Below are 115,343 nucleotides of genomic sequence, written 5' to 3' on the forward strand. Positions count from 1 at the left end.
GTGCCATGGGAAGGGGCCGATTTGGCCATCCCGAAAGCCTCCGATACTAGTAACCCGGGAATAAAAGGCAATAGCAGACCGCCGGGTGACTAGGATCTCAACGGCAGGCTTGGGAGCACTGCGAAGCTGGGCAATGTCAGTGCTAATGGGAGCCGCGTCTTAATGGAAGGCCTTGGAGCCGCGGAACGAAAGCAGCTGATGCTGAGCCGCGCTGGTTCAACGGGGTAACACATAAATCTCGATTCCGATTCGATACCCTATTCCTGCTGTTCAAGCCAAAGAACGCATTTTTCCATCGTGACTGCGCGACACTTCGCTGCCATGCGGCGACAACAAAGAATATCTCGGGGGCTGAGAAAGGCTGGCGGTAAACTGGATTGACACTCCTCCGGCGCAGGGTTTGACGCCACGCCCAGTCCTCGTGGATCCTGCGGGATCAGTGAGAGTGCGTCATGGGATATGAATTCTACAGAGAACTGGTGCAGCAGCCGCGTGACCTTGCTGAGAGGGCCGATCCGTTCACCAGCCAGCGGTTGCTGAAGTTGGCTGGCAGCTACGACGTGAAGGGCGGAAATCTGGCGGGGGCGCCGTGGCCGACGGAGCGTCCACTGCCGATTCCGCGTACCACGCCGCCCGCATCGATCTTTTCGGGTCCGGGCGAGGCTGGATGAAGTTCGGTGCAGGCCACCCGTTCGCTGATCCGGAGGCCGCGGCACGCAAGCGATCGCTGGCGGCATCGAGCCCGATCAATGGTCCCTTCCTTTGCGATGCCAGCGGCGCCGGCAGCGGTTTCCGAATGAGCCGGACATTCGCGGTCGAACGCGATTGGATCAAGCGGCATGAGACCGGAACGCATGTGAAACCGGCTGAGCACGGACTTGAGTGTCAACCAGTTGTCGAGCGCGAAACCAAGCGCTCTCGCTCTCGGTTGCTTTCGCTGGAGCCGGCCGACCTTCTTGAATCGATCGCAAGTTCAGGCCGATCAGGCACGCGAAAAGCATGATCGACGAGCATTGGAAGGATGACGGCCATGATAGAAGACAATTTGGCTCGCATGCGGACACATCGGAACGCCATCGAGCGCCACCGAAGGCTGCTGAAAACCAAGCTCACCGAACAAGACCGGCAGTACGTCTGCAGACGTCTGTCGGAGGAAGAGTCCGCGCTCGAAAGCTTGCGAGCGACGAGTTTTCCAATCGTGTTCACCGAGAGCCTCAGGCCGATGACGTCAGCCTCCTAGCCGGTACGGTCGTGTCGATAGCGACGAACTACGTGCACAGGAGCGCCGCTATGGCACCCCCGTCTGCGAGTTCATATATCGGCGACAAATATTGGAGCCTTTTTTGGATGCGTGGCCTAGTGATTCTTTTTGTGGCCTTTGTGATTATGCTGGCGGCGCGCGGCCAGCATAAGAGTAGTTTCGTGCCGCGTCCAACCGCATCCATGCCACCGGTCAATGTGCCCTAGAGCCGAAGGTTTGGTCCAAACAGCACGGATTTTGCTACAAGGTGCTTCCGTCTCTCCCGGAGTTCGGACCGGTCTGCATTAGAGGGAGCCTCGTTTTCCGAGTTCTCTGAGGACCTGCCGGAAACGGGCAAGCCATACCTCAAGCCATGTGTCAGCTGAGGCCACTTGCGCTGCTGCGATTGCGCGCGCGCCCATCTCATCATCAAGGAAGATTTGAGGACGGTTGTTTTGGCTTCTGACTGGACCTTGCATTTCTCCCAACCTTTTGCGAGGAGCGTGGCAGGGAGGTGTCCGGACCCCCAAGCCACGCAGCCGCAACAGCTCGGTCGGCGAGCGGTTTTGGCATGTGCAAAACTGTATCGTTTCACGGGCAGGTTGAATTGATCTAGCGCAAAACACGAGAGCCGTTCGTCTCTACTACTCAGCAGATTCGTGGATTGCCCCGGTTGCGTCATCCGAGAAGACCAGCTGCGTTTTTCCGGGGGCATTTTCAGGACCGCGCTTGAATGATAGTGAAGACAGCGCAAGTTTCCTGATCGTGATCGTCTGTTGCTTGCTCTGCGATGGAGTGTTGCCCAATCGAGCCTCTAGAGCACGCCCTCAAAACGAGCGAGACCAAGCGAGTAGACTGGATTATCGGCGCGGGCTGCCCTGCTTTAATCATGTGAAGCTGCGGTTCGGCCGAATATCTGGTGCGTGCGAGCGGGTCAGGAAGCGTTTGCACTTCCTCGCACGTGGTCGGAGCGGCGGCGCTGCCGCCGCCCGCGTCGACCTGAGCGCGCGAGCACCGGCAGCGGGGCCGCGCGGGTGGAGCATTCGGGCGCATCTTTTGCGGGCTCCGGACGGCTGGGGCGCGCTTCCATGAATTCCAAGACGGCGCGTCCCTTTTTCGTTATGCGCCACCCGCCGTTCATACGTTCAATCAGGGCTTGCGAGAAGATGTCAAGGTCGGGCATGAGCGAACCCAGTCGTCGGGTGCGTTCGGCCCAATCGCTACCGCTGGTCGCCAGGATCGCCATGTCGCGCTTCAAGTCCGCCATCACGGCAAACCCGTCCGGATAGCTCACCAGGATCTTAAGAACTGTGACCTGGAAGTTCACCCCGTCCTCTTGTGACTAACGCCACATCGTCGACGGCTTCGAGAGCGCGTCGCGGCGAACCTGCGTTACACAGTCGGACGACGTCTCTCCCTGAGTGGCTGCTTTCAGGATTTTTGAGGCGACATTGGTCTGGCCGTCGGTGTCGCACCGGGACACATACTCGCAGATATCGTCAGCAACCATGCGCATGAGAGCAAGTATGACCGCCTGAATGTCGATGAACTAAAACTCATATAAACAGAATAAGCCGGAAGCCAAGCTACGCCTCGGGATCGCAAGCTGCAACACCCCCTCGAGGATACTGGTCATAGTCCGAGGAGTCACACCGCATACAACACGGCGACTGGGTGTCGACCACGTCCGGGGTGATATCGGATTTTAACGCCGTATGGGCCGCCATTTCGTTCCGCATAGGGCCGAGCCTCCCACGGCATTGCCGCCGATGACGGGCCGTTGGCCCGGACGTGAGGAAACGCGGGTCGATGGGCGCCGATCATCAAGGTCGGCACAATTCGCCGGATTCAGGCGGCTGCCGGTTGCCTCCGATTACCCCAGTTCATGATGCAGCTGCCGACCCAACCGCCGACGGCGCCATCCTGACAACCATCATCATCGACATGTCCATCAGGCAACACAGCATCACAATAGCTACGAGGCGCTATCCGCCACACCAAGGCTGTTACCGCGGCGTGGTTTCATAGTCGGCGCCGTTCGGTGGCCGGACGCGCAATCGCCACGGTCGTCATATCGCGGGAATAGATGGGCGCCTTACCCGGCTCGGTGAAAGCAACATTCGGATCGCACCAATTCACGCGAGGCGTCGATCAGGGCTTCCTTTTACCTTGGCGTTACCGACCGCGACGACTTTGACGTCTGGCGCCGACGGCCAACTCTCCTGGTTCGGTGACTGGCGGCAAAACGAGCGAGATCGCTGACCACGTCCCCTTCGTCCTCGCCAACGGTCCGGAAGGTCTGATCGTGACCGTCCTCGCGGACCGGGTCTCCGAACTGGCGGCCCGCTGCCAAGCGTGTCACGATTTATCAATCGGCCGATAGCCAGCTGTTGGCCGATGAGGTTCATATGGGATCCCTATGTCGGCAGCGGCAACCTCGGTGCGCTATCCGTCCTCGCAACAGCGCCACTTGGCGTGATGCACGGCAGGCGACCTCATCATGTCGCGACTGCGTCTTTAGCAACCTTGAGCGGTGACGCCTTGAGCGACTTGCTGGCCGGCTTGGCTGCGAACTCCATCGGCTCCTTGGTGAAAGGATTGACTCCGCTGCGCGCTTCGGTCGCAGGCTTGTTCACGACCGACATCTTGACGAACCCGGGGATGACGAACTCGCCAGCCTCGTTCAACTCCTTGTAGCCGACGATCGCCAACTGCTCGATGACGGCCTTTACGTCACCTTTGGAAACCTGCGCTCCTTGAGCAATTGCGTCGATGAGCTGGTTCTTGGTCATCTTGGTCACGATGAATTCCTTTGTAAGGCGGAACTATACAATGCGGGAAGTACGCTGGCTTCTGTTGTTCTTGTTCGAGCACGGCAAAGCTACACGAAATTGCCTTCGTTCACTGAGGTGATGAAGTCGACCGGCGTAAAATCTATGGGAAGCGAAAACACAACGATCAGTTCGATCTGTGTTTCCAGCATCGCCTCACTCGTCACAGCTGGACGGCGCATGCCCTATTCGGTATGCAGTTCAATGTTTGAAATCGGCCGATGCAGTAGTCAGCGCGGCAATCAGCCAATCGATCTCGGTTTTCGCAGACGAGTGATGATCGCATGACTTCATTCGCGATGGCAGAGCGAGCCTCATTCTATTTCAAACTTCGTAACGCTCGAGCGGACAGGTCCCCTGCGAAGAAAACTAAGGGCCGCGTTTACTCTGTCGGGAGAGAAGCACAAGCTATTCCCCTCTATCTTACCGGCGATGCCCTAGAGAGATGCCGAGCTTGATTGCCTTTTGACGGAGAGAACCTTCCGTCCTTTTCATTGACTTCGCGATCTTCGCTACGGGCACCCTCGCCTTGGAGTGCGCGCGAAGTTCTTTGACGTCCGCCTTCGTGTACTCGCGGCGGACTACTTTCTTCACTTTCTTTGCCATTGCAACTCTCCACTCGTTGTTGAGCGGGGCTTCTAGCACGAAAGATCAAATTAGCAATCTTGCGACGCGTCGCATTTCGTGCGATTTATAAACCGTTTTAGCGAATTCACTTCCGGCCTGATGCCTGGAAAAGTGCTGCCTTCTATTCAGTCAGCCAGAATTGAGATCCTGAAGGGTCTTCCGGGCGTGATCGCGGCGCGATGTTCGTGCCGCGAGTCATAGTACCGCCGCCAGGTGTACCTCGCATGGGATACGAGTGATGTTGCCGGTCGCGGCGCTGAATCATCCGTGTGTGCGCCTGCACTGGGATGCAGTTACTTAGGAAACGCATTCCTGTAACTCGCCTCGACCTTGGTGATCTCATCGTCGGTCAGTTTGGCAAATTCGTTTTCCCGGCCACGTTTCGACAGAACACCCGTGTTCTGGCGCAGGAAGCGAAACAACAGGTCGACGGTGCCGTCCGGCATGTCGACGATCTCCGTCACGCTACGCCTGAATGTGTCGTAAGCTTCCAGATATCTGGCTTCCGCCGGCAAATCGACATCGATCGTCCTTGCCACGCATTCATAGAGGAATTCGGCGTGAGGCGTGGCGTCGAAAAAACGATAGAAATCGGCCGTCTCGTTGAGGACCCGAACATTCCCTTTGTCTGTCGACTCCCATTTGATGAAAGGCAGCAGGCGGACCGAATAGCTTTCAAGAGTGCGCCGGTAATCGTTAATGCGATCCAGAATAGCGGCGGAGACTGGAAACACCATGCCCGGCGGATTGAAGCCGCGTTCCGCCAGAATATGATGGATCAGATAGCGGTGCAGGCGGCCGTTGCCGTCCGCGAACGGGTGGATATAGATAAACCCGAAGGCGAGGACTGCGGCGGCAAGGACCGCGTCCAGATCCGGCGCTGCCTTGCGGTCGAACGCGACCAGCCCCTCGATCAAGGACGGCAGGTCCTCGTGCCTTGCGCTGATATGGTCCGGCAAGGGCGCGCCGGAGTCGCGGTCCCGGTCGCCCACAAAGCCCCCCTCGTTGCGCAGGCCCAGCAGCACAAAGCGATCGTCGCCGATGACGATGCGTTGCAGGCGCAGCAGTTCGTCGAGGTCGATCGGCTTGCGCCCGGCTTCGCCAATGGCTCTACCCCAGCGTTGAATGCGCTCCTGCGGCGGATGCTCGCCTTCGATCTCAAAGCTTGAGCGCGAGTCCTTTAGCAGCAGGAAGGCGGCCGTGCGCGCCAGCACGTCGGCGGGCAAGTCGGCAATGACCTCACGTGCGCGCGCCGGCAGGTTGCGTTTGGTGAATTCACGTAAGGTCTCTGTCCGGAAGATCATCGGGCAGAAGGACGGCGTCCCAGGCAAATTGCTTTTGACGCGGTGACGCGTGGAGGTAACCGCGGCTGCTGTCCATTGCAAATCGGGATCGACAACGAGCACGTAAGTGCCCTTCTCTGCAGCCGGCAGATCGAGGGTCTTGCCGAGCAGCCACTCGTACAGAAACCAGCTCCGTCGGGCATAGGTGCCGGTCGGCGTGCCCCTGACCATGGCCTCGATCGGCTCTGGTCCGCTTGCCTGAAACAGGGCTTTGAGGATCAGCAGGTCCAGCCCTTCGTATTTGAGGGCGAAGGTCAGATGTCCTTCAAGGCTGGCCAGCGGCGCGTGGCGTGGCGTGTAAATGTGCCAACCGTCTTGCTGGTATGCCTTATGGCGGGGGCCGACGGCGGATAGCGTGCGCGGCATCGGAACTTTCAAGCCGAGGGCGTCGATCAGCGCCGCGTATCCCACCGGCGTGGCGCGTTCGGGCAGCCTCGAGCCGTGAAAAGTCGTTACAGGCTCTGAAAAACGATATTTTGGGGTATTTTCCATGAAAATTCGACCTAGGTCGTGGTAGCCGAGTTGCCCGGTGGGGCAATCTGTCATGAAAAGTCGAAATTTTCCATGAAAATCCATAACTATGACGCCATTTACGTGAAATACAGGGCCTCCGAGGCTGACAAGAGGGATGGCGCGGAACGGGGGTTTCCTTGCTAACCTAATGGATAGAGCATGGTCGTTTCGGCAGGAGATGCGCGGATGCAAACCGCGTGACATTCATGATGGCTATCAGTCATCCGCACCGGCCAGCAGTGGTGTCAGGATCAGCCCATTCAGGAGGCGGCGCATTTGCGCTCAGTTGGATCGCCTCGATTTCAAGCTGGGGTTTGAAGGCGAGCGGACGACCGCGGGGCCTCCTCGCGTTGGGACTGCGGGCGCAAACGACTTTTCCAGGCCGACGGCGTTCTGATTATCTCGGCAACTTCAGCACCGTCAGAAAGCGTTCGCCCTGTTCGCGGGCGACGCGCCGGCGCTGACGGCGTACGCGCCGACCGTGGTGCGTCCACGCCGCAAGCTGCGATAGGCAAAAGTCTGAAGCACTCAGGTTGAGCTTTTCGGCCGCCGGCCTTGAATCACTCCGACGAGCTTCCATACTCTCCGACATGGCGCGTCCATTTTCGGTTATGCAGCAGCCGCGGTTCGTGCGCTAGATCAGCGCTTGTGAAACAATGTCAGGGTTGAGCATGTGCGAAGCCGGTCGTCCGGTGCGTTCGGCCCAAGCCTGGCCGCTGGTCGCCGGGATCGCCAAGGGACGCTCGAGGCCGGCCAGCGCGGCGAACCCGAAACATCACCAGCAATGCCAAGCACTGTGCCTCGACGTCACCGGCTCTCGCGATTATCGCCACATCGTCGGCGCACGCGAGAGAGCTTCGTGGCCGACCTGCCGCAGACGGTCGGGCGAGGTTTCCCCCTTGGTGGCGGCTTCTAGAATTTTGGAGGCCACATGGGTGCGGGCGCCGGTCTCGTGACCGGACACGCCCTCGCAGACCTCTTCGAAGACCGCGCGCAAGAGCGCGGTGGTAGCTGTATCCAACATTGGGAAAGCCCCCAGCGCAAAGTCCCCTCCTAGCATTTTTCTTCTTCCTGGAGATTCAACAGTGTTAAGCTGATCGAAACTTTTACGAGCCTCAACCTCTCGGCGCGCATGGGTCGAGCTTCCTCTTTGGCTTCTACTAGCGCGCGCTCTTGCACGCCATCTTCATGCGCGTTCAGCGCGCTCGGCGATCACGATGCGCTCGTGCTCAAATTCGGCTTTGCTCGCTTGCAATCGGAGGGGACCATCCTGCGTCAGCCCCAAATCTGCTTCAAGACAATGACAATTGGTGCGGACCAAACCTCCGACGAGAGGATCGTCAGTCTGTGGGCAATGGTTGAATCGAACTGAACACAGTCTCCAGGATAGGCCGCGCCAATCTTAGGGCCATGCTGCCGACAACGAACTGCAGAGCTTGATTGAAGTCAACAGACGAGCGGACATCACGAGTGAAACAGCAATCACTGACGCGGCCATGCCAAGCCAGGGCATTCCGTCATCACGCGCAGAAGCGATGAAAGGATTGTAGCGCGCGCACGAGCACTCGCCTCATTGAATCTCCGACGAGACGGCAGCTGCGCGCGAAAGAACTCTTAGCGCGGACCCGCCTCAAGCGTTCTCGCTCGGACAACCGTCACGTCCGTCAGCTGGCGGTCAGCTTCGCTGACTATGACCGTCGCCGGCTTCATCAGCCGTCGGCACGAATCACTGATAGGAACTCGACTCACCATGGACCGCCGAACCGGCCGCTACATCCAGTTCAAATGGCGCGCGAGCAATGCAAGCTGAGCTTGTCCACTGAAGCAATTCCGACGAACGGAAATGGATCGAACCAAGGTCAAGGTAGAGTGTCTCCAATGCCATGCTGAGCTGTGTGGCGTTCTCGAAGCGTCAAAGTGATCCTCCATTGATCTGGCAGGGGGGGCGCAGGCTTCCTAGCGAGAACATCGTCTCGGTCCACAGCTGAGTTCAGCCAGGGCGACGCCGCCCCGTGATGATCCAGTCTCTTGAAGTGAGCCGAGCTCGGTTCCTACCTCGTGCTGCAAAAGCCTGATTGTCTGGCAGAGCGACGACCAGGCCGTTGGGAAGCGCGAACGAGCCGACGAAGACGCCTATCGCGCCGAGACGAGCAGCATTCTCGGGCAATAACCGAGTCGGAGAACCACGCTGCGCCGCATGAGGCTTTCTCGGCCGACATATGACGGCTGACGATCGGAGCTTATCAACACCAGCATCGTGGTGAGTCGTAGCGGGCCGGTTCGCTTTGGCCACGAGTTCGGACCTTCGACCGACAATTGACACACACAGAATAGGAGATGAATCATGCACTGGCGCACACCAAGACTACAGCTGAATGAGGGCGATGGCTATTTTTCGTCTGGTGCCTCGAAGCCCCTGAGGACCCGGAGCCGGTGGCCGCTCGCGGCCCTTCTCCTCATCTTGATGCTTTGGGGCGCTCTCTTGTTCTTCGCCACGTTCTCGTAAACGCCAAGCCACCCACGGGCTCGCGGCCATCTGGCCGCGCTCCCGCTGGCTTGCACGAGCAAGCACACTCGATGGATCGAGATATCGGCGAATGCCACGTTTCGAGCTCAACAACACGCCCCTCAGCGCCACAAAGCCCATGTGCGTTCCACAAGCACACCGTTGGTTCCAAGGACTGCCTCGTGAAGGTGGCAATGCCGTTCCCAGTACGATTCGCAGCTAGACGCGATCGAGCCAAGCCCATCCCCATGGGTGCGATCAAGGCACCAGCTGCGTCGATGCGGTTGGTCGACCCGGGCTGCATACGGAAACTGCCGAGAGCGCAACTCCCCTGAACGATCATGCAGCAGCTCCTGCTTGCGCTCTCTAATGTCAAAGGCGCAAGTTCCCGCATGTTCGGCATCCGGACTCAACTGGCCCGCGGGCGGTGACCATGTTGATGCAGCACGTCGCTGAAGCTTGCAACGAGCGCACGCGATGTCCAAACCGACTTGTTTTCGGACCGTTCGGCAGCGCTTACAGCTCCTGAAGCACGCTTCGTCAGAAGACCGCTCCTGACCGACCGCTATCCCTGTTTATGCCATACTCCATCAAGATGAGCAGCACCTTGCAGTTCGGTTCACTCCGACTGAAGAAGATCGCGCGAGACATTTGCCGCGCCAATCGACGAATTGATCATCGATCTAAAACATGAGTGATGGCGTTTTGCGCGAGAACAAGGCGGCCCCGGTTCAGGTGCCGTAATTCGGATTGATCCCGAATGGCAAGCCTGGACCTGCGCGGGTTGCGAGGTCGCGCACCGCCGGGCCGTTTTTCTGTTCATCCGAGCGCAGCAGCAAGAGGCAGATATGCGCACCATCACTTTCCTCTGTCCGATCACACGAGTTATGGTTCAGCATCGGCTAATGGACGACGAAGCGGCCGAACACCAGTTTCAAGGCGTCTTTTGCCCCGCCTGTTCCCGGCTGCACTTTGTAGATCGCAAGACCGGAAAGCTGCTAGGCAGGAAGACGAATGACGGCGCGTCCTCACAAAGCGGCTGAAGTACGGCGCATCCGAAGGCCAATCCGCTTGCGATACGCGCGCATTTGGCTCCGAGTACCAGCACCGATGGCGTGCCCATCTGCCTGCGGACGAAAACAACAGGCGAGGTCGACGCGTTTCATGCCACAGCGCTTGCGAGCGGCGGCGCATCCAATGGCGCGCCGGGCATCCGCCCGCATGGCCGCGTGCAGTACTACGCAGCCTTCGTCGTCGATCCTGATGCAACCGGATCGCGGCGGTGACGTTTCCGGCTGAATAATCTTCTAGAGCTTCCGCGCGATCTCCGGGGCAAGCTGCTTTTCCGCCTCGGCGATCTGGGCCGCCGCCGATTTCAGCTTCGGCAGAATATCCTCGACGCGATCGGCCTTGAGGATATCGACCGAAAAGCCGACGCGGATGAACTCGGTCTGGCGCATGTGCGACAGCAACAAGAACAGTGGATCCCAGAAATTGTCGATATTGGCGAGCAGCACGGGCTTGGCGTGACGGCCAAGCTGCTTCCAGGTCAGTTGCTCGACCAGCTCCTCCAGGGTGCCGACGCCGCCCGGCAGCGCCACGAAAGCGTCGGAGCGCTCGAACATCAGCCGCTTGCGCTCGTGCATGTCGGGGGTGACGATCATCTCCTGCACCCGAGCCAGTGCTTTCTCGCGCTTCCGCAGGAATTCGGGAATGATGCCGGTGACGATGCCGCCGTGATCCAACACGGAGGTCGCAATCGAGCCCATCAGGCCAAGCGAGCCGCCGCCATAGACCAGGCGAATGTTGTTCTCGGCGAGCGCCTTGCCGAATGCCTTGGCACCTTCGGTGAAGTGGGGATTGGTTCCGCGACCGGAGCCGCAATAGACACAGACGGTTTTGATCGTGCTCATTGGCACCATGATGCATAGTAGCGCATTCTTTCGATCGTCCAAGGTGTTGCGATGAATGACCGGAGCCGATTTGCATCTGAACCCGCAGGCTTTGCCTTGACGGGCTCCTGATCGCAAACGGCGCTGTTCGGCAACGCGTCCGCAAGAGCAAGCGCAAATGTCTTGCACCTTGGTCCGGCACAACGGATGTCGTGACCAGATTTCTGGCCTGAATTCCTTGATCTGTCTCTTCTTTGCCGTTCCGATTGACGGTCGCAGGTGCCGGCCAGGGAGACAACGCTTGTGTCGTGCACGTATCGCTCCATCTTCGGCCGATCAGAGGTGTTGGCCACCATTGATCGGCACTTCGACGCCGGTAATATAACTGGCGTCATCCGAACACAGGAAGAAGATGAGTTTAGCGACCTCTTCAGGGGTCCCCACCCGGCGCAGCGGAATGTTCGGTACGACCCGTGCTTCCGTATCTGGTGACAAAATGTCCGTCTTGATCTCGCCCGGAGCGATCGCATTCACACGAATTCCATGCGGCGCATAGTCGTGAGCCATCTCGCGTGTGAGACACGCAAGAGCGGCTTTCGAAGTCGCGTATGCGCTGCCGGCGAAGGGGTGCACCCGGGAGCCTGCAATTGAAGTCACGTTGACGATTGATCCGGACGCGGCTTTCAATTCGGCAAAGAGCCCTTGCGCTAGCAGAATTGGAGCCACCAAATTGAGATGGAATACATCCATCCAGGTCTCGATCGAGGTCGCCAACGATGTTAGTCGTGCGCCGCTCGACGTCTTCGGTGACATCGCTGCATTGTTGATCAGGGCGTGCAACGGCGCGCCCGCGAGGCGCTCTTTGACGTCGGCGATGGCGCGCGGCAGCAAGCGATGGTCGCTGAGGTCGAGCTGGACATGACCATTGGATGCGCCCTCCCAAGGGCATCGCCGCGCATCGATCGGCTGGCGCGCACAAGAAATGATACGCCAGCCGGCGTCCGAAAACAGCTTTCCCGTGGCGTAACCTATGCCACGCGATGCTCCGGTCAGCAGCAGCGTCTTTCGTTCTCTCCGCCGGGCGCGGGCCTTCTCGGGTTTGGAACTGCGATCGTTGTCAACCGACATTGGTCTGGCGACCGCATCTTTGTTCGGCAGATCGGCCCTCAAACACGCCTCCTATCAGGTTACGCTCAACCTTCTTGGTGCAGGAATTGGGCCATCTCTACCGACAGAGTGATTCACGCGTGTTGTGAAGCTAAGTCCTGTGGTTTACGACCTGCTTGGCGAGTTCGAGACACCAAGTCCGTTGGCTTTCCGACAGCGGCACCGCGGGGACCGCGCCACAGGACCTTCTTCCTTCGCGCACAGCTGCGCACAACTTCGCTCAGTAGATCTGGGCTGCAAGCGCGAGTGAAGGTCCTACCGATGTTGAACGCCGCCGCACGCGGCTCATCCTCGAGCAGTCATCAGCAACCATGCGGCCATCCAATGACGCATGCCAATTCGAGATGCCTGCGCGCGGGTAACCCCAACCGTTCATAGCGCTGCTCTTGCCTCCACCAGGGGGCATTTGAACGCAGGCGCCCCGGCATAGAGCCATTCTCAGGCGTCAACAGCCTCAAAGTACTTGGCGTAAGGTCCTTCTTTGAATTCGCGACGCAACTGATCAAAGTTCTCTACGGTTTGGTCTAGCGGTCGCACTTCCTGGCGCTGAAGCTTGAGGCGACCGGAAACAGGCCGCACAGGAAGGCCGAGGAATTCCCAAACCCGCTCCAAGCACAGGCGCGGCTCGCGAACAAGCCTCTCATACTCGAGCTCAACGATATTGGACGAGGCGAACGACTGCCTGATCCTGTCGTGGAACTCAGCGGTGGCCTTGAAGTAGGTTTCGCAGGTGTTGAGGCTTAGGCTGACGAGCGGCGGTGGCTTGCCGTCGCTGTCAGAGTCGTATTTCAACCATTCACCGGTTTGCCTCGCCTGCACGAGTGAGCGGAGCGATTCCAGCGGATTTCGACGACACACGACGATCTTAAGGCGCGGCCAACCGGCCAGCTCAGCCATCATTCCCGGACGGTGATGAAACTGCGGCTCGTTGATCTTGCAGCCAACATGCGTCACATCGTTTTTGTCGCTCCGTGCTGGATAGCGCAAGTAGGCACGCTCCAGAAGCTCACAATCGCTACGTAGGAGCCGCGCCTTGTCGGGCCAATTTGGATCAAACTCATTGAGCAATTCCCCATTGCTCACCACGCTTGGATGTTCGTTGAGCAATTCTTCCAGATAATGGGTGCCGGTCCTCGGCATCGCGAGGATGACGAATGGCTCAGGCGATCGTTCGGATTTCAACATTGCGACAGCTCCTGATTGACAAGGTCGAGACAGTTCGACCCCTACCAATGAGGCAAGGTCAGGCCACACGTGATACTATCGTTCCATAAAGCGGATATATCGGCAAGATAAGAGCATCCTTGCCGCCGGCCTCCACCCGTGACTTTTCCGCAGAACCGATTCACACTATGCTTGGCGTTTGTTCAACGCATCAGCCGGCGACGAAGCAGCAAAGCCGATACGACGAACGCGACGACAGTGTATATGCAAAGTACGCCAACATGCAGGCCGACGCTGCTGGCGTCCCGGTCCAGCATTGCCGGCCGAATGAGGTCGATCGAATGTGCTAGCGGCAACGCCTCAGCTACGCGCTGCAGCGCGATAGGCAGTTGAGCTACCGGAAAAATCGCACCGCACAAGTACATCATGGGTGTGAGAAAGAGAGTCTGATAGAACACGAAGTAGTCGTAACTGGGCGCGAGCGCTATCACGACCATGGCGAGGCTGGCGAAGGCAACACCGGTGAGCGCAATGGCTGGCAGCGCATAAGGGATGGACGGCCATGCCGCATAGCCCAGCGCAGCGGCTACAATCGTAATTCCCGTCCCGGCCAGAACGGCTTTTGTCGCTGCCCACGCCAATTCACCGAGAACAACGTCGCCAAGTGTGAGCTCCGTGCAAAGGATCGCATCCCAGGTGCGCTGGGCGTGCATCCGAGCGAAGGCTCCATAGACGGTTTCAAAGGTCGCGGAAATCATCGCGCTTGTCGCGACCATCCCAGCTGCCAGAAAGGCGATGTATGAAATGCCATCGACTTGGCCGATCATCAGTCCCAGGCCAAAGCCCAGACCGAACAAGGCGCTCATGGGCTCAGCGAGGTTTCCAAGAAGCGATGCCAGCGCCGCTTTGCGCCAAGCCATATAATTCCGGCGCCATACGGCGCTCCAGTTCCACGCATTGGCGGGCAGAGCCGCCGCATACTGCTCCCACATCGTTCAGTCCCTCATCTCCCGTCCGGTCAACCGTAAGAAGACGTCCTCAAGGTTCGGTGGCCGCTGAAGCAGACGAAGACCGGTCCGCCCACGCAGCCGCGCGAGCACCTGCTCTGGATCCGGCGCATAGCAAAACAGCGTCTCGCCGCTGATTTCGGTACGTTGAGCGAGCGGCTTGACGAGAGCGGAGAGCTCGTTCGGGTCACCACCGTAAACCTCAATGACCGGGCAACCGATCTGTTCGTCGATCAATGTGTGTGGCGGCCCTTCGGCGATCTTGCGTCCTGCCTCGAGGACGCACAGGCGGTCGCACAATCGCTCCGCCTCCTCCATGAAGTGCGTCGTCAAAAGGATGGTCTTGCCGCGCGACAGCAGCGCCCGCAGCCGCTCCCAAATCAAATGCCGCGCATGCGGATCGAGTCCGGTGGTCGGCTCATCCAAGATAAGGATCTCCGGATCGTTGATGAGCGCCCGCGCCAGCGTAAGACGCCGCTTCATGCCACCGGACAATTCTGTCACCCGCGCATTCGCCTTGCTCTCAAGGCGGGCGAACTCGAGAAGGGACGGCGTGATCTTCTCGACATCCTTTGCCGTCATCCCGAAATAGCGCCCGAACACCAGGAGGTTTTCACGTACGGTGAACTCGAGATCAAGATTGTCAGCTTGTGGAACGACGCCGATGCGTTTGCGCGCCAATCGAGCACGGGCCGGCACTTTCTCGCCGAGCACAGTTATCTTGCCAGCCTCGGGCGTGGACATCCCGAGAATCATACGCGCAATCGTGCTCTTTCCCGCGCCGTTCGGCCCCAACAGGCCGAAGCACTCTCCCGAAGCCACCGTGAACGACAGCTGGTCGACGACCACCTTCTCGCCGTAAGACTTTTTCACGGCCGTGAAGTCGATCGCCACGTTCGACACGCGCTCGGCCCCCCTGTCAGCCGGCGTGACCGGCGCAGGCTCCATCGGGATTGTCCGCCTTGCGATTGGCGCTGCTTCGACGCCGCCGAGCATTTTATCTATTCCTTCTGATACCAATTTCTCGGCGCGGCCAGCCCGCTGATCTCGCCTTCAACAATCGCTATGCCATCCGTCTGCGATACGACAACTCTGACATGGATATGTCAGCCTGCAAACCGGATTGCTTATGCAGCCGGTCTCCGAAAGCTGGCGATCAAGCAATCTTCGTTATCCGACTCACCTTTGCATTGGACACGCTCGACCTCGACCAGCGCTTCATTCAACATGGCGATGACCGTCTCTGCACCGGCCACGTGACCCCAGCGTCGGCAGATGTGGTCGCGCGCCGATCCGAACACCACAAGTCCGTCTGGCGCGAGCATTCCGACCAAGTTGTCGACGGCTGCGCGCATCTCCAGCGTGTCGCTGAGGTAATAGAGGACTTCTGCTACCACAATAAGGTCGAACCGCTCTGGTGGCGAGAAGTGTTGGAGGTCGGCGACTTTCCAGCCGATATGTGACCATCTCTCCGTTCGGCGACGTGCGCGGCTAATGGCCTGCGGCACGACGTCGACGACCGTGAGCCGTTTGCAGTGAGGCGCGAGCATCTCGGTGAATGCGCCCGCCGCGCACCCGACTTCCAACGCGCTTGTGATGCTTTGGCGGGAGAGCGACATCCGAAGCATTTGCGTGTATCGCTCCCGCTCGAACGGATTCGCGTCCAGACGCCACGGGTCATCTGCGACCAATTCTCGCTCTAGCAACTGATAGTTCTTATCTAGGCTCACGAGCTTCTCACCTCCTTGACGCGCACAGTCCCGCCTCGCCTCCAGACCTGTCAGGTACCGTCAACGTCAAAAGCATGTGCACGTGTAGCCGTTTCGCCCATCGACGGTGCAATACCCGAATGGCCTGCGGCATCTAACCTGGCGCTCTGCCTCAGCGTGCTGGCCTGGCCTTCACTTGAGTCTGGCATATTGGCGGCCTTGCGCGACAACCAGTCGCTATTGCTCAATGTACACAGCGCATATGCCTTCACAGGAAGTAACAAGAACATGCTGATCGGCTTGTGCAGAGCGAAAGCGAGAAAGCGAAGCTGTCGGGCACGAAATGCTGCCAGGCTACAGCGAACCATGGTCATGCACGCGATGACCAGTATTGTCAGCCACGGTAACTCGCTCGTAACTGCGATTTGCGCAAGCGCGGTCAGTATTGAAAGGCCGAGCAGAAGCGGAAGCAGGTTCTGCCCGACAATGTCCAGCGTGATGTAGAAGTCGAGCCTTGGCAACAAGGGGAGCGCAAGCGCCGTATCCCGGAACGTACTACGTGCCCACCGCAATTGCTGACGCAGATATGGCACCAGCCTATCCGGAACGACGGTTGCGGCGATCGCGTCAGGAACGTACTCAGTTCGAAATCCGGCCGCGAGCATCAGGATCGTGAGATGGCGGTCCTCGCCGAAGTCACTTGGCTTTCCTCGAAAATACTGCGTCTCGTACTCGTGGAGGACCAAATCGAGCGCCGTTCGCCGATACATGGCGCACGGGCCACAGCAACACAAGACGGCTCCGAAGCGAGCTTCCGCCAAACGCTCTTCATTACAGGCTAGCCAGTATTCCATATCGATCAGCCTGGTCAACCAAGAGCCGCTTCGATTGCTGGCTGTGAGCTGCCCCATAACAGCGCCAACGGCTGGATCTTGCATCTTTCGTACAAGCTTGGTCACCACGTCGATAGCGATTGTCGTATCGGAATCGACGTTGAGAACCAAATCGCCGGACGAGCGGTGCAGCGCTGCAATTTGCGCTTTGCGCTTGCCAACATTCTTTCCCAGCCACATGAAGTTGAACCGTGGATCATCTGCATAGGCGTCCTGCACGGGCCACAGGTATCTACGATTATCCGAGCCATCATCGACCACATATACCCGCACCTGCCCTTCGTAGTCTTGGCTTGCGATCGACTCCAGGCACGCCGACAGCGTGCGCGGGTCCTCGTTAAAGCAGGGCACGATCACATCGACGCTCGGCAGCGGGCCGGTCTCTGAAGCGTAGTCAGTCGGGGACGGCACCTGTGTTCGGAGCGCGTTGAGCGTCTGCATGCTCCTGTAGATCGTGGACAGCAGGGCGTAGGACGACACGACGACAACGCTTGTTGTGGCAAGCACATTCATGGGGGGACGTCTCTTTTTTCAATGGGATTGAGGAAGTGAGCAGATGGCGAACCCTTGCTCGCCCAATGCCGGAATCAGCCGGGAAAGCGCCTCGACGGTCTGATCGCGACCGCAATCGACGGCTTGCTCGCGCTCGCCGGGAGGACATCCGTCGTGCAAGAGCACAACAGCACCAGGCCGGACCGACGTCAGCACTGCGTCAACGATCGCCGGAACACCGGGACGAGACCAGTCTCTCGGGTCTACTGACCAGTGCAAGGGGATCAGTCCGGCTTTGGTTGATGTCGCGCGTACTTGGTCAGTCCAGATGCCATACGGAGCACGTATGTGCCGCAGCGGTGCCTCGGGACAAACTGCCCTGATGACATCGCTCGCCGCCTGAATCTCATGTTCCACCTCAGCTGGTTCGCATCTGGAGAGATCGGGATGGGTCATCGTGTGGTTTCCGACTTCATGCCCTTCTGCGATCATTCGTTGGATCAGCTTCGGGTAAGCTGCCGCGCACGCCCCGATCACGAAGAACGTCGCCGGCACCCCGTACTCCGCGAGAACGTCAAGGATGGAAGCCGTCCAGCGTGGATCAGGACCGTCGTCAAAGGTCAGGTAAACGTTACGATCTCCGGTGGCGCATACGTGCTCGCCTCGCGCTTCCGACAAGCCGCCGAGAGAGGTCACAGCTCTGGCCCGTTCCGATCAATCATGGTCCCGGCCGGCCATTCGCTTATCGGACGTCCGATTGGGAAGACCAGAACCACCAAATCGTGGTCGGTACGGGTCGGCGGCAGGTCCAGATAAATATCCGGCCGAGTTGAGCGCACGCTCACTCCGGGCAAAATCGTTGCGAGACCCTGACGGCCGACCAGCTTGGTCACATGCTTCTGTAATGCCGGCCGTACAGCGCCAAAACCAAACGGAACACCGAGCTGCTGCAGCAGCGGATACATCACTCGCATTGAGTGCGTGATCCCCAGCCCCTCCAGATCCGGACGTACGCCATACAATCCCAGCTCGGCCACGAGCAGGTCGACCTCTCCGACTTTGATGAAGCGGCGCAGTGCGCTGATGTGAGCTGCTATGCCATGTGCATCATAGCCGATGACACGAAGCTCAGGCCTCGCGCCGGCCCAGCTTCGTCCCCCTTCGAACGGCTTTGCGTTGAATTCACCGGTCGGCCCGTATGTCTTGCGAAAGAACTCGGACAGTTCGATGTGTTCGGCAAGCTCCAACTCGTTTTCCCAGCACACCCTCCACCGCACTTTGGAGTGCGTAGAGAACACTCCTGTATCGTTGGATATAGCAATGTTCATTGTGGTCCCCGTGGTGACGTTCGAGATCTGATCTGGCATTTTATGCACGCGAGTTTTTCATTCTCACCCGGCGCAGTCATGAGCCAACGTGACACGTCGGCGCGCCTTGCCCAGTGCCCTCCGCTCGGAGGAGCCGCGTTCACGATGGAGAGAACATTGAGGAGCGGCGGGCCGGCCGTCCGCATGAGATGGCGCAGATGTTCCAGCAGCGCTTTGGGCAGATCGCCTTCGAGCCGCGATCCGCTTGGACGCGTCGCCAGCACGCTTGCCATCCGTACGCGAACCGAGCAATGGCGGGGTCGCGATGGACATGCGCCGCGGTGGATGCTTAGAGGACGCTAGAAGATCCCTCACGGGGCTGGAGCAACGATCAATAATCATTGTGGTACGCCTGACTCCGATCCGCGTTTTTGATATCTCGCACTGCATCAATCGGTAAAATCGATTGTTTCTATGGTAGACATCCACGGATTGGATACTTCCCGCCATGCGTTTCAAAGGCTTGATCTGAAACTTCTCGTGGCGCTCACGCTCTGATGACGGAGCGCAACCTCACCGCGGCTGCGCGCAGAATCAATCTGAGCCAGCCGGCCATGAGCGCGGCGGTTGGCCGTTTGCGATTCTACTTTCGCGACGAACTATTTGCGATGAGGGGCAAAGAACTCGTGCCGACCCCACGCGCGGAAGCACTCGCTGGCCCAATTCGCGAAGCCCTGCTGCACATCCAGCTCTCCATTATTTCGCGGGATGCGTTCAACCCAGCTTTATCGGATCGCCGGTTCAGGATCGGCGTTTCAGACTTCGTCATGATCGTGTTTCTTCAGGCGATCGTGGAGAGGCTCGCACGAGAGGCTCCGGGCGTCGCGTTGGACTTTCTGCCCCTCGCCGACGACCCCGATGAGCTTCTTCAGCGCGGTGAGATCGACTTCCTTGTCTTGCCGGAAATGTACGTGTCGCGCTCCCATCCAAGAGCGGCGCTGTTCGAGGAGAAACTCGTATGCGTGGGGTGCCGGACCAACAAGCAGCTCTCACGCAAGCTGACGTTCGAGAAATACATGTCGATGGGACACGTAGCAGCCAATTCGGGCGCACGCGGAGGCCTCCGATCGAGGACTCGTTCCTGATTGAGCACGGTCTCAAGCGACGCCTCGAGGTTGTCGTGCAGAGCTTCAGCATGATCCGCCCATGCTCTTGGGCACTGGTCGGATAGGCACGATGCCCTCGTTGCTCGCCAGGCATTTCGGAAAGACGATGCCCCTGCGGATCGTCGATCTTCCGCTGGCAATCCCGTCTTTCACCGAGGCGGTCCAATGGCCGGCCCTTCACAATACCGATCCGGCAAGCATCTGGATGCGGACCCTATTGTTGGAGCAGGCCTCGCGCATGCCATCGGCGCGCGCCACCGCATCAACTCGCAAGGCCTTTTCGCCTTCGAAGTGAATGGAACACCGTTGCACAATTCAGATGTGAACTGAAAGCAACCTGCTAGTGAATGGCGGCAGAAGGACTCAAATGTTCTTTTGTTGCATCTTCGCGTTCAACTGTTCTGACCCCGCCGTCAGAGCCGGCGCATGACGTCGAGCCCATAGCGAAGGGCTGAGCAGATGCAGCACACTCGGGCCGCTGATGTCGCCAAGTGTGTTGCGTCGACCTCACTCTGTCGCCGCGACAATTTGACGACGCATCACTTTGGTGGTAGCCGCGCACTCCCGTCGCTTTCATCGACATGCAATGTGTCGCTTGCGATCGTCCCTAGTAATGGAGCCAACATGTCATTGGTCTCTGGCCGTGCTGATCGATGTCGATCGATGACGAAATCGCGAATCAGTTGGCGCGATTGGCAAGGCGCAATGTGCGGCTGCTGCACATGTCGAACACGCCAAGGGATGCACGGACGTGCAAGTTGATCCCGTTTCGGACCATGCAGAAACCGCCTCGCGCCTGCGCCTGCCGGTGTCCTCCCTGAACTCACCACCGCGCAGATCTCAGCCGGTAGTCCGGCTCGCGTATCCGCACGAATACGGGAATGATAGTTCGACGGTCCTTGGCCCCCCGCGCAAAAGAACGCCTGCTGGTCTCTCAATGACGCACCGCAAGCAAGCCGCTCTCATCGGCCGTTCTCAGTTGCGATCGCCGCGACATCTCTATTCCTGCCGCATCTCCTCTCATCTCTGGCGGTGATCGTTCAGGCGCCGCGATGCTCTGACCCGAACAGTTCGCCGTCGGTTTCGCGCACCAGTCCGCTGTGGATTCCGCAGAGCATTCGATTACCTAGATTCGCTTGGCATCGGCTGCCTCGCTTTCAGGCAAGGCAAAGTCGGTCGCTGTTGCACAACCGCGTCACTTGGGCGCTTATCGCTCCTTCCTCGATGAACGTTGCCGATCTGTCGTCTTTTCGCCTAACGGCGCAGTCAAGCGCCTCGGCCACTAACGCGATCACAAACACGGAGCCGAATGTTGCTGCAGTATAGTGGTGTCTACGATCCGGAAGATCTCACGGTCCTCAGCGCGATGTTTGATAAAGTCATCGCGTCGCTGCCGGCATGCATGCGAACGCCTGACAACCGGATCACAATCGCCAAACTTGTTCTGGAGCGCACAGCAGCAAGCCAATCCGGCTTGGCGTCCCTTATGCTCTTGCTCGACGCCCTTCCATCCGCCCACTCGGTTGAGCGGCGACCGGAGGAGAGCCAGCCTGCTTGCGCCCGAAGAGACGACTGTTCAACCAGCTGATTCAAGTAGCTTGATTCTCACGTGACGTCAGGTTGTAGGCTTCCAATTGAACATCATGATCAAAGCTACACCACGACGGCGTCGATGGCGCATTGGAGAACTTGCGGAGGCGACCGGAGTCACGGTACGCACGCTGCATCACTACGAGCACAGGGGTCTGCTCAGTGCGTCCGAACGTACGGACGGCGGTCATCGAATGTACGAACGTGAAAGCATTCAAAGGGTGTCGCAAATTCGTGCGCTGCGCGAGCTTGGCTTCTCGCTGAACGATATTCGCACAGCAATGGGGGGCACGACTTCACTTACTGACCTCTTGCGCAAACATCTGGAGCAAATTGAACTTCAGGTCGCACGCACGACTCAGTTGCGGGATCGTTTGCGCAACATGACGACGGGCTCTGAGACGCAAGTCAGCGTGCATGAGCTTCCTGCTGCTCTGAGTGCGGCCTCGCGCGCTGACGCACGCCCACAGCCTCCGCCATGCACGTGCGCCGTCGGTGTTGATCGAGAAGAGCGCTGGCGAAAGATCCGGGATGAATTACGCGACTGTGTTGATCGCGGCGAGCACCCTTGCAGCGAGCGGGCCGCTGCCGTGGCACTCAAGGCGCGCGCGCTCATCACAGAGATTGCGGGGTCTGACCCGGCGGCCTCAACCATGCTGAAAGTTCTTGCGCGACTGAGCACGCCACGCAACCTGGCCGGCTGGAACCACAGCTTGATGCAATACCTTGATCTCGCAATGGCCGCACTGCAGGACAGGCAGTAGCGCGGCCGCCGATTCAGACGCGTCCTTCATTTGAAGGATTAGCGACCGCAGGCCTTGAATGCTGCGTTTCCGGCTCAGGGTTCTTTCATGCCTTTCCATCATCCTTCCGCTGTCGCTCCCTTCACGAGAACCACTCATGACCATTCGAGATGCGTGTCTCAAACGGACTTGAATCGGACGTAACGTCAGATTGTAAGATTGACTCTGCTGGCGCGGGGACGCTCTCAAGAGCGTGTGTTGCCCTTGGCCCCGCACGCCTGTTTTTCCACCGTGCGCGTCCTTGGCGTTCGCAAAACAATGAAGGATCGTTATGGCGCTACCAGAGTCTGATCAGCGCGGATTCGTTTGCGCCGCCCGCGAGTGTCGTCCGAGCCAGCTTTCCTCTGACGCAGCCCGAGTGCTGGGCGGAAGAAAGGATCCTTGCGGCATCGTTCGCAAATCTTTCACTCACCACGGCACGCGCGCGAGCATCGGGCGGAGAACGGCTCCCAGCAAGGGCCTCCGGTCCCACGGCTCTCGTTGTGCGACGCCTCAGCAAAAGTAAATAAGTCCAGGCAGATCCGGTCGCAGACTCAAGCCCATATGGGAAGCTCATAATGTCAATCCATCGCGCCATTTCTCTCGCAGCGATTTCACTCCTTGCTTTGATGTCCGCTGCATCTGCGGCCGACATCAATATTGCTGTGGCAGGACCGATGACTGGAAGCAATGCTGCGCTGGGAGCGCAGATGCGAGACGGCGCTGCTGCCGCCGTCGATGATTTGAATGCGTCAGGCCTCCTTCCAGGAACGAAGGTCGTGTTGAGCATCGCCGACGACGCATGCGATCCCAAGCAGGCGGTCATCGTCGCCAATCGGCTTGCATCAGATCAGGTCAAGTTGGTCGTTGGCCACTTTTGTTCCTCCTCGTCGATACCGGCGTCCAACGTTTACGACGAGGCGCAACTTGTTCAGATATCGCCCGGATCGACCAATCCCGCGCTCACAGAGCGTGGCATAAAATCCGTGTTTCGTATCTGCGGGCGCGACGACCAGCAAGGCGTCGTGGCGGCTGAATATATCCGCCGGCACTTCCCCAACACCAAGATTGCCGTACTCGACGACAAGAGCACCGCTGGCAAAGGCATTGCCGATGTCGTCTCGAATCATCTTCGGGTGCTCGGGATGTCGGATGTGAAGCGACAAAGTTATGTGGCCGGGGAGAAGGACTACACGGCCCTGGTTTCGAGGATGAAGGCGGACGGGATCAAGCTTGCTTACATCGGTGGCTACTACAATGAGGTCGGGCTGATCGTGCGCCAGGCCTCAGATGCAGGTGCAGGTATGACCGTGATGGCCAATGATCCTCTGATGACCCACGATTTTTCGATGATCGCGGGCAAAGCCGGAAACGGTACACTGTTCACCTTTATGCCGGATCCCACCAAGAATGCTGACGCGGCAAGCGTCGTGGCACGACTGAAGGCCTCCAACCGATCTGCCGAAGGTTACTCGCTTTACGCCTATGCTGCTGTGCAGGCATGGGCGAAAGCCGCAAAACGCGCGGGCGCTTTCGATTCTGTGAAAGTGGCAGCTACGCTGCGTTCGCAGCCAATTGACACGGTGATCGGGGTCGTCCGATTCGACGCCAAGGGAGACAATTCGGCTCCCGGCTTCGTTGTCTACCGTTGGCAAGACAACATCGTCGAACAGGCCGAGTGAATTGATCCCCACTCATCACGGCTGGATCGGCCCGTTCAGCCGCTCGATGCAGTGATGCATCTGTCAAGGGGCACGAGCGCACCGCTATGATTTTCGTCCCGCGTAACCGGACTTCTTCAGAACTCTCGATATTCGATCCAGCTGGTCAACTGGTGCGGTTTGCCGCGCTTGTTGACCTGGGCTGCACCACACCAAAACGGAGGCTCTCCAATGCGGAAGATACTTGTAGCTTGTAGCATGCTCGTTCTTGCTCAAGCTCAAGCCAATGCTCAAGATTCCCACCTGCTTGCCGCGGTGGAGCAACCTGCCGCGGCAGGTGAGGCTGATGATCAATCGGCCCAAGAGCCATTTGGAACGCCAGAGGCTCCAAGCCCAGTTCCGGCTGATACTACCGAGTTGGGGTCCATTGACGCGACCATTATGTTTCTTGCGGACGTATATGGACCAGCGCCACAAACAGCGGAGCGTCGCAGTCTTCGTTATGAACAAGCCAAGAGATACATTGACGCGCATCCGGGTACGCCTGGCGTGCTGTTCATTGAAGACGTCATCGATCATCGTGGCTCGAACGACTTGGGACCACATCACGAGCTCGAGTATCGCGAGACGCCGGCTCACTATTACGTGGGCGGCGGGACTCTAAATGACACTGTGTTCGGCTTCGTTGACGGACCGTTTCCTCCCGTGTGGACGATTGAGGCGGCACCGGTCTATTCCAGTCTTATCTATGTCGATGCACAAGGCAACGAGACGTATGTCAGCGAGAGCAAGGTCAAGCAGATGAACGATCTCGCCCCCGAACTGCTGGACGAGATGATGCGACGCCAGGATGCGGATCGACGTTATCATGCCGATCAAGGCTTTCGGGCAGATGAGATTCAGAGAGCCGCGGATAACGGCGATAACTTCCGCCTAGCCCAACTCACCGAGCAGAAACGGCAAGCACAAGCTGCGTATTGTGCGGCGATGCAGGTGCGTCAGAAGCGGGATGCGGAGATCGATCGGATGCATGACCTCAACTCGAAGGCGGACGCCGGTACGATCAGCGCTCCCGAGCGAGGGGAACTCGACAACTACTCCAAGCGATCTGAGTTCATCGACTCGACTGCACTTATTTCTGACCGCGATGCCGCTGGTCCTCCGCCAATCAGCTGCCCATTGTGTCGGAGCACGAACATCGCAGTATTGCGAACTCGACATTTTACGGGGAGATACCAGTTTACCTCTAGCGAGGACCGGTCTGTGGTCATGGCTTATCGCCACGGTTACGCAGGTCCTATTGGCCTGCTGATCGGTCTGCCGAAGGATCTGTCAGGACCGATATTCGGTAACTGGACCAATGCGGGAATGACCTTGCCGTCCCCCCAGAAGTGACAGCAGTTTGCGACGCCGCCCAGCATGGTCTGCATAGGCACGATCAGGACCGTTCCGCCGGTCCGTGCGAACCTAAGCCCGTGCTTACTGGAATGCTCGGCGCCTGGTCAGTCCTTGCTGGCGCTATCGAATCGGCGAAAGCGGTCGTCCACGAGAACCGGCTGCCACGGCTCCGTGCGGCTCGAGGCGATGTCCACGCTTGTGGTTTGCAGTTCCAGGACGGACGCCTCTCACCGAACGATTCGGTCGGTGCAAGGGACGGGCCGGGCATTCAAATGAGGTTCTGGCGAATGGCCTTTGCAATTCCGTGGGTCCGGTTTGAAGTACCGAGCTTTCGGATCGCGTTCTTGAGATGGAAGTTGACCGTATTCTCGCTCACCTCGAGTATCTTGCCTATTTCCCAGGAGGACTTGCCCTCTCCCACCCATCGCAAGCAATCTTTTTCCCGCTCTGACAGTGCAACTTCGCAAGTTGAGCCCCTCGCGGGGGGGCGCGAGATCTCGGCAAGGGCAATGTGGAAGTGCCAGGCTAATACGTTGAGATGACTCATCTGGCACTGCGGATCAGCATCGTCGAACGGGGATGCAAAGGATGCCAGAGCGACTTGGCCCAATGGTCCGTACAACGGCACGCTCATACCGTGCTTCAGACCTGCCTCTTTGGCTTCTGCGAGTACGCGCTGCTCGCTGGGTTGCAACTGACATTTCTTGGCAAGTTGATCCCACAGGAACGGCCGCGAAAGCGTTGGTGCCCGTCGTACCACCGGATCTATGACACGGTACTTGCGTTCAACGTACCGGCCGCACCAATCGGGCGGGAAGGTCACCGTCACCGCTGAGGGCAGATATTCGGGTAGACCACATGCCTCGGCGAAAGTGAGGGCTCCATAAGCGACTTCAGTGAAGCCTTTCTCACTTGCGCAGCTTACGAGAAGGTCGAACAGGACCTTGATGGAGTGCGTTGCCTTGGCGCATTCGATGAAATTGAAAAGATCCATGTAGCGCCTCTCGAGGCCGCGCGCCCCAAATGTCGTACTGCGTCGTTGGGCGGAGCTTGTTGAGGGCGGAGCGTCGTTCGATCGCCTTCACCGTTGGCTTCGCCTCTTTGCAATGCGAGCGCTCGAGCGTTGCGGCACGCAGTTCCCGAGTTGGTTAAGCTCTCCCGAAACGCGCTCGGAAGGATAGGCGCCTCGAAGCAGCGGCGGCTTGAGAAGGCCGCGGACGGCCATCGATCGCCTAGGCGCGCGGACACATCGCAACTGTCGCGTCGACACACTGTGATGCCGCTGCTGGGGGCGCGCTGACGAGGAGAACGGTGCGGCGTCCAATTCGGTCCCAGGTCGGCTTCTGGTTGCGATTCGGCTCGTCGCAGCGCGCAGCGCCGGCTTTTACGAAGAGCGAAAGTGGCCGATATCGCGCTGTCGGCGAGCATCTCGCTGACTTGAGCATGACTGACGTCTAAAAGTGTGCGGTTGTGCCATTTTAGGGGCCATAGCGGTGGCGGGGCCTCGACGTACGTCTTTAAGTCTCCGCAGCCCGGATCCACGGTGGAGCGAAGCGCTTCCGCTTCCTTTGTTCGATGCTGGTGACGACGCGCTTGATGGGCCGCACGAGATCGCCGTTGCCGAGGACGAGAGCGCGCAAGGCTCGCACGCCATCTCAAGGGCCAATGGCCAAGACTTTCAGCTCGTCGCGGCACATGTTCCCTCACCTCCGCCACTGACGCCGTTGCGATCAACTCGCACCGTCCAGAATGGCCGGAATTACGCCGGCGCGCCTGACCTGGAGCTGGGATGCGGGCCCGCGCGCTGTCGCCACTTTGCTTCATCGAGACGAAACGGTGCATGCGGCACTCCGGCACTTCCGAGCTGGCCTGAAGACAGCAATTGCCGTACCAGTTCCCGGCAGTCATGAATTCACTTCTAAAGCAGTCTGTTGAGCCATTCGCCGGTCGTTCGCCGGGCCAGAGGACCGAAGCAATTCCGACATTCGTCCGAATGCGACACTGCGCTTTACTACAAGCGCGATTTTTGGCGATGCAGGTCTGCACACTTGCCGCTGGGGACGACAGACGCACCCCGTCTGCCGCACCAGGCAGCCGCGCAAGAGGCGCCCCTGTAATCCCATGCACGGCGAAGCGTATGGTCGAGAACTGCTGAACGCGGCCGACCGTCAGACCGACGTCATCCAGTCCTGGCAAACAAGGATCGAGCGTGCCGGTGCGGCACCAATGCTCCAGGTCGCGACCAGCGATTCGCTCCCCCTCGATGTCAGAGCATACTCGGCCGCTGGCTGGTCCACTTGCGGATCATCGGACAGATCGCCTTGACCGGATACTGGACGACGCATGCGGCTGAATGGCCGCCCCCTTCAAGATCTGTACGATGGACCGGTGCTCATCGCTCGACGCCGTCCCCGATCTGCACAGTTGCGGGCAGTTGCCGCCAGGCTCTCACTATCGACGACCGGAATAAACCAGATGCCAACACGTCATTCCAATTGCCCGGGGCGGCAGCACTGCTCCTCGACTGAGCTTTTCAAGGCGCGATCGTTGTCACATGGTTGACCGAATGTGGCACTTGGTTGTTGCCAAGAGCCTCGGTCGCGTTGCACCAGAGACTGAGCGAGTGACGACGGGATTGAGGCGTGCAGCATCCCGTCGTTCTGGAGCGTTCGCGCCAAACGGGAATGCGCCACAACCCGAATGCGCGACCCGCGAACAACACCCTCGGCGCCGTTTACATCCGACGTGCGCCGAGGGCTTTTGCGTGCACGGACAATGAATCCGCTCGCAAAGTCAACATCAACTCTTTTGGTCCATTCAGTGCAACTCCCCGCTAGGAGGACCGACGAACTCCAGAATCGACTCTGCCTTCTGAACCTCGTGCGCGAGGCGCTTGAAAATACGAATGGCAGACGCCGGCGTAATGAGGAGTCCAACTCTCTCGCAGGCGAGTTCGAAGTGACGCGCGACCTGCTCGTTACTAGGGGCAACTCGGCCCTGCAGCGCGCATCTGGTTAGCGAGGCGAGCATGTGCTCGACCACATCCATTTCAGCCTGAATCACCCCTCTTCCTTCTTTCAGCTGTTGGCCCGCCCGCAAACGTCATCTCGCCAATTGACGGCCAAGTTATGACCGACACACTAGCGGTCCGTCCGCGGCGGGGCTCGCCTCGCGACGAGCCCTAGCACGACGTGCGAGCATGGCACAACCCGCGATGACTTGCGTCGACAGCTCATGCTGCACACTTCGCTGCGCGATGCAGCTCAATTGCAAAGCTGTCGAAGCTTCCAACAAGTCTAAACTTCAGTCGAAGATGCCTGACTCGACCGCGGCACAGCGCACAATGCTCTCTTACAGCTGAGCTGGTCCTGCCGCTGATCCAGCTCGCCTGGCATTCGCGAGATGCGTTCTCGCTTGCGCCCGATATCTTGCATCCGCACCGCTGCTAACAAGCGATGGACGCCGCATGTGCTTGGCGCCAGAGTTAAAACCTGACGCAACGTCAGATCGACGGCGATGGCCGCGGTCGGGATTCTTCAAGCTGTTAGATTGCTGCGAACCTGACGTAGAGCGCCGCCACGTCAGACATCGCTCGCAAAACTTTGCAAAACTTCCACAACCTCTTCTTTCTGCCATGTTCACATCGAAAGCAGCGGCTGTCGATCGCGCCTCGCGGTTGGCGTATCGGATGTCTAAAAAGGAATTCCATGGCGAAGCCGGTTGTAATTGTGGTGGGCGCGGACAAAGGTGGGGTCGGCAAGACGACCGTATGTCGGACGCTTCTGGACTATTTCAGCGTGAACAAGGTGCAGACCCGCGCCTTTGACACGGAGTCACCGCGAGGTACGCTGAAGCGCTTCCATTCCAACATCACTGAAATCGTCGATATGACGACGACCGCAGACCAGATGAGGATCTTCGACACCTTGAACGCAGGGCTGTCGGTGACCGTGATCGACGTCCGCGCAGGCTTGCTATCGGTCGCGCTGAGCTCATTGCGCGACATCGGATTCTTGGACGCAGTGAAGTCCGGCCAGATCACCTTTGCCGTCTTCCATATCCTTGGCCCGTCGATCGCTTCTCTGGACGAGATTGCCGAAACTGCCAACTTCATGAACGGCGCAAGATATTTCCTGGTCAAGAATTTCATCAACGATACTCAGTTCTTTCAATGGGATCAGTCGACTTACGACTCGTATTTTCATTGCATCAAGGGCGCCACCGAACTGACGATCCCGAAACTCAACGAAATGGCCTATGAGCAGGTCGAGGTCGCTTCCGTTCCGTTTGTGAACTTCGCAGCAAACAAGGGACCGCTCGATGAGATCGCGAACCACTCCTTTGTGCTGCGCGGCTATGTCCGGCACTGGCTGGCCAATGTCTGGTCCGAGTACGACCGCATCAATTTGATCGATCTGACCGGAGCCACATCAGCACCCCGCAGCAGTGAAACGTAGTCCCTTTGGTATGCACCTTGGGGAATATACGAACGCGTGTGATGCCGCTGGAGATGCCACCTACACCGGTCTACATCATCTGCTCTCCCAGCCTGCAGGTCGGCAAGACGCTGATCGCGCGGCTCTTGAGCGAGTTCTTGCTGCTCAAGAACGGATCGGTGCTCTCCTTCGACATCAATTTGAGGGAGCCGTCGCTGGTCGATTACCTGCCCAAACTTACCGAGACGGCATATGTGACCGACACCTGGGGCAAGATGCAGTTGATGGACCGGCTCATCCTGGACGACGGGGTCGCAAAGGTGATTGATCTCGGTTTCCACGCATTCGACGAGTTCTTCAAGATGTGCATCGAGATTGAGTTCGTGAGGGAGGCGGTACGCAACCAGGTTGCACCGATCATCTTATTTGTCGGGAGCGCCGATCGCCTCTCATCACGCTGCTATGAGGTGTTACGGCACCAGATCCGCGCACCTGCGCTGATCACCGTCCATAACCAGTACGTGCTGCGCAGCGAACTGCCCGAAGCAATGGACCGCGGTCCTGTGCTGCGCATCTTCGCACTGCCCCAATTTTTAAGAACATATATCGATCGCCTGACGTTTTCCTTTACGGGGTATTTGCGCCACGAGAAGGATTCGACCACGGAGCTGCACCAATGGATTTGGCGGAACTACACCCTGTTCCGCGACATTGAGCTGAGCCTTGCGCGGAGCGCTCGTCAGGGGGCGAGGCGATGAGTCGGTGACCCCATGCCCTGCGATCTCACTCCACCTTGAACACCTCCCGAGACCTGGCGCGACGAGCTCCAGCGCCCGAGTGGATGGCGCCGGGTGCCCATTGCGCACACTTCCGATCATGATCGCGCTCTCATTCGCGCCAACAGCGAGGCCGCCTCGGACGGTCCGAGGCCAACGACGCCTATGAAGGATGCCGGCGGCCTTGGAATGTTCTCACGAATGGGCTTCCAAAGATGCAGGCAGTACCTGCTGTTGTTCACGTATTGCGAGTATGGCGGGTGCAGCTGCATCACGCATTCCTCTTCATCCCAAAACAGGTCCTTGACGAAGCACATCTCTTCCCAGTTCGGACAACGCCGCGGCGTCGAGACGGAGACGTGCTCCCATCCCGGGCGGACCAATGCTGCGATTTGCAGTTTACAGCCGCAAGGTCCTTGAACAAAAAAGAGACCACAAGGACCTGACCCTGGCGCGCTGGCGAACTGCCCATGCTGCACGCGGCCGGCCTCAAGTCTATCTATGATCTGCGCTCTCACGCGTCCTCCTTGGCTTTGCTAACTGCTTTGACGTCGGCGCACACGAACGCGTCCCCCTGTGCGTCATCGACTCTACCCGATGCGATAAGTCAGCCTGAAACAATCCCAATACGTCATCTATGTGGCCGCATGCCTTGAGCTGGTTAGTCAGTGAAGCTAGTGCTCGCATTCGCCGCTGCATGCCGTCTAGCGAATGATCAGTCTGTGGGAAAGTGGCGTTCGGCGGCGCGTTCCGAAAGAGCTTCGACAGCTGCGGATTTGAATATCTCCGCCGGGACCCGTGGAGCAACGCCGACTCATCGGCTGCGAACGCGTTAGTCCAAATGTCGCGGCCCAAAGCGCGGGATTCGAGCAAGCTTCGTCAAACGGGTTTCGTTGACGAAACGATCGGAAGAGACCGCTCGCGCACGGCTTAGCATTCACGTCCGGTTTGTGACACAGATGTCGGAAACCGGACCATAAGCCCGACACCATTTGCCGCGGCGGCGCCAAAAAGCCCGGGGATTTCTTGCCCCAACCAACGCCTACGGCACCGCTTCCGCGGCACGCCGATTGCTGAGTGCAGCGTGCGGCAGCGAACGCTTGCGCACATCCCACCAACTGGGGATCACTCCATGATACTTGCTCAACTGACGCCGATCAACACGCGGACGAATCGCGGCTTGACCATTGTCCAAGGTACAGTTGCCGGTCGTTGCAATCACGACCGAACCGATATGTGTAATCAACCGATCCGAGACCGCCCAGCGCTCGGCTTGGCCTAACGTTTCAATCGGCTGTCGATGAAGGCGGCCGCGCGTTGACCGCTCTGATCATCAATTTGCGAGCAATGGGCCGTTTCGCCTGATCATGGTGACCTTCGAGTTCGCGCGGATCCCTGCGCTCGCCTCGATCCTCAATGGCATAGATGAGCCCTGATGATGCACTGGCGCGTACCAAGACGACGCCTGATCAACGCGCAGGACGCGTTGCGAGGAGCGCGTTGTGATCTTCCCGTGCGGTCGGTCACGCCACGACCTTTGTCGCTTGCTGCCATCGTCCTCGCCGCGCTTCTCTGGGTGTGCATCTGCTGGCTTATCGGAGCTCTGTGAATGGGCGACCTCAACCGGCCACGGGCGCGTGCTGCGCTCAATGCGCCGACGACGTGGGTCGCCGAGTTCGCCCGCGCCCAGGCCAGATCCAAATGATTTGGGGAATCGCATTTTCGGTCAGCTTGTGGGCAATGCTTATCGCCTACTGCGTCGACAGTCCGGGAGCGTTCATCGCTGCGAGTCTTGCCGCGGCACTGAGTCTGTGCCGCCTTTTTGATTAGGCCAAGTACCCGGAGGATGACGCAAATCCGCCGACGAGAGTTGCGCACGAATCTCCTTTGGGCACCCCGATCGTAGATGGGCGCCTCACCCGCGTCGGGTCGTTGGCGCTCGTCCTCGATCCGTGATCACACCCCCCGTCTTGAGGCACTCAGCCGCGCTCTTGGAAGGACGATCGGGAGCTGCGGCGTTGCTCGGCTCGAGCCGCGCGATGGTCCCAAGAGTGCTGTCGGCGGTCGATGGAAGGATGAAAACGATCGCACTGCCTCAACATGAAAAAGCCCGACGCCCTCGGGGCAGGAGGAGGTGCGTCGGGCCCAACCTAGCGAGGTTGGGGCATCGACGCGGCGCTGAGGGAGCCCATGTCCATGCCCACGATGATTGTTGCAAGCGATGTGCCGCCGCGATTGGTCGAAAGATTTTCCCGAGGATCATCGAATGTGGTGCCGCCAGCCGTGGCGGGTACTCCTGCGTGAGGACCATACACAATTTCTTGCGAGCCCGACAATGTCCCGAATCCTACGAAGCCCGACATGACGGGTCGTTATTCAACACGGCCAAGAATGTCATAGGCTGGTCGATGCGGCTCATTGTGCACCGCTCGGCTGTGCAGCACGAAAAGCCCGACGCGCCTTGCCGGGTCAGAAGGCGCGTCGGGCCGCCGAGGCATAGGCACTGGAGAGCCTAGCCCTCGGGAGTCTTCAGCAAAACACGTGCCACTCTGAAGGCTGATAATCAGTCGCGTGTATCGATTGCCGGGACGACGCGCGTGCTCACTTCACGATACACGATCCGACCCGAGCGTCCGAATTCGATGGCGCTCCTGGGCGACAGCATGCGTGATCGTCCTATCGCCAGATCCGCAAAGACTTCAATCGAGCCGGTGAGATAGGAACTCGGCATTGGCAGGAGGCAGCATTTGAAGCGACCTCGATCATGCGCTCGCTCACTGACATCCCTCGCCCACCATCCGTATGTTGCCCTCGACCGCCGAGAGAGAGTCTTCGCGGAAGCCCGCTAGATTGACGTTGCTCATTGCTCCTCATCGACGTCTGTTAGTCTTTCCCGCTCGGCGGCCCGCCATTCCAGCCTCTGATACTCCTCGGCGATTTTAAGCAGCTTGGCTTTTGACTTTTGGCATTCGAACGACTCCGCCTTGGTAAGCGTCGCTTGAGCTCGCTGCCGCCAGTGCCTTGGACCGAACGATGGGCCGTTGCGTTTCATGGAAATGGATATGCAACGGCTGGACCAGGTAAAGCGGCGTCCGACTCGGGATACGCAGGAACTTCTGGGGCGCAGGTCACAATTTTTCAATATCGGAAGCGGCGCCATCTTCGACCAGGGCGGACATTATTGATGTCGCGAGGATCGTTGGTGGAAATCCCTGAGAGGCAAAAGTAGCGCAGGTCCCGGTTGCCTGGCGGACTCTCCGCGCTGGCAAGTGAAGAGTCGTCGGCAGTTGGGTGCCGTGCGGACTTCGCGCAGCGAATTGTCCGCCGAACGGCGCGTGAGCCTGAACACACTCGCGCGACATTCATGGGGGCTTGAATCGTACGTGGCGTCAGATTGTACGGTTTTTGGACCAGAGGGCGAGCCTTTCCCCGTCCTCGATCTCTTCCCGCGCAGTCACAGAGGTTGCACATGTCTTGCAGTTTTGGGGTCACGACGCACGGGCTGCCGCCACGGAATGGACCTGCGCATCGCTTGCGGAACGCGGCGTCGCAGACGTGCTGCGATCGACAGAACCTTTGGGCGGCGACGTTCCGTCGGTCACTTGGGCTCTTACGTCCGCCGCGTTCGATCTGTCGTTCCGTGCCGGAGACCTCGGGTCTGATCTGGCTCGCGTCAGCTACAGCATGCCCAGGACATTAATCCTGGCTGCAGTCGCAGCCACTACATTTGTGTCTCAAATGATGACGACCGCTCGATCAGCCGATGGGAAATTGTCAGCTATGCCGACGATCGCGGCGTCGGCGTCTCCGCACCTCAAGCTTGACCGTCTGACGCTCGCTCCAATGGCATATACCATGTTCTGCGTCCGCTATCAGGATGAATGCCGCGTCCGCCCCCTGTTTCGCGGCGGTCCGGTCCACCTGACCGAGACACGATGGTCAGATCTGAAAGAAGCCAACCAGACGGTCAACAGCACCATTATCCCGGAAGCGATTGAGCCCGGTCCGTCGGTGGAAGCCTGGCTCATTGATCCGGAGCGCGGCGACTGCAACGACTACGCCGTCAGCAAGCGCCACAAACTTCTACAGCGTGGGTGGCCGCCGCGAGCCCTACTGCTCGGCGAGGTCGTGACCACCTCGGGCCAACATCATCTGGTTCTGGTGGTACGGACTAAGAGCGGCGATCTTGTGCTGGACAATTTGACGCCACAGATCCGACCGTGGTCACGCGCCCCCTATCGCTGGGTTCGCGTTCAGTCACCAAGCAATCCACGATATTGGCGTACTGTCGCACAGCGCGGCGAGTAAGCGCCTCGCAAATTGTAACGAGAGATGAGTGGTTTCGGGCGAAAGGCAGTTCAAGCGGATCGATCCCGCTGAACCGTACCAGGAGAGTTCACCTATGCGCTGTCCGAAATGCGAGGCCGACAAATGGTACGAAGTTGCAACGCACGATCCCTGGAGCGGTCGGCCGGTGATCGCCTGCAAGATCTGTGGCGAATATGCCGAGCCCGAGGCGCTCAAGGGTGAAGACGCGCACGATGTCATTGCCCGCGTGCTTGCGGCTGACTTGATCGGCGAGGGCCAGGCTGACCCGCGGGCCCTTGCGAGCAAGATCCTCCGAGCGCTAGAGAATGCCGGCCTGACAATCAGCCGCTCCTGACGTGATTCCCCGACCCTAGCTGATTCCGATGCCGCGGAATCAGAAACGTTCGGGTCTCGTCCACGCTTCTAAACGGTTGGAGTCCGATTTCAGGCACACTGGGGTTCGCGACAGATTGATGCCTGTCAAGCCTCGGTGACATGTTGCAAAGCCTGAAGCCCGCCCCGTCGGGAACTTGACGGCGCATGTAGAAATGCGCGCAGAGGTGGTCTCGACCGCAACCATGACTATGGAGCCGCTTGTCTCTGCCGGTGATTGCGAGAGGCGCAGTCGGTTGTTTCCAGAACGAAAGAACCTCCACTTGGCCATCGAAAGGGCTTGAACCTTACGCTGCGTAAGATTGTAGGCTTGCCGGTGCGGCGAAAGCTGGTTTGGCCTGCCACACGCCGAGATCATTGAGCCGCCAGAACATCTGGCTATTCGCTTGACGTCTGCGGCTGTTGCTAAGGAAAAACCGATGATACCGGGGCGAATGACGACCAAACTCAACTCAATCGACCGCATGTTTCTGAAGATTCGAGAACTGATCGACACGGACGACTCGATCCCGCTTGAGCTTCGTGCGTCACTGCACACGACACTGGACAGACATCTTCGCCTGGCAAAAGAGGGGTTTTTCAAGACCCCTGTGAGAAGTCAATAAGCGGCTTGCGTCGCCCGGCTTCTGCTCGGTTTGCCCGCGTCTTGGTGAAGTGGCCCGAATGCGCAACCATCTCCGTGGTAGCAAACATGGACATTCTACAGTTCTTTAAGCGAACGTCATCGCACGATGATAAACTTTTGCATCTGTATGCTGACGCGCCAGTTGCGTGCGCTTGCTTATGCACAGCTCCTTCGCTTTGCTTGGGCACGCGATCGACAGGGAGGCTTAGCAGGTTTGCCCACTTGGTGTTTGATCTCGTTGGCGCGCCGCAAAGCCTCACCCAGAACCGATCGCCAACCCGGCATGCTGCACTTCGGGCTGACCGTGACCCATGTGGAGGGATTCGCCTGAATGGCTTGGGTGTCCGATGTCTCCAATTGCACCGAGAAGCCGGAGCCGACGAGCAGCGTCGGTGGCGCCGGGTCGCACAGCGCACGGCTCGCCAACCGTAATCACGACATGCGGAGCGCTGAACGCCTGCACCGCAAGCAAGAACGTCCTCCGGCGACATCATGGCGCAGGTGTTGGTATCCTCGGTCTAAATCATCATGTCGCCTATCGGCACCCGCCGCTCTGGATCGGCGAACCAAGGGTGCTTGGTGTGGCACCCGGACACCTGACCGAGCATGCCTGCAACGGTACGAACATGGACGGTGTGCCGGTCGTGCAGACTTCTCCTGGATGATCTCGAACATTTCACTAATCGGCAGCACGGCCCGCCTCCCGATAGATGGCGCTGTTCGCGCCGTGCTCCTTCACCTCGACTGACACCAGCCGGCAACGCGGAGCAAATCCTCTTTCCAGCAGCCAGTTGCTGCCGACGCGGAAGACGTGTTCGGCAAATTTTTCGCAGCCAACTGCGGGAAGGACAACGACGTCCGCCAAGCCGCGCCGTGCGGCTTCGCGGAACCATTCAAGCTCGGGGTCGTCCGCGGCTACGACCGTCTTATGGTCGAACGTACCTTCGAGGATCGCCCTCAGCTCTTTGAGGTCGCCAAAATCGACAACCCAATTCTTGTCGTCCGGCATGTTGGCTTCGAAGTCGAAACGAAACGACAGCGAGTAGCCGTGCAGCAGGCGACAGTGCGACTTTGCGCGCCACTGGCGAAACGTGGCAGATAGGCCGACCTCATGGCCGTATGTCTTCGTCGACAAGTATGCCACGCCTAGTCCTTGATCTGTTGCATAAATTCACTGCCCGTCGCCTTGCTGTCGCGGGAATGCTCGGCGCATGACGCTGGTAGTCATGAAGGGGCCCCTCGAGAGGAGGAACGCCTCGCCGCAAATGTGCGACACATTATCGACCTGGTGGGGGCCGATGACGCTCCGGTTCGGTGGAGTGCATTGCCTCTGAGCTTCACGTTGTCAGATGTTTCAGCATCGAGTTGCAGGCTTGCTCGGCATCGGCGAACGTTGTGAAGGGCGAGCCAGCGATCTTGATTGCACTACGACTTCGATGAAGCGGGCGCCATGACGCCACATAGCCGGGTCGCCCGTGAAAGCCGTGGCCTGCACGGCTCGCATAGGCGATCACGAAGGAGAAGCCGTTTCCGTTTGCACTCCACACGTCCAAATGCTCGACGGCGCAGTGGAATCGCAGGATCATCGCCAGTGTCAGCCTGCAACGTTCAGCTGAACGTTCTTTCTTTCTACCAACCTAGTCTGCCCCGGCGTAAGCACGTCGGCCGAGGCTGCTCGTCCTTGCCGATCGCCCGAACCTCTCCCCGGGTCATACGCCTCGCGCCAATGCGGCAAGCTCATGTTCGAGCTTGGGCTTCTGCTTGAAAATGGTGTCGATCAATGCTTGCGCCGGCTGCTCGGCAGCCTCTACGAGCGTCGCTTTCTCAGCCCGCGCCGACGGCGCGAAGACGCGCTTAACAACGGTGGGCGATCCCCTGAGGCCGCATTTGGAGACATCCTCGACGCCAGCCTCCTGGGCGTTCCATTTTACAATAAGCGCTCGAGCAGCGCGCAACGCATCTGCCATTGCGCCACGCCGAATCTGGTTGGTCGCTTCCATCATGGTGATGAGCGACGGCAGGCGTGCGCGTAGCACCTGGGTGCCGCCCTCGGAGCGCCGCTCCGCTTCGATTGTCCGCGCGGTCAGATCGATAGTCATGATCTTGGCAACATAGGTTAGCTGTTGCACAGCAAGCCGCCTTGCAATACCTGGCCCGACCTGCGCGGTATCGCCATCGATCGTCTGCTTACCCGTGAATATGAGGTCAGGCTGGCCGTAATCCTTGCCGATCTTGCGGATGGCGGTCGCAAGTGCGTAGGTCGTTGCCAGGGTGTCCGCACCCGCGAAGCAGCGGTCGGTCAGTAGCACCGCGCGATCGGCGCCAAAGGTCATGGCTTTGCGTAGAGTATCCTCGGCCGAGGGCGGGCCCATTGTAAGGACAGTGATCTCACCACCAAACTTGTCGCGAAGATCGAGCGCAGCTTCGAGCGCGAACAGGTCGTAGGGATTGATGATGGTTGGTACGCCCTGGCGCATGATCGTGTTGGTGACAGGGTGCACGCGGATCTGTGCGGAATCAGGGACCTGCTTGATGCAGACGACGTTGTGCATGTGCCTCTCCAGAGACTTTCGAAATCGGGAGAAAGCACAGCAAATGTCGTACCATTTGCGGTTCAAGGCATGCGTGATGAAAGCAATGAGGTCTGAGGGCCTGACGTGCTCCAACATGTGCAGACGCACTTCGGACATGCGTCGTCATTGCGACAACGCTGTGCGTACCGACACGAGACCATTCAGCGCTCAGAAACGCTTGATCTCGATGCCGTATTTCCTCAGCGCGTAGCCGATCTGGCGTGGAGTAACGCCAAGCAGACGCGCCGCCTTTGCCTGAACCCAACCCGATCGCTCCATGGCCGCGATGACGCGCTCGGGATCGGTCATCTGTCCGGTACTTACGAGTGCGTCGTCAGGTGGCCCCAGTCCGGCCTGCTCGCCCCGAACAGGCGGGAGAGCGCCGGCGGCTGACCGACCAGCTTCAGCCCCCGCGCTGTTCGGCTTCGGCGCCTCAGCGCAAGTTGGGCGCGCATGCAGCGGCACCTCTTCAGATCCACCCTTCCACAGCATCGCCGAAAGGCACTGGCCGTGGCAACAGGCGAAGTCCTCTCGGCAGATCGAAGGTCCCGGGGCGAGGGTCGCTGTCCGCTGCACGCAATTTTCGAGTTCACGGACGTTCCCCGGAAACCCGCAATTCATCAGCACGTCCGTGGCACTTTGGTCGAACGTCAACGTACGACCGTTTTCGCTGTTGAAATTCCTGAGAAACTCCGCGGCCAGCAGCGGAATGTCGCTGCGCCTTTCGCGCAACGGCGGCAGCAGCAAGGGAACCACGCTCACACGGTAATAGAGGTCAGCGCGAAACCCGTTATTTGCGACCGCCTCCTCCAGGTTTCTGTTCGTGGCGGCAATGACGCGAACGTCGACCTTCATGGTCTGATTGCTGCCGACACGCTCGAATTCCTGCTCCTGCAGGACGCGCAGCAGCTTTGCCTGAAACGAGGGCGATATCTCGCCGATTTCGTCCAGGAACAGCGTGCCCTTGTCGGCCAGCTCAAAGCGCCCCTTGCGTGAACTGAACGCACCGGTAAAGGCGCCTTTCTCATGGCCGAACAATTCGGATTCCAGAACCGTCTCGGGAAGCGCCGCACAATTGAGCTTGATGAACGCCCGCTTGGAGCGCGCTGATAGCGTGTGAATAGCCTTGGCCACCAGCTCCTTCCCAGTACCGGATTCGCCGCGCAGCAGGACCGTGCTGTTCGATTTGGCAACCACCGCGATCTTGTCGAGCAGCGCGCGCAACGCCGGACTATCGCCAATAATGCCTTCCACATTGACCTTCTTGCGCTCGCGCGCGGGTTGCTGAATTTCGGCCAATTGCTTTTGCAATCGATCCTTTTCCGCCATCAATCGCTCGCGGTCCGTCGCGAAGAGCCGATGTAGCTTCACCGTCTGCCCAACCAGATTGGCAATCATGGTGAGAAGTCTCACGTCGTACTCGAGCCGTACGCTTGAGCTGTCGTCCAGAACACGGTCGATGGTCAGCGCGCCAACGGCTTTGGCGTCGATCCGAATGGGAACGCCGATGAAGGAGACCCGTGCGTTGTCGGTGGCACCGAGAACCTCGAGATCAGCCGTAGTGAACGCGGAGTGGACTGCAATGTCCTCGGCCACGAGCGGCATGTCCGTCGCCACAATCTGATCGATTGCTTTCGGTGGCAGGCGCATCCGGTACTGCTCGTCGCTGCCTTCGGTCCAGCCGACGCCAACCGCAATGTCTGGCTGACCATCGGTGTCGAAAAGCGAGACGATGCCGTGTCGCATCTGAACAAACGAATGCAGAATATCCACGACATTAGCCAACGTGAGTTCGATCCTGCAGGGGGCGGTGAGTATCTTCGAGATTTCGAAGATCCCGACAACCGCGCTTTCGTGCAGCGTCACAATGGGAACAGTTTGGCTCGTCTCCGACACTGAGTCAGACCTTTCGTGCGCGGAAGCGATATTCAACATGACGACTTCTCCGTTATTCTCAGCATCCTCCCTACCAGCTTGTTTGGATTTTGCGAGTTTGATGCTGCGTCTGATGCTCGTGCGAAATTCAGGGACGCCACGGAGAGATAACGCTTTTTCATGGCACCACTATAAACGCATCGTGGTTTTAACGTTCTTGTTACGAGGTCGCCCTGCGTACGCCGTGCACTGTACAAGTTCCATGAAGCTTGCGCGGATTGTCTAGGATTGTCGACTCCATCTGTAACCGACCGCTAGTGTCGGCAACCGCTGAATAGCAATTTGACAAACGCGTCATCTTTTTCCCGACCAGAACGGGATTTTCCCAGAGAAGCGTTGGGAATACGACGCAAGAAGTCGCTTCTGGTGCAGCCGCGCGAGGAGCGCCGACATGCTTTTCACGCTCATCCTCCCATGCGACAAAACGCGCATGCAATCGCACTGCCGGGAATTCTGACGCGATGAGCTGATACGTGCGATTTCGCTCGTGAGATTGGGGAACCTCGCTTTGCAAGGAGGCTGATGGCTGCTTGCAAGGCGGGCGAACGCGCAAGCGCCGGCAATCACAGTATCGAGGTCGGTCTTGCTCTTAGCTAACGAACAGGATCACGCGATTCACATCGGCTCCCGATCCATGTGCAACAGGTCGGGCCAAGTCTCGACGGGATTCGTTAACGACGAGCCCGGTGGCGCCGGCGCATGAATGCCGCCAGTGTCGATCCGGGGCATGCATTGCGCTGGGCGCGCGTTGCAGGACGCTGGGCCACTGCGATCAACAGCGCCACAATTCGCAGAAGGTCGTCTCGCCAACGGGCGTGGACTCAGGACGTTGACTGTGTTCGCTGTCTGACAAAGCGAGAGGATTCCAACAGTCGATCACCCGAAAGCCGTCCGAGGCGCGCGCCGCGGGGCCGGATCTCGCCCCTTCATGCCACCCGCGCTTTGATTTGCCGCGCACGATCTCATGCGCCCGACCCAGGCACAACGAGCATTCAGCCACAAGCTTGCACGAATTTTGCGACGAGCACCTCGACGAGACTTGATTCGCACGTAGCGTCACATTGTAGGTTCGACAAAGCAGGTCGCCACGGCCTCTAGAATCACCGTCGTGGGCCAATGCCTCGCCGGGGAGCATCGCATGACGCCGCCACGCATGTACGGATCTTTAAACCAAAGCTTGCGGCCTCGAGCGCGCTGGGCCAGTGCTCGCAACATCGCGCACCACCAACCAGGTCGTTCTCGCGATGCGCAGCACTTTAAGCGCCGACATTGGGCGCGTGCACCGGCAACGCCCCAGCCGCCGGCACGCCAAGTGTGCGAAGCGGACTTCTCGTTAGACCGCCTCAGGCCACCCTCAATGGCGACCGCCGCCTGCGCATCTAGAGGGAACACGATATGGTCGATGTAAAATTGCAAAATGTGCTCTCTTCGTTTGCGCAGCCGGCTAAAGACCTCGAAGCCCAGTCGCCTGGCCAGCGGACGCCAGATGCGCGCTACGTGAAGCTAAACACCAATGAGAATCCGTTTCCACTACCAACAATGGTATGGCGAAGTGCGATCTCGGCGCTCGAGCGTCAGTATCTGTATCCGGAGGACGACAATATCGGCTTGAGGGAGGCTGCCGCCAATGCCTACGGCCTTTCAAAGGAGCATGTGATCGCCGGGAACGGATCGTCGGAGCTACTCGGCCTGATTTACAGGGCCTTTCTTGGGCCGCGCGACAGCGTCGCAATGATATCTCCCGGATTTTCGTTCAATCGTAAGCTAGCTGCGTTGCAGAGCGCCGCATTTCTCGAAGTTTCCTGGAGCGACTCGCATTCGATCCCGACTGATCAGTTGCTGTTCGGCCCGGCAAAGGACGCCAAGTTCATTTTGTTGGCTAATCCCAACAATCCGACCGGGACGTTCGTCCCTATCGCCGATATCGAACGCCTCGTTGCACAGTCCGAGCGCTTAGTCGTGCTGGATGAAGCCTATGTCGACTTCGCACCTGATAATGCTCTTAGGCTTGTCCGCCGCTACCCGAATCTCCTGCTCCTGAGAACCTTGTCGAAGAGCTATGCGGCCGCTGGCATTCGCGTCGGCTTCGGCCTTGGCCATCCAGAGGTTATTGGACGATTGCGGAACATCCAGAACGTCTTCAACATGAATGTCATAGCGCATGCGGTCGGCGTCAGCATCCTGTCGCATCGCGCCGCCTATGAAGAGAACCATAGGCGTATCAAGCACGAGAGAGAACGCGTTGCGGCCGCACTGCGTCAATTCGGGTTCTGTGTAGCGCCTTCCCATACCAATTTCTTGCTGGCGCGTGTGCCGAACGGACAGGACGGCAGGTGGTGGCAAGCCGCGCTGGAGAGAGAGGGAATACTCGTTGCTGTTTTTGTAGATGACGGCCTTGACCACTGCATCCGCATCAGCATCGGCACAACGGAGCAAATGGACGCGTTTTTGGCAGCGATTGCCGCGATTTCAGAAAGCCTGAAACGGGATGAATAGCCAACGCGCGCCGACGTCCGCTCATGTCCCTATACCGCCGATGCAACGAGAGGGCCGCGACGGCGGCTCGACCCAGGCAGATATCTTGCAGCTGACGGCCAAGAGGCCGCTCATTGCGCCCCTCCCCCTCGCGCGGGCCGCAGATGCGAAGCGACACCAATGTCATCCGCTCGAATGGCACGGGCAATCGAGGTCCCGGCCCGATGGTCGCGAGATGCGAGGACTATAAGCAGGGCCTCTAAGCCCCCCGGAAACGAGCAGGCAGTCGCGCCCTTTAGGACTTTTTTTGATGACACACCGACCTTCGTCTAAACTCACCTGCGGCATTTTCGATCACCTGGATGACGACGGCAGCGATATTGGCCGTCAATACGAAGATCGCCTGGTGTTGGCGGAGGCGTACGATCGCCTCGGCTTTTATGCTTATCACGTGGCAGAGCACCATTGCACGCCCCATGGAAGAGGCCCTTCGCCTGGTCTTTTCCTGTCGAGTGTCGCGCAGCGTACGCTGCACCTCCGTCTCGGCCCGTTGGTCATGCTGCTTAATTGCTACCATCCGCTACGCGCATTTGAGGAGATCTGCATGCTCGATCAGCTGAGCGGTGGCAGGCTCGAGCTGGGCCTCGGACGGGGCGCTCTTCCAACCGAGCTCGGCTATTTTGGCATTTCCGAGGACGTGGCGCCAAGCCGGTATGAGGAAGCCAACGACATTCTCCTGAAGGCTATGAAGGGCGGAGCCCTGTCCTACCAGGGTCGGCATTTCCAGTTGAGCGAGGTTCCACTCACATTAGCCACCCATCAGCGTCCAAGTCCTCCGATATGGGTGACCACCAATCGGCCCGAGACGGCCATCTGGGCCGCGGGCAGCGGCGCAAACCTCGCCTGCGTTGGGCCCGCCGCCGGCGTCCGCAAAATCACCGACGCCTACCACGCCCATCGAGAACGCAGTCCCGGCGCCCCTGATCGTGGCTCATTTGTTGGATTGCTGCGCATGATCGTGATTGGGCGTTCTGCGGGGGACGCTTATTCCCTGGCAAGATCCGCTTACGAGCAATGGCTGCGGAGCTTCAAATATCTCTACGAGCTCAATGACATCGCGACACCACAGTCTCTTCCACTGACATTCCATGCGGCAGTCGAAAGCGAATTGTGCGTCGTCGGAACGCCGACCTCCGTTCGAAACGTTCTGCTTAATCAGCTGGAGGAAGCAGGCGCAAATTACCTGCTTTGTCAGCTCGCATTTGGCAATTTGCCAGTAGATGCTTCCCTCTACACCGCGAGGACGATCCAATCCGAGCTGCTCGGCACATCCTGAGTCTTCACTCCGCCGGTTCAACAACAACTCACCTTCGCCGCGGATTCGCATTTCGTCAATGCGCGGCACTAGTCACGACCTTCGCCTACCCCATCAGGCGTTGGTCGCGTTGGAACATTCTCAGGACGAATCCATTCGTCCGCGTTTGCAACGCGCGCCTTCAGTCCGACTTGCTCCTGTTGCGCGCGCAATCTCTGCATTGCGCGTGTCCTCCGAGGCAGGAACGGCGTCAGCCATCGCGATCGCCGTTTCCACATCGGGCAGATCGGCCCGCGCGACCAGGCGTGCATGCAACGTGATCCGGTCGAGCTCGCCTTCCCACCAGGACACGAACACAACGGCAACGCCATTGCCTATGATATTGGTGAGTGCGCGCACCTCGCTCATGAACTTGTCGATCGAGAACACGATCGCCATCCCTGGCACCAGAGCCGGGTTGACCGCGGATAGGGTTGCTGCCAGCGTGATGAAGCCAGCTCCGCTGACCCCGCTCGCCCCTTTTGAGGTCAGCATCGCCACGATCAAAATTGTGAGTTGCTGGTCGAAAGCGAGGTCGAGCCCGAGGGCGCGCGCAATGAACAATGTCGCGAGCGTCATATAGATGTTGGTGCCGTCCAGATTAAAGGAATAGCCGGTCGGCACCACGAGCCCGACGACGGGCTTCGAGCAGCCCAGCCGCTCGAGCTTCTCCATCAACTGTGGCAGCGCACTCTCTGAGGACGATGTGCCGAGCACAATCAAGAGCTCGTCTTTGATGTAGGCGATGAACTTGAAGATGGAGAAGCCGACGAACCGCGCGATCAGCCCGAGAACCACGATCACGAACAGCGCGGCGGTCGCGTAGAACAGCGCGATCAGTCCGATCAGATTGGCCAGCGCCGAGGGTCCGAACTTGCCGATTGTAAACGCCATGGCGGCGAACGCTCCGATCGGCGCGGCCTTCATAATGATGGCGATCACGCCGAACACGGCCTGCGCGGCGTCCTCGATCGTGCTGCGCAGCCTCTCGCCGCGGTCTCCGAGCGCCATCAGTGAAAAGCCGAGCAGAATGGCAAACAGCAGCACCTGCAGGATGTCACCGCGCGCGAGCGCGCCGACCACACTGTCTGGAATGATGTTAAGGGCAAAATCAACGAACTTGGTGGCTTTCGCCTGCTCGACATAATTGGCGACTGCCGCCGCATCGGGCCTCGCGGCAAGGCCGCGGCCGATCTGAAACAGATTGCCCATGACGAGACCAATCACGAGCGCGAGGGTCGAGACGATCTCGAAATAGACCAGCGCCTTGATCCCCACCCGGCCGACCTTCTTCGCATCCTGAATATGAGCGATGCCGGACACCACGGTGCAGAAGATGACGGGCGCGATCACCATCTTGATGAGCTTGACGAAGCCGTCGCCGAGCGCCTTCATCCAGTCGGAGGTGGCAAGCGATGGCCAGCCCCAGCCGACGATGATGCCGAGTAGGATTGCGAACAACACCTGGATGTAGAGGAGCTTATACCATGATCGAGACCCTGGCGCGGGTGGCGCAGCTGCAATGGTGGTCATGACGCTCCTCCCAGATTTGGCGGCGGTCCCGCTCGATGGGTGTCGGAGCTGCTCCGACACGATCCTGCGAGCGAACTTCCGACCCAGAAATCGTGGGCCAGAACATCCCGACGACGAGCGCGTCTTTCGCTCCTCATCAAAAAGCGCCGATGGCGTTTCCTTCACTACTCGTTCACTGCCGACTTCTTTCTTGGCCAGGCCAAGGTTCGGCTTCGAGTTGACTGCGCTCAAGCCCGTTTGGAGAGCTCAGCGATAGCTGCATCATCATTGTCAGGACCTACACGACCGCGTCTTGTCTCCCAAGCCGCGTCAAGCGCCTGATACATATCCACGATCAGGTCGCTCGCGTCCTCCAAGCCGGCGTGAACCCGAATCAGTGGCCCGGCCAGAGCAAGCGATGTTTCCACGCGCTTTAATGGGTCGACATGCATCACGAGGCTTTCATATCCGCCCCACGACCATCCGATGCCAAAAAGCCGCAGCCGGTTAAAAAAGGTCGAAAGCTGCGGCTGCGACATCGGCTTCAGCGCAAGACCAAAAAGGCCGCTCGCCCCGGAAAAGTCTCGCTTCCAAAGCGCATGGCCAGGGTCGTTCGGACACGCCGGGTGCAAGATGTTGTCAACAGCCGGATGCGACTGAAGGCTTTGGGCCAGCTTGAGACTATTGGCCCAATGACGCTTCATACGGACGGCTAGGGTGCGCAGTCCCCGCAGGGCCAAATAGATGTCATCCGGCCCAGCAATCTCCCCGAAATCGTGGGCGCTCGACCGCAGCGCCGGCCACGCCGATTCGTTGGCCGTGGCGATACCAAGCAGCGCGTCTGAATGGCCGACGATATATTTGGTCGCCGCTTGGATCGAGATGTCGACGCCATGCGCAAACGGCTTGAAATACAGAGGCGTTGCCCATGTATTATCCATGACCACCAGCGCATCGCAGCGATGGGCGATCGCAGCAAGTGCAGGGACGTTTTGCACCTCAAACGTGAGGGACGAAGGTGATTCCAGATAGACGGCCCGGGTCTTCCACGTGATTTTCGTTGAGAGCTCTGCAAGCTGCGTTGGAGAGAAATATTGCACCGTGATCTGAAGTCTTGAGAGAACCTCGTCTGCAAATGTCCTGACGGGTGTATAGACGCCGTCGCTGATCAGAACGTGGTCGCCTGCGCGCAGAAGGCCGAGAAGCGCATGCGTGCAGGCAGACAGTCCCGACGGAAACAGAAGCGAGCGATAGCCACCCTCCAGTTCGCAAACGGCAAGCTCGAGTGCATGGGACAGAGGCGAGCCAAAGCGGCCGTAATTGGCGGTCGGATCGCTCTGCCTGCGCGATTCGTATTCCTCTAGGCTTTCGGAAAGAATCGTGGAGCCCCGGTAGACGGGCATGTTGACCATCCCGGAATGTTCGGCGGGCGCGCGGCCGAGACGAGAAAGCCGGGTCTCGACGTCCAGGTCCTTGCTGTCCTCCAGGTACTTCATTGCTTCTTTCTGTTGAGATGGTATTCGGCCTGGCCGGGGAGAACGGCACCGGGTGCGGTTCGCACGGGCCTAATCGACGCGATTCGCTTTCGCAGGCCCCCTCCTCGTTCCAAATGAAATCGGCTTCCTCCTTCGCACCAGAACCACGTTCGTTGCGTTCGCCGCATCAAGATTGGTCGCACATCAGGACGGCGCAGAATCAAAGCGCGCCCCCTTGTAACATCCACCAACAGGTCGGCATTCACCGCCTCCTATCAAGTCGAGCGAAATCCTCTAAGCGCAATCGAAGCAAGAGGCGGGCCAGACACGCTGCGTGTTCGACCGTAACGGTCATCGCACATTCTCAGCTGCGGCGACGTCGCGCGCACACTTTGTCTCCAACGAAATACATCGCGTTGAGAATCCGCCACTATCGGGCGACCAGTTTCAACGCCTGCTTTTCCTGATGATGGTTGTGAATCAGCAGCGTGCGTGCCGCGTTTGATGCGAGTGCGGTCTTGATCGTTCGAGCCTTCGGCCAACGCATCGCGGCGTGATCCGCCATGGCATGAGAGGAAATGGGCAGACATGATAGCGCTCGCAGCACTTCTACCGTTCTCGCTGCTTCAGTGCACGCGCGTGTCGTGATCGACCTCGTTGGCGTTCAATGGCTACTCTACTTCCAAGGAGGAACTGACGCGCACGGCCTTGGGTTCGATACACGATGGACTGCTGCGTGTTGTCTGTCGGTTTGATCGTGATTTGCGAGCGCGCGAACCTGACGCGGCGTAAGCTTCAAGAGGTTCTGGAAGAGAGGATGTTGCTCGACCGCTACAGCAATTCAAGCCAACACTGTTAAGACGCGTGCGGCGCAGGGGACATGTGAAGGAGCGTATACGAAATGAAGAAGTTGTTGCTTGTGACTGCCAGCATCGTCGCGTTGATCGGGGCAGCGCCCGTATTCGCCGCCGATCTCGCTCAGCAGCCCATCTACACCAAGGCACCGGCGCCGTCAGTACCGGTCGCGGCCGCAATCTATGACTGGAGCGGCTTCTATCTTGGTGCCAATGGCGGCTGGGGTTCGACCCATAGCTCCTGGGATTTTGGAGGCGTCACGCCCGAAGGCTCTCATGACGCGAGCGGCGGAACCGTTGGTGGCCAGTTTGGTTATCGCTGGCAGATGGGCCAGGTCGTTTTCGGTGTCGAAGGCCAAGGCAACTGGGCCGATTTCAACGGCTCCAATGTCAGCACCGCCTTGCCGGGCGACATCAATCAGACCAAGACCGGGTCGTTCGGCCTGCTTACAGGCCAGGTCGGCTATGCCATCAACAACGTATTGCTCTACGCCAAGGGCGGTGCCGCGGTGACCGGCAATACCTATCAGATCAACTCCCTCAGCGGCGCGCAGCTGGCGAGCACCGACAATACCCGCTGGGGCGGCGTGGTCGGGGCGGGCATCGAACTCGGCTTCGCGCCGAATTGGTCGGTCGGCGTCGAGTACGACCATATATTCCGGCAAGACGCTAACGTGAACTTCAACACCCCCGCGGGTGCGGTCGCTAACGATCGCATCGGGCAGGATTTCGATCTGCTGACTGCGCGGCTCAATTACAAGTTCTGGGGCCCCGTAGTTCTCAAATACTAATTCCATCGCCCCAGAGCGACGGATCGAGAGCCCCGGCCCCAGGCCGGGGCTCTTTTTCAGCCGTTCATTTGCCCCTCAGGCCGAACATCACTGACGACAACACGAACATGTTGAGGGATGACGGTGTCTCCCCGCCTCGGGACTCTGCTCGACAACGTGTCTAGAGCGGCGACCTTGCGACGTGAGCGCTCTTTCTTGTCGGCGGTTTCCTCTGCTTCGTTCTGTGGCAGCACGACGCAGTTACGTTTCGTCGCGCGCCAACCGACGTGGGCCGGCGTAAGGCTCGCCGCGTCGTTACCAACACATCAGGTTACCAATTCCGTCGCGCCACGCGGTGCAGTCCTGGATTCAGCTGCTAAAAGCGCCAATCGACCATGTCTAGATTGACGCCTCTAAGCGGTCTGACCCGTGCTGAAGCGGTCATGATCACCACCGTCTGCCTTCTATCGCGACGAGCGCGAACTGCAATGCCTAGCGCCACGGGCGAGACGCCGGTCGGGCGCACAAGACGCTTTTCGAACGAGCGGTGCTCTTTCCCGTTCCTGCTCCGTCACTCCAACGACAGCTCGTTTGATCTATTCTAAGCGATGACCGATCGAAGGACTTGAATCGTACGTTGCGTCAGATTGTACGATTTCGGACAGCGTGGTTGGTGCCCAGAATCGCACGTCGCGTGCGACTGTACGATTCCGAACACGCGTCGTTCGTACCCAGAAAGGTTGCGACGGTCTCCCCTCGCATCAACACTCATGACAGACAGAATGTCTCAGAGCCCAAAGCTCGCCTCCCTCTATCCCGTCACGCTCCTTCACAATACTGCTCCACTGTCAGTTGCCAGTGCGATCTATGCACCCCTCGCAGCGAGTCGGCTCCGGCGGACGAGCCGTGCAAAGGCTCGACGCCCAATGGCTGCGCGGCCGCACGTCAGACCCGGTGCAATGCCGGCGACCATACCGCCTCACATGCAGGTTTCACGCCCATGCGGGATGTCCCCGCCAATGGTTCGGCGCGAGCGGCAGCGCGTGCACCGTCGCCAGCCCTTCGGACGTGACTGGATGCCCAGCCGCCGGCGTTCGGCGTCCATCGAGGGTCTGTGCCTCGCAGCGAGAGATATTGGGTACAGCATGACAAAGCCCAAGCAAATTTGCGGCCAGCAGACGTGACAAAGGGTCGCGTACACGGCGATCGAGACGTCTTTCAACCGCGCGCATTCCGGGCACCATTAGGTGAATGGCCGAGTTCGCCGCTTCAGAACGGAGTGTCTACCCAACGTGAGGCCGGCAAGTTGCACGCGCGGCGGTGCCGATCGCCTCTCATCGCTCGTCAGCCATCAACCTTCCGCCGCAAGGCGCCACTCCTTTTCAGGTCGTCAAACGCGATGAGGAGATCGAGATCAAGATTTCCAAGAAACGCATTGTCAGCGATCCGCGATGTGAATGCATTTCATCCAAACAATCGATTTACCGATTCAACGTGTTCTCGCGATCATATCGACATCACAATGTCGGGAACCCACCAATTTGTCGCAGCGACGAGCGAGGGTGCTGCCACGCCTATGGATGCTTTTGATTGATCCCGTCCTACGCCCTTGTGGCAAAGCCAGATCTGACCTCACGAAAATGCATGTGGGATCGAAAATGCGATTCAAACTGACAGAAGTGTTCGATTGGCCAGTGCCCCTCTTCTTCGTCTGCTCCGCGACACTTTTAAGTTTCGCTGGGGCCATGTTCGCGGGCGACAACGTGCTCAGTGGTTTCGGCATGATTTGAGACGAGGGGATGAAATGCGAACGCTACTGGTTGATCATGAGAGAGATCCAGCGCGCATTATACGCCAAGCGCTTTCTGGCTGTGGGTTCGCCGTTGATTTGGCGTCTACGCTCGATGAGGCAGCCGCCGCTGTTGGTTGTGCCCGCTATGACATTCTCCTGATCGAGTTGTCTCTACCGGATGGAGACGGCTTGGAGTGGCTAAAGCAGTTGAGGCGCGACGGGTATTCGATGCCCGCGGTGATGATGAGCAGCCTTAACCAGCTCGGTAGGCGGATCGCGATTTTCAACGGGGGCGCGGACGACTTCCTGCCAAAGCCCGTGTCTCCTGATGAACTCATCGCCCGGATGCGCGCCACGCTGCGCCGAGCAAACCAAATGACGGCGCCCGTCGTTACTTTTGGAAACTTAAGATTCGATCCTATCGGCCGGCAAGCATCCGTCAATGGTCGGCCGCTGAAGATTGCGCGCCGCGAAGTGTGCATTCTTGAACATTTGCTCAGCCGCGCAGGGCGCATCGTGGCGCGCGCGTCATTGGAGGATGGCCTCTATGCATTTGACAACGAAGTCTCGACCAACGCGCTTGAGGTTGGCATCTATCGCTTACGCGCTCATTTGCGTCAGTCCGGTGCGACGCTGCGGATCAAGACAGCGCGCGGGATCGGCTACATCCTTGAAATCCGCGACGTCGGCCGCGTCGGCAATCGAACTTGAAAGAAACGATCATCTTGAACGTCATTCTTGATCAGCATGCTGGCGCCAATGGTAGAGCGATCGTTGCCAGCGCCTTCTCGTCGACCTTTCTGCCTTCTCTGTCGCAGATTTTGTGCGCGGCCGTTCTGCTATGCCCACTCGCTGCTGTAGCTCAGATCAAGCGCGATGATGGAGGAGGAGCGCCGCGTAAGGTCCCTGACAGCATCACCGGGACGCTGAACCTTACCTCTTCTCTTGGCAAGACAATTCATCTTCCCGCGCCAGCTGCGAGCATTTTTGTCGCCGATCCTACGATCGCGGATTATCAGGCGCCGTCGAACAAGACCATCTTCGTCTTTGGCAAGAAATCGGGACGCACGAGCCTGTTCGCACTGAACGACAACGGGGAGGCTCTTGCTGAGCTACGCGTTGTCGTCTCGCAGCCGATCGCGGATCTGCGTGCCACGTTGAAAGCCCAGGTCGGCGACTATCCGATCCAAGTCAGCTATACCCCGCGCGGCGCTATTCTTAGCGGTACGGCCCCAAATGCGGAGATCGTCGACAGCGCGATGAAGGTCACTGAGCAGTTTCTCGGTTCAGGTGCGCTCGTCGTCAATAAGATCCAGGTGGCGGGATCCTTGCAGGTCAATCTGAGCGTACGCGTGGCCGAGGTCTCTCGGAGCGCCATGAAGGAGTTCGGAATCAATCTTTCCGCTTTCGGTCAAGCTGGTCCTTTCACCCTCGGCTTGATCAGCGGCAGTGGTGGAGGTACCGGCGCCAAGCAGGGTGGCGGTACTGCAACGATCGGATTGAATGCCGGCGGTGTCAACATCAGCGCTGTACTCGATGCGCTGGCCAGCGAGCACCTCGCTTCCGTCCTTGCTGAACCGAACCTGACCGCAATGTCCGGGGAATCCGCCAGCTTTCTGGCCGGCGGCGAGTTTCCGATTCCGGTCTTGCAGGACAATCGGCAGGTCTCCGTCGAGTTCCGCCAATTTGGCGTGAGCCTCGAGTTCGTGCCGACCGTTCTTAGCAACAACCAGATCAATATCCGCGTGAAGCCCGAAGTCAGTGAGCTGTCGGCACAAGGCGCGGTCACCGTAAACGGAATCTCCGTGCCGGCTCTCGCCACCCGGCGTGCCAGCACGGTCGTCGAGCTCGCAAGCGGCCAGAGCTTTGCGATCGGTGGGCTCATGCGGCGCAATTTTAACACTGATATCACGACTTTCCCTTGGCTCGGCGATCTGCCGGTTCTTGGTGCGCTGTTTCGCTCGTCGCAGTTTCAACGGGAAGAGACGGAGCTCGTGATTATCGTCACGCCTTACGTTGTGCGGCCAAGATCGAACACACGGCAGATGAGTGCCCCCACCGACCGCATCGCACCGCCCTCAGATCTAGCGCGCGGTCTGACGAACAATTTGGCAACTCGGCCGCAAGATCATGCTCCCCGCACCAGCGTACCGAGCGCGACTAGGGGTGCCGGCGATACTGCCCAATGAGGATCAGCCAATGACTTTTCGCATCGTGTGCCCCCTGATCGCTCTGACGGCGAGTCTAGCCGGCTGCACCAGCACTGCACCGACCTATATCGAGCCGGCCGCGCAACCGACCCTAGTTCAGCGGGAGAGGACCGTTTTGGTGTTACAGAGTCTTGGGGGGGCCGGACGGAAGCGTCTGCGGGAGCTGATAGCGAGTGCCAGTCACGGTCGGCGTGACGCGCTCCATCTCGATGTCGCCGGCCCACCTCAGCTCGGAGCGGAGATAGCCAGTGAGGCCCGCGCAATGGGCGTTGCCTCTTACAACATCCGCCTGTACGGCCCGCTCGTCATCCGGCGCGATCGCTTGGCCGCGCGAATCGAGGCGACTACCTATGAAGCGTACCCTCCCGCCTGTCCGTCGATGTCGATTGTCGGTCCTTCAACGAACGACAATTCTTTTGACCCGACGCTTGGCTGCTCGATCCGCAACAACCTTGCTATCGTGGTCAACGATCCCAGCGACTTGATCGACAATCACACTGTTATGCCGAGCGACGGCAATCGTGCGGCCATCCCCGTGGCCAACTACAGGAGCTTCGGAACGATCAACAACAGAAGCTTGGGACAGGCAGCCAGCACCAAGTCTTCATCAGATCTCACGTCAGTCGGCACCACTGCCGTACAGCCGTCTCAATAGCGCCAACTTCCTTAGGTCAGGCGATGCCATTCACAACATGATCTAGACCTGACCGGCGGCAAGGAGAGCTCTTGCGACGGGCTCGAAATGCTGAGCGGGAATGGGATTACCGAGCTTTGCACTGTAGATCAGCTCACGGACCACGGCGTCGTCAGCGACAATGCTGATACGGAGAGCCCGCGCTTCATCACAGAGCCGTGAAGCGGCTTCGCCTTCGCCGCGGCAAACCACGACAGGCACGCCGGTTTCGCCACGGACGTAGCGTACGCCGACCACCCCCTCCTGCCCAGTCAAGATCAATGTTGCGCGATGCACCCCGAGCGGAGCCTCGCGCGCCTGCTCCCGGCGGAGACGACGGTGCTCCCGTTTCACCTCGGGGTTACCTTGCTGCTCCTTGAGCTCCCGCTTTGCCTCGCTCTCGGTCATGCGCATGCTGCGCAAGAACAACCAGCGCTGGATGAGAAGATCGATCAATCCACCGATGAGAAGCGCACCGCAGGCAATTGCGATCAACAGTTTTATTTCCATGAAGACGAAGCCGAAGCAGCCCATGCCGCAAATCGGCAGATAGACCAGCGTTTTCCATGCGCCAACCACGACGAAGAAAAAGATCGCACCCAGGCTGACGGCCTTGAGCAGGGTCTTCCCAAGCTCGACTAGGGAACGCATGGAGGCGATGCGCTTCAATCCCTGAATGGGATCAATGTTCTCGAATCTGAGCTTTGTCGGTTCGAAGGAGAATATTATCCCACCATTGGCCAAAACTGTGGTCAGAATTGCCGCGACGACAATAGCCGCGAGGAACGGGCCAACAATTCCCAGAGCTAGTTCGGGCAAGACTCCGAGCGCCAGCTGGACCGCAACATCAAACGGTTTATCCAGCAGCTTGTCGGTGAGCATGAGCGCTTGGTGGCACTTGTCCTCGATGGAATTGGCTTTTAACCAGAGATAGCCGAGACCTGCGCACGTGCTGACCGCTCTCACTAAATCGGTGCTGCGCGCAACCTGTCCTCTTCTGCGCGCATCCTTTAGCTTCTTGTCAGAGGGGGCGAGCGTTTTCTCTTCGCTCGTGTCACTCATTTCGCTCGTCTTTCAATCTTCTCCAACTCGCGGCTCGACCGCTTGATCTCCGATTGCATGTATTCGATGAGATAGACGGTGTAGGTGACCATGACGATCGCAAAGCCGATATTCTTGATCGTCAAAGACAGGTCCCTCGGGTTGAATTGCGGCGCAAAACGCTGGAGTAAGATCGCTGATATGTCGACGAGCAACAAAAACGCCACCACAGGCCCAGACACCAATATTGTGGCACGTATGATGCTGTCGATCAGGCCGAATAATTCAATGGTCCCTTGCAAGCTCAGCGCGGGCCTGAACTGATACACAGGCAAGATCAGATAGCTGCCGTAAAGTCCGCTGACCATCGTCTGCAGGCCTCCCGATAGTACGAAAATGGTGATTGCCGTGATACCGAGAAACAGTCCTGTCGCCGAAGCCTGACTGCGCGTGGCGGGATCGGCGGGCGCGACCACGCTGGTGATGCCTCGTTGGGTATCAATCAGTTCGCCGACAGCCTGGATGCTCCATAGCGGAATGCTGAGCAGGGCACCGATCACAAGGCCGACACACGCCTCCTTCAAACCCAGTAGCGTGATCCTGATCAGACGTGTGTCCGGGTCTAACGCCTTCAGGCCGTCGGCGATGTACGCTAAGTACGGGAGTTCGACCGCGACGGCCAGGCAGCCGCGGATCAGTCCGCCGATCTGCGAACGCGTAAATACAGGAAAAACGAGCATAATGCCCGCGGGGCGGGCCGCACCAAGGCCAGCAGCAACGACGAGCTCGACGGCCGCCCGGATCAGGCTTTGAGTCTCGGCGCTTGACAAGTCAGTCATCGCGACAATTGCTAGTAACCCGCCGTGAGTGCGGGAAAATCAGTGAAGATCTGCTTGGCTTGTTCGATGAGTGGCGCGCTCAGCACCGGAGAAAACAAAGCGATAACCGCAACAACGACCAGAAGCTTCACAGTCAATGGCAAAGTCTGGTCCTGGAGCTGCGTTGCCGCCTGGATGATACCGATAACGGTTTCGGCAACCGCCGCTGCAATGAGTGGAGGCAGCACCCAGATCATGAACAGCACGAGCGATCGGCTCATGTGAACGAGAATCGTTGTTTCGTCCATACTCACCCCCCGGGTGTTGTGTAGCTCAACACCAGGCCGTGCATCAGACGCGACCAGCCATCAATGGCCACGAATAGAAAGAGCTTGAAAGGGACAGATATGACTGTCGGCGACACCATCGACATGCCCATGGCCATCAGGATCGTCGTTACGATCAGATCGATCGTAATAAACGGCAGATAGAGTAAAAACCCGATTTCGAAGGCGCGCTTGAGTTCAGAGATGAGAAAAGACGGAACGAGAATGACAAAGTCATCAGCTGTGGCTCTGCCACGCATCTCCTCCGGCCAGACACGTTCGGTCGAGGACAGGAAGAAGCCGCGCTGATCCTCGTTGGTGAACTTCTTGAGATAGCCTCGCAGCGGCTCCTGCCCCTCTTTTGCTGCGCTTACCCAATCGTCGAGCGTCTGATAGCGGAGCTGCAGATCGGCGATTCGATCGTAGCTCTGCTCAAAGATGGGGGCGCTCGTGAAAGCGGTGAGAATCAATGCCGCGCCGTATAAAACGATATTCGGCGGTATCGACTGGGTCCCAAGAGCATTGCGAACGAGGAAGAGAACGACAGATACCTTTACGAACGCCGTGGTCGTGACCACCGCGAAGAGCAACAAGCCGAGCCCAGCCGTGACCGCAAGAAGCGCCAGGATTGCTGGTTGAACCTCAGTCATGGCCCGCTAACCTGCCACGAAGCCTGATCCCGAGTTCGTCACCAATACGTACGATGTCACCACTGCCGATACATCGGCCGTTTGCAACGATATCGACCGGGCCATCGACTGGCCGGCGAAGTTCGAACACATGTCCTTCGCCGATACTGCTCAATGCTCCCAATGTGATTGGCCAGCGGCCGCATTCGAAAACGAGCGACACTTCGATATCGTCGAGATCGGCCTCCAAGGGGGGATGCTGCTGTTCGGGCGGTGTTGTCATATGTGTATGCTCCAGACGTCGCGGTACCGAGCGAAATGGCCCCCGCAGGATCAGGCTATTGCCGGCGACATCCGCCAGGGTCCATAACCGGCCCGTGGTGAGGGTGATCTCACCCCGGGCCAATGGCATGACGTCCGGCAACAACGCGTCGCCTGCAGTTGCCTTGCGAAGAAGCGAGGCCGTCGCGCGGAGCGCCCCCACTTCTCCTGCAACTATGATGGGAAGCTCTTTGGAAAGCTTGCGTGTTTCTCGCGGCAATCCATCGAAGAGCTCGCCCAAGGCATAGAACGACGGCGGTATCGGTCCATCAAGCGGCGAAAACAGAAACAGTCGGCCTTTGCTCCGTACCGGACCGTAGATGATGCCGAATTCAATATAAGGCCCGATGGTCTCGGCCTTTCCAACTTGAAGAAGTTGGAGCTGCTGCTGAAGCTGCTTTTCTAGACGAGCCAGCAAAGGTTCGAGTGCAAGTTCCAGAAGCAGCGAACGAATTGGCTCTGAAGGCAACGCCAGGCCGCTCTGTACTGCCGAGATAAACGCCTCGGCAAGTGCATGGGGTATCGACAAAACGATCGTTTCGTCTCCGACGCCCCAAACGCAATCGAGCATCGATATAGCCGAAGGTTCGCTCTGCCAGACAAGTCGTTCCAATCGCACCGACAGCGGCTTGTCGCCAAGCCTAATCTGCAGAGGCGTGCGGGGTGCGGCGATGCTATTGAGCCAGGAGACGACGTTATGAGTCAGAATGAGTGACGGCTCGTAGGTCCCGTATTCGTCCGCAGGATCCGCGCAAGGCGCGTCTGCAAGACGGCAGGTTTGTGATGCAAAGGAACTAGCGCTCATCAGATTGAACCGTCTGCCGCTCGTGGGGCAAAGCCCGTCCGAAACAAGACTTCGTCATCGGCCTCTATCTCGGCTCTCACTTCCGCATGGGTGTCGGCCGCCCGCCGGACGTCTGTCTCGATCTGCCGCCATTTATCGGTCGCCGCGGAACATTTGGCCCAGTGCGTCCGCCGTTCGGAGGCCGCTGTCTCGGCCTGCTCTTGAGCGACACGCGCGTCCTCAAACGCCTGGCGTTTCGACGTGACCTCGAGCGCGAGCCTCTCAACGATGAGCTCGCAACGATCGAGTTCAACGACGGACACCGTACCGGACGATGTCAGCTGCTGGTAAATCTCCGCCTGCGCCTTTACGCGACGTTCCTCTGCAACTGCAAGTGCTCGCGCTGCGCGCTCCGCGGCCAAGGTCTCAAACCGGCATTTCGCCTCCATACTGGACAACTCAGTCCGAGCCCCGCGCTCACGTATTTCCTTGACGTGCCGCAGTCTCGAAACGTGAATGCAAGTCACGCGGTCAGACGGCACATCCATGTGACGGTTTCTTCAAAACTGGACGCGTCGTTTTCGTCCTGGCGCAAGAACTTGCGCAAATCATTGATAGAGGCGATAGCCCGGTCTGTCAGCGGATCGCTGCCTTGCTTGTATTCGCCGATCTTAATCAAAAATTCGGCCTCTGCGTGGCGTGAGAGCAGATCGCGGAAGAACGCCGCCGCCTTACGATGTGGTGCAGATACGACGGCATCCATGACGCGGCTGCGACTCGACAGCACATCGATAGCGGGGAAATGCGCCCGCGCCGCGATCGAGCCAGAGAGAACGATGTGACCATCGAGAATGCCGCGCGTTTCCTCGGCGATTGGATCGCCCGTACCCTCACCTTCTACAAGCACGGTATAGAAAGCTGTAATCGAGCCGCGCTCATCCATGCCCGCACGCTCCAGCAAGCCCGGTAGCATGGCAAAGACAGAAGGAGGAAAGCCCCGCCGGGTTGGGGGCTCACCCGCAGCAAGCCCGATTTCGCGCATCGCGCGGCTAAAGCGCGTCAATGAATCCATCAGTAGAACGACGCGCAGGCCTTGTTCACGAAAATATTCGGCGAGCGCGGTTGCCATATAGGCACATTGCGCCCGTTCCGTCGCCGAGCGATCGGAGGTCTCAACGACGACGACCGTGCGGCGAAGGGTTGCCTCCCCAAGATGCCGCTCGATGAATTCACGCACCTCGCGGCCACGTTCGCCTATGAGGGCAACCACAATCACGTCGGCGATGGCGCCCTTTACGATCTGTGCCAACAGGGTCGACTTGCCGCAACCAGGCTCTCCATATATTCCGATCCGCTGGCCCTCGCCGCACGTCAGAAGACCGTCCAAGACGCGGACGCCGAGTGGCAAGGGCCGCTCGATGATGCGCCGCGTCATTGGGTTTGGAGCATGGCCGCGCAGCGGACGAGTCTCTGCGGCCTTGACTGCGCCTTTGCCATCGAGAGCACAGCCGAAGCTGTCGATCACCCGGCCAAGCAAATCGGGCCCGACCGGCGCTTCATGCATTCGTCCGGTAGCGACGACTTCTGCGCGACCGGACATGCCCAACAGGTCACCGATCGGCGTCAGCAACACGCCATCCGGCAATAGACCGATCACCTCGGCCTCAAGCGAGACTCCGGTGCGCGGATCCTGGACCACACAAAGCTCTCCGATGCGAGCATCGGGCAAGACCGCATGGAGCAGCGTGCCGACCGCGCGCGTGATCCGCCCACGTACGGCACGCGTGTCGACATGCCCTGCTATCGACCGCAGACGCGATAGCGCCGCGTGCATACTTCGCTCGCCATCGGCATTGCCATGATTTTCTCCCCGCGTTGTCACAGTTCGTCTGCCTCAGCCGGCAACCCAAGCCCGAGACGGAGCGCGCGGAGCTGGGCGGCAAGCCCGAGATCGACATTGCCGAAGTCGCTCCGCAGCACGCATTCACGCAGCGACAGCGCCGGGTCTGCAACAATTCGAAGCCTCGGCCGACCCTCCCGTCCGTCGCAAGCAGCAAACTCGCGCACAAGCTCATCGACATTCGCAGGCGACACATGAAGCGACAATTCCGCCCCGCCATATTTTCGCAGGATCGCGTGACGAACCGTCCTCACCAACATCTCGCCGGGATCGAAAGCGCCCAGCAGATTGGTAACGATCTCCATCACGAGCTGTGGCAACTCCTGCTCTAGAACGGTGCTTCTCCGTGCCACTTCCGAGGTCGCCTGCGCGACCAGTTGCGCCATTTCCTCGGCCCCGGCCGCCACCCCCTCGGCACGGCCGCGCGCCCGCTCCAGCTGGTAAGCTCTGCGGGCCCAGCCGCGAACGCGCTGCAGATGCCGCTCTGCTGCCGCTCGCGCCTCGACGGCCTGTTGCCAGATCTCGAGATCGCTTGCTTCTATGATCGACCCAAGCGGGCGCATCTGCGGTGCCAAGGGCGGCGCGGAATGGTCGGCTGTCATAGCACCTCACCTTCCGCCGCCAAATGAGCCACAACCAAGGAAAACACTTGGTCTGCGGATCGGCGATGTTCGGTTGCTGGATGATCGGCGGCCGTTCCGACCGCTAAACGTAGAAGCACGCGGCTGCGATCAAGCACCGGCTTTTCGTCGAGCCATGCGCCGAGACAGGCATGTCCATCTTTATCGATCTCCTGCGCGAGTTGTTGTGGATCGGCAATGATACTGGTTGAAACCGCATGCGCTGCATGTCGGATACCGAAAGCCTGCGCTTCGGCACCGACACGCCCGATCAGCACGCCGACATCCTGCTTTGAGATCAGTTTTATCAGCGAACGGGCATGCCAAATACCGCCGGCAAGCAGAGCGGCCCACTGCGGATCATGTCCGAGCAGAAGGTCTGGGCCCGAGACAAGCCCCTTCAGATCCAGTTCATTGTCAAGCAGCAGCCCTACCATCCTTATCTGCAGCCTGGGGCTCTTCTGCAGCCGTACCCACGTCGCAGCCGATAGGCTCGCGTCAACACGTGCGGCAAGACGGGTCGGATGAATTGAGGCAGCAAGCTCGCCAACACTGACCGTAGGCGGTCGGGGACGCCGCTCGGCCGACGACTTCGCTGGGTCCATGTCGAATACTACGCTAGGCCGCATTAGGCTTAATCGCTTTGCGTACGACCTCAATAAGGGACGCCGCCGAACGTACGCCAACTGTAGCTGGTTTGGGCGATGATTGGCTGCGCGGCCGTACACGAGCGCTCAGCAAGATGTAGGACAGCACGCCGAATACCAAGCCACCGAGACCCGTTCCAAGCGCAAGCAATGGGGTTGAAACGATTCCTGGCGCTTGGGCGAATGCCGTCGCCGGCGCAGGCCGCTGCTCGAGGGCAGGCCGCTCGACCGATGCAAACACCACAGCCACCTTGTCGTAGGAGAGGCCCTCGATGCTGTTGGCAACGAGCATCTTGATCTGCGGCTGCAGGATTGAGAGATCGGCCTTGGAGTCATGCCGGATGAAAACCGACGCCGAAGATGGCGTGGCGTCCCGTCGCAACAGGTCGTTCTTCGGCAGAACAACATGGACGCGTGCCGAGAGGACGCCGTCGATGTCGCTGATCGTGCGCGACAACTCCTCGCTCAAGGCATAAACGTAACGGGCGCGCTCCTCGGTCGGCGAAGCAATCAGGCCGGTGCCGCTGAACACCTCGCCGAGACTCTTGAAAGTGTGGTGCGGCAGGCCCTCGCTATTCAGCAGGTCGATGGAAAAGGCAATCTGGCTCTGTTCAACCTGGATCGTGCTGGTCCCGTCTTTGGCCGCAACGCGAGCCGAATCGACCCCGTTCCTAAGGAGGACCGCAAGCATCTCATTCGCCTCGCGCTCCTGAACTTTGGTATAGAGATCAGCTTTGCAACCAATAAGGAGCAGAAGGAGCGGCAGCAGAGCTAGGGCGCGAAACCGCTTCTTGGACGGACGACCATGGCCTCCTTCATGATAGATTGAACCAATCATTCGGCCCACTCAGCCCGCCGATATCAGCTTGTTCAGAGACGAACTGACGCTGCCCATCCCATTCGAAATGAGCGTGACCTGAATGACGCTGTCAGACACATCTTTCAGATTCGCCATCATTGCCTCGAAGTTGTCGACGCTTTGAGGAGCGTTCGACAGACGTGTTTCCGACGCGCCCGGTTGTCGTAAGAGCGGCTGCGACGCCGGCCCAGGCACCACAGCCTTCGAAAGTGAGGTTCCACCGCCAGCCACGACGTGAGGCGCTGGATTGATCCGATATAGCGAGGACAGATTCTGGAGGATGCGCTCGCCCAGCGGACTGGCTTGCGTTGTTGCCGGCGAAACTTCGGCTATGGGAGCAACAGGCGGTACGTCTGGCACTTGGGGCGCAACGGCTTGAAACGAAGCCGTCTGTAACAGTGTCTGTTCGAACCGGAGCTGCTCGCCGACCGCTGGTGACGTGCAGGTCTTGGACAAACCTTCGGTTAGATTATGTGAAATCGGCGCAGGGCCTAGCATTATCGTGGAGGACCTTGCTCTCTTGGAGATGTGATGAGACCGGCCGTTCAAGAACTCATTGGCAGCCGCTGTCCTAGAGAGGCGAGCTGACGACAAGCTGACGAGTTTGTCTGATCCAGTGCCATCTAAAGATCACGTTTTGGCTCCAAGTTTCGTGGATTCACTCCCGTCGGCAAACTTCAAGAGAGCCGTAAATGCGCATCCGGTCCATGATCCTGTGCGTCTCGAACGCCGTTCTGTGTGCCGGGGCTTTCATTGCGACCGGAATACAGATAGCGCTCGGCGCTCCCCTGTTGCTACCTTCGACGCCTTATCGCTATTTGGTTGTGGAACAGGAGCTCCCTATCGCGCTGCAGGAATTCGGCAACAATCTCGATATCAGAGTCAGCATCAGCGCCGAGGTGAAGGGACGGATTCGCGGGCGCATGCCGGATCTGGCACCGCGCGAATTCCTTGATCGTCTCACCAACCTCTACAATCTTCAGTGGTACTACGATGGACTCGTGCTTTACGTGTCTGCCGCAAAGGAAGCGCAAACTCGTCTGCTCCTGCTGGGCCCGATCAGCTTCGAGACGTTCACGGCGGCCCTCGATGCGCTCAACATCTCCGACGAGCGGTACATCCTGAGGCCGGCGCCTGGAAATGGCCTCATCCTGGCGTCCGGTCCACCACGCTTCATCGCACTCGTGGATGAGACGCTCAATGGGTTGGTGGCGCAGGCGCAAGCGCGACCACGCGCTGTCGAGACGCCATCGCGGGAGTCTGTGCTGATGTTATTTCGCGGTTCCTCGGAGACGATTGTTCGGGGCGGACGACCAGAAGCCCCCTCTTCTTTCGACACCCCGCGCCAGGATGGCGTCACGTCTATCCATGCGCCGGGCCAGAGATGATAAAATCGTTGTCCAATTCCTGCAGTGCTCTCCATGACGGGATAGACCTGGACTTCGCACAGTCTCGATCTCGTCAAGGAGCTTGCGGCACTCGGCGAGGTCCGGCGCGTCTGTTGCGCTTGCCAAAGATCCGTGGCGAACAGCGACGTGGTGCCATGAGCCCAAATCTCCATTGGAAACGCAATTGAAGAAATGCGCGGCCTCTAAGAGGCCGCATTCCGTGTGATAAGCAGTCCTTGAAAGCGTGAGCGTATGGCAGCGCACCAGAGGTGAGAGGAGGATTTCGATGTTCGAGGCTAAAGACTATCGCGTGTGTTGCCACCACTTCGTCACGCCGACCGATCGCGTTGTGTATCCGGCGCAGGAGCCCTTACTGACCTACTCTGACGCTCTCCGGCACGTACAGGCCGAGCGGGAAAAGGGCCATATGGTGGCCTGGGTCATCGACCGCGCCGGAGCATGCGCAACCAGATGAGACGGGTGTTCGAACGCATTCGTCGGACATTGACCTGCCACTGACTGTTTCCTCCAGAAAGCGTTGGAGCCGGGCCCGAAGAAGGACAGATAGATAAAGCGAACAAGGTTCAAGAAAGAGCAGATTGTCGCGGTCTTGAAAGGAGCATGAGACTGCGCGAGGACGGCCTGACCTGGCTTGCAAGCATGGGATCTCCGAAGCGACGATCGATAATTGAAAGGCCGAATTCGGCGGCATCGACGTTTCCGAGACGAAGCGGCTGAGGGCCTTGGAAGAGGAGAACGCGAAGCTGAAGAAGCTTCTGGCCGAGTAGATGCTCGACGCGGCCGCCCTTGGCGAACTGCTGCAAAAATGGTAGGGCACCGCCAAGCGCGCTGCTGTCGCGCATCTGCAGGCTACATGAGCCTGTAAGACATTGACGACGACTGTCTCAAGCGTCTCATGCAAGCGCTTCTGCGTCGAAATGGCCGTGCACGACGCGGAGGGATGTTTCTTACGCGCTGGTTGACGAGGCGTGGCCACCATCGGCTGCACTTGCGCCTCGATCGACAGCAACGGCAGGCGAAGCATTGCGATCCGCGCTGTGCGAGCCTGCCGACGTCCGGTTGGCATCGACATCAAAGGCGCAATTATCGCGTGCAAGATCTACCGAATTGAGCGGCACGATCATTGTGCCGATTCCACCCTAGGCGGCGATATTCCGAGCCGATTCCCGCTCGCGCCGAAGATGGCCATGCAGCACCGCCACGCATTCATCCACCTGATATTTATGCGAGCCATCGCCTGAGTTGATCGTAAGATCGGCAGTTTGATAGACCGGCTCTCGCTCACTGACCAATCGCATGACGGTCGCCTCCGACTCGGCGGCCTGCGACAGCCGGCGGCCGGACCGGCCCTTGTTGCGCCGCATTATCACGCCCGCGTCGGCCTTGAGCCAAATTGAGACCGCGCTCTCATGGACGAGGCTACGGGTCCCATCATGGACGAACGCATCGGAGCCGGTCGCGATCACCGCCGGCCCTTGCTTGAGCGCACCCGCGATCACCCTCGCCTCAAGATCCTTGAAATGCTGCTCGCCATGAATCTGGCAGAGTTTGCTTATCGACATCCCGGCCAGCGCTCTGATCGCGTCGTCGGAGTCGACGAACTTCATCCGCAGCCGCTTCGCGAGACGCCGGCCAATGCTGGATTTTCCCGCGCCAGGCATGCCGACGAGCACGATCGGCCGCTGGCCAAGCCCCGCCACAATCTCTTCGTCTTCGTGGCTTCCTGTCTCGGCAGCTTGCAACCCAAAGGCCGCACCGGCGCCGCCGCTATGATCCGCTTCGATCTCCCAGTGTGGGATGTCCTTGGCTCCGTCGGGGACCACCACCTCCTTGCAGCGCTCTCGCGCGCGCTGCGCCAGATTCTCCTTGAGCCGCTCAAGAGCGTCTCCGCTCTCCTGGTGCCGCAACTGAGCGTCCGATTTGTAGGTATCGTGATTGGCAATCTTGACGTTGTAGCTGGCTGGCGTGTGAAACTCCACTTCGAAGCGGTAGTCTTTCGGGGTGGCGAGCACAGCCTTGATGCCCACAAAGGTCGGATTGCGCATTCTGAACCAATTGGTGGTACGGATTTCGGCGTAGCCTTGTTCGTCGAAACTCAGCATCGCTTTCTTGAACGCCCTCGCAAAATCCCCATCAGACACTTCGAAGACGTGGCGTACGGCGTTGCTGATCAGCTGTGCGGAGCCCTCGGAGGTCACACTCATGCCAGTGAGCTGGTCTGTCATCGATCCCTCTGATCGGAGGCGGCGATCGAGGTGCGGCATGTTCACGTGGATGCCCGCTTGTCTGAGGGTCTCAGCAACCGAGATCGCCGCTGCGGTGATTGTCTCCTCTTCGGCTTTGGCACGGGCAGCCTCAATTCTGGCGCGCGCTAAGGCGTCTTCGGGGGTAAGGGTGACCGCCATCCCGGCATCCTCGGCGACGACGCGTCGGCTAGACGGTTTCGGTATAATCTTCTTCTGCGCAGCGACACGAATCGAGGCATCCATCACTGAAGCCGCCAGCGTAGGATTCTCCTTCAGATTGTCCAACGTCGCATCGACATCGAACCTGCCCTGGCTAAGGGTCGCCGCCATGCTCTTGCTGAAGGGGACGAATTTGAGGCCTGGCGTCTGATGTAAGAGCCGCCCAAGCTCTTGGCTTTTCTTCATGAAAAGCCGGACGCCGGTATCGGATTTATAGCCATCCGTTCCGACCTTGATGCCGAGGCTCAGGAGGTTGCTTGCGCTTTGCACGAGGTCACCCGCAATGTACCCATCCGGACGCGGATCGATGCGGGCAGGGTAGTAATCGAGCAAGACTTGGATCCGGTCGCGCGGCTGAGCAGTTGCCGGATAGGCCTCTGCCAGCTCCGGGAAAAGCTCGCAGAGCGCTGGACTGACAGTTGGGCTTACTTTGGCCAGGCTTTCACTTGGATCCGAAAGGACGTGCTCATCCGTCTTCGCAGCCCAGGCATCGAGGTCGGCGACAAGCAACTCGGCCGCTTCACGGGCAACTGGATGCTCTGCAATTTCAAGCTCGCGCTTCGCCCGTTCGAGTGTTTCCTGGATATCGGGGCCATGTACCTGTTCTTGGTTCAACAGGTGGCCGATCTCTCGCCTGAGCTCGTGGTGGACACCCTCGTACGTACCGAAGATGGCGCGCTCGGCAAACCAGCGTCGTGCTTCGTGGGACTGCGCCAAAAAATTTCGCTGCAGAGCGCTGTATATTTCCAGGACTTCCAGCGTGGCAGCAAGGATCTGGCTGGCACGACTGAATTGGTAATTGTTGCCCTCAATCGCCGGAGTATAGGACTTTGGCGGCTTGAGGGAGCGAACGCCGCGAGCTTGCTCCGTCTCATCGAGCTGGCGAACATGCTCATAAAGCTGCGGCCGGTCGCCGATGATAACCACGGTATCCCCGTCAAAGTCGCCGTCGAGCTTTTTCTGCTCGCCGATCGGGACGGCAACCAACGACCCCGGAGCGAACACCTCGGTCACCTGCAGGATGCCGACGCAGTCGACCGGCGTGTCGTTCTTTGCGCGGTCCTTGCGCTCGGTCCAGCTCGAATGGCACTTGACGTCCTCGGCAGACAGCACCAGTCCACGGTCGGCGTAGTCGGCCGGCCACATCGCATCCGGCACCACGATCAGAATGCCTTTGGCAAAGAAGCTTGGGTCATCCGCTGCCAGCTCCTCCCGCGATTTCTGGGCGACACTGAAACTGTATTGTACGGCCACGCATCGATCGAGGAATGCCGCGGTCGGATCGCCATCGACTGCCGACTTGACTCGTTGGGGTGCGAGCGGGCGCAGGTTGGGCTTGTCATAGGGCGCCCGCCCGATCAGCACGCCGCTCGTTCCCGTCAATGTGTCGCTTTTGAGTGTCGGCACATGAAGACAGCCATCATCGGATGGGACGGCGACAGCGCCAAGACCATCCAAGTGTCCGGCCGTCACGGCGCGAAACAAGTCGTCGGACGTCAGCACTTTTCGGCTCTCAAGCCAATTCCAGACCTTGTCACCGGCCTCTTCCGCGACCTGCTCGCTGCGCGAATAGTGTTGCAACGCCGAGGCCGGCACAGACGATCTCCTTGCCTCACCAAAGGCCGGCATCCGATCGGGACCTTCCTGGGGGCCGGCCCGGCGAACCGCTGGCATACGCTCAGCGAGCGAGGCCTTGATGAAGCCACAGCCGTCATGCGGTCGCAAAGCAATGGGGCCTTCCGCTCCTATCAGTTTGAAGGGATGCGCCTCGTTGGTCGCGCGGTCTGGCGCCAGCAACAGCTTGAAGGTGCCCTCCAGTGCGTAGTCGTGAGGGCCCAGACCTTTGACCGACGGGGGCGCCGCAAAGCCCCTGCGCTGAGTATACCAATAGGCTTCCTTGAAGGGCGCCCAGGCGCGCAATAACTTCTCGAACGAGGTCCCCGGAGCGGTTTCGGCATAGGGAATGGCCAAGAGCTTCCCGCCGGAGGACCCGGCTGGCCGTTCGCTTGGAAGGCGAGCCGCAACTTGCGACAGGGTTGGTTTCGGCGGTTTTAACTTGCTGCCGCCGAACAGGTCCATGCGGTATGGCACCCCCTTGTACGTCAACGTACGTGCCAGCATGAAGGCGCTCGGCTTTCCGGGCAGCTGCACCGCGACCACCTCTATCGCTCCCGACGTCAGGCGGTGAAAAGTCGAGTAGCGAATCTCGGGGTCTGTGGCCACTGGCCGTCCCTGCAGGTCAACCACCGGCAACTGCATCAGTCCCGCATTCCCTTGCGGCGAGCGGGGCTCGTGGTCCATGTCGCGCAACACTTGATACACGTCGAATACCGATGCAGGATGTTGCGCCTGGATTGTCGCCGCATCCTGCGCCATGAACGAATCCAGCGCATCGACCGGATTGTCCACCTCGATCTGCGCGATCAGATTCCAGCTCATGTTGGAAAGATCGGCTTGGATGAGGTCGCGCGTGCTGGCCAGAATCTCCTTGGTCCCCCTCTGCAGCTCTTGCTGCCTCACCTTCAAATCGGGCTTCTTGCCCTCGACGTAGGGGCGCTGAAACAATGTCTCGAGGAGGGCACGGGCTTTTAGGACTTGATAGATCGACAAGGCCGGGCGGCGGCTCGCGAAAGGCCCACGGGTACGCTCGGCCTCGCTTGCTTTGAGATGAGCCTCGATCTTGCGCTCCACGACAGGCTGGATATCGTTCAGCAAATAGAGAGCTGGCCTCCGGTGCGGGCGTAATTCCTTTTGCGAGCCGCGCGCCAGAGGAAGTAGAGCGATGGAGAGATTGCCTATGGTTTCGAGGTTCTCGGTGTCAAAATCAGGGGCACGAACCAACTCTGCGAGCCGACCCAACCCTACCGGCGCCAGTAAACCAACGTCTCCGAACAGGCGGGCCTTCGCCAGTGCCTTGAAAATGAGCGTGATGCCTTGAACACCGGTGTGCTCCAGCCGATCAGGAGCATAGTGCAGGTAATGGGCCAGCTGGTGTAGGCGATCTTTCAGCAGAGCGGTCATTGCATCATCATCACTGCTCGCTCCGTCCACGACACCGCGTCCCAGGGCATTGGCGACCATTCTGAGCTCAGGCGTCGTGAACGAACCAAAGCGGCGGCCTCCTTTGCCGAGTCCGCGCGCGATGTCGACGACCACCTGGCGGCAGGCAGCCTCATCACCCCACTTGCTGAAGCCGTTCAACAGGTTTGCCAATCCCTGGCTCGTAAAAGCAGAGAGGCGATCGGCGCGACGAAGGAGCTCGCCGGCGATACCGACTATGGCTTTGCCCGTCTGCGCAGCATCCGGCCACTTGCAGAAACCGTTCACTAGGTTTGCGAGGTCTTGCGGCGCAAAATCAGAAAGCTGGCGCCGAAGGACTTCACTCGCTATCGCGAGCGTTGCCTCGCGACAATCCGCCCCTTCCGGCCACTTGCTGAAGCCGTTGACCAGGTTTGCCAAGCCTCGGCTGGTGAAATCACCGAGGCGGCCCGAGCGGCGCCGGACCTCACCAGCGATCGCGGCTACGGCTCGACCCGTTTCCGTCTCTTCCGGCCACTTGCTGAAACCGTTCACCAGATGTCTCAGGTCCAGCTCAGCAAGTTCGAAAAGCGGCCGCCCAACGACTTCAGCCGCGATAACAAGTATGGCCTGGCGCGTGTCTGTCGCCTCCGGCCATTTGCTAAACCCGTTCACCAGGGTCGACAGGTCCTGGTGAGTAAAGCGATAGAGCTGGTTGGCACGGCTAACGACCTCACGCGCTATCACGACGATAGCGTCGCCACAGCCCGTATCCTCCGGACACTTACTGAAGCCGTTCGCAAGGTTTGCCAGATGCTGGTGAGTGAAATGAAAGAGACGGTCGGCGCGGCCAAGGATCTCACCAGCAATCGCAACTGTGGCTTGCCGCGCGTCCACCTGTTCTGGGTATTTGCTGAAACCGTTCGCCAGGTTCGCCAAGGCCTGGCTATCGAAACCAGACAGACGGTCCGCGCGGCGACGGACCTCACCGGCGATCGCGACAATGGCTTGGTGCGTATAGGCATTCTCCGGCCACTTGCAGAAACCATTCGCCGAGGTTGCCAGCTCCTGCGGAGTAAAACTATCGACCCCGTTACTACGGCCAAACGCCTCACGGGCGATCGCGATCGTGGCTTGGTGGGCCTCCGGCTGTTCCAGCCATTTGCTGAAACCGTTCACTAAACTCGCCAGCTCCTGTTGAGCAAATTGAGAAAGCCGGATATCGCCGCGGTCGGCGCGGCAACGGACCTCAAGAGCGATCGCGGTCGCCGCATGCCGACACTCCGCCTGTTCCGGCCACTTACTGAAACCGTTCAAAAGGTTCGCTAGCTCCTGGTGAGCAAAATTGGAGAGCCGGACGTCGTCGTGGCGGGCGGCGCGGCAACAGATTTCTGCCGCGATCGCGAGGGTGGCGTCGCGACACTCCGGCCTTTCTGGCCACTTGCTGAACCCGTTCACGAGGTTCGCCAGCTGCTGCGCCGGAAAGTCAGATAACCGGGGAGCGCGGCGACACACCTCACCGGCAATCGTAACCGTGGCTCGGCGGGTTGCCACCTGGTCCGGCCATTTGCTGAAACCGTTCACGAGGTTCGCTAGTCCCAGGGGGGTATAGGAGAGCTGGCCGGGACGCCTGACGACCTCGCCAGCGACGCTGAGTGTGGCTTGGCGGCATGCCACCTCTTCCGGCCATTTGCTGAAACCATTCACGAGCAAAGACAGGCTTTGGCTGTTCAGCTCCTCAAGCAGCCTGCTTTCATCACAGCAAAATTCGGCGATCCTGATTGTTCCATGGCGGCATTCCGCTGCCCGTGGGTGCCGTCCGAACGATGATGCGAGGAGCGAAAGAGCTCGGCCTTCGGCGTCCCTCATGAGCGCGTTATCGAGCTGCGACACCCGTGCCGCCAGGGCCTTACAAGCTTTCACACCTTCCTGACCGCCAGCCTCCCGGCTCACCTCGTTACAAACCGTGGCGTAGTTCCAGGATTTCCCTGAGCGGATATTTTCCTCCAGGCGCGGCACAAATCGACCCTGGAAATCAGCCGCAGCCTTTTGCAAGAATGTCGCCTGGGCTGGCATCCGCAGCTGCTTGGCATGCTTGACCACTGGAGCTGAGAATTCACGGATGTCGCGGGCGCGATCGATGTCCCTTAGCGCTGCATTCAGTGCATTTGAGACCCTCTCGGATCGCCCCGACATCGCACTCTGAATACTCTGCGTGGCGGCATCGTCGAGGCGACGCTTTCCTGGTCTTTGATCAAGGTCAGGCGCGGATTGCCGGTGCGGCGGCATCGGTTCTATTTGCGAATGTCCGGCCTCCTGGCCGTAGCGCCGGAATTCATCACGAGAACGCAACACATCGCGCTCCCGCTGCCGCACGTCACGATCTCGCCCATGGAGCCGTTCAAAGCTTACACCACGGCTGCTTTGCGCCTCGACATCGTGGATGTGCTGCCCTCCTGGTCTAGATCCGACGTCGCGCGCGGATTGGGGGCGTCGCGGGAGCGCGTCTGGTTGCAAGCCTCCCGGCGCAAGTTCACGGGGCAACCGAGAATGCGATGAGCCTCCGCCTTGAGCTAGGGCCTCACGATAAGATCTATAGGGCCGTTCGGAACTTGCAGGATACCGCGCTTGAGCGGCGCAATCGTCTCGACTCTCCCTTCCTGATCCAGCTTCCCGGCCTGACATCGATCGCCCGTGCGGGGGGAGAGCGTCAGTTCGCGATCCTCTGAATGCTTGATCGCTGCGGCACGCTTCGCCGCCGAAACGCGACGAGGTTTCATCCCGATGTTGTGCGCCAGTATGAGGCCTGTACGAGACGTCGGAGCTCCTACCATGGCTGCCTTGGGCGCTACGATCGTCGACATTGAGAGGAGGAGAGGAAGCATCCAAATCGTGCGGCCCAGGGTGCATTCGCGCAAGCACAGAGCCGAACGATTGTCCGCCTTCTTCAGGACCACGGCCTGCTTCAGCGTGAGGCTCATCGAGTTCTCTGCGATTGTCGGCTCTAGTTCCTCGCGACCTTCCTCGACCGGTGATATCCCTCATGCAAACTCTCCAATGTCGGGCGTCAATGCGCTGCTCCGATCTTCGCAGGAGCGCACTCGATCTACTCGTTCCTGCTGAGACCGACGCATCGGACGCCACACTTGCGGGGCCGGACAATGCGACGCGTGACCTGTGACCAGTCGATGAGTTCTGGATGACTCGTGAGATCGGAACACTCAGGCCCGGCGCTCTGTTGAGTGCGGCGGCATGCGGCTGGCGAGATGACGGCACCGGTATGGACCGTGCCTCTCCATCCATCGCTCGTATAAGCTGTGCAAGTGTGGCGAGAACACATGCTACTCGCTGGCTCCCTTGGATATGCGACGAAGCTAGGTAAGCCGGACATGTTAGCTAACGCGGTGAGCTGACCACAAGCTGACGAACTTGGCGGGGCATTGCCGCGTAGACATCGAGACTATCGTGCTACGCGCCGGCTTTCGAGAAGCCGAAAAGCTCGGCAGCGCAGAGTTCAGGTCCTGGCATGGCCAACGGCTCGTCGCCCATTCATGATGGCCCTTGTCGTAGCTGATGGCGCCAAACCCGTTCGGCCTCTTTGATGGCAAGTGGGTCGAAGTCCGAGCGCCCACCTGTTGTCTTTCGAGACTCACCGACAAGTCAATTTGCAAGGCAACAGCCAGTTCGCTTGTGTTGCCGCGAGTGCTTGTCGATATTGTGCTTGAGCCTCACACTTGCCCATCACCCGTGGATAAGTTTTCGTGTTCGGCGCGTGCGTCGCCTGGAGACACGGGCAAGACATTCACGAGCACCTCAAGCGCCCCATCGGGCGCTTTAGGATCGAGACGACCTCCAGTAAGCGACATTCGCGTTGCCTGCCTCAGCGCGCCGCGCCGGGCCTCTAGTCAGAATTCCGACCGATCGCGCGTTCGATACGTTCGCGCATAGCGGGATCGATATCCTTGGCGCCAAGCAATTTTGGCGAGGGCGCCTCCTGCACTTGGAGAGCAGGTCTATCCCAGCTGGCACAGCCCCCGAGCCCCAGAATGGCGAGGAGAACCGAGCACGAGAGCGGACAAAATGAACGCGACTGCGTTGGGACTATGTTCTGACGTGACTTCATGCGGTCCTTCTCAGATCGAGCGCTGAGCCGGTGAATCGGCTGTAGCGAGCATGTTACGAACTTGCTCCGACGGAGCCTTGTCCTTCGTGGACTGTCAGCGTGATCGATCCAACGGGATGGATCGTGAAGTCCGTCGCAAGGTCCTGATAGGAGAGAACAGCAAGCTCGATCCCATTGCGGGCGAGAAACCCGCGGACAAAGCGTCGGACATCCATCGAAGTCAGGATAACGGGATGGGTCTGACCCGGCACTCTGTTCGAGTTGATCTGACGCATTTTTGACAGCAGCGCTTCGCTTTGCTCCTCAGACAACACCAGGTAGGGTCCTTTGGCAGTCTCGCGCACCGCGTTGCGCACGATCTCCTCAGTTTGACGCTCGATGATAAAGACGGGCACGACGCGATGAGGGTTGGCATAGCGGTGGCAGATCTGCCGCTTCAAACCGGAGCGAACATGTTCCGTGAGTAAGACGGTGTTTTGTTCTCGTCCACCCCATTCGGCCAATGCTTCCAAGACCAGACGGGTATTTCGGATCGGAATTCCCTCCTCCAACAAACGCCGCAGAACGTCGGCTACCTTTGGGATGGGGGTGGTACGTAAAACCTCCTTCACCAGATCGGAATATTCGGCCTCCATTCGGGCCAGCAATTGGCGCGTCTCCTGGATACCGACCAAGCACTGTGCATAGCGGGTCAAAGCCGAATGCACGCGCAAAGCCAGAATCTCAACGGGACGGCGGTGCCCAATGCCGGCTGCCGTGAGAGCCGGTGCATTGCTTTTGTCGATCCATATTTTATCCGTCTCCGGGTCATGCCGGAACGGAATGCCACTCAGTTCGATGTTGGCCAAATCGTCATTGAGCGCCAGCTGCGTTGGATCAATGAGATCCTGATCGACCGGCACACCCTCGACATCCACCCTGAACTGTGATTCTGGCAAGCGCTCGTCGATCTCAATGGGGATGCGCGGAATCGCAATGCCCAGATCCGCTGACACCAGTCCCGAAACGCGTGCAATGTGCTGTTGCAATTCGTCCTTGTCGATTGCCTGTGTCAGACCGGGCGCGAGGAACAACGCGATTGGAAGTGCCTCCGCAGGGACGGTTTGCTTCTGAGGCTGAGCGGGCGGCGGGGTAGAGGCGCTTTTCTTGTGGACCACACTCTCGGCAAAGCTCGCCGCCGCAAACACCGCGGCCAAACCGAAAAACACGGGGAGCGGGAATCCCGGAATGGCCCCCATGACAACCAGGACGCAGGCAGCAAGTCGCAACGCGTAAGGATTGGCCGTAAGCTGGTTTACGATATCGGTACCGAGATTGAGCCTGGCAACTCCATTGACACGCGTGATGATCGTTCCGGCTGTAATCGACAGCAGGAGCGAGGGAATCTGTGAAATAAGCGCATCGCCTATGGTCAGAAGGGTATACTGATGCAGCGCCTCGGCGAAAGACATGCCCTTGGAGAGCCCAATAGACGCCCCGCCCAGCATGTTGATGCAGATGACCACCAACCCTGCGATGGCATCGCCCTTCACGAATTTCATGGCGCCGTCCATGGCCCCATAAAGCTGGCTTTCTCTCTCCAATGTCGCGCGTCGGCTGCGGGCCTCGTTCTGATCGATATGGCCATTGCGCAGTTCCGCGTCGATCCCCATCTGCTTACCGGGCAGAGCATCGAGCGTGAAGCGCGCCGCCACCTCCGCCACGCGTTCAGCGCCCTTGGCGACCACGATGAATTGCACCATGGTTACGACCAAGAATATGACAATGCCGACGACGATATTTCCCGATATGACGAAGTCACCGAACGTGTGAATGATGCTGCCGGCATCCCCCTCCGCCAAGATCAGCCGCGTTGTCGAGATGGTGAGCGACAGACGGAATATTGTCGAAATCAGAATGACGCTCGGCAAGGACGAGAACTCAAGCGGCGTGCTGATATAGAGCGCAACCATCAGCAGCAGTATGGCCAAGCTGAGATTAAAGCCGATGAGCGTATCGATTGCTATGTTCGGGATCGGCATGATCATCATGCTGATCGTCAGAAGCAGCATCAACGCGACCATGAGATCGGCCTTTGTCGATGCGCGCACAATGATGTCACGCAGGACGCGGGTCATGGAATCCTTCTGATTGTTGTTTGGCAAGAACCGTGCCGCCACGCAACGAAACGTAGTTTTGGAAAACCGCGCGCGCCTCCTCCATGCGGCCCGCCCGGCGCAAGGCATGGCTACGCAAAAGCGTCAAAGGAATGCGCGATGACGGAGCGTCATCAACTGTATCAAGTCTATCCAGAATCGGCAGCGCTTCATCGCCGAGGCCCTGCGAGATGAGGGCGTAGGCGAGAATCCGGAGTAGATCGACGTCTTGGGAATTGTTGCGGACGATGAGCCGCAACAGAGCTACGCTTTGAGCCCCCTGCCCGCATGCAAGATGGAGATAGGAGAGGGCGCAGAGCAAATCCCGCTCCTGCCCGGACGTCAGCCAGACGCTACCGGTCTTGGAAAGCTCTGTTGTCGGCTGCGCTCCCTCGGAATGGACCATGGCTAGGCTTCAATCAAGCTGTTCCGATTCTGGCGGAGAAGGATCAGCCACTGCAGTGCCTGCTGCAGGACGACCGCACCTTCGCGCGGCATCGAATCCGCAGGCGCGGTCGAGAGCTTAAGGGCGAGACGTTCCAGAAGACTACCGTACGGCTCTGCCCGCAGCAGGTCCGGATGGCGCAGCCGTGGTGTGACGAAAGCGAGCAGATCATGCGCAATATCGCGGCCATAGAGCGAGGCCAGAGCTGCGGACGAGTCGACCTCATGGATGGGGCGGCGCATCTTGTTGAGACTGACGCGCCCGACTGCATCAATATCTTGAGCCCCCGATATGGCTTCGATCGCCACATCCCGCTGCAAAACTGGCGCGTTCAGTTCCCTCCGAACGGACGCGTGCTCGTTCTCATCCTTTGCACGAGGGCCGTCGATCTCAACCTCGTTGAGTTGGTCGATGGTTGGCTCGACGCCTGGTGCGTGATGGTCCTCATCAAGTCTCTGCGAAGCAGTGCCAGGCCGGACATCGTGGCGGGACAGCTTTGACATCACGCTCTCCTAAGTTTCCTTCCGATGCTCGGAACGTCTAGTAGGGGATGACAGCAAAACGTCCATTCCGACTTAGCAACACACGCCCCTCCTCAATTCGGCTAACGGACCATCCGTCGGCCAACAGGGCACCGACGAAATATTTCTGCCCACCGATCAGCAGATAGGGCTGGACTCCACGCCAAACAGCTTCGAGGGCGATTGCGGATGGCTGCTTGTCCTCCTTGACCAGCACTGCGTTTACGAGTGTCAGCTCGCCATTTGTGCGACGATCGAACCATTGCTCGAGCTCCTGCCACTTCGCAACTGTTGCAGGTGTGACGGTTCCCTCAGCACTGACAAAACCCGGCCCAGGACCGACCCTGATATCGAACAGGCCCGCCTTATTAAGTTCTTGTTTCAACAATTCGGCTGCGTCTTGGGCATGCCTGTCGTTAGGGCGATTCATCCGCAGCTTGGGTGCGAGCTCGGCAGCAGTCGGCGCATTGGCGCCCGGTGCACCTCCGCTGGCCTTGAAGACCACGGGCAAGAGAGCACCGATCGCGACAAGGCTGAGCAACACGAGGGCCATCGCCGAGATCGACGCGCGGGATAGGCCGATCGCACGATCTTGGACGGCATTCTGCATCGACCAGCGAATAGACATCGCCCCGGCATGAACGACGACGGGAAGGGAATGAACGACGCGTTCGCCTGCTGCAACCTCCCCCTCGCCCGCCGTAGTGCTGATGGCTGCAAGGGCCTCGATCTCGATCGAGTTGCCAACGAGGGTGACACGAAGGTGATGCGGCTCGAGCTCTTGCTCGACGAAGATCATATCTGCGTCGAAGCCACTACCGATAAGACTCGTTCCAACCGGCGCTTTTCCGCCTAGCCCAGCATAAAGTCCCGATAGCACCTCGAACTGGAAGGAGGCGGCCTCATTCACGGACAATCCCCACGAACCAAGAGGAGCAGGCGCAGGAATCACCGTACGATTCACTCCGAAGCCGCACTAGTCACATCGCCGCTGACGACGAGAAAAGCAGAGCAAGGACTGCCCTGCTTTTCCGGGGTTACCCGTTGACACGCTCGCTGGCCGCCTTCCTCTCGCTCGAGAGCTCGGTCGACAATGAACGCAACCGCATGTCCTGAACCATGGCCTCCTGGTTAACCGCCTTCAACTCTGCGATGAGCGCCTCGAAAGTGGCGGCGCCACCAACCTTATCGATCACAGCCCCAGCGCCCGATGCCACAGCAGACCCCCTGCTAGCATTGCTCGAGTCTCTGGCCGCGTCCTTGGACTTGTCGTTCGCGGACTTATTGTCGACCTTGCTTTCATCGAGGTCATGACCACCACCACGAGAGCTCACACCACTTGTTTTGGTCATTTCGTTTCACCTTCTGTTGGTATCTGCCGCTACCTGTGCGACACTCCCTGACGCCGAACTATTCGGCGTCAGGCGTCCTCTTCTGTTTCAGCTACGGCTTCGTGAAGATTCGCCATGTTTCGGTCCATCATCTGCAGCGCAACCGACCCAAGAACCGAACCAAAAGCTTTTTCTAGCTCTTGTTGCTGAGCTGCAGATTGCGAACTATCGCTCTCCTTCGCGTGAACCACGCTTTCGATTGCGCCCGACATCTGGTGCTTCTCACTTCCGTTCCAGAAAGCTGGCATCGCCGACGAGCGATCCACATTGCGTAGGCTAGTGGGGGTAGCTGTCGAGAAGCTGACGAGCCAAGACGGATCCGACGACAACCTCAATATCAGTGAACATCGGCGCTGAGAGCCCGACATCGTCCACCACGCCGGAACTGCCACAGCGCGAGTTCAACCGGCTTGAGACCTAAGCTCCACAAAGCCTCCGCCCGCCAGACCTGACGCCCGATCAGCCGTACGTTATCGGATTCTCGAGCAGACGTTAGATCGTAGCGGGCCGCACACCCTGTCACTGGCTGTGGAAATGCCGACGGAATCGGCGGTCATATTGTTGCGCGTCCCCTCGATGATCGTATCCGCGATCGCCGACGGGAAGCCGTCCCCCATACGTCCAATAGACCGCCTCGTGTTGAGGTCATGTGCGTGCTTGCGCGAGGCGAGAGAATATTGAGGACCACGTAGGTCCGTATCCGGTGACAATCAAGGTGGCGCCGGTGGCTCAACGTGAACCTTCCAGGACTCGTCAGCTTGTCGAAAGGTCGCAGTCCTACGAAAGCGTTGATCTCAAGACGCCTCTACCGTCTATGTCCGCAGGGGAAACAAACACGGTGCAGCTCAACAACTTCTCGCGCCCCACCAATTCAGATCAAGCTCAGTTTATTCTTCCCGAGGCTTCGCCGGCAGTGTTCTCGCAGATGCCGGGGCATATACGGCAAAGCGATGCTTCGCTCTTCGAATCAGCGGTGTCCCTTTACTCGCCGCAGGACAAGCCCGAAGACTCCTCCACGCCACCAGATCTGCTGCAGCGAAACTTGCAGACGGCGCAGGATTCGATGGACGAAATGCCGGCGCATTTGAAGGCGTCGATCAAGGCATTCGAGAAGGCATTCGAGCAGCAACCGCTCCCCCCCGCCCCCGTCGAGCAATCAGAGCCGACCGAGCCTGCTCCACCGCCTGTGCCGGCCTATCCGGTGCCAAGCACGAGGATCACGTGGAACGGCGGCACGCTAACCGATGCCGAGCTGCAGATTGTGGCAGTGCTGAACCGGCACACGGACCAATGCCCGCTCAGTTGGGACCAGCTGGCAGATAGGGCCAACGACCCCTCGACGCCACCGGACCTGGCGGAGGCACTCTACAAGTTGCGGCAAGACCCGGAGCTCTTCTACGCGATCGGCTCCCAAGGCGACGGCCGCTGCGGAGGCAAGATCAACGCGAACGATCTGTCCGGGTTCTCCGCCAGTCACCCGCAGGTTGCTGCGTTCCAGGAGAAGCAGGCGCGCAGCTACCAGCAGAACTACATTTCGTCCGACGGTACGGGAAATGGACAACCGTCGGTCATGACCGCCAATGATGCAATGCGCGAGCTCTACCGATATTCCGACTACCTGCCCAAGTCTCTGAGTTTGGACGACTTCAAGCAGATCGTCGATGGCAAGGCCCACCCGGGCAAGTGTCCGGCCCAAGTGATCGCGGCGGCTCAATACTTCGTCGACCATCCGGACGCCTGGAAGCAGTTGTACGGCGGCGCGATTGATCTCGTCCACAAAGAGGATTTTCTGCAAGTCGCTTCGTCGTCCATGAATCTCACGCGGAGCGAGCTCAACACGCTCGAGACGATCAACAAAAGTCAGTCCGCATTTTTCGGGGGCGGCGTTCTGAGACGAGACAAGCTGAAGAGCATGGCCGACGACCAGAGCCTCAATCCAAACGTACGCCAAGCGGCGTCACAGCTGCTCTCGGACCCGCTGTTGTTTGGTTTGCTAAACAATTCGATTACGGGCTACAAGACCCACCACAAATTCTGGGACTTCGGCGGCGGGCATACCGTCGATTCCGGCAACATCAGCAACAACGACTTCGCGCACTTTTATGGCAACATGTCAGCTGCGAACCGTACCGTTCAGCAGACGAAGACCCATGTCCCCACGACCGGCGACGAGACGTCCGCTGTCGCGGACATGATGATAGGGATGACCAACCAGCCAGATATTAAAGCTGCCAAGAAGAATGGCGGAGCGCTCATGCATGTGGTCGATACTGTGCTCCAGGTAGGCTCGAAGGTACTTGATTGGGAGGCCACAGCAGTCGGCTTACTCGGCTTCATTCCGGGCTTGGGCGAAATAGCGGATGCGGTAGCGATGGGGCTCGAGGTCGAGTCGCAAGCAGCGAACATTGTGCACACGGCTATTACCGGAGGCAATATGAAAAAGGCGCTGGCAGAAGCAGGTCTCAATGTCGCCGCGCAGGCCATTGGCTGTATCGCGGGGCCGCAGGTCAAATTGGCGATGCGCGAGGGCCTCGCAAAGACGGTGCTGCAAGAGGCGGCGACGAGAGGGATCGATATGACGATCTCGGAGGCGCAATCCTATGCGGACAACTATTTGAACGACCTGAAGGCGCGGCTTGAGACCGAGTCGACGAGCGTCGCCGATGTTCCGGGTAAGGCCGCCATCACGCCGTCGTCTCAGAACGCGGCCTGAGGCCGGTTGCGCTGGCAATCTCCGGCTCGGTGTATCCTTTCAATGGCGAATGATGCGAACCTCGCCGCCACGTTCAAGCGCGTAACGGCGAGGACCTCGCGCAGAAGACTCCACCTTCCACCGAGAAGCCGTCCCTTGGCAAGCGTGAGAAGAATGCGCGCCGGCAACAGGCACTCTCAGCAGCAAGTGAACCCCTGGCGCTAACGCCGCCGTTGCATGCAACGTCCGATCGCCCTGCCTTGGGTCTGGCCGAGACTGCGAGCAGGGCCAGCTCGACGCCTTGGAACGCGGTTTTGGCTCGGCTACAAGGCAAATTGCTTGCTATGTGCCAGATTTCGACGGGCGGGTATTTTCGAACCTGACGATCGGTTTTTCTAACTGAACCCTCTGCGGTCGAGACCTCACCTCCGAGCTTAACTCGGAGGTGTCCAAACCTCTATTCTCAATCAATCCAGCTGTCCTTGCGCTCTGTGCTGAACAGGGGGGAATGGATCCCGCATTCTTGCTGAGCTTGCCGGCGTTGTTAGAACGCCAGTTGTCCGCCGAGTGCAGGCCCGGCTCAGTATACCTTTTGGGTGGTGATTGTCGTCAAATGCTGCTGGTTGGGGTTCCTGTAACGATCGGCGAGGCTCTGCCACAAGCCCTCCATCTCCTCTGGTTGAACGGTAAATTCTCCGTGGTTTGGATCGAAGAGTGTAGTACTTCCATTCGACGCCGACGTTGCGATTACGTGTGAGCCACCTTCGGCGAAATACAAACTGAGCAAATATTTCGATCCGTCGTTGGTGATTTTCCCCACCATGCGCGAGAGGCTCGAAGAGTCGCCGAATTCATAGACCTTCTCTTTTCCGGATGGCTGCAAGCCTGCTTCCCGCAACACGCTGTTTTGTGCTTCAAGGTCTGCCTGAGAAGCTTCTGCTCCTCTCCTTAGCAGGTGATCCTTCATATCCTGATACTGCTCCTGCCGCACAGCCGCTGCGCCGTGCCTTTGTGACCCGGGTGTTAGCGCACGCATTCGGGCCGACGGGGTGTTGCTGAGAATGGAGAACCACTCCGCAGTTAACCCGACGCAGATGCCGTTTATATTCGCCTCGTGCAATTCGGCCGTCCTGTATTCGAACAGAGAGGTGCTCCACCTCGCCGGTGAGGATGTACTGGGATTGCGAGGACCGCTGGTCTGTGGCGTGCTGACGCAGCACCCCATTTTGTCGGGCAACTCCCCAGGCGGCAGCCTCCTCCGCGACGTGAGATTTGGCCTGTTTCTGCCGAATGAAAGCCTGTCAAGCTCCGTGATAGGGGGCTCGGAAAGGAGCGAGTACGGCCCTGTTGGCGTCGGAGGCGAACTCGCATGGGTATCTGGCACCGATCGGGCCGACATGCCCGCAAGTATCTGCTGAAAGCCGTCGCTGGCCACCGAATGGCTCGGCTCGTGAGCTTGGCTAGAACGTGTGGATAGGTCACTGATTTGATTATGCACGGCCATTCTCGCTTCCCTTCAACGGGGTGCCACTTCGCAGTGAGCTCTCGCTGCTTAGGCCCTGCTTTGAATGATGTTTTGACAAGCTGATGACAAGCTGACGGGCAGGCGTTGCCCAGCTTGGAGCGCATCACGAAGAAGGGAACGGCATAGTCTCCTGGCAGGAGCGCGACCGGTGTCTTGGCCCGCCTTGGCCAGCGATGCCTCAAGCCTTGAGGCGCTCGCAAGGCCTGACGATGGCACCTCCGTGAAACAGGTTCGCCACGGATCGTGGATAGAAGGAAAGGAAAGGAAAGGAAAGGAAAGAAGAACACGTGCCCTTGCCGCTTGGATTTGAAGGGCATCATCCGCTTTTCCTCGGCGAGAACGTTGGTCCGAGCGGAACGATTTGACGAAGCGTCTAGCGATGCGTGCGACTTATGCAATGCCCACGCTGAGACACGATTTTTCATGAAGTAGGCTTGAACGCACTCAAGCCCTCGCGCAAGGACGTGCGGTGCATTCCGAGTTCGTCGCCTGCACGGAGGATGTGTTCGATCTTTATGCCGAAACCCCGATCAGAAGCGCCCGGTGGTCTGCTTTGACGAAAGCCCGACCCCAACTCATCGTCGAGGTTGCTCCGACCGATCCCGGTCAAAGCCGGCCAGCTCGAGCACTACGATTGCGAGTACAAGCGCAACGGCACCTTCAGTCTGTTCATCTTCCTTGACGCGCGCACCGGCCCTTGGCGCAAGGTCGACGTCACCGACAGCCGCGCCGCGGCCGGCTTCGCCGCCTGCATGCGCGACCGTCGCCGACGGTCACTTGGCAGAGCGAATCCGAGCCCTGCTGGATAATATGCCCACCCACTCCGTCGGCGCGCTTTACCAAGCCTTCCTTTCGGCCGAGGCGCGCCGCCGCCTGTGCTGGCTCCAGTTCCACTACGTCCCCAAGCATGCCAACTGGCTGAGCATGGCCGAGATCGAGATTGGCGTGCTGCGCAGCCACTTCCTGGATCGGCGGATCCAATGGACACAACGCATCCTGTCCGAGGTGGGGCCTGGGAGCGACAACACAATGCCTCGCGCGCCCGCATCAAATGGATGTTCACAACTGAGAACGCTCGCGCCAAAGCGGGCCGCGCTTACATCAGCCGGTCTTCGGCCAAAGAGGCATAATCACCGTGCCGAGAACCAGTCGCTCAGTCCGCCTCCCTTGGTCTGCACGCATTAGGACGGCAAGACCCAGCGCGTATCCTGTACATGCTTCACCGCGCCATTCAGCTCCTCCGGGGTTTCGTAGCTGGGCATTTCGGCCTCGTTGAGCCAACCGAAGCCGAGATATCGGAACTGATCCGCTGGCACCGCCACCCGACTGTGGCCGAGCTCGCGAAGGAAGTCCTTCGACCAGTCGTGGATCGTATAAGCCTCAAGCTTGTCCATCATCGGTCGCCAGCGTTCGATGCGTTCCTCGCGCGGCATCTCAGTCGCTGTCGAAATCGCAGTCGCGATGTCGTCAGGAGAGGCCGGATCCACGTGCAGTGCCTCATTTCCGTTGAGGTCTTCTGCCGCCCCGGCGAACTTCGATAAAATCAGCACACCCGGGTCGTTTGGATCTTGCGCAGCAACGTACTCTTTTGCCACCAGGTTCATGCCGTCACGCAACGGTGTCACCAGACCAACTTCCGCGGTACGATAGAGGCCCGCGAGTTGCATCTGCGATACGTGGCCCTTCTCGTAGAGCACCGGCTTCCAGCCCTGGTCCGTTCCGTGCTTACGGTTGACATCGCTGACGAGGCTGTCGATATCGCTCTGATATTCACTGTATGCTGGAATGTCCCCGCGCGAAGGCGTCCCAATCTGCAACAGCGAAATGCTGTGCGGCTTATCGGCCAACACCTGATCAAGAGCTTTGATCCGATTGTCGATACCCTTAGTATAGTCAAGGCGATCCACGCCGATCGCTAGCTTCGTGCCATCGAGTTTGTCCTGCATCGACGAGATCTCCTGACGATGCGTCGCGAGCGATTGCACTGCGTAGTCAACGAACTGCTTCGGATCGATCCCAATCGGAAACGTTTGGCACCGAGTCAGGCCACGAGCCGAAATAACAGCATCGCTCTTGCTCTCCAGCCCCAGATGCGCCTGTAGGCAACAGAGGAAATTATCCAGATCGCTGCGGGTTTGAAAGCCGACAAGATCGTATGCCAGCATCGATTCCATCAACTCGTGATGATGGGGAACCTTCTCCATCACGTCAGGCCTCGGCCATGGCGTATGCAAGAAAAAGCCGATCGGCTGCTGAATCGAGAGCTCGCGCAGCTCATCGCCGAGAGGAAGGAAATGATAGTCATGCACCCAAATCGCGCCTCTGTTCTTAAGGCGTGAGAGCGCGCGCGCCATGGAGCAGTTGATCTCACGATAGCTCTTATAATGCGCCTCCTCCGAAGGCGACATCCGTTCAGTCAGCGAATGGAATGCCGGCCACAGAGTGGAGTTTGCAAATCCATAGTAGAAGCTATCATAGTGGGCGGCCGGTAGATCTATCTTTGCAACCTGACCCGTGCCGTGCCGCTTGAGATCATTTAGCCGCTCGCTGCCCTCGCTTAGCGTGCCGGAGGACCCCGTCCAAACGGCGCCGGAACGTTCAACGACTGGCTCAAGGGCCGCGGCAAGACCACCCGTCTTGGGCTTGCTGGGATCGAAGGTCGACACACGGTTCGAAACAACAACTAGTTTCTCATCTGACAGCTGAGACTCCATGCCAGTTGCCGCCTCGCGCTGGGCAAGGACAACATGAGGGCCATCCGCTGGCCTCGCCCGCCCCAGTGCGGCTTGGCTCAGCTGCTGCTCGAAATCGGCTTGGTTCATTTTCAGCTGTTCTGGCCTGGCGCGCGACGTGACAGGAGCAGCTGCAGGAACGGATTTCATGACATTAAACGGATCCATTCTATACCTCCGATTCAGTCATCAGAACGGTTAGCGCGGGACGTCCATGCTTCTCATCTTAGGAGCTCGAGCTTTCGAGAAACTGACTAGATTCAGAGCGAGTATTGGTGGCCGCAAGAAAAAGCTGGAAACGGTGCCAATCTCTATTGTTTTGAGGATGCCACGATGGAAGTCGAGGCGTCCTATGACGAATTTCTTACGACGACCGACTGAAGAGGATACGCTTTGAAGACCAGGCTCGGCCGTCTGAGTGGCGGCTTGAGCTTTCGGGAGAAGAACCACCCTTCTCCGCGACAAGTCGCGCAACTTGCGCTGCTCCATTACCACGCATGTCGCCAGATGCATTGAGGATACCGGATTTATCCTTCATGCCTCACAGCAGATCTTGAACGCATTCTCGCCACGCTGGCCGACGGGATCCGCGGCGCATTGCGGGGGCCAGCCGTGGCGGACGACTGACTTCGCTACCCGCGTGCGAAACAGCTCGCGCCGATCGAGAACAGGTGTCGTAGCGACGCCCAACCATGGCTGCATCGCGATCAGCGGAGTGCGCGCGAGGTGAAGAGACCGTTCAGCACGATCGTTCAGCGCGACATCGACGGTCATGGAACCTTGTGAGCGACCACGTCATGGTGTCGCTCCGATCACATTGGCCGGTGTCCGGTCCACGCCCCCTTCGCCGCAAAGATGGGCATGCAGCGCAGCGACACATTGATCTGCGTTCTTGTTGTCACGTTTTTGACCTGGGACGATCGTGAGATCGGCAAGTTGATAAAATGGCGCGCGCTCGCTGATCAGCTGCGCGATCGTGTCCTCGCGGCTCGCGGTCTGCAACAGCGGGCGAGTGGTGTCACGACGAAGGCGTTTCCTGATCTCGCCTATATCGGTATTTAGCCAGATCGAGACCGCCTTATCGGCAGCGTGCCGCCGCGTCTCCTCATGCATGAATGCGCCGCCACCGGTCGCCAGCACCACCGGCCCGGACCCAAGAAACCGTGCGATCGAGCTCGCCTCGAGCTCCCGGAAATGCTGCTCTCCTTTGCTCGCAAAAATCTCTGTTATCGACATGCGAGCCGCCGTCTCAATTTTTTTGTCGGAATCGATGAAGGGCAGGCCTAGTCGTCGCGCAAGATAGGGGCCAATGGTGGATTTTCCGGAACCGGGCATGCCGACGAGGACGATCGGCCGCCCGTTAAGAGCCGCGACAATCTCCTTTGCACCAGGCTCGAGCGTTCTTGACTGTTCGGCAGATCGCAAGCCGAATGCCGCGCGAACGCCACCGGTATACGCCCCTTCGATTGACCAGTGGGGAATGTTTCTGACACCTTCCGGTATCGCAACTTCTTTGCAGATATCTCGCGCGCGTTGCGTGAGTTGCTCTATCTTATGGGGATCCGGTGCATCCCCTCTGCGCCGTCGCTGGATCTCCTTATACGTGTCGTGATTGGCAACTTTCGCCTTGTAGCTGGCCGGCGTGTGGAACTCCGCATCGAAGCGGTAGCCACCGGGCGTCGCGAGCACAGTCTTCATGCCAACAAACGTCGGAACGCTCATCCTGAACCAGTTGGTGGTGCTGATTTCCGCGTAGCCTTGCTCCTCGAACGCCAGCATGGCTCGCCGGAACGCACGTACAAAGTCCTTGTCGGGCACTTCGAAGACATGGCGAACAGCACTGCTGATCAGCTGTGAGTCGCGTTCGGCGGCATCATTCATCTGCATGAGTTGGTCTCTGAGGGAGTTCTCCGTTTTCAGCCGGTGGTCGAGATGGGGCATTTTCACGTCGATGCCCGTTTGCCGGAGACTTTCGACAACCTGCAGTGCCGCTGCGGTGATTTCCTTCTCTTCAGCAGAGGCGCGGGCAGCCTCAATTCGAGCGCGCTCTGAAGCCTGCTCGCGGGTTAGCGTCATTGTGTTGGAAGATTCCGGGGCAGCCCGTAGTGCAAAGGGGCGAGGCAAGATCCCTTTATCCGAAGCGAGTTTGATCGAGACTTCCATGATTGAAGCCGCCAATGTGGGATTGTCCTTCAGATCCGCCAAGGTCGTGTCGATATTGAATCTTCCCTGGTTGAGGGTCGCCGCCATGGACTTGACATAGGGTACAGGCTTCACGCCCGGCGTCTGTTGCAGGAGCCGCTGGAGTCCTTGGCATTTCTTCATGAAAAGCGCGACGCTCGTGTCGGATTTAAAGGCGTCCGTTCCGACCTTGATGCCGAGGCTCAGGAGGTTACTTGCGCTTTGCACGAGGTCATCCGCAATGTACCCATCCGGACGCGGATCGATGCGCGCAGGATAGTGGTCGAGCAAGACCTGGATGCGGTCGCGTGGGTGGGTGGCTGCTGGATAGGCCTCCGCCAGATCTGGGAAAAGCTCTGCAAGCGCCCGGCTCACCGTCAGCCTGTTGTCGCCCACGGTTTCGGCTGTTTCGGGGAGCACCTGCTCATCCGTGCTTTCTGCCCACGCCTGGAGCTCGGAGACGAGCAACTCGGCAAACTCGTGGGCGACTGGATGGTCTGCAGCCTTGATCTCGCGCCTTGCTCTGTCGAGCTTGTCCTCTATGTCATGGCCACTCACCTGTTCCTGGTTCAGTAGCTGACGGATGTCGCGCCTGAGTTCGTGGTGAACACCCTCGTACGTACCAAAGATGGCGCGCTCGGCAAACCAGCGTCGTGCTTGATGGGACTGCGCCAGAAAGCTCCGCTGCAGGCCGCTATAAATTTCCAAAGCATCCCGCGTCGCCGCGAGGATCTGGCTGGCACGACTGAATTGGTAATTGTCGCTCTCAATGGCCGGAGTATAGGACTTTGGCGGCTTGAGCGAGCGAACTCCGCGAGCTTGCTCCTTCTCATCGAACTCGCGAACATGCTCATATAGCTGGGGCCGGTCGCCAATGATAACGACGGTATCTCCGTCGAAGTCGCCGTCGAGCTTTTTCTGCTCGCCAGTCGGGACGGCCACCAACGACCCCGGAGCGAACACCTCGGTCGCCTGCAGGATGCCGACGCAGTCGAGCGGCGTGTCTTTCTTTGCGCGGTCCTTGCGCTCGGTCCAGCTCGAATGGCTCTTGATGTCCTCGGCCGACAACACCAGTCCACGGTCGGCGTAGTCGGCCGGCCACATCGCATCCGGCACCACGATCAGAATGCCTTTGGCAAAGAAGCTCGGATCGTCCGCCGCCAGCTCCTCCCGTGACTTCTGGGCAACACTGAAACTGTACTGCATGGCCGCGCATCGATCGAGAAATGCCGCGGTCGGATCGCCGTCGGCTGCCGACTTGACTCGTTCGGGTGCGAGCGGGCGCAGGTTGGGGGTGTCATAGGGAGATCGCCCGATCAGCACGCCTCCGGTTCGGGTCAACGTTTCGCTCTTGCGCTTCGGCACATGGAGGTCATCATCGCTCGACGGGACGGCAACAGCACCGGACCCATCGATGTGGCCTGCCGTCACCGTGCGAAACAGCTGATCGCCGATCAAGCTGTCCCTTCCTCTGCTCTCAAGCCAAACGTTGGCCTTCTCGCGCGCCTCGTCCGCAACCCGCTCACTGCGCGGATAATGTTGCAGCGCCGAGGCCGGCACGGACGATCTCTTTGCCTCACCAAAGGCCGGCATCCGATCGGGACCTTCCTGGGGGCGGGCCCGGCGAACCGCTGGCATACGCTCGGCCAACGATGCCTTGATGAAGCCACAGCCGTCATGCGGCCGCAAAGCAATCGGGCCTTGCGCTCCCATCAGTTTGAAGGGATGTGCCTCGTTGCTCGGGCGGTCTGGCGTCAGCAACAGCTTGAAGGCGCCCTCCAGCGCGTAGTCATGAGGGCCTAGGCCGGTGATCGCTGGTGGCGCCGCAAACCCCCTGCGCTGAGCGTACCAATAGGCCTCTTTAAATGGCGCCCAGGCCCGCAATAGCTTCTCGAACGAGGTGCCCGGAGCGGTTTCGGCGTAGGGAACAGCGAGCAGCTTTCCTCCCGAAGGCGCCGCTGCGGGCTTGCCTGGAGCATGGGCGCCGATTTCCAACTCGGTTCGTTTTGGCGCCTTTAACTTGCTGCCGCCGAACAGGTCCATGCGGTATGGCACGCCCTTGTACGTGAATGTACGTGCCAGCATGAAGGCGCTCGGCTTTGCTGGCAGCTGCACCGCGACCACCTCGATCGTTCCCGAGGTCAGCCGATGAAAAATCGAATATCGTGTCTCGGTCTCCGTGGGCAGTGGCCGCCCCTGCATGTCCACCACGGGCAACCGCATCAGACCCGCTTCGCCCTGTGGGGGCCTAGGATCGTGGTCCATGGCTCGCAAGACCTTGTGGACATCGAATACGGCCGCCGGATATTTCTCCCGGATCATTGCCGCGTTCTGCTCGACGAATGTATCCAGCGCATCGACCGGATCATCCGCCTCGATCTGCGCGATCAGATTCCAGCTCATATTGGAAAGATCGCCTTGGATGAGGTCGCGCGTGCTGGCCAGGATCTTTCTGGTTCCGCGATGCAGCTCTTGCTGCCTCATCCGCAAATCGGACTTCTTGCCCTCGACGTCCGGTCGCTTGAACATGTTCGCCAAGACCGCGCGAGCCTTGAGCACCTGATAAATCGAGAGGGCGGGACCGCGACTGGCGAGCGGCCCACGGATACGCTCGGCCTTGCTTGCGTTGAAATGTGCCTCGATCTTTTGCTCCACGACGGGTTGGATGTCGTTCAGCAAGTAGAGAGCCTGTCTGCGGTGCCAGCGCAGGTGCGGGCTGCGCGCCAGCGGCATCAGTGCGGCACAGAGATTGCCCATTGTTTCGATGTCATTTTCAGCGGCGAATTCAGGGGCACGAAGCAATTGGTTGAGCCGATCCAACCCGGTCAGTGCGAGCAAACCAAGATCGTCGATCAGCCGGGCCTTCGCCAAGGCCTTAAAAATGGTTGCGATGGCCAATGCATCGCTGTGCTCCAGCCGATCATTGGCATAGTGCAGGTGGTGGGCCAGCTGATGTAAGCGATCCGTCAGCAGCGCGGTTTCAACGATCTCCCCCGCGTCTTCGCCTCGCGTGATGCCTCGGCCCAGGGCATTGGCGATCATGTTGAACTGAGGCATCGTGAAGGCACCGAAACGTTGGCCTCCCCGGCCAAGCCCACGCGCTATGTCCACGACCGCCTTGTGACACGCCACTTCTTCCGGCCACTTGCTGAAGCCATTCACCAGGTTTGCCAATTGCAACGGCGTGACATCGGAAATCGGGCGGCGACAGATCTCACGCGCAATCACGACTGCGGTTTGGCAAGTGTCCTCATCCTCCGACCACTTGCTCAAGCCGTTTACCAGGGTCGATAGAGTTTGATAATCGGCATGAGAGAGTCGGTCGCCCTCACGGAACTCACGGGCGATCGCCACTGTGGCCCGGCGCGCGTCCTGCTCTTCCGGCCACTTGCTGAAGCCGTTCACCAGATTTGCCAGCTCCTGCTGAGTAAACCCGGAGAGTTGATCGCGACGGCGACAGATTTCGCCGGCGATCACAACTGTGGCTTGGCCCGTGTACGCATCTTCCGTCCACTTGCTGAAACCGTTCACCAGATTCGATAGCTCCTGCCGCGCAAAACCGGCGAGTTGGTCGGTACGGCGGCAGACCTCAGCGGCGATCGCGAGTATGGCCTGGCGAGTGTCCTCCACCAGCCACTTGCTGAAGCCGTTCGTCAGGTTTGCCAATCCCTGGCTGGTAAAAGCAGAGAGACGGTCAGCGCCGCGATGGATCTCGCAGGCAATCGCGATTGTGCCTTGGCGAGAGGATTCCTCTCCCGGCCACTTGCTGAAACCATTCACCAGGTTCGCCAGCTCCTGTTGACCAAAATCAGACGGTTGGCGCCGAAGAACTTCGCTGGCGATCGCAATTGCACCCTGGCGAGCCGGCTCCTCTCCCGGCCACTTGCTGAAACCGTTCACCAGGTTCGCCAGCTCCTGTTGAGTAAAATCGGACGGTTGGCGCCGAAGGACTTCATTGGCGATCGCGATTGTGCCCTGGAGCGCGGCCTCCTCTTGCGGCCACTTGCTGAAACCGCTCACCAGGTTCGCCAGCTCTTGTTGGGTAAAAGCAGAGAGTTGATTGGCGCGACGATAGACCTCACCGGCGATCGCGCGTACGGCATGTTGCGTATCGGCGTCCCCCGGCCACTTGCTGAAACCGTTGACCAGGTTGGCCAATGCTTGGCTGGAAAAAACAGAGAGGCGGTCAGCCCGACGATGGACCTCACGCGCAATCGCAATTGTGCCCAGGCGAGAGGGCTCTTCTTCCGGCCACTTGCTGAAGCCATTCACCAGCATAGCCAGACCCTGGCCCGTAAAGGCCGGGAGCCGCGTGGCGCGGCTGGAGAGTTCGGTTGCGATCAGGCGTGCAGCTGGCAGACAGGCTTCTGCTGTTGGCCATTTGCTCAAGCCGTTCATCAGGATTGCCAACTGTCGGTCATTGCAATGAGCGAGCCCTGCGGCGCCGCGACGGACGAGTTCACTTGCGGCGGCAAATATGGCTTGGCCTATGTCGTCCTCTTCGGGCCACTTGCTGAAGCTGTTGACCAGGCTCGCCAATTGCCGCGGGGTCAAATCAGCTAGTCCGCCGTCGCTGACGGCGCGCCGGCGCAGTTCAGCAGCAATCAAACCTGTGGCTTGCAGACAGGCATCCTGTTCCGGCCATTTGCTAAAGCCATTCACGACCGCCGCCAAGTGCCGGTGAGTAAGTACCGAAATTTCGTCCGGGCGGCCTTGGATCGCATCGGCGATTGCGACGATGGCTTGGCGGGAGTTCAGCTCTCCCTTTGGCCACTTGCCGAAAGCATTGGCCAGGACTGCCAAATTCTGTGGAGCAAAACCAGGCAGCTTGTCGTCAAGGCCGGCGCGGCCGCAGAGTTCGGCCGCGATCAAGCCTGCCGCTTTGAGGCAGTTCTCGGTCTCCGGCCAGTTGCTGAACGCATTGAACAGGCTCGTCACTTCCGATGGTGTAAAATCAGGCAGTAGGTCGGCACGTGCAATGACCTCCTTGGCGACCGCGATTTTTGCCGAGTCAGAAGCGCTCTCGTCCGGCCACTTGACCAATCCATTGACCAGGCCTGCCAGGCCCTGCGGATCAAAGTCAGAGAGCCCTTCGTTGCGCGCGGCGATCTCGTGAGTGATCACGACTGTGATGTCGCGGCAGATCGTCTCTTTCGGCCACTTGCTGAAGCCGCTCACCAGATTCGATAGTGCCTGCGGATCAAAAGCGGAAAGCTCTTCTTTGCGCGCGAGGATCTCGTTACCGATCGCGACCGCGACGTCGCGACATGGTTCCGGCCATTTGCTAAAACCACTCACCAGGTTTGCCAGGCCTTGCGGACCAAAAGCAGGAAACTGGCCTTCGCGGTCCGCGCGCGACAGGACCTCACCCGCCATTTTGACGGTAGCTCGGCGACAGCTTTCTTCGGGCCTGCTACTGAAACCGCTTACCAGGTTCGCAAGGAGCTGTGGGGAAAAGCTCGAGAGCCGGCTTGCCTCGGCGTGAACAACCTCGTCGGCGATCGCAAGGGCCGCTTCGGTGCAGCCCGTCTGTTCCGGCCATTTGGTGAACCCGTTCACCAGGTTCGCCAAGTGTTGTGCGCTGAAATCGGAGAGCCCGTCGGCGCGGGTGGCGCGGCGACAGAGTACGGAGCCGACGAAGCCTGCGGCTCGAGCAGCAATCGCCTCGTCCGGCCACTTGCTGAAGCCGTTCACCAGGTTCGCCAAGTGTTGGGGATGGAAATCAGAGAGCGAAGCGTCGAGCACGGCGTAGCGGCAGAGTTCGGCTGCAATGTCGACGGTACCTTTGCAGCATCCCGCCTTGTTTGACCACTTGCTGAATCCGTTCACCAGATTCGCAAGGTCCTGCGAGACAAAACCACGGAGCTCGTTGTTTTGGGCGCGGCGAGATACCTCGTTGCCGATCGCGGCTGTGGCCCGACCGGATTCCTCCTCTTCCGGCCATTTGCTGAAACCATTCACCAGGTTAGCCAGTCCCTGTGACGTAAAATCAGGCAGTTGGTCGGCGCGTGCGACGATCTCCTTGGCGATCGCGACAATAGCCTTGCCGCAGCGGTCTTCCGGCCACTTGCCGAAACCGTTCACCAGGTTGGCTAGTCCCTGTTGATTAAAATCGAATAGCCCGTCCCTGCGAGCGGCGCGGCGGTAGATTTCACCGGCAAGCAAGCCCGCAGCTTGGGAGCAGTGTGCCTGTTCAGGCCACTTGCTGAAGCCGTTCACCAGATTCGCCAGGTTCTGCGGAATGTATTCAGACAGGCGGGCGCCACAAACCTGCCGGGCGATCGCTTCTGTGGCTTCGCCACAGCTCTCCTCGTCTGGCCATTTACTGAAGCCGTTGACCAGCAATGCCTGGCTTTGGTTTTGCAGTTCGTCAAACGCAAAGCTTTCATCACAACACAATTCAGCAATGCTGATGATTGCCGCCTGGCATTCCGCCGACGGATCCCGACCGAACGATGATGCGAAGAGAGAGAGGGCGCTGGGGCTGATTTCCTTCATACGCGTGTTGTCAAGGCGCGACAGCCGAACCGCCAGGGCGCGGCAAGCTGCTATGCCTGCCTCACCTCCGGCTTCCCGGCTCACCGCGTTGCATGTCGTGGCGTACCCCCATGACGACCGGAGATCGTCTTCAAACTGCGCAACAAATCGCGCATCGAAACGGCCAGCCGCGGTTTGCAGAAACTCTGAAAGATCTTGCCCCCGCAGCTGCTTGCTGTAACGCACCACTGCACGTGAGAACATGCCGATCTCGCGAGCGCTGGCGATTTCTCTCAGCGCAGCATTTAGTTCATCCGAACGTCTAGAGCGCCTTCCCGGTACTCCACCTCGCACGTTCTGCACGGCTGAATTGGCGATGTGCGGCCTTCCTGGTCCGCCATTCAGGCCAGAGAGGGATTGGCTATGCGGCACCAGCCCGCCTGTTTGCGCGCGTTCGGCCGCTCGATCGGTACGCCGCCGGCGGCCATCCGAACGTGACGGGTCAAGTTCCAGATTGGCCGCACCATGATGAGTTCGATGGGCTCGCTCCGAGTTCTCGGCCTGGGCCGGGTGCGCGTGAACACCGTCGATGCGCCAGCTTCCTGGCCCATCACGCCGCTCAGACACGGATTGCGTATTCGCTGAAACCTCGGCTCGTTGCGAGCTTTCAGCGGCGCGGTGGGCACGCCAGGGACCGTCATCAGAACGCGACAGGCGTGATTCCCGATTTGCCGCGCCATCATAAGTACGATCGGCTCGTTCCGAAGCTTCACGCTGGATCGGGTGCGTCGGCGCATCGGGGGTGCGCCACCTTCCTGGTCTGCTACTCCCCTCAGAGACGGATTGCGTATCCGGCGGACGTCTGCCCGCGTGTGAACTTCCGGCTTCTCGATCGCCACGCCAGGACTCCTCGCCACGAGGCGGCAAGGGGCCAACGTCTCGACTTGGTTCCCTAGTGTAATGTCTATATGGTCGCTGCGGGCCTCGGGCCTGGACCGTCTGGGCGGGCACATCATGGACGTGTCCCCCTTCTGGTCCGCTAGCCGCGTGCGAGGGGAGTGAGCGTCCTGCTGAGCTTTCAGCTTCTGGATCGTCACGCCGCAGTTCCTCATCAGATCGCGACGAGCCGGATTCTGGCAAGGAGCGGAAACGACGGCGGCTCCCACCCATTGCGCCCTGCAGCGCGGCCCCGAGGAGTCGATGTGGGCCGGCGGGAGGACCGGCAAAGCGCTCCGCACCGCTGGGGCGCGGCGCGACGCGAGAGGAACCAGTGTCTGAATCCTGAGGCTCAGACTGCATCCGCTCCACAACAGAAGTGAATGATCGGCTCTCTTCACCATGGCCATGAGCCGATCCAGCGCTAGAACCGTCAGCGCCTCGGCCTTCGTTGGCACCAAATTGCGAAATGAGCGATTTATCCCGCTCGTCAATAGGCTTCATAATCCATCTCCAATGTAGCGAAAACTGTGCTGCCTGTCCTCACCAGCGCGATAGCCACGCGCCGGCTCGGCCGCTTATGCTGGCCTTACTCGACAGAGCAGACTGGGTGGTATCGTCGGATCAGCAACTGGCGAGCACGCAGAACTTCCAATTGCATGCCCGTTAGGAACGACAGACCGACAGAGCGCATCGATCTCCGAGCCAAAAACGCTTTCGAAAAACACACTCAAGATTCCCAAGAAGCGACGCAGCGAAAAAGTCCAGTTTGATGTCTTCGGTCTTGTTTTGACACGCGACAGCCTTTCGCGGGGTCATTCAAAGCTCGCCCAGGTTCCCACAGCCGACCACAGCCACAGAAACGTACAAGCCGCGCTTCCAGATCGACCGCGCGGCTTGGCCGGCTCAAGAGAGAGAGAGAGAGAGAGAGAGAGAGACAACCGCCAGACCACAAATGAGGTGACGGGGAGCCGCCGGCCAGTCACTTCGTTTGAGACGCTTCAGGCCAATCTGTGAACTCCAACTCGAAACGACGAGAGCCGACGGGTTTGGTCGTGAATTTGACGGTCTTTCCGGAGAGAGCCGCCAACGAGCCGGACGCGAATTTGAACACCGTCTTCCCGGCAGCTGCGATGCCGGCAGCCCTGTTGTCCTCCATGACCGAGGAGCCGTCCCCCTCCAGGAGCTGACCGACCGCATAGCCTTCGAGCGTGCGGTGAACGTCGAGAGAAGCCAAGTACCTGCCTTTCTCGCTGTCCCATTCGCTGACCGATACCGCCGTGATTCCTGCGTCCTTCAACAGCCCATCTGCAACGTGGCAGGTATATTGAAGGCTGACGATCATGTGCCCATTCCGATCACCTATCGGCTCGCGATCGGTTCCGTCTATGGTGCAGTCGTAGCGTCGGATTGAGTCCGCGAGCGCTCCCCCAGTCAGCCCGAGCAAACCGAAAGCGGAACAAAGAACAATAGTGAAAAACGGTTGTTTCATTTGCCGATGCTTTCGCGAACATGTCTTTGCAAAGGATGTACAACCTGACGCAACGTCAGGTTCAAGTGCCTTCGATCTGTTGCTGCATTCGCTCTTTATGGCTACAGAACAGCCCAGAGACGCGCGTTAGGTTCAGCTGCAACGAAAACCTGATCGCGCTCGGGCGACCACCACAAATCCTGTCCGGCTTGAGATTCACGCAGCCACGAAAACGCGACCCCTTCTTTTGCGACACCATCGGTGCCACCCTCTTCGAGAGCCTATGCCAACCAAGAGGCACTGAATGGAAGGGCAATTCTCTCAATGGTGCTGCCGCGGCGCGGACAGCATGTCGCATCGGCTACGGCAGCAGCCGACTTCAATTTGCGATAGCTTATGGTGATTGTGAGCGCTTGCGCCTCGCCGTCAGGCGTACCGCGAATTGCGCCCTGCCAACGTGCCCTTGGCCGGCGCGACATGGAACACGCGTTTCCCAGAGACTAGACCCGAGGCTGGGGCCTCGCGCGGGACAGTGAACTCTGCATTCGAGGCGCGCGAGGTTGTTGCGGGATTCCGGTTCGCAGTTGTTGCCTTTAGCAAAACACAAAGTGCCACCTCGAGCAGCTCGCCGCACCTTCCGACAAGGCGCTCTCGGCCTGCGGTCAGCGCATTGTATTCAGCTCATTCTTTGTGTGACGACTGTCACGACATGACGGCCGCTCTCGTTGGTATAGTCATCGGCGAGACTTCTGAGCAAGTCACCCATCTGGTCTGATGGGATAGCGAATTCTCCATAGTTCGGATCGAAGAGAGTGGTCATTCCATTGGCGGTTGACGTTGCGACCAGGTGTCCGGGCCATCCTTCGGGGAAGCGCAAGCTGAGCAAATAGACAGATGGGTCTTCGGTGACTTCATCGACGATGCCGGCGATCTCCGAGGACCTCCCAAACTGATATCCCCACCGTCGTTTGGATGGTTGCAAGCCTGTTTCCTGCAACATTATGTCTCTTGGTTAAAAATCTTCCGGCTGATTATCTTGCAACCGATTCTTCAGTTCTTCATACCGCTGCTGCCGCATCGCCGCCGAGACGTGGGTTTGCGAGCCGGGCCGCAGCGCGCTCATTCGTGATCGCGGACTGCTCGGAAGATTGAGGAGCCACTCTGCCGCGAGGCCAGCGCAAATGCCGTCTACATTCGCGCCACGCAATCCGGCAGTCCGGTATTCGAAAAGGGGAATGATCGGCCTTTGCGAAGGAGATGGGCTGGAACCGGGCGACGAAGAGGGCGGGGTCAAGCTGAAGGAGCTTGGGGTCGGAATATGCGCATCAGAGGTATGTGGTCTGCTGCAGCACAGCCCCATTTTTTCGCACGCACCGCCAGGTGACAGATTGCCCTGAAGTGTTAGATCCGTAAGCCTTCCCGCAAAGTTGCCATCGTCCGTCGACTCGCTCGATTCGTCGGCTTGATGAGCACCTGTGGATGAGGTGCTGATTCGGATATCCATGGAGATTCGCCTATCGCTTCGTCGTACTTTTCCGCACCGCGTGCGCCCCGGCTCCTGCTGCGACGATATGCAGTCAAGCTGACGACGAGCTGACGCTCGTGCCCGTGGATGTGGTGAACAAAGCGGAGGGAAGTCGGCGAATCTCGCCGCCTAAATCGCCCGCAACCAAAACCGCCAGAGCGGGCGGAGAATGACGGGTCGGTACATTTGAAATATGGGGAGACGCTCTCAGAGCAACCGTGGGACTTGGCCAGGCGCGGGGGAGCACGATGAAAGGTAAGGACCGGAGGCCGCGCATGAATCCAGTATTCGCAGGTCACGTGCGCGGGGGGCATCTGATGTCGTGCGGAGGGATCTGGATGCGCGTGAGGCCACGCGCTTCGAAGATAGAAGCAATGGCCTTTCTTCCAGCGGTTACGAGGGGACAATCGCGACCACTCCTGTAGAGATCCTCCCTATCGTCGCGACTGGTTCACGACATAGCATGAGCTCGAGCTGTTACTGCATCCGGTTCCTCGACATTCAGATAGACCCAGGCGCAGCCCGAAGCTTGGTGGAAGGACGATTGAATCTGGCGTGATGTCGAGAAGATGCTTGCGGTCCGCCTCGAGGCGGGTCCCCACACCTTGAATGTCGCAGCAGATTCGTCGCTCTACGTCTTCACACCGCCTCAATGTCCAGCGTCAGCATCAACGCGATCAGCTGCAGGCCTCACGGAGGGAGAATGACTGGCGCCTCTTTCAAGAATAGGGGTTAGCCAGAGCGCAAAACCACCGTGGGGTTCATAGATCGGCCAACATCTGCGACAAGAGGAGTACTGGTCGGGGCAAGAGCCTTAGGCTTGCGTACAAATCGAAATGTGGAGACGTCGGGTTGCGAGCAGATTTTTCGCGTATCAATCGGGATAAAGCTATCTTCGATGACATTTACGCTTTGGATGATCCAAGAGCGTATTTCTCTGTCCTGGGAGGTTTGGATTATATGATCCCGGATGTGGCCGAGCCGGTGGTGCGCCAGATTCTGGCAGCGAAAGCTTCGGCAAGTAGCGTTAAGCCGATCGTGCTTGATGTCGGCTGTTCATACGGCATCAACGCGGCGGTGCATCGGTTTCCACTGACGTTCGGCGGCTTGCGTCACCGCTATGCCCGGCGCGAGATGAGGGCGATCAGTTCCGAGACACTGGTGGATCTCGATCGCAAGTTTTATTCGGCTTGGCCTGATGTTGGTCTAGCGCGGTTTATCGGTCTCGATGTATCGGCACCGGCAATCCGTTATGCAACGGCCGTTGGCCTGCTTGAAGAGGGTATTGTCGCCGACCTTGAAAAGGAATCACTTTCGACAGAAAGCGCGCGGATTCTCCGTTCCACTGATGTTATCATGTCGACGGGCTGCATCGGCTACGTGACCGAGAAGACGTTCAGCAAAATTCTTGATGCGACAGAGACGCGTCCATGGATTATCTCTTTCGTGCTGCGGATGTTCCCGTATGATTGCCTGGCTGCGACATTCGCGAAGCGTGGCCTTGTGACGGAGCGCCTTACTGGTGCGACATTTATTCAGCGTCGATTTCGCGACGCTGAGGAATTTGAAAGGACCCTGGCTACATTGGCAGCACTTGGCGTCGATGCGACCGGCCTTGAATCAGAAGGTCTATTCCACGCCGATCTGATCTTGTCACGCCCTCAATCGGATGCACGCGCCGCTCCTCTGGACGACATCGTCACCGTCGCCAGCGGTCGAGGTCGGCCAATCGGGCCGCGTTACGTTCACGTTGGAGGTCTCGAGGGTTTGCAGGTCGCACTGGAGCCGTGAGAGATTCGTGGTTTCAAAGATAGCCGCGCGTGCGTCCCCGGAACGGCGCACGGAAGCAGATCATGCTCCCATCCTTTCGAGGTTGGAGCATGATCGGGCTCGACTGCGCGGCTGCGACACGCGCATCCACCCAGCGCAGCGATACCGGGTCCGGGCGGCAGGCGTGCATCGAGCAACGTGCTGCTCGATATCTCTCCTGCGCGACTCCACAGCAGCGCCTTAATTCCCCTGTCGCCTGCGATCGCGCTCCCACTCTGCATATCGCATGAGTTCACGATAACGGCGAATGCACGCCACATCGAGCATTGGGCTCGCGCCTCCGTTCGGCACAGTCCGCCCTGGCAGCGCAACGGTCTCAATCTATTCTCACAAGTGGCTCTCAAGAGGCTTGAATCTGACGTAACGTGAGCTTGTATGATCATACAAGTAGGGCGGCGGATCGCGTTCGACCGTCGGTCACTTCCTGACGCGTGATGAGAATTGTGAACCTTTCAGACCTTCGAACCCGCATCGAGACACCCTGTTCTGATTCCCGGGAACTCCCGACACGACCAATCGGTCACCATGCGCGGTCCGGCGGCCGCTCGGGTGAACCGGGCCTCTGAGCGCAGCGCGACATTCTCACGTCACGGCAGGGTTTAAACGCAAGCTCGCCCATCGCACGACCATCGCGCCGTGCAGCATAAACAATATCGTAGATCACCCCGACAGAGGATAGCCGTGAACCACATGCAGCGCACCAACCGCTCGTCGCGTCCCAGAGCGTATCGCTATACAATTGCTCTTTTTGGCGTTGCGATGACGACAGCTCTAGGCTGCGGAAGTGCAGGTGCGCGAGATCGGCCGGTCTCAGCGGAGGCGCGAGAGGCGTGCACACCGGATGCGTTTCGCCTCTGCGGCGCCCATATCCCTAATGAGGACGCCGTTGCGGCCTGTCTCAAAGCCAATATCCAACGCCTGAGCGTACAGTGTCGCCAATTCATCTCAGTTCGGGATGCTGCCACCGGAAATGGGGGCCTAAGATGAGGTATGCGCGACAGCTAGTTTTCGCTCGATCTCATTTGTGCCGCGGCACGTGTGCGTGGCGCCGCCTTAGACAGATCCGATCAATGGTTGTGATACGTGACGTGGGCCTCACAGGACGATCGCCGGGCTCAAGCTCACGCCTGTAGTCGGGCATACCAAGCAGCTGAGGTATTCCCCATGCACGAACTGCCTTTTGATACTGTTCTGATCGCCAACAGGGGCGAGATCGCCGTTCGTATTATCAAGACCCTTCGCAAGCTGGGGCTTCGGTCTGCGATCGTCTACCACGACATTGATGCCGGCACGCTTGCCGTCGCTATGGCCGATGCAGCCATCGCGATCGACGGACGCACGCCGATTGCTGCCTATCTCGACATTCCGCAGATTATCGCCGCGGCCCGACAAGCGAACGCTGGTGCACTTCATCCAGGTTATGGATTTCTGTCGGAGAATGCGGAGTTCGCCAGGGCCATTACGAGCGCCGGCATCACCTTCATCGGACCTGCCCCCGAAAGCATCGAACTGATGGGCGACAAAATCCGAGCGCGCAACTTCGTCCAGCGACACGGGTTTCCAGTCGCTCCTAGCGCCATCGAGGAAGACGATCCAACGACCTTCGTGCGCAGAGCCCGGGCGATGGGACCCCCGTTGCTCGTCAAACCTTCCGCGGCCGGTGGCGGCAAGGGCATGCAGATCGTGCGCGACATCGGGCTCCTGGAGGACGCAATCGCGCAGGCGCGCAGCGAGGCGCAGCGCTACTTCGGAGACGGCCGGCTTTACGTCGAACGACATATCGAGAGCCCGCGCCATATCGAAGTCCAGGTGCTCGGCGACGCCTTCGGCAATGTGACTCACCTGTTCGACCGGGAGTGCTCGATCCAGCGTCGGTTTCAGAAGGTCATCGAAGAGGCTCCCGCGCCGGGGCTGCCGTCGGAGTTGCGTCAACGGATCTGCGATGCCGCCGTCGGCATCGCGCGTGCAGCCAACTATCACAATGCAGGCACTGTCGAATTCCTCCTTGGGGGAGGAGAGTTCTACTTTCTGGAAATGAATACACGCTTGCAGGTTGAGCATGCCGTGACCGAGATGATCACCGACGTTGACCTTGTTGCCGAACAGATCCACATCGCTGCGGGCCGCCCACTTCGATTGGCACAATCGGACATTGTGCCGAGCGGACACGCGATCGAAGCCAGGTTGTGTGCCGAAGCGCCGGAGCGCGGATACGCTCCAACAACAGGCAAGGTGCTTGTGCTCGACTACCCCGAGGGCGACGGTATACGCATCGACAGTGGCCTTTCGCGAGGTCAGACGATCACGACAGCATTCGACCCCTTGCTCGCCAAGATCATCGTGCATTCGCCCTCGCGTATCGAGACTGCGCAAAAGGCGCATCGCGCGATGCGGGAACTGGTGCTTCTCGGGTGCGCAACCAACGCCAGCTTCCTTGCCCGTATCCTCGCGGATGACGGATTTCTGCATGGACACATTCACACGGGCTACCTTGAGGAACATCCGCACATCGCCGCAGGCGCCCCCCGGGCCGACTTATCGGCCTTCCTGGCAGCAGGCGCCCTCCTGACCGGACCGGTCCGCGAATCGGCAGATGCCGTGTCCGACCTCCACGCGGCGCTGGGCAGTTGGAGAAACTAGCGTGAATCACTGTTTTGAGGTTGATGGCGTCGAATACCAGCTATGGCTGTCACGATGCCGAGAGGACTACCGTCTCTGCTTGCATGACAGGGTGATTGCCCCGGTCGCGTTCTCCCATCGCGGTGACGGCTGCGGTGTTGTTATGATTGCGGGTGAAAGCCAGCCCGTCAGGTTTGCCATTGATGGCGAAACCATTCACATGCACATGAACGGCGAAACGCGCAGTTTGCATTACCGCGACCCATTGCGGACGCTTGCTAGGTCGAGGCAGGAGATAAGCCAAGCCGTCGCTCGCGCGCCCATGCCGGGTGTCGTCATTGCCGCCCGGGTTTCGCCTGGCGAGGCCGTTTCTGCCGGGACGGCCCTGATGACGATCGAGAGCATGAAGTTGGAGACGGTCATACGGTCTCCACAAGACGGCATTGTCGAGCGTATTCACTTCAAGGAAGGCGAGAGCTTTGAGCAGGATGCTGTCCTGGTTACGCTCCTCGAGGAGCGGACCTGAAATGCAGCAGCTCTCGTCTCTGGTGGACGTCAGGTCGCAAGACTATCGGCTCAACGAACTTCATAACAGGCGACTTGCAAAAGAACTGGAGGAGCGTCAGCAGGCAGCGCGCTTCAAGCGCCCGGTGCGGGATCTTGAGCGTCTCAAGCGGCAAAACAAGCTGTTTGTGCGTGATCGGATCGAGGCTTTGCTTGATCCAGACACGCCGTTCCTCGAGCTTTCGACGCTGGCGGCTAACAAAGCCTATGACGGTGAGGTGCCCGGCGCCGCTCAGGTCGTCGGGATCGGCATTGTCGCGGGTCGAGAGGTCGTCATTCACGCAGATGACGCTAGCGTCAAGGGCGGGGCGTGGTATCCGCTATCGGTCAAGAAGATCGTGCGGGCCTTGGACATTGCGATCGAGAATTGCCTGCCAGTCGTTCACTTGTGCGACTGTGCCGGAGGTTTCTTGCCCTTACAGGCGGAGTTCTTCGCAGATCGCTATCACGCGGGTCGAATCCTTCGCAATCAGTCCATTCTCTCAAAGATGGGAGTACCGCAGGTCGGTATAGCCATGGGCCATTGCAGCGCCGGCGGCGCCTACGTCCCGGCGCTTAGCGACTACAACATCATTGTTGAGGGCACAGGAGCGATCTTTCTGGGCGGTCCTCCGGTCGTCAAAGCTGCCACTGGCGCAGAGATCTCTGCCGAAGAACTCGGCGGCGCTCATATGCATACCAGCGTATCGGGGACGAGCGACTATCTTGCAAGCTCGGAGCTGCATGCGATTGCAATTGCCCGAGACATCGTCGCTCGCTTCAGTGATCCTGTAAAGGCCAAGATCAACCGGACCGCTCCGGAGCCTCCCGCCTATAGTGCATCCGAACTGTACGGCATTCTTCCGAGGGATCCCCGGACGCAATTCGATATGCGGGAGATCATCGCCCGTCTGGTTGATGGCAGCCGATTCCACGAACATAAGGCACGTTATGGCGAGACTCTTGTGTGCGGCTTCGCGCGACTGCATGGCTATCAGATTGGCATTCTCGCAAACAACGGTGTGTTGTTGAGCGAAAGCGCACTAAAAGGCGCTCACTTCATCCAATTGTGTGACAAGTCTCGAACACCTCTGCTCTTCCTGCAGAATACGACCGGCTTTATGGTTGGCCGCGACTACGAAAGGCGCGGCATAACCAAGGACGGCGCCAAGCTGATCATGGCCGTCTCCGGGGCATCCGTGCCAAAGTTCACGATCGTCTGTAATGCCTCTCATGGAGCAGGAACCTACGCCATGGCGGGACGGGCTTTTGATCCGCGTTTTGTGTTTACTTGGCCGCAGTCTCAGATTTCGGCGATGGGCGCCGAGCAGGCAGCGGGCGTCCTCACGCACGTGAAGGCAAGACAGCTGGCTCGGCACAATGGGCACCTCTCCCCGGAGCAACTGGCAGCCATTCGCCAGCCGATCCTGGAAGAATATCGGGAGCGGTCGGGCGCGTACTATGCGACATCCGAGTTGTGGGACGATGGCATCCTTGATCCCGTCGATACCAGAAACGCGCTTGGAATGGTTCTGAGTGCTTCGCTCAACAGCCCGATCGCCTCACCGCATTACGGCGTATTCCGAATGTGACGTGGCAGCGGAGGCCGCGCACGGGGCGAGATGCCCGGCGCCAGATCTCCGTCAGCACAAAGGTCAACTATCCCATCGCCAGAAACAGCTCACCCGATTGCGTTCTTGAAGGAAACCGAATCACGGTGGATTGATTGACGACTTGAAGCTCACGCGGCGTCAGGTTGTCGGCTCGAAACGAGATGATGGTCGATGCTGCGCCATGCAAGCCGCAACGGCTACACTGCAGTTCCGCCAGTTCGTCTCGCCGTCAGCCCGGAAGCCACGGGCCTACTTGAAGCCGCCACGAGATCAAAAACCTAGAGGAGATCTTGGGTGTACCTGCGACAACGAGCGAGCGAAGTTCAACCAACAATTTGATGCGATTGCTATCTCCGTCGCGACGATTGAGTGGCTCTCGCTTCGAACGCACCGGCGGCAGCTGGCGCAAGTGAAAGAAGCGGATGACTGATGATGGATCTTCCTACATTGATTGAGCGCAATGTGGCGTTCGCTCCGGACAAGCCGGCGATCCGCTTCGAGGGCACGGTCTTGAGCTACGACGCGTTCAATCGGCGCATCGAGCTGGCGGCGCGCGCCCTCAAAAGTGAGCTCGGCGTCGAAAAAGGTGATCGCGTTGCGATCCTGAGCCTCAATCGGCCTGACTATCTGGTACTGCTGTATGCCTGCGCGCGGCTTGGGGCAATCCTCGTGCCGTTGAACTGGCGGTTGGCTGTTACAGAGCAGCTCTTCATCCTGTCCGACGCTGGCGCCAAAGTGCTGGTCCTCGAGCACGCTTTTGAGGCGATTCTATCGGTTTTAGCGGAGAGACTGCTCTCGACCGCCATCGTCGGCCTTGATTTCGCGCCGGGTCGCGGAAGCGGGTGGGATGAGCTGCTTGAAGGAGGTCGGGGCGATGGTCGCAATGCCCACCCTGGCCTGTCCTGCCCGGTTCTGATTGTCTACACCTCAGGCACGACGGGCCGGCCGAAAGGTGCCGTGCTGCGCCAGGAGGCATTACTGTGGAACGGGGTGATGAGCCAGCACATGCACGGACTCACTTCAGCCGATCACGTCTTGACCGTGTTGCCGATGTTCCACGTCGGCGGCCTCAACATTCAGACCACCCCAGCCTTGCATCACGGCGCAACAATAACCATGCACCCACGGTTTACCCCGGACGCAACATTTGCTGCGTTTGAGCGGGATCGACCTACATTAACGGCGCTCGTACCCACCATGATCCAAGCGCTGATAGATCATCCTCGGTGGTCGACGGCTGACCTATCCTCGCTGAAGGCGATCTCTACCGGTTCAACCATGGTCCCGCAGCAGCTTATCGCAGCTGTGGCGGCGCGCGGGATCTCGGCGTTGCAGGTTTATGGCTCCACGGAGACCTGCCCCATCGCGATCTATACAAAGCTCGGTGGCGATCCTGCCGGTGAGGGATCGACCGGCCTACCCGGCCTCTGCTGCGAGGCGGCAATCATCAACGATGTTGGCGACGGATTGCCGGCAGGAACCCCAGGCGAGATCGCGGTGCGAGGACCCAATGTGTTCTGCCAATACTGGGGTAATGGACAAGCAACGCGCGAGGCCTTGCGCGATGGTTGGTATCGGACGGGCGACATTGGACATTGCGATGGGGACGGATATTTTTGGGTCCATGACCGAAAGCCAAATCTGATTATTTCCGGCGGAGAGAACATTTATCCGGCGGAAGTGGAGCGTGTACTCCTGGAACACCCAGATGTCGCGGAATGCGCGGTCGTCGGACGGCCAGATCCGAGTTGGGGCGAGGTGCCGGTGGCCTATGTGATTCGGCGTTCGGAGGCTCAGATTGACCAACACGCGCTGACTGCACATGCGCAGTCGCATCTCGCCCGCTTCAAGGTGCCTCACGAGATCATTTTCACGGACGATTTGCCTCGAACGGCGTTGGGTAAGGTCGAGCATTTCATCCTGAAAGCGATCCAAGCGAAATCACGTCCCCAGGTGAACAACAGTTAGGTTAGGCTTTTCATCTTCGGCCTGCGTTGTCCTGCCGATATGGATAGGTTGCGGCCACGAGAGACCATTCGCAAAGTCGCCGCGCGCCGATGAAATTGCTGAAATGCCTCTGCCGCGAATGGGTCAGAAAGCTGGTCGTTGTCTTTGCATCTGCTGGTCGAGTCAGGCATGCGACTGGTGCTCTCAGGTGAGTCTCGAAATCGCGCGTCTTCGGCGCAAGGCGATCGGCAGCCACAGCACCGCGGCATGCATCGTAAACTTTCCTGCGCGTTCAAATTCAGCTGACTTTTGACGGCGCCGCTACAGCTGGAGTCCGTAGCTGTGCCGTCTGTCCTGCGACTCCAAAGCCGGCGTCGAATTCCCACGCCGCCCAGCCGGCACGTCGCATCATCGCCCGGCACCGGGCGACAATGGGCTCTGGCAAGGCAACATGGTGCCAGGCGGCGCCGCCTTCAGGAACTCTTGCTATGGAAGTTGGAGGACCCCTACCCGATCTGCCGCTCCGCCCCAAGCAGCTTAACGAGGAATTGCTCGCCCTCGACCCGACGTCGAAACGGGTCGGTGATGAGCCGAATGCTGATGCTTGCTGACAAGGCCCGAGAAGAAAAAGAAGTGAATAACCGCGATGCGTTCCAACGCCGGCGCCCGACGAGATCGACGAGTGAGTCATCACATCATTGAATGGCGACTAGCCAGTCTCCCGACAACGCAGCGCGTCGATGCCAAGATCGCCGCATCCGCGAGGAAACGGTCGGCCGCAATGAGGCCTGTCCGTGCGGATCGGGAAAGAAATACAAGAACTGGTGCGGCCTCAATTGACGCCGCTACCGTGATCCATTCCGGAGCCGTCAAAAGCCGGGCCGCCTGGTCCAGCAGTTGAGTTCTTCCACGCATAGAACGGGTCCGGGTAACCACCTCATGGCGCTGAGCCAGATCGGTCGGCATCGCCTGCTCCGCCACGCCTCCCAGTGCATCTTTGCCTTCAGCGCCTTGTCACGGAGAGCCCCCCACCAAGCATGTGGCGTCGGGTACGTGACGATCCAACTGATATTGTCGGAAATCATTCAGCGCCCATTGTCGGTTTTGCGACAATTCGAGCATGTAACGCGACCCACGCTTCAAGCTTCTTGAAGATGCTTGTATCAAGCGCTGGCTGAAGCGCCAGCGTCAGTTCGGCACGCTTTTTGCGTGTTGGAAGGGCATCATCGAGCAATCGGTGATGTCGGGCGGATCCAGCGTCCCACATTAGCCTACGTTGGGCCACCGCGTTGAAATCGGAACGAGGTGGTATGAACCGGTACATCTGGACGGTTGCGGCGCGGTCGCTCACGGCGCTCGTCGGGATCTCCTCGGGGTGTACGAATACGAAGCCGCGCGCGTACGACAGGACTGTGTACCTGTACGCAAGCATTGTGAATAGATAGAGTCCTGATGCAGCCTATCGAATCAGCCGCGTTTCCAGATCCAGACCACTGGCGCTCCAAGTTCGACGATTTGCCTTTGCTGATCGAGGGCGAGTCGAAGGTGATCCGCGTTATCGACGATCAAAACGTGATCGTGCGTTTAAAGCCCACGTTGTTTTCGTACTCTGCAAATCGCGCTGCCACAGTTGATGGCACCGACTGGTTACGTCTACGCATCAGCGAGCGGCTTTGGCGGACGCTAGAGACTGAGGGTGTGCCTTCCACGATCGTTCACGTTGGTGAAGACTATTACATCAGTCGGCGAGTTGCGGCTCCGCCTATCGAGGTCATCGTGAAGGCAGCCTATGTCGGCACACCAAAACATATCTATCTCGGGCTGGAGACTTTCCCAACCCGCCATGGCGGATACCTCCGACCCGATCAGCGACACGAACCCTATGTGCGCTTCGACTGGCGCAACCCGCTCCCACATCGGGACGAATGCATGCCGGATTGGCTCGCGAACCGCTTCATCGATACGGATGCTGCGAGGCATTTGGCCTTACGCGCCTTCAAGGCGCTGGCGAGAGTCTTGGCGTCGTGCGAAATTGAACTCCTCGATATTTGTTTTTTTATCACCGCCGAAGGCGATGCGATATTTGGCGAGGTTTCGCCAGACTGCATGCGAGCCAAGCACACATCAAATGATTTAGACAAGGACCTGTGGCGGAAGGGCAAAGATCCGGAGATTATCCTTCGCCAGTGGCGAGCGTTTCTGGATCGGCTGAAAGCGCTTTCATAGAGATGAGCAATCCTGGAGCCATCATCTTTGACTGGGGTAACACCCTTTGCGACTATCCATTACGGACCGAGGCCGAACAGATTGAGTTCTTGCATGATTTCCTCATCGATCCGTCCAGCTTTACAGGTTTGGCCACCGTCCCAGCGCCGAGATCCATCGCTAGCGCAACATTGCAGGCGCTGAACAGAGAGCGCGAGGATTGTCGTGTGATTTCTTTCGCCGACCGGTTGAGATGCGCGTTGGCACCTGACATGGATGACGCGGATGCAAGGGTACTCGAGCTGCGTCTCTGCAACAGAATCTTTGCTGGTGGCCAGCTCATGCCAGGAGCGGAGAAAGTCATTACTACGGTTCACCGCATGGGCTACCGGACAGCAATCTTGTCCAATACGCCTTGGGGAACGAGCCATACGTTGTGGCGAGCCGAGGTCGCTCGGCACACAAATGTCAGCCGCAACTGCGATCTTGTCATGTTCTGCGGCGATTGCGGCTATCGCAAACCCAGCAAAGCCGCTTTTGACGCCTGTTTAGACTTTTTGCGGGAGGCGCCAGACAATGTCATGATGGTAGGTGACAGCTTTCGCTCGGACGTTCTGGGCGCACGCGGCGCGGGATGCCAAGCAGTCTGGTTTTGCCGTGACGCCTCGCTACCAAAAGACAAATCAGTCGCTGTCATGACGACGCTCGATGACATTATTACGCTCTTGGGCGAGGGGGCGTAAGCAAGATCGGTCATTTCATTTCTGGAGGAAGCGCTGGTGACTCCGGATGCCTCTACGCCACCCTGAGATTGAGCCCTATAGCTGGTGCGCTGGGAAACCGGCAAGGGAGTAGGTGGTGGAAGTCTACTGCGAAGCAAGAGTAGGCGCCGCCCTTCTCTTTATCGGCACGAACCGCATGCTCGGCCGCGTCACCGCCTCGCAGATTGCTTCTGCATCGGTCGTGTCGTTCTTACCGCGTTTGAGGAAAGCCTTCACCGCTCGGCGGCACCAGCCGGACCTCGTGCCCAAGCGCGATCTATTCGCGCACCCGATTGTGCGGAGTCGCGCGCCTCGATACTGATCAGGCGCGGAGCGAAGCGGGCTAAGCACGCCAGCAAATCGATCTATTGCGCAGAAAAGCTGACGTCGCCGCGACGGCCACAATCACCAAAACTCGTTCTTGGTCTGACATTCAGCGACGGGATCGAGGTCAGTCAACCCACAGCCGCCGCCTCCTGACCGGCCAACCCGTCACCAGAATTCAGCGGTAGCTCGCAATGACGCTGAAACCAGCTGAGCTGGTATGCGAGGAACAATTATAGCAATCAACGCGAGCTCACGCTCCTCTCAATTATGGTAGGGGAGCTGCGCTCCAGCCTGCGTTATTGTTCGACCATTCGAACCGGTCAATCGCTCGCAACCCAAAGCGCCGCAGCGGGCGGGAAATTGGGGTCGGTCACTCAAAATTCGTGGGAAGCTCTCATTGCCGCCGTGGGAATTCGCACCAGGCGAAAGCAGGCAGGATGAGAGGTTAAGGCCGGAGGGCGATCATGAATACAGTATTGGCAGGTCACGCACGCGAGGGGGCACATGACGTTCTTCTGAGCGACCTGGATGTCAGCGACATCAAGCGCTTTCAGGATGACAGCATTTGGCCCTACTTCGAGCGGTTACGAAAGGAAGATCCCGTCCACTACTGCCAAGATAGCCCCTACGGTCCCTATTGGTCTATAACAAAATACCATGACATCGTTGCAGTCGACATGACTCACGGAGTGTTCTCGTCAGAGCAAGGGGTCACGATCGTCGATGTGCCGGAGGAGTATTGGACTCCGAGTTTCATCAAGATGAGCCCTCCGAAACATGGCGAGCAACGCAACACGATCAGTCCGATCCTGGCGCCGGAGAACCTGGCCAAGCTCGAAGGCTTGATCCGTCAGCGGGTCAAGGCCGTTCTGGATGGCTTGCCGCGCAATGGAACCTTCGATTGGGTTGATAAGGTCTCGGTCGAGTTGACCACGCAAATGTTGGCGACGCTGTTTGACTTTCCGTTTGAGGATCGGCGGCTGCTGACTTATTGGTCGGACATTGCCGCCACAACTCCGCGTACCGGCCACGAGATCGACACCTGGGAGAAGCGACGGGCAGTCCTGTCCGGGTGCTTGGACTATTTCACAGGCCTTTGGAACGAACGCAAGAATGGCGAGCCCCGCGCCGACCTGATTTCGATGATGGCGCACGCACCGGTTACCCGGAATATGGAGCCGCGCGAGTTCCTGGGTAACCTCATCCTGCTGATCGTGGGCGGGAACGACACGACGCGCAATTCGATGAGTGGAAGCGTATTGTTCATGAACCAGAATCCGTCCGAACTCCGGAAGCTACGCGATACTCCTCGGCTGGTGTCGAGCGCCGTCTCCGAGATCATACGCTACCAGGCGCCGATCGCACACATGCGCCGGACCGCCGCGGTCGATATCGTGATAGGCAACAAGCATATCAGACGAGGCGATAAGGTCGTCATGTGGTACATTTCCGGGAACCGGGACGATGAGGTCATCGACCAGGCCGACAGCTTCATCATCGATCGGAAGACTCCACGCCAACATCTCTCGTTCGGATTTGGCATCCATCGCTGCGTCGGTAGACATCTTGCGGAACTGCAGCTGAAGATCCTTTGGGAAGAAATGCTGAACAGGCGCCTCGACGTCAAGGTTGTCGGCGAGCCGGAGCGCGTCCCATCCAACTTTGTGCACGGATATTCTGCCCTCCCAGTGCGGATTGCGGCTTAGCAAGAGCATGATCCGAAAAGAGCGAAGCGGTTTTCTTCCGCGGCAAACGCAGAACGCGTTGGCGCGGAGATCATGCTCAAGCAACAACCCAAAGCGCGATGATGCTTCGTCCTCATCTCATCGCGCTTTATGGAGCAGGCTCCCACCCGATGTCGCGCCGCGCCTTATCGAGCTTGTCACGAACGTCCCGAGCCGTGAGCTGTTCCTGACCCAACAAATCTCGGATGTCTCGCGTCAGATCGCGGTGAAATGCCTACGTATGTGCCGAAGATGGCACGCTCGGCAAACCAGCGTCTGGCCTCATGCGATTGAGCCAACACGCCTCGTTGCAGGCTTGTGTAGGTTTCCAGAACATCCCGCGTGGCGGCGAGGATCTGGCTGGCGCGGCTGAATTGGTAGCGGTTGTCCTCAATCGCCGGGGTATGCGACTTGGCGGCTTCAGCGTCGAACTACCGGACATGTTCGTAAGGCTGCGGCCGGTCGTCGATGATGATGACCGCATCTCCGTCGAAGTCGCCATCAAGCCTTCTGTTCACCGGGCGGGACCGCAGCCACCCGATCCTGGGCGTAACTCCGTCGCCTGGAGAATGGCCACGGCATGTCAACCCATCGAGAATGCGCCCGAATAGGCATCGGAGACAACGGGAACTCGGCGGCCGTCTTTTTCGAACGATTGGCTACTGCTGAGCTCGGAGGCCTGCAATTGTCAGACTTCCCGTTTAATCCGTCACAACGCCTTGGTCTAAAGCGACCCAGATCGTACGGCGGCGCGTTATGTCGCGATGGGCTAGCTCGCGGCTGAAGCCAACGCCCTCGGCCATCGGTTGAAGAAAGTAGTGCGCAAGGACATTTCGGAGCGCTCCATAAGGCTTGCGATTGGTCGCGAACTGGATTGGCCTCAAGCGTCTTTGGTTTAAATTTTATGTAGGAAAATCCCTGTTTTTCGGGGATTTAGCGACATAGTACTATGTTGAAAAATGCCCACATTTCGGGTATATTTGTACATAATGCTTGATAGACGCCGAACGCTTTCCTCGTACCTGACGGACCTGCTGGCCAGCGGGCGGGTATCTTTTACCCGGGACGAGGCCATCGCTGAATTGGGTACGACTGCTCGGGGGTTTCTCGCCGCAGCAAAACGCCTGCAAAACAAAAAGACCCTCATCAATCCGCGGCAGGGCTTCTACGTGGTCGTCCCGCCGCAATACCTGGCTCGTGGCGCGCCTCCGCCTCAGTGGTACATCGACGACCTAATGAAGCATGAGGGCCACCCTTACTACGTCGGATTGCTGAAGGCCGCCGAGATACACGGAGCTTCCCATCAAGCGGTCATGCAATTTCAGACCATAACAGACAAGCGGATACCTAAAACCCGCGCTGGCCGTTCGATCCTCACCTTCTTCTATCGCAAAGACATAAGCGTTCTCACGGAAGCGATCACAGACCACAAAACGGATACTGGTCACTTCAAGCTATCGTCTCCCGAACTTACGGGGCTTGACGTACTCCGCTACCTGCACGCGGCCGGGACGATAGACAGCATAGCCACCGTGCTTTCCGATCTTGGCGCCAAAATGAAGGCAAGAGAGCTGCAAAAACTCGCGCCCGCCTTTGAGCGCTCCGTCGTCCAGCGGCTCGGCTACCTGCTCGACTTTGTCAAACACGGCCAGGCCGCCGAAGGGCTTCACGCCCACCTGCAAAGCGAAAAGCAGCTGCCCTGGGTCGACCTCGATCCATCCAAGCGTGCTGGCAAATCCCGCAATCCCGCCGAGCGCGACGCCCGCTGGAATGTTCTGGTTCACCGTCGTCCGGAGCTCGATCAATGATCCCGGCCATGAACATCGTTGCGTGGAGCAAAACGGCTCCATGGCCGGAAGATCGGCAGGTAGAGCAGGATCTCATTATATCCCGCGCGCTCGTAGAAATCTTCAAGGATGATTATCTGAAGAAAGAACTGCGGTTTCGTGGCGGCACCGCACTCAATAAACTGCACTTTCCACGCGCATATCGGTACTCGGAAGATATCGATCTTACACGCACAACCGAGGGTCCTGTCGGTCCAATTCTCGACCATCTCCGAGCTGTGCTGGAGCCGTGGATGGGCCGCGGCCATTACGATCTCGGAGAGATAGGACCAAGGCTCACTTTTACGATCAAAGCCGAGCATGAAAACGCCTCGCAGGCTATTCGAGTCAAAATCGAAATCGCCACACGCGAACGTACCGCCTACGACGGAGAGAAGGCCTTCCCACTCGAGGTTAAGAACCCCTGGTTCAACGGAAAAGCGGATATTGCGTCGTTCAGCCGAGAAGAAATGCTAGCGACGAAACTCCGTGCACTTCTCCAACGCGATAAAGGCCGGGATCTCGTTGATCTTGCGAAGGCCGTTGTGCTGTTTGATGGGCTCGAGGCTGCACGTGTCGTCGAGCTGTTTGGCAAATATCTGAGTGCGTCCGGCCAGACCATTTCTCGGGCCGAGGCTGAGGAGCGCATGTGGGCAAAGCTGGAAGACCCCTCTTTTTTGGCCGACGTGCGCCCGCTGATGGCTCCCGATGATGCGGAAGATTTTGACTCCGACGCGGAGCGCACCGCGTTCGTGACCGTGTTCACTGAATTCGTAAAGCGTGTACCGGGCCAAGCCTGGTTGGATACGCCCGCCAAGGCGAAAAAGAACGAAATGCCTGAATTGGCCAAAGCCTAGGGCCATGACACGCCCGAACGCACCGATCGCATTTGCTGCGCCGACGGCTACGAGCTTCATTCGTTGGGTTGGAAGGCGTTTCAACAACTATGCGTGTCTGTTGCCTCAGAGGTTTGGGGGTCAAACCGTTCAGGGCTTCTTCGACGCAGATGATGGCGGTCGGGATGGCGCGTTCTACGGAATTTGGAGCTCTAGCAAGGGTGAGACGTTCACAGGCAACTTCACGGTTCAATGCAAGTTTTCGCAGAAGGTCTACCGGCACCTGAGGCTAACTTTCCTGAAGGATGAACTCGCCAAAGCTGCTCGTCTCGCGTCACAGTGGCTCGCGGACAACTATTTTCAACGCGAGGACATCGAAAGCATCGAAGCCATCGTTTACATACAAATCGAAAAAGACTGCCGTCACTTAGCGCCCGGCCAAGGGCCGCGCCTTCGCTCCGCATCTAGCCATGAGCGATCAAAGGATCGTCCTAGCCTTGGGAAGGCCTTCTGCTTTTGCCTGGCCGTGGACGTGGTCTCCTTGCAGCTTGATTGGGGGGGGACGTGGACGCGCCATAGCGATTTCGGATCCGGCAGCACGAAACGCGATCTGTCGTCGACGCCCCAAGGACCAGCGCCAGACTGTTTCTGCGTCCGTGTCGCCAGTGGACCTGAGGGAAACGTCGGCGGGCTGTGTCACGCGAAGGCGATTCCTCGCTTCAATGCGTCACAGCGTTTTCAGATACGCGACAAGCGACCGCCGTTCGTCGTCATTGAGTTCGGGACCGACGACGCCAGGCGGCAGCTTTGTGACGTCAGTCTCTTGCCCCTCGAAGGAGTGTCCACGGTTGCTGTTTCCGAGTAAGGACACGTCGAAATTGGTCAAGCCGGCCGCGCAAGCCTCGTCGGCATGCGCTTTCGTCACAAGCCCGACATTGACTGGATCGAATTGGCGACTGCCAACGCAGAACGAAGTTGGCCGCTCGCGTTGGGGCAGCAACATGTCTCGCAATGTCGGTACTGATCCGTTATGCAAATACGGTGCCGTCGCCCAGACGCCGTCCAGCGGACGTGCCCGATAGCGGGCGTCAAGGGAAAGAACACCTTTGTCCTTCCCGCCAATGTTTGCGCGCGCATTGACATAGATGCGCTGGTTTTGGCAATTCTTCCTGGGCCCCCACATTTGCTGCTTGAGCTGATCGGGCGTGCCGTTGGCGACGTTCCATTGGTCGACCGTTTTTCCGACCACGTCCATCAGTGCCAGCACGAACAGCGGATCAGAGGCGTCGTCCGGCAGCAAGTTACAACCCCACGCCTTGTTGAGATCATCAACGGGTTTCACACCAAGCGAATCTGGCAGGTGAACGCGACGTTCTGTCAGGACGCGGGACTGTTGGCTGTCGGTGCCGATCTCGGCCACAGGCAGCTGCACGAGGCTAAAGTAGTGTCGTCCACCGATTTCGACCCAATTTTTCTCGTTCTTGGCGGTGCGATCTGGGTTCTCCGGCTGCCAGAACGAATCCTGCGGCCACTTCTTGTCGAACTCGGGATCGTTGACTGGGCCGCGATGACATTCAAAACAATGTGCGCGGTAAAGGTCGCGGCCTTTTTCGGCGAGTTTTTCGTCAATTGCCCAAGCCGGGTCAGCTCGAAACTTCTCCTGTGCGTCTCTCCATCGCGGTGCAATGAGCCCATTGAACTTCCTGCCACCTGGGTTGGGCGCTGAGAAGGGATCGGTGCCGCGCAACAGCTCCTCGATCCGCGCAACGTCCGACAGATGGATGGACGAGCCAAAGAGCGGACGGCCGGGCGCGGCCGCTGTCATGTTAATCTTGGCCGCGACGCCGAGCGCCTCACCCGCATTGCGAACAAGTTCGTTGAGAACGGAGGCGTCGTACTGTGCCCATAGAAAATACGGAGTGTCCCAGATGGGCGGAAAGCTCACGGGCGCATCGTTGCGTACGAAGTTCCTTTTCAGGAGCGGATCCGCGAGCTCGCCGGTCTTTTGATCGAGAAAATTCGCGTAGAAGACTTGATTGCCGATCCGGTTCAGTGCGTCCAGCCGGCCAAAGCCTTCGTCGAGATCGAGAACGCCCTGCGCCGCCAAAAGACCATCCGTCTGCGCCTTCTGACGCTTGATTTTGTCGAGCGCGAGCTTCAAACCCTCCTTCAGCTTTTCCCGATCGACGCTTTGACCTTTGATCTCCTCCAGCTTGCTGGCAAAGCGCTCAAATCGCCAGGGGAGCATCAACGTGTAGCCGATCGACAATCCGATCACGCGCTCGACCTCGCCGAGATTGACCATCGACGGCCCGCCGTCGATCCGAATGCTCACATTCTTGTACTCAAGATGCCCGGTATGACAGGCGGCGCAGGTTAGCCCGATCTGGTCTTCGTAGGACTCGCCCGTCGTCGGGTCGACACCTCCCTTGAGGATAGCGAAGCCAACGGGCAATCCATTCGGATTGTTCGGCAGGTTTGGCGCCCGGCCAGGCTGTGCGGCATCTGCCTTCTGCGCATCATCGTGATAGCCATATCCGGGTGCATTACCGGTAAAATCGTTCGAGCTGGGACTTGGGATAAATCCAAGGCGACGCAGGTAATCATCGTCGGTCAAACGGGTGTAGAATACGGACAGCTCCGGCCGCTCCAACGCCATGAACCACTGATAG

78 protein-coding genes and 5 pseudogenes (1 of these 83 running past the window's edge) are annotated in these 115,343 nt (G+C 59.1%); 33 read left to right on the top strand and 50 right to left on the bottom strand.

What is annotated here, in order from left to right; translation table 11 throughout:
* Positions 1 to 452: 452 nt before the first annotated feature.
* Positions 453 to 671 carry a hypothetical protein gene (locus JJE66_RS36115; protein WP_200520565.1) on the top strand — a complete coding sequence of 73 codons (219 nt, stop codon included), beginning with the start codon at positions 453 to 455 and terminating at the stop codon, positions 669 to 671.
* Positions 672 to 2,174: 1,503 nt separating this feature from the next.
* On the opposite strand, the gene JJE66_RS36120 is transcribed toward JJE66_RS36115, so the two are convergent.
* The 5 genes from JJE66_RS36120 to JJE66_RS36140 all read right to left on the bottom strand — a co-directional run bounded on the left by JJE66_RS36120 (position 2,175) and on the right by JJE66_RS36140 (position 7,578).
* Entirely contained in the window at positions 2,175 to 2,567 is a 393-nt protein-coding gene (locus JJE66_RS36120; protein ID WP_200520566.1) for a hypothetical protein, read from the bottom strand.
* Between the two features lie 1,171 nt (positions 2,568 to 3,738).
* Positions 3,739 to 4,041 (bottom strand): HU family DNA-binding protein, encoded by a 303-nt coding sequence (locus JJE66_RS36125; RefSeq protein WP_200520567.1) that lies wholly within the window; start codon positions 4,039 to 4,041, stop codon positions 3,739 to 3,741.
* A gap of 453 nt (positions 4,042 to 4,494) precedes the next feature.
* Entirely contained in the window at positions 4,495 to 4,677 is a 183-nt protein-coding gene (locus JJE66_RS36130; protein WP_027544425.1) for a hypothetical protein, read from the bottom strand.
* A gap of 314 nt (positions 4,678 to 4,991) precedes the next feature.
* Positions 4,992 to 6,533 carry a Fic family protein gene (locus JJE66_RS36135; protein WP_200520649.1) on the bottom strand — a complete coding sequence of 514 codons (1,542 nt, stop codon included), beginning with the start codon at positions 6,531 to 6,533 and terminating at the stop codon, positions 4,992 to 4,994.
* Positions 6,534 to 7,377: 844 nt separating this feature from the next.
* Positions 7,378 to 7,578 (bottom strand): hypothetical protein, encoded by a 201-nt coding sequence (locus tag JJE66_RS36140; protein ID WP_200520568.1) that lies wholly within the window; start codon positions 7,576 to 7,578, stop codon positions 7,378 to 7,380.
* A gap of 2,594 nt (positions 7,579 to 10,172) precedes the next feature.
* On the opposite strand from JJE66_RS36140, the pseudogene JJE66_RS38330 reads away from it, so the two are divergent.
* Positions 10,173 to 10,363 (top strand): annotated as a pseudogene (locus tag JJE66_RS38330) (VOC family protein); the annotation flags it as partial.
* 4 nt (positions 10,364 to 10,367) lie between these two features.
* Here JJE66_RS38330 and JJE66_RS36145 read toward each other — a convergent pair.
* The 9 genes from JJE66_RS36145 to JJE66_RS36185 form a co-directional block, all read right to left on the bottom strand.
* On the bottom strand, positions 10,368 to 10,973 hold the full coding sequence (locus tag JJE66_RS36145; protein ID WP_200520569.1) for a TIGR00730 family Rossman fold protein: 606 nt from the start codon (positions 10,971 to 10,973) through the stop codon (positions 10,368 to 10,370).
* Positions 10,974 to 11,288: 315 nt separating this feature from the next.
* On the bottom strand, positions 11,289 to 12,122 hold the full coding sequence (locus JJE66_RS36150; RefSeq protein WP_409362865.1) for an SDR family NAD(P)-dependent oxidoreductase: 834 nt from the start codon (positions 12,120 to 12,122) through the stop codon (positions 11,289 to 11,291).
* A gap of 435 nt (positions 12,123 to 12,557) precedes the next feature.
* The gene (locus JJE66_RS36155) at positions 12,558 to 13,304 is read right to left on the bottom strand and encodes a sulfotransferase (protein WP_200520570.1); all 747 of its coding nucleotides are present in this window, start codon (positions 13,302 to 13,304) and stop codon (positions 12,558 to 12,560) included.
* A 182-nt stretch (positions 13,305 to 13,486) separates the two neighbouring features.
* Positions 13,487 to 14,275 (bottom strand): ABC transporter permease, encoded by a 789-nt coding sequence (locus tag JJE66_RS36160; protein ID WP_200472228.1) that lies wholly within the window; start codon positions 14,273 to 14,275, stop codon positions 13,487 to 13,489.
* A gap of 3 nt (positions 14,276 to 14,278) precedes the next feature.
* Complete coding sequence (gene nodI / locus JJE66_RS36165; RefSeq protein ID WP_246756863.1) at positions 14,279 to 15,238, bottom strand: nodulation factor ABC transporter ATP-binding protein NodI; 960 nt, start codon at positions 15,236 to 15,238, stop codon at positions 14,279 to 14,281.
* 179 nt (positions 15,239 to 15,417) lie between these two features.
* Positions 15,418 to 16,020 carry a nodulation methyltransferase NodS gene (nodS, locus tag JJE66_RS36170; protein ID WP_200520572.1) on the bottom strand — a complete coding sequence of 201 codons (603 nt, stop codon included), beginning with the start codon at positions 16,018 to 16,020 and terminating at the stop codon, positions 15,418 to 15,420.
* 50 nt (positions 16,021 to 16,070) lie between these two features.
* Positions 16,071 to 17,405 (bottom strand): chitooligosaccharide synthase NodC, encoded by a 1,335-nt coding sequence (gene nodC, locus JJE66_RS36175; protein ID WP_200520573.1) that lies wholly within the window; start codon positions 17,403 to 17,405, stop codon positions 16,071 to 16,073.
* A gap of 18 nt (positions 17,406 to 17,423) precedes the next feature.
* Positions 17,424 to 18,080: a chitooligosaccharide deacetylase NodB gene (nodB, locus tag JJE66_RS36180; RefSeq protein WP_200520574.1), complete on the bottom strand. Its 657-nt coding sequence runs from the start codon at positions 18,078 to 18,080 to the stop codon at positions 17,424 to 17,426.
* Positions 18,077 to 18,712: a NodA family N-acyltransferase gene (locus JJE66_RS36185; protein WP_200298479.1), complete on the bottom strand. Its 636-nt coding sequence runs from the start codon at positions 18,710 to 18,712 to the stop codon at positions 18,077 to 18,079. The genes nodB and JJE66_RS36185 overlap by 4 nt, the downstream gene beginning before the upstream one ends.
* Before the next feature lie 453 nt (positions 18,713 to 19,165).
* Between JJE66_RS36185 and JJE66_RS36190 the strand changes: the two are divergent.
* The 4 genes and pseudogenes from JJE66_RS36190 to JJE66_RS36205 all read left to right on the top strand — a co-directional run bounded on the left by JJE66_RS36190 (position 19,166) and on the right by JJE66_RS36205 (position 25,285).
* Positions 19,166 to 20,152 (top strand): annotated as a pseudogene (locus JJE66_RS36190) (LysR family transcriptional regulator).
* Between the two features lie 1,348 nt (positions 20,153 to 21,500).
* Positions 21,501 to 22,211 (top strand): MerR family transcriptional regulator, encoded by a 711-nt coding sequence (locus JJE66_RS36195; RefSeq protein WP_200520651.1) that lies wholly within the window; start codon positions 21,501 to 21,503, stop codon positions 22,209 to 22,211.
* Between the two features lie 596 nt (positions 22,212 to 22,807).
* Positions 22,808 to 23,911, top strand: a complete 1,104-nt coding sequence (locus JJE66_RS36200; protein ID WP_200520575.1) for a branched-chain amino acid ABC transporter substrate-binding protein — start codon at positions 22,808 to 22,810, stop codon at positions 23,909 to 23,911.
* Positions 23,912 to 24,121: 210 nt separating this feature from the next.
* Complete coding sequence (locus tag JJE66_RS36205) at positions 24,122 to 25,285, top strand: hypothetical protein (RefSeq protein WP_200520576.1); 1,164 nt, start codon at positions 24,122 to 24,124, stop codon at positions 25,283 to 25,285.
* A gap of 271 nt (positions 25,286 to 25,556) precedes the next feature.
* Here JJE66_RS36205 and JJE66_RS36210 read toward each other — a convergent pair whose 3' ends face one another.
* Positions 25,557 to 26,282 carry a LuxR family transcriptional regulator gene (locus JJE66_RS36210; RefSeq protein WP_200520577.1) on the bottom strand — a complete coding sequence of 242 codons (726 nt, stop codon included), beginning with the start codon at positions 26,280 to 26,282 and terminating at the stop codon, positions 25,557 to 25,559.
* A gap of 2,713 nt (positions 26,283 to 28,995) precedes the next feature.
* Between JJE66_RS36210 and JJE66_RS36215 the strand changes: the two genes are divergently transcribed.
* The 4 genes from JJE66_RS36215 (at position 28,996) to JJE66_RS36230 (ending at position 35,163) form a co-directional block, all read left to right on the top strand.
* Positions 28,996 to 29,745, top strand: a complete 750-nt coding sequence (locus tag JJE66_RS36215) for a hypothetical protein (protein ID WP_200520578.1) — start codon at positions 28,996 to 28,998, stop codon at positions 29,743 to 29,745.
* Positions 29,746 to 29,798: 53 nt separating this feature from the next.
* The gene (locus JJE66_RS36220; protein WP_200520652.1) at positions 29,799 to 30,482 is read left to right on the top strand and encodes a hypothetical protein; all 684 of its coding nucleotides are present in this window, start codon (positions 29,799 to 29,801) and stop codon (positions 30,480 to 30,482) included.
* A 3,798-nt stretch (positions 30,483 to 34,280) separates the two neighbouring features.
* Entirely contained in the window at positions 34,281 to 34,808 is a 528-nt protein-coding gene (locus tag JJE66_RS36225) for a transglutaminase-like cysteine peptidase (RefSeq protein WP_246756846.1), read from the top strand.
* Positions 34,809 to 34,836: 28 nt separating this feature from the next.
* Positions 34,837 to 35,163: a hypothetical protein gene (locus JJE66_RS36230; protein ID WP_200520579.1), complete on the top strand. Its 327-nt coding sequence runs from the start codon at positions 34,837 to 34,839 to the stop codon at positions 35,161 to 35,163.
* Positions 35,164 to 36,505: 1,342 nt separating this feature from the next.
* On the opposite strand, the gene JJE66_RS36235 is transcribed toward JJE66_RS36230, so the two are convergent.
* From JJE66_RS36235 to nifA, 4 genes are all read right to left on the bottom strand, one after another.
* Positions 36,506 to 36,970, bottom strand: a complete 465-nt coding sequence (locus JJE66_RS36235) for a 6-pyruvoyl tetrahydropterin synthase family protein (RefSeq protein WP_200520580.1) — start codon at positions 36,968 to 36,970, stop codon at positions 36,506 to 36,508.
* Between the two features lie 193 nt (positions 36,971 to 37,163).
* The gene (locus JJE66_RS36240; protein ID WP_200496026.1) at positions 37,164 to 37,412 is read right to left on the bottom strand and encodes a hypothetical protein; all 249 of its coding nucleotides are present in this window, start codon (positions 37,410 to 37,412) and stop codon (positions 37,164 to 37,166) included.
* Between the two features lie 123 nt (positions 37,413 to 37,535).
* Positions 37,536 to 38,378, bottom strand: a complete 843-nt coding sequence (locus JJE66_RS36245; protein ID WP_200520581.1) for an electron transfer flavoprotein subunit beta/FixA family protein — start codon at positions 38,376 to 38,378, stop codon at positions 37,536 to 37,538.
* 189 nt (positions 38,379 to 38,567) lie between these two features.
* The gene (gene nifA, locus JJE66_RS36250; protein WP_200520582.1) at positions 38,568 to 40,334 is read right to left on the bottom strand and encodes a nif-specific transcriptional activator NifA; all 1,767 of its coding nucleotides are present in this window, start codon (positions 40,332 to 40,334) and stop codon (positions 38,568 to 38,570) included.
* Positions 40,335 to 41,729: 1,395 nt separating this feature from the next.
* Between nifA and hisC the strand changes: the two genes are divergently transcribed.
* Entirely contained in the window at positions 41,730 to 42,830 is a 1,101-nt protein-coding gene (hisC, locus tag JJE66_RS36255) for a histidinol-phosphate transaminase (protein WP_200520583.1), read from the top strand.
* A gap of 289 nt (positions 42,831 to 43,119) precedes the next feature.
* Positions 43,120 to 44,145: an LLM class flavin-dependent oxidoreductase gene (locus JJE66_RS36260; RefSeq protein WP_200520584.1), complete on the top strand. Its 1,026-nt coding sequence runs from the start codon at positions 43,120 to 43,122 to the stop codon at positions 44,143 to 44,145.
* A 120-nt stretch (positions 44,146 to 44,265) separates the two neighbouring features.
* Here JJE66_RS36260 and dctA read toward each other — a convergent pair whose 3' ends face one another.
* Both dctA and metC read right to left on the bottom strand, forming a co-directional pair.
* Positions 44,266 to 45,696 carry a C4-dicarboxylate transporter DctA gene (gene dctA / locus JJE66_RS36265; protein ID WP_200520585.1) on the bottom strand — a complete coding sequence of 477 codons (1,431 nt, stop codon included), beginning with the start codon at positions 45,694 to 45,696 and terminating at the stop codon, positions 44,266 to 44,268.
* A 227-nt stretch (positions 45,697 to 45,923) separates the two neighbouring features.
* Positions 45,924 to 47,171 carry a cystathionine beta-lyase gene (gene metC / locus JJE66_RS36270; RefSeq protein WP_200520586.1) on the bottom strand — a complete coding sequence of 416 codons (1,248 nt, stop codon included), beginning with the start codon at positions 47,169 to 47,171 and terminating at the stop codon, positions 45,924 to 45,926.
* An 880-nt stretch (positions 47,172 to 48,051) separates the two neighbouring features.
* Here metC and JJE66_RS36275 point away from each other — a divergent pair.
* The 4 genes from JJE66_RS36275 to JJE66_RS36290 all read left to right on the top strand — a co-directional run bounded on the left by JJE66_RS36275 (position 48,052) and on the right by JJE66_RS36290 (position 53,431).
* Positions 48,052 to 48,795 carry an outer membrane protein gene (locus JJE66_RS36275; RefSeq protein WP_200520587.1) on the top strand — a complete coding sequence of 248 codons (744 nt, stop codon included), beginning with the start codon at positions 48,052 to 48,054 and terminating at the stop codon, positions 48,793 to 48,795.
* 1,783 nt (positions 48,796 to 50,578) lie between these two features.
* Positions 50,579 to 51,277, top strand: coding sequence for a response regulator transcription factor (locus JJE66_RS36280; RefSeq protein WP_200520588.1), 699 nt, complete (start codon positions 50,579 to 50,581; stop codon positions 51,275 to 51,277).
* Entirely contained in the window at positions 51,274 to 52,755 is a 1,482-nt protein-coding gene (locus JJE66_RS36285; RefSeq protein WP_409362866.1) for a type II and III secretion system protein family protein, read from the top strand. The genes JJE66_RS36280 and JJE66_RS36285 overlap by 4 nt, the downstream gene beginning before the upstream one ends.
* Before the next feature lie 10 nt (positions 52,756 to 52,765).
* Positions 52,766 to 53,431 (top strand): CpaD family pilus assembly lipoprotein, encoded by a 666-nt coding sequence (locus JJE66_RS36290; protein WP_200520589.1) that lies wholly within the window; start codon positions 52,766 to 52,768, stop codon positions 53,429 to 53,431.
* A 42-nt stretch (positions 53,432 to 53,473) separates the two neighbouring features.
* Here the strand turns inward: JJE66_RS36290 and JJE66_RS36295 are convergent, their stop codons facing one another.
* The 11 genes from JJE66_RS36295 to JJE66_RS36345 all read right to left on the bottom strand — a co-directional run bounded on the left by JJE66_RS36295 (position 53,474) and on the right by JJE66_RS36345 (position 61,892).
* Entirely contained in the window at positions 53,474 to 54,511 is a 1,038-nt protein-coding gene (locus tag JJE66_RS36295) for an EscU/YscU/HrcU family type III secretion system export apparatus switch protein (protein ID WP_200520590.1), read from the bottom strand.
* Positions 54,508 to 55,329 (bottom strand): type III secretion system export apparatus subunit SctT, encoded by an 822-nt coding sequence (gene sctT, locus JJE66_RS36300; RefSeq protein ID WP_200520591.1) that lies wholly within the window; start codon positions 55,327 to 55,329, stop codon positions 54,508 to 54,510. Before sctT ends, JJE66_RS36295 begins: the two co-directional genes overlap by 4 nt.
* Positions 55,330 to 55,340: 11 nt before the next feature.
* Positions 55,341 to 55,616, bottom strand: a complete 276-nt coding sequence (locus tag JJE66_RS36305; protein WP_200298458.1) for an EscS/YscS/HrcS family type III secretion system export apparatus protein — start codon at positions 55,614 to 55,616, stop codon at positions 55,341 to 55,343.
* Positions 55,617 to 55,618: 2 nt separating this feature from the next.
* The gene (gene sctR / locus JJE66_RS36310) at positions 55,619 to 56,284 is read right to left on the bottom strand and encodes a type III secretion system export apparatus subunit SctR (protein WP_200298457.1); all 666 of its coding nucleotides are present in this window, start codon (positions 56,282 to 56,284) and stop codon (positions 55,619 to 55,621) included.
* Positions 56,277 to 57,389 carry a type III secretion system cytoplasmic ring protein SctQ gene (gene sctQ / locus JJE66_RS36315; RefSeq protein ID WP_200520592.1) on the bottom strand — a complete coding sequence of 371 codons (1,113 nt, stop codon included), beginning with the start codon at positions 57,387 to 57,389 and terminating at the stop codon, positions 56,277 to 56,279. Before sctQ ends, sctR begins: the two co-directional genes overlap by 8 nt.
* Entirely contained in the window at positions 57,389 to 57,817 is a 429-nt protein-coding gene (locus JJE66_RS36320) for a hypothetical protein (RefSeq protein WP_409362867.1), read from the bottom strand. The genes sctQ and JJE66_RS36320 overlap by 1 nt, the downstream gene beginning before the upstream one ends.
* A gap of 74 nt (positions 57,818 to 57,891) precedes the next feature.
* A complete protein-coding gene (gene sctN, locus JJE66_RS36325) occupies positions 57,892 to 59,202 on the bottom strand; it encodes a type III secretion system ATPase SctN (RefSeq protein WP_200520594.1) in 1,311 nt (436 codons plus the stop codon).
* A gap of 44 nt (positions 59,203 to 59,246) precedes the next feature.
* Entirely contained in the window at positions 59,247 to 59,870 is a 624-nt protein-coding gene (gene sctL, locus JJE66_RS36330) for a type III secretion system stator protein SctL (RefSeq protein WP_200520595.1), read from the bottom strand.
* Positions 59,867 to 60,325, bottom strand: a complete 459-nt coding sequence (locus JJE66_RS36335; RefSeq protein ID WP_311980270.1) for a nodulation protein NolU — start codon at positions 60,323 to 60,325, stop codon at positions 59,867 to 59,869. Before JJE66_RS36335 ends, sctL begins: the two co-directional genes overlap by 4 nt.
* Before the next feature lie 181 nt (positions 60,326 to 60,506).
* Complete coding sequence (gene sctJ / locus JJE66_RS36340; protein ID WP_200520597.1) at positions 60,507 to 61,373, bottom strand: type III secretion system inner membrane ring lipoprotein SctJ; 867 nt, start codon at positions 61,371 to 61,373, stop codon at positions 60,507 to 60,509.
* Positions 61,374 to 61,382: 9 nt separating this feature from the next.
* On the bottom strand, positions 61,383 to 61,892 hold the full coding sequence (locus tag JJE66_RS36345; protein ID WP_200520598.1) for a nodulation protein NolB: 510 nt from the start codon (positions 61,890 to 61,892) through the stop codon (positions 61,383 to 61,385).
* Between the two features lie 194 nt (positions 61,893 to 62,086).
* Here JJE66_RS36345 and JJE66_RS36350 point away from each other — a divergent pair, with 194 nt between their 5' ends.
* The 3 genes and pseudogenes from JJE66_RS36350 to JJE66_RS38335 all read left to right on the top strand — a co-directional run.
* Complete coding sequence (locus tag JJE66_RS36350; RefSeq protein WP_200520599.1) at positions 62,087 to 62,782, top strand: nodulation protein NolW; 696 nt, start codon at positions 62,087 to 62,089, stop codon at positions 62,780 to 62,782.
* Positions 62,783 to 63,068: 286 nt separating this feature from the next.
* Positions 63,069 to 63,257, top strand: coding sequence for a hypothetical protein (locus tag JJE66_RS36355; RefSeq protein ID WP_200520600.1), 189 nt, complete (start codon positions 63,069 to 63,071; stop codon positions 63,255 to 63,257).
* A 93-nt stretch (positions 63,258 to 63,350) separates the two neighbouring features.
* Positions 63,351 to 63,567 (top strand): annotated as a pseudogene (locus tag JJE66_RS38335) (transposase); the annotation flags it as partial.
* A gap of 183 nt (positions 63,568 to 63,750) precedes the next feature.
* Here JJE66_RS38335 and JJE66_RS36365 read toward each other — a convergent pair.
* The 9 genes from JJE66_RS36365 to JJE66_RS36405 form a co-directional block, all read right to left on the bottom strand.
* On the bottom strand, positions 63,751 to 63,927 hold the full coding sequence (locus tag JJE66_RS36365) for a hypothetical protein (RefSeq protein ID WP_200520602.1): 177 nt from the start codon (positions 63,925 to 63,927) through the stop codon (positions 63,751 to 63,753).
* Between the two features lie 15 nt (positions 63,928 to 63,942).
* Positions 63,943 to 70,662, bottom strand: a complete 6,720-nt coding sequence (locus tag JJE66_RS36370; protein ID WP_311980273.1) for a shikimate kinase — start codon at positions 70,660 to 70,662, stop codon at positions 63,943 to 63,945.
* Between the two features lie 197 nt (positions 70,663 to 70,859).
* Complete coding sequence (locus tag JJE66_RS36375) at positions 70,860 to 71,267, bottom strand: hypothetical protein (protein ID WP_200500463.1); 408 nt, start codon at positions 71,265 to 71,267, stop codon at positions 70,860 to 70,862.
* A gap of 1,195 nt (positions 71,268 to 72,462) precedes the next feature.
* A complete protein-coding gene (gene sctV / locus JJE66_RS36380; RefSeq protein ID WP_200520603.1) occupies positions 72,463 to 74,526 on the bottom strand; it encodes a type III secretion system export apparatus subunit SctV in 2,064 nt (687 codons plus the stop codon).
* Positions 74,507 to 74,950 (bottom strand): M48 family metallopeptidase, encoded by a 444-nt coding sequence (locus JJE66_RS36385; protein WP_200520604.1) that lies wholly within the window; start codon positions 74,948 to 74,950, stop codon positions 74,507 to 74,509. The genes sctV and JJE66_RS36385 overlap by 20 nt, the downstream gene beginning before the upstream one ends.
* A 2-nt stretch (positions 74,951 to 74,952) precedes the next feature.
* Positions 74,953 to 75,492 (bottom strand): hypothetical protein, encoded by a 540-nt coding sequence (locus JJE66_RS36390; RefSeq protein WP_200520605.1) that lies wholly within the window; start codon positions 75,490 to 75,492, stop codon positions 74,953 to 74,955.
* Positions 75,493 to 75,529: 37 nt separating this feature from the next.
* Positions 75,530 to 76,420: a hypothetical protein gene (locus JJE66_RS36395; protein WP_200520606.1), complete on the bottom strand. Its 891-nt coding sequence runs from the start codon at positions 76,418 to 76,420 to the stop codon at positions 75,530 to 75,532.
* A gap of 127 nt (positions 76,421 to 76,547) precedes the next feature.
* Positions 76,548 to 76,862 carry a hypothetical protein gene (locus tag JJE66_RS37800; RefSeq protein ID WP_210350148.1) on the bottom strand — a complete coding sequence of 105 codons (315 nt, stop codon included), beginning with the start codon at positions 76,860 to 76,862 and terminating at the stop codon, positions 76,548 to 76,550.
* Positions 76,863 to 76,930: 68 nt separating this feature from the next.
* On the bottom strand, positions 76,931 to 77,113 hold the full coding sequence (locus JJE66_RS36405) for a hypothetical protein (RefSeq protein WP_200298444.1): 183 nt from the start codon (positions 77,111 to 77,113) through the stop codon (positions 76,931 to 76,933).
* Between the two features lie 626 nt (positions 77,114 to 77,739).
* On the opposite strand from JJE66_RS36405, the gene JJE66_RS36410 reads away from it, so the two are divergent.
* Entirely contained in the window at positions 77,740 to 79,614 is a 1,875-nt protein-coding gene (locus JJE66_RS36410; RefSeq protein WP_409362868.1) for an HrpF/NolX family T3SS translocon protein, read from the top strand.
* Between the two features lie 559 nt (positions 79,615 to 80,173).
* Here JJE66_RS36410 and JJE66_RS36415 read toward each other — a convergent pair.
* Positions 80,174 to 81,097 (bottom strand): YopT-type cysteine protease domain-containing protein, encoded by a 924-nt coding sequence (locus JJE66_RS36415; protein ID WP_311980277.1) that lies wholly within the window; start codon positions 81,095 to 81,097, stop codon positions 80,174 to 80,176.
* 608 nt (positions 81,098 to 81,705) lie between these two features.
* Between JJE66_RS36415 and JJE66_RS39060 the strand changes: the two genes are divergently transcribed.
* Entirely contained in the window at positions 81,706 to 81,927 is a 222-nt protein-coding gene (locus tag JJE66_RS39060) for a hypothetical protein (RefSeq protein WP_200496051.1), read from the top strand.
* A 1-nt stretch (position 81,928) separates the two neighbouring features.
* Entirely contained in the window at positions 81,929 to 82,303 is a 375-nt protein-coding gene (locus JJE66_RS39065; protein ID WP_409362869.1) for a hypothetical protein, read from the top strand.
* On the opposite strand, the gene JJE66_RS36425 is transcribed toward JJE66_RS39065, so the two are convergent.
* The 5 genes and pseudogenes from JJE66_RS36425 to JJE66_RS36445 all read right to left on the bottom strand — a co-directional run bounded on the left by JJE66_RS36425 (position 82,300) and on the right by JJE66_RS36445 (position 96,419).
* On the bottom strand, positions 82,300 to 84,018 hold the full coding sequence (locus JJE66_RS36425; RefSeq protein ID WP_200520607.1) for a trehalose-6-phosphate synthase: 1,719 nt from the start codon (positions 84,016 to 84,018) through the stop codon (positions 82,300 to 82,302). The two genes, JJE66_RS39065 and JJE66_RS36425, sit on opposite strands and share 4 nt — an antisense overlap.
* Before the next feature lie 366 nt (positions 84,019 to 84,384).
* Positions 84,385 to 84,624, bottom strand: coding sequence for a hypothetical protein (locus tag JJE66_RS36430; RefSeq protein ID WP_200496053.1), 240 nt, complete (start codon positions 84,622 to 84,624; stop codon positions 84,385 to 84,387).
* A 21-nt stretch (positions 84,625 to 84,645) separates the two neighbouring features.
* A complete protein-coding gene (locus tag JJE66_RS36435; RefSeq protein ID WP_200520608.1) occupies positions 84,646 to 92,772 on the bottom strand; it encodes a shikimate kinase in 8,127 nt (2,708 codons plus the stop codon).
* 1,654 nt (positions 92,773 to 94,426) lie between these two features.
* Positions 94,427 to 94,789, bottom strand: a complete 363-nt coding sequence (locus JJE66_RS36440) for a hypothetical protein (RefSeq protein WP_311980279.1) — start codon at positions 94,787 to 94,789, stop codon at positions 94,427 to 94,429.
* Between the two features lie 802 nt (positions 94,790 to 95,591).
* A pseudogene (locus JJE66_RS36445) lies at positions 95,592 to 96,419 on the bottom strand (YopT-type cysteine protease domain-containing protein).
* 981 nt (positions 96,420 to 97,400) lie between these two features.
* On the opposite strand from JJE66_RS36445, the gene JJE66_RS36450 reads away from it, so the two are divergent.
* The 6 genes from JJE66_RS36450 (at position 97,401) to JJE66_RS38570 (ending at position 105,832) form a co-directional block, all read left to right on the top strand.
* Positions 97,401 to 98,231, top strand: coding sequence for a class I SAM-dependent methyltransferase (locus JJE66_RS36450; RefSeq protein ID WP_409362870.1), 831 nt, complete (start codon positions 97,401 to 97,403; stop codon positions 98,229 to 98,231).
* A 1,203-nt stretch (positions 98,232 to 99,434) separates the two neighbouring features.
* Entirely contained in the window at positions 99,435 to 100,910 is a 1,476-nt protein-coding gene (locus JJE66_RS36455) for an acetyl/propionyl/methylcrotonyl-CoA carboxylase subunit alpha (RefSeq protein ID WP_200520611.1), read from the top strand.
* A gap of 1 nt (position 100,911) precedes the next feature.
* Positions 100,912 to 101,415, top strand: a complete 504-nt coding sequence (locus tag JJE66_RS38785) for an acetyl-CoA carboxylase biotin carboxyl carrier protein subunit (protein WP_200520612.1) — start codon at positions 100,912 to 100,914, stop codon at positions 101,413 to 101,415.
* Position 101,416: 1 nt separating this feature from the next.
* Positions 101,417 to 103,024, top strand: coding sequence for an acyl-CoA carboxylase subunit beta (locus tag JJE66_RS36465; protein WP_200520613.1), 1,608 nt, complete (start codon positions 101,417 to 101,419; stop codon positions 103,022 to 103,024).
* 453 nt (positions 103,025 to 103,477) lie between these two features.
* Positions 103,478 to 105,013 (top strand): class I adenylate-forming enzyme family protein, encoded by a 1,536-nt coding sequence (locus tag JJE66_RS36470; protein ID WP_200520658.1) that lies wholly within the window; start codon positions 103,478 to 103,480, stop codon positions 105,011 to 105,013.
* Positions 105,014 to 105,694: 681 nt separating this feature from the next.
* Positions 105,695 to 105,832, top strand: a complete 138-nt coding sequence (locus JJE66_RS38570) for an SEC-C metal-binding domain-containing protein (RefSeq protein WP_200520614.1) — start codon at positions 105,695 to 105,697, stop codon at positions 105,830 to 105,832.
* 241 nt (positions 105,833 to 106,073) lie between these two features.
* On the opposite strand, the gene JJE66_RS36480 is transcribed toward JJE66_RS38570, so the two are convergent.
* Positions 106,074 to 106,343, bottom strand: a complete 270-nt coding sequence (locus tag JJE66_RS36480) for a hypothetical protein (RefSeq protein WP_200520615.1) — start codon at positions 106,341 to 106,343, stop codon at positions 106,074 to 106,076.
* 101 nt (positions 106,344 to 106,444) lie between these two features.
* Between JJE66_RS36480 and JJE66_RS36485 the strand changes: the two genes are divergently transcribed.
* Together JJE66_RS36485 and JJE66_RS36490 are read left to right on the top strand one after the other, a co-directional pair.
* Positions 106,445 to 107,218, top strand: a complete 774-nt coding sequence (locus tag JJE66_RS36485; RefSeq protein WP_200520616.1) for a phosphoribosylaminoimidazolesuccinocarboxamide synthase — start codon at positions 106,445 to 106,447, stop codon at positions 107,216 to 107,218.
* A gap of 2 nt (positions 107,219 to 107,220) precedes the next feature.
* Positions 107,221 to 107,940: an HAD family hydrolase gene (locus tag JJE66_RS36490; RefSeq protein ID WP_200520617.1), complete on the top strand. Its 720-nt coding sequence runs from the start codon at positions 107,221 to 107,223 to the stop codon at positions 107,938 to 107,940.
* A 156-nt stretch (positions 107,941 to 108,096) separates the two neighbouring features.
* On the opposite strand, the pseudogene JJE66_RS36495 reads toward JJE66_RS36490, so the two are convergent.
* Positions 108,097 to 108,229: pseudogene (locus JJE66_RS36495) on the bottom strand (IS110 family transposase); the annotation flags it as partial.
* A gap of 520 nt (positions 108,230 to 108,749) precedes the next feature.
* Between JJE66_RS36495 and JJE66_RS36500 the strand changes: the two are divergent.
* The 3 genes from JJE66_RS36500 (at position 108,750) to JJE66_RS36510 (ending at position 112,692) form a co-directional block, all read left to right on the top strand.
* Positions 108,750 to 109,991, top strand: coding sequence for a cytochrome P450 (locus JJE66_RS36500; protein ID WP_200520618.1), 1,242 nt, complete (start codon positions 108,750 to 108,752; stop codon positions 109,989 to 109,991).
* A 1,007-nt stretch (positions 109,992 to 110,998) separates the two neighbouring features.
* The gene (locus JJE66_RS36505) at positions 110,999 to 111,817 is read left to right on the top strand and encodes a type IV toxin-antitoxin system AbiEi family antitoxin (RefSeq protein WP_246756848.1); all 819 of its coding nucleotides are present in this window, start codon (positions 110,999 to 111,001) and stop codon (positions 111,815 to 111,817) included.
* Positions 111,814 to 112,692, top strand: a complete 879-nt coding sequence (locus JJE66_RS36510) for a nucleotidyl transferase AbiEii/AbiGii toxin family protein (RefSeq protein ID WP_200520619.1) — start codon at positions 111,814 to 111,816, stop codon at positions 112,690 to 112,692. Before JJE66_RS36505 ends, JJE66_RS36510 begins: the two co-directional genes overlap by 4 nt.
* A 706-nt stretch (positions 112,693 to 113,398) precedes the next feature.
* On the opposite strand, the gene JJE66_RS36515 is transcribed toward JJE66_RS36510, so the two are convergent.
* A protein-coding gene (locus tag JJE66_RS36515; RefSeq protein ID WP_246756849.1) for a di-heme-cytochrome C peroxidase crosses the window boundary here: on the bottom strand, positions 113,399 to 115,343 show its 3' portion. The gene runs 254 nt beyond the window's last position; the window shows 1,945 of its 2,199 coding nt (coding positions 255-2,199); the start codon falls outside the window, past its right edge — the gene reads right to left on this strand; it ends in the stop codon at positions 113,399 to 113,401.

Source organism: Bradyrhizobium diazoefficiens, from assembly GCF_016612535.1.
GTDB classification, from domain to species: Bacteria; Pseudomonadota; Alphaproteobacteria; order Rhizobiales; family Xanthobacteraceae; genus Bradyrhizobium; species Bradyrhizobium diazoefficiens_C.

What these genes read in the sequence shown, in the direction of transcription:
- JJE66_RS36115 (WP_200520565.1), top strand. Translation starts at nt 453, where the DNA reads ATGGGATATGAATTCTACAGAGAACTGGTGCAGCAGCCGCGTGACCTT.
- JJE66_RS36130 (WP_027544425.1), bottom strand. Translation starts at nt 4,677, where the DNA reads ATGGCAAAGAAAGTGAAGAAAGTAGTCCGCCGCGAGTACACGAAGGCG.
- JJE66_RS36135 (WP_200520649.1), bottom strand. Translation starts at nt 6,533, where the DNA reads ATGGAAAATACCCCAAAATATCGTTTTTCAGAGCCTGTAACGACTTTT.
- JJE66_RS36140 (WP_200520568.1), bottom strand. Translation starts at nt 7,578, where the DNA reads ATGTTGGATACAGCTACCACCGCGCTCTTGCGCGCGGTCTTCGAAGAG.
- JJE66_RS36145 (WP_200520569.1), bottom strand. Translation starts at nt 10,973, where the DNA reads ATGAGCACGATCAAAACCGTCTGTGTCTATTGCGGCTCCGGTCGCGGA.
- JJE66_RS36155 (WP_200520570.1), bottom strand. Translation starts at nt 13,304, where the DNA reads ATGTTGAAATCCGAACGATCGCCTGAGCCATTCGTCATCCTCGCGATG.
- JJE66_RS36160 (WP_200472228.1), bottom strand. Translation starts at nt 14,275, where the DNA reads ATGTGGGAGCAGTATGCGGCGGCTCTGCCCGCCAATGCGTGGAACTGG.
- nodI (WP_246756863.1), bottom strand. Translation starts at nt 15,238, where the DNA reads ATGGAGCCTGCGCCGGTCACGCCGGCTGACAGGGGGGCCGAGCGCGTG.
- nodC (WP_200520573.1), bottom strand. Translation starts at nt 17,405, where the DNA reads ATGAATGTGCTTGCCACAACAAGCGTTGTCGTCGTGTCGTCCTACGCC.
- JJE66_RS36185 (WP_200298479.1), bottom strand. Translation starts at nt 18,712, where the DNA reads ATGAACATTGCTATATCCAACGATACAGGAGTGTTCTCTACGCACTCC.
- JJE66_RS36195 (WP_200520651.1), top strand. Translation starts at nt 21,501, where the DNA reads ATGATCAAAGCTACACCACGACGGCGTCGATGGCGCATTGGAGAACTT.
- JJE66_RS36200 (WP_200520575.1), top strand. Translation starts at nt 22,808, where the DNA reads ATGTCAATCCATCGCGCCATTTCTCTCGCAGCGATTTCACTCCTTGCT.
- JJE66_RS36205 (WP_200520576.1), top strand. Translation starts at nt 24,122, where the DNA reads ATGCGGAAGATACTTGTAGCTTGTAGCATGCTCGTTCTTGCTCAAGCT.
- JJE66_RS36210 (WP_200520577.1), bottom strand. Translation starts at nt 26,282, where the DNA reads ATGGATCTTTTCAATTTCATCGAATGCGCCAAGGCAACGCACTCCATC.
- JJE66_RS36215 (WP_200520578.1), top strand. Translation starts at nt 28,996, where the DNA reads ATGGCGAAGCCGGTTGTAATTGTGGTGGGCGCGGACAAAGGTGGGGTC.
- JJE66_RS36220 (WP_200520652.1), top strand. Translation starts at nt 29,799, where the DNA reads ATGCCACCTACACCGGTCTACATCATCTGCTCTCCCAGCCTGCAGGTC.
- JJE66_RS36225 (WP_246756846.1), top strand. Translation starts at nt 34,281, where the DNA reads ATGCCGACGATCGCGGCGTCGGCGTCTCCGCACCTCAAGCTTGACCGT.
- JJE66_RS36240 (WP_200496026.1), bottom strand. Translation starts at nt 37,412, where the DNA reads ATGATCCTGCGATTCCACTGCGCCGTCGAGCATTTGGACGTGTGGAGT.
- JJE66_RS36245 (WP_200520581.1), bottom strand. Translation starts at nt 38,378, where the DNA reads ATGCACAACGTCGTCTGCATCAAGCAGGTCCCTGATTCCGCACAGATC.
- nifA (WP_200520582.1), bottom strand. Translation starts at nt 40,334, where the DNA reads ATGTTGAATATCGCTTCCGCGCACGAAAGGTCTGACTCAGTGTCGGAG.
- hisC (WP_200520583.1), top strand. Translation starts at nt 41,730, where the DNA reads ATGGTCGATGTAAAATTGCAAAATGTGCTCTCTTCGTTTGCGCAGCCG.
- JJE66_RS36260 (WP_200520584.1), top strand. Translation starts at nt 43,120, where the DNA reads ATGACACACCGACCTTCGTCTAAACTCACCTGCGGCATTTTCGATCAC.
- dctA (WP_200520585.1), bottom strand. Translation starts at nt 45,696, where the DNA reads ATGACCACCATTGCAGCTGCGCCACCCGCGCCAGGGTCTCGATCATGG.
- metC (WP_200520586.1), bottom strand. Translation starts at nt 47,171, where the DNA reads ATGAAGTACCTGGAGGACAGCAAGGACCTGGACGTCGAGACCCGGCTT.
- JJE66_RS36275 (WP_200520587.1), top strand. Translation starts at nt 48,052, where the DNA reads ATGAAGAAGTTGTTGCTTGTGACTGCCAGCATCGTCGCGTTGATCGGG.
- JJE66_RS36280 (WP_200520588.1), top strand. Translation starts at nt 50,579, where the DNA reads ATGCGAACGCTACTGGTTGATCATGAGAGAGATCCAGCGCGCATTATA.
- JJE66_RS36290 (WP_200520589.1), top strand. Translation starts at nt 52,766, where the DNA reads ATGACTTTTCGCATCGTGTGCCCCCTGATCGCTCTGACGGCGAGTCTA.
- JJE66_RS36295 (WP_200520590.1), bottom strand. Translation starts at nt 54,511, where the DNA reads ATGAGTGACACGAGCGAAGAGAAAACGCTCGCCCCCTCTGACAAGAAG.
- sctT (WP_200520591.1), bottom strand. Translation starts at nt 55,329, where the DNA reads ATGACTGACTTGTCAAGCGCCGAGACTCAAAGCCTGATCCGGGCGGCC.
- JJE66_RS36305 (WP_200298458.1), bottom strand. Translation starts at nt 55,616, where the DNA reads ATGGACGAAACAACGATTCTCGTTCACATGAGCCGATCGCTCGTGCTG.
- sctR (WP_200298457.1), bottom strand. Translation starts at nt 56,284, where the DNA reads ATGACTGAGGTTCAACCAGCAATCCTGGCGCTTCTTGCGGTCACGGCT.
- sctQ (WP_200520592.1), bottom strand. Translation starts at nt 57,389, where the DNA reads ATGAGCGCTAGTTCCTTTGCATCACAAACCTGCCGTCTTGCAGACGCG.
- JJE66_RS36320 (WP_409362867.1), bottom strand. Translation starts at nt 57,817, where the DNA reads ATGGAGGCGAAATGCCGGTTTGAGACCTTGGCCGCGGAGCGCGCAGCG.
- sctN (WP_200520594.1), bottom strand. Translation starts at nt 59,202, where the DNA reads ATGCACGCGGCGCTATCGCGTCTGCGGTCGATAGCAGGGCATGTCGAC.
- sctL (WP_200520595.1), bottom strand. Translation starts at nt 59,870, where the DNA reads ATGACAGCCGACCATTCCGCGCCGCCCTTGGCACCGCAGATGCGCCCG.
- JJE66_RS36335 (WP_311980270.1), bottom strand. Translation starts at nt 60,325, where the DNA reads ATGGTAGGGCTGCTGCTTGACAATGAACTGGATCTGAAGGGGCTTGTC.
- sctJ (WP_200520597.1), bottom strand. Translation starts at nt 61,373, where the DNA reads ATGATTGGTTCAATCTATCATGAAGGAGGCCATGGTCGTCCGTCCAAG.
- JJE66_RS36345 (WP_200520598.1), bottom strand. Translation starts at nt 61,892, where the DNA reads ATGCTAGGCCCTGCGCCGATTTCACATAATCTAACCGAAGGTTTGTCC.
- JJE66_RS36350 (WP_200520599.1), top strand. Translation starts at nt 62,087, where the DNA reads ATGCGCATCCGGTCCATGATCCTGTGCGTCTCGAACGCCGTTCTGTGT.
- JJE66_RS36355 (WP_200520600.1), top strand. Translation starts at nt 63,069, where the DNA reads ATGTTCGAGGCTAAAGACTATCGCGTGTGTTGCCACCACTTCGTCACG.
- JJE66_RS36365 (WP_200520602.1), bottom strand. Translation starts at nt 63,927, where the DNA reads ATGATCGTGCCGCTCAATTCGGTAGATCTTGCACGCGATAATTGCGCC.
- JJE66_RS36375 (WP_200500463.1), bottom strand. Translation starts at nt 71,267, where the DNA reads ATGAGCCTCACGCTGAAGCAGGCCGTGGTCCTGAAGAAGGCGGACAAT.
- sctV (WP_200520603.1), bottom strand. Translation starts at nt 74,526, where the DNA reads ATGACCCGCGTCCTGCGTGACATCATTGTGCGCGCATCGACAAAGGCC.
- JJE66_RS36385 (WP_200520604.1), bottom strand. Translation starts at nt 74,950, where the DNA reads ATGGTCCATTCCGAGGGAGCGCAGCCGACAACAGAGCTTTCCAAGACC.
- JJE66_RS36390 (WP_200520605.1), bottom strand. Translation starts at nt 75,492, where the DNA reads ATGTCAAAGCTGTCCCGCCACGATGTCCGGCCTGGCACTGCTTCGCAG.
- JJE66_RS37800 (WP_210350148.1), bottom strand. Translation starts at nt 76,862, where the DNA reads ATGACCAAAACAAGTGGTGTGAGCTCTCGTGGTGGTGGTCATGACCTC.
- JJE66_RS36405 (WP_200298444.1), bottom strand. Translation starts at nt 77,113, where the DNA reads ATGTCGGGCGCAATCGAAAGCGTGGTTCACGCGAAGGAGAGCGATAGT.
- JJE66_RS36415 (WP_311980277.1), bottom strand. Translation starts at nt 81,097, where the DNA reads ATGGCCGTGCATAATCAAATCAGTGACCTATCCACACGTTCTAGCCAA.
- JJE66_RS39065 (WP_409362869.1), top strand. Translation starts at nt 81,929, where the DNA reads ATGCCCACCCACTCCGTCGGCGCGCTTTACCAAGCCTTCCTTTCGGCC.
- JJE66_RS36425 (WP_200520607.1), bottom strand. Translation starts at nt 84,018, where the DNA reads ATGGATCCGTTTAATGTCATGAAATCCGTTCCTGCAGCTGCTCCTGTC.
- JJE66_RS36430 (WP_200496053.1), bottom strand. Translation starts at nt 84,624, where the DNA reads ATGACCGTCGATGTCGCGCTGAACGATCGTGCTGAACGGTCTCTTCAC.
- JJE66_RS36435 (WP_200520608.1), bottom strand. Translation starts at nt 92,772, where the DNA reads ATGTTCTCACGTGCAGTGGTGCGTTACAGCAAGCAGCTGCGGGGGCAA.
- JJE66_RS36440 (WP_311980279.1), bottom strand. Translation starts at nt 94,789, where the DNA reads ATGATCGTCAGCCTTCAATATACCTGCCACGTTGCAGATGGGCTGTTG.
- JJE66_RS36450 (WP_409362870.1), top strand. Translation starts at nt 97,401, where the DNA reads ATGATCCCGGATGTGGCCGAGCCGGTGGTGCGCCAGATTCTGGCAGCG.
- JJE66_RS36455 (WP_200520611.1), top strand. Translation starts at nt 99,435, where the DNA reads ATGCACGAACTGCCTTTTGATACTGTTCTGATCGCCAACAGGGGCGAG.
- JJE66_RS36465 (WP_200520613.1), top strand. Translation starts at nt 101,417, where the DNA reads ATGCAGCAGCTCTCGTCTCTGGTGGACGTCAGGTCGCAAGACTATCGG.
- JJE66_RS36470 (WP_200520658.1), top strand. Translation starts at nt 103,478, where the DNA reads ATGGATCTTCCTACATTGATTGAGCGCAATGTGGCGTTCGCTCCGGAC.
- JJE66_RS38570 (WP_200520614.1), top strand. Translation starts at nt 105,695, where the DNA reads ATGGCGACTAGCCAGTCTCCCGACAACGCAGCGCGTCGATGCCAAGAT.
- JJE66_RS36485 (WP_200520616.1), top strand. Translation starts at nt 106,445, where the DNA reads ATGCAGCCTATCGAATCAGCCGCGTTTCCAGATCCAGACCACTGGCGC.
- JJE66_RS36490 (WP_200520617.1), top strand. Translation starts at nt 107,221, where the DNA reads ATGAGCAATCCTGGAGCCATCATCTTTGACTGGGGTAACACCCTTTGC.
- JJE66_RS36500 (WP_200520618.1), top strand. Translation starts at nt 108,750, where the DNA reads ATGAATACAGTATTGGCAGGTCACGCACGCGAGGGGGCACATGACGTT.
- JJE66_RS36505 (WP_246756848.1), top strand. Translation starts at nt 110,999, where the DNA reads ATGCTTGATAGACGCCGAACGCTTTCCTCGTACCTGACGGACCTGCTG.
- JJE66_RS36510 (WP_200520619.1), top strand. Translation starts at nt 111,814, where the DNA reads ATGATCCCGGCCATGAACATCGTTGCGTGGAGCAAAACGGCTCCATGG.